Raw genomic sequence first — 115,343 nt, forward strand, 5'->3', positions numbered from 1 at the left:
TGGATTGTGCTTTTCCTTTCTTTTTGTTCCCTTTAATTAGCCATGAACTGCTTAATGCCCTGGCTTTTTGCCGCAGGGTTGTCCGACCCGTAACCCTCCAGAAGGTTGATGACGCCCCATACCGCCAGACCAGCGCCAAGAGCCATGACCAGAATTTTAAGAATGTCGATTGCCTGATTGAAAAATTCCATATACGTTCCTCCATTTTGTTTGTTTGATGGTTTTGGGTACAAAAAAAGCCGCCCACATCGGCGGCGCTTCGGGTCATCATGGCCCGAAGTTACACAAACTCGTCGCTGTCCAGATCATCGAAATTCAACAGGTCAGCTTCTTCGTCTGTGTCGGAGCCGTCCACTTCGTACACCGTGTATTCGTCCTCCGGCTTTAGTCTCAATGGCCGGTGGCGGAACAGGCTTTCCAAGCGGAAGGCGTTTTTCTTTTTATCAAATTCGGCTGTGTACTTGTAATTCGGGTGCTTTTTCAAGTCATACTTCGGGGACAGGAAGGGCGGGAGCCCCCGAAGCTGCAAGATACATTTATCCCCGGGCATGGTGGTGATCTCGCTGGTGGTCATCAGCTCCCGGCCAAGCCTCTGCATATTCTGGCTGTAACTTTCAGACTGTCCACGGCTTCGGCCCTCGGTCTGCATGGAGATGGTGGCCTTGCCCAGCCAGTTTTCCGAAATATCCTTTAGGGTGGAAGCCTCCCGGCCTCCGAGGAATACGATACTGTCCATGTTGCCCATGATGGTTTCGGAATGGTCTTTGTACAATGCCTTGCACTGGCTCATTGCCTGATAAAAAAGCGTCAGGCTGATCTCACGGGAGCGGATGACGGCCACAATCTTTTCCAGCCCCGGCACCTGCCCGGTGTTGGCAGCCTCGTCCCACAGCACCCGCACATGATAGGGCAGACGCCCGCCATAGGTGTTGTCAGCCCGTTCACACAGAAGGTTGAACATCTGCGAAAAAGCGAGGGCAACCAAAAAGTTGTAGGTGGTGTCCGTGTCGCTGATAAGAAAGAACAGCGCTGATTTTTCATCCCCCAGCTTATCCAGCTCCAGTTCGTCATAAGACATGATCTCCCGAAGTTGGGGAATATCAAAGGGAGCCAGTCTTGCACCGCAGGAAATCAAAATGCTTTTGGCTGTCTTGCCGCTGGCGAGCTTGTATTTCTTATACTGCCTCACGGCGAAGTGCTGGGGGCTGCGGCGTTCCAGCCCGTCAAACATATAGTCCACCGCATTTTTGAAGGTTTCGTCATCCTCCCGGACTTCCATGCTGTTTATCATTTCCACCAGCGTATTCATGTTGCGTTCTTCCTCCGGCCCCTCAAAGACGATGTAGGACACAAGGGCGCAGTACAAGAGGGTTTCTGCTTTTGTCCAGAACTCGTCGCCCTCCTTGCCGTCGCCTTTGGTGTTGGCAATCAGGGCGGTAACAAATTTCAAAACATCGCTTTCTGTCTTGATATAGGCCAGCGGATTGTAGTGCATGGATTTTGAAAAGTCGATACTGTTGAACACCCGCACCCTGTATTTCTCCCGTTGCAGAAACCGCCCGCACTGGTCGAGGGTGCCGCCCTTCGGGTCTACCACCACATACGAGGAATGGGCTTGAAGGAGCTGCGGGGTCAGCCAGAACCTTGTCTTGCCCGAACCGGACGAGCCGATGACACAGGCGTTTAGGTTCCGGGCATTGGCGGGTATCTTCGGACGGGTGTTCATGGTAAGGAACTCCGTCCCTGTCAGAATGACATTGTTCTGAAATTTAGGGTCTACAAACGGCTTTATATCCTCCTTTGTTCCAAAGCGGGCAGTGCCGTACTCTGCATCCCGCCGGAATTTTTTCGCCTGCCTGATCTTTGACTGTATCAGCAGATACACCCCAGCCGCACCGGCAAGGCCCACCAGCAGGTCAATACCTCCCAGCCCCGGCCAGTAGGTTTCAAATGCTTTGGGGAAGGTATCGAGCATCCCCATGAGCTTTGTCCCGAAGTCTGTGCCGGGGGCGATCCGGTAGGCCGTCCCGATTTTGGAGAAGAACCAGAACACAAAGAGGTACGGCAGGTTTGGGAGCACATATTTTCTAATCTTGTCACTCAACGTCCGTCCTTCACCGCCTCTCTGGTTCGCTGCTTTTCCTTCGCCTGCGTCCTGATCTGCTCCGTGAATTTCCGAAGCTGGCCGAGGATGGAAGCCTTGTCCTGCTCTTTGTTCAGCACCTTTGCGCTGTACTTCTGGAAGGCCGCCGTGATAGCGTCCGCCTGATTGGCTTTGAAAAACAGTAGGTAATGACCGGGGCTCACTTTATGGAAAGCGTAGTCCACATGGAACTCCTTTGCGATCCGGTCAAAATCCTTTGGGGCTCCCACATAGGGCATGGCGCTTTTGCCGCCATAGTGGTTCATCAGCTTTTTCACGCTCTGGCGTCCCTGCGGGGTCAGCGCCTTCCGGTGGTGCTTTTGCAGCGCCTGAACCACCTTGCCAAGAGCGGCAGCCAGCACTTTTCCTGTGAGCTTTGTTGTCCTGATCGAAAGGGCAACCGTTTTTTGATTTACTTCTTCCTGCATAAAACCTCCTTTCCGTCGGGGTCCCCGCTATCCGGGAGGCCCCCGTACAGTTTCGGGGAACAGAAAACCTCGGGCCAATGTGGCCCGAGGCTTACCGCTCGGCATCCCTGCCGGACGGAGCTTTCTTTTCCGGCTCCGTCTGGACTTTTTCGCCCTGTTCCCGCATGGTCTGCAAGATAGAGGGCTTCTTTTGAAGCTGGGAGGGCTTTTCGCCGGACAGCGGCTTGATACATTCCAAACGGTCAGCCGCCCGGATGGCGTTGTCCGTGAGCTGCCTCTGCCATGCACCTACGCTGGGAGCCCAGCGAAAGCCGCTGCTTTTCAGCTCGGCCCGGGTGTCCGCGTCAGGCTTTCCGTCAAAGAACACCTGCAAGCGGTTGTCCTCCCGGTTCATTTCCACACGGCCCCCATCGAACTCCCAGCCGGAAAATTCCTGCTGTGCCTGTTTGGAAAGCTGTTCGATACGGGCCTTTACCCGGCGGATCTCCGCATTGTTGTTGGTAAGCTGGTAGCTTTCAAAGGGCCTCGGGTCGCTCCGCCAGCTTGACGCCATGCTTGCTTTCAGCTTTTCGATCTGGTCCGGCGACAGCAGCGCACAGCCGTCCAGTTTGCCATGCTTGCGGTAATAGGCGTTGACCTCCTTCATAATGAGCTGGGAGCGTTCCAGCCCGTCCAGCTTCTTCTGGAGCTTTTCAATCGCTGCCGGGTCATCGGCACTGATCCCGCCCATGCCGGTGCTGCGTATCTTATCCAGCAGCCCTTGAATATACCGCCATTCCTCCATGTTGCTGTCTCGGGCCCGGTTCTGTTTTTCCTTTTTTCCTACCGGGAAGTTGGCAGGTCCGGCGATCATCACAGAGGGAACCCTCGCGTCAATGGCAAAGCCCTGGTTCATGTTTTCGGCCAGCTTGCGGGCGTAGGTGTCCAGCAGATGGTCGATCTTCTCATGGTACATGGGGTCCACCCTGGATTTTTGCTGTTCGGCTATGGCGGCGGCCTTATCCACCATTGCCCGGTATTCCGCCGTTGCGCTCCCTTCCTTGTAGTCGGAAAAGCTGTTCATTTCCTTTGCCCGGCGGGCGGCTCCTTCATTGATAGGGTAATAGTTGATGGTATGCACCTCCTTCATGCTTCGGGCCATGCTGGCCCGAAGTCTTACCGTTCTTCATGGGAAGGTCCCGCCTTGTCCTTTTTCGGAGCGGGCGGGGTCTCTTGAAACCGTTTGAGTGCGGCGAGAATGGAGTGGACAGGCTCGGCCTTTTCGGGATAGGCAAATATCCGGTGTTCCGGCGGGATGTCCTGCGGCCCGTGATAATACTCCTTGAAGCCCTCCGGGACTGCCGACACATACCCACCGGGAGCGAATACGCCGCCCTCGTTGATACGCACATCCCGCCCGTATGCTTCATAATCGAAGTAGTTCTGAATGTGCTCCGGTATGTCGATGGTCCCAAACTCGTCGGCATAAAAACGGCCCAGCCCTTCATCATCGGAAATATCCGGGTAAAAGCGGTAAAGGTCAAGGTTCTGCGTCAGGTTTATCAAATCCTTCACGCTCCTTGTGTGGTTTCCCAAGACAAGAGCGGCTTCAAAGGTTTCCAGTCCGCCCTTATCCCGTACTTCCAGCAGGGCGAGGCCCAGCTCGTTCAGCTCGTCGATGTTCTCACATTCGTAGAGATGATCGTAGAGTCCCAGCACATCGCTGTCAAAGCTGGTAAAGAACACTTCGCTGTACCGTTTCCCGTCTATCCCGATTTTGGCAAGAGCGGCCTGCAACTCCTGTGTCGTCATGGGGAAATGTACCGTTGTCCCTACCTCAATCCCCATTAAGGGGTATAGGGCTGTATTGGTTATATAGGCTTCAAACATGGGCTCATTCCTCCTTTCCGGCCCGGTCAGCCAGCACCTCATAAATCCCGGCCATAATGTAATCGGCGCAAGGGAGGGCAATCGCATTTCCCAGCGCCTTGTAGCGTTGCAGAAGCCGGATCTCCACGCCGTCCGCCCCGTACTTTGTCCAGCCCTCCGGCAGCCCCATCAGCCGTTCGCTTTCCGTTTCCATCAGAAAACGGATACAGCCGCCCTTCGGGTCGCCCTCATACCAGAAGGCAAAGGGCGTTACATCACTGGCTAAAAGAGTGGGAAAAGGGTCAGTTGGTAATCCGAAGCTGTTTCGGAAGGCCGTTTCTTCCTGCCTTTTTGCCGCTCCCCGCATACGGAAGCACTGAAAGGGGTGGGTGACTGGTATCTGCCGCCCTGTTTCAAAAGAAGCTGTTCGATCTCCTTCGGCGGCGGTCCGCCCGCCCTCTCCGCAAGGCGGAGGAAGTGGGAGCATTGGACGGGGCTTAAATAGTATGTCTGCGGCACGTCTGCCTCCAAAATCCGCCACGACGAAAATCCGCTGCCTTCGTGCCAGCCTTCGGGAGCCTGCCCAATACTGGGCGTCCATGAGCCGCCAGCACACATCAGGTGTTCCCCCTCGCACCATTCCGGCGTTTCCCCATCTTCCCGAAGGAGGCATTGGAACTTCGGTGTCCGAGAAGGCGGATAGGACGGCTCTAAAGTCCATCCGGTCATTTGTAGAAAACGCTCCCATGACGTTTTCCCAAACAGCGATAGCTGGATATAGGTTATCAGTAGCATCCCTCATTTCCTGTATGATACGAAACGCCTGATAGAACAGGCTTGATTTTGCCCCGGCAAGACCGGAGCGGTTGCCGATCAGAGAAAGGTTCTGACAGGGAGAGCCGAAGGTTATCACATGGACCGGCGGGATTTTCCCGCCGTCCACCTTCGTAATATCTCCCAAATGCGCCATATCGGGAAAGTGCCTTTTGGTTATGGAGATGGGCGCTTTTTCAATCTCGCTGGCCCATACCGGACGGATACCGCACCGTGAAGCAGCCAGAGGGAACACGCCGATCCCGTCAAAAAGGCTCCCCAGCTTAATGTCCGGCATGGCCCGGGGTGCCGTGTCCCTTCACGGCAAGCACCCCTTCCAGCGTTGTCGCCGCAATGCCCAGCCGTCCGGCAACCGCAATATCATTTTTTACATCCTCGTCCACAGCGCTGCCGCAGACGATCAGGGTGTGGGAGCGCCGCAGCATATCCCGGCGCATATCAATCCCGGCCTTGTGTTCCTCGGGAACGCTGTCATTCAAAAACAGCGGCAGATACAAGAGCGGGCAGATTGGGGAAAAGCCCGCCTCATAAGCAAGACGGCAGTAGTGGGCCGCCAGCTCCATATCAACATCCGGCTCGCCGCTCCATGCGGCGGTCAGGTATGCTAAAGGTCGTTTCATTGGTTGAGCCTCCATTTCTGTTTTGGTTTAGGGAAAAGCAAGGTATCGCCCAACCCCTCCGCCCCTTCCCCCGGGAAGGGGAACGGCTCTGGAGAATTTATATCCCCGTCGCTTGACCGGGAAAAAGCATAACCGGGAGAAATCCGTCAAGGGTGCCTCTGGCACCGCCTGCGGCGGCGCTGCCCTTGACTGATTTTCCCGGCTATGCTACGGAATAACTGGCGACGGGGAATAATTTATATCTCCAGAGCTTCGGGGCGCGGGGCAGAGCCCCGCAATCCTCGGGCCATGCTGACCCGAAGTTTGGGCTTACTTTTCCTGTTCGGTTTTCTTCTCCGGCTTTTCATGTTCCTTCTGCTGACCCTTCCAGTCGTCCAGCAGCTTGATGATCTGGTCCTTCATTTCCCTCGGCGTAGTTTCCTTGCCGAAATACTTGCTCAGTTCCGCACCTGTCAAAATCACTTTGTCTACCTCCTTTTTGTCCTCCATCATAATGCCGTCGATCACATCCCCGTTGAGCAGCTTCTTTTCGTCCAGCTCACGCATACGCTTTGCCTGCGCCTGTGAAGGCGAGGACTGCTGGCTGTCAATGGCGACGGCGATATAGTTCTGGTTCTTCTTGCCGATATAGGAAAGCTCCACCGCCGTAGTAAAGCCCAGCTTTTTTTCATCCATCAGCTTCATCAGGTCGGAAACCAGCTCATTGAGCCGGATATACCGCTGCACCTGCTTGACCGCCATCTTATTGCGCTCGGCTACAATTTCGTTGGAGCGTTTTCCTGCGTCCTTCGGGTCAATCTGGCCCGAAGTGCGGGAGCCCTGGTGCTTGATGGCCTCAAGCTGCATTTTCAAGGCTTTGGCCCGCTCACTGGGGAGGATTTCTTCACGCTGGTTGAGATTGTCCTCGACCATCTGCGTGATGGCTTCATCGTCCGTCAGATTGCGAACAATACAGGGCATATCCGCATATCCGGCAAGCTCGCTGGCCTTCTGGCGGCGGTGGCCGGACACGATCTCATAGCCGCCATCCTCACGGGGACGGACGATAGCAGGCTGGGTAACGCCCTTGTCCTTGACGCTGGACACCATAGCCCGCATTTCTTCATCGTCTCGGACTTCAAAGGGATGGTTCTTGAAGGCGTGGAGCTCGTTCAGCTTGATATAGACGATCTGCTCCTTGCCCCGGCGTGGTGCATCCTTCGGCTTCTCGGGTCCCTTCGGAGCGGAAGCGGCCTGTACCGTTGGAGCTGCTTTTTTCTCCGGTTCCTTTTTGACCGCCTTTTCCGGTTTCTGTGCGGGGGCTTTGGGCTTCGGGGCTGCGGCCTTGTCCTTATCTGCTTTCGGGGGACGGCCCCGGCGCTTTGGCTGTTCCGGCTCTTTGGGTTTTTCCTCTGCTTTCTTCGGAGCCTCCGGCTGCTTTTCCGGTTTTTCCGTTTTTGCCGGGTCAGGCTTTTCCACGCCGGGAGCTGCCGCCCGTTCCTCGGCTTTCTTTTCCTTCGTAATTTCAGCGAAGTTATAGACAGAAACCTGTGGGGTCTTTACCTCTGGTTCCGTCTTTTTTTCCGGCTCCGGGGAAACGGAAACCTTCTCCGGCTCTTTTTGGGGAGCGGGAGGCGTTTCCTTGCCCGGCCCGCTATCCGTTACCGGCTGTTCCGGCGTTTTTGTGGTTTTATCATCTGCCATAAGCATTTACCTCCTGTTTTTTGGCATGAAAAAAGGGGCTCAACTTTTCAGTCAAGCCCCCGTGGGAAGTTCCTCCTTTCTCCGCCATGATACAAAAATACCGCCCGTAGTCTCGTTTGGGCGGTACTTTGTGTAAGATTGGCAGTCCATTATTAAGTTTTTTATTATGTTCCCTTTGTACACCGTTGCAAACGAAATGGCAGAAAAAATGTCACCGTGTTTTCTATGGCAATGGCAAATGTAACGGGTAATCCCAAAAGAACTATTGGTACTATCCTCACAATGGGTTTTTCTTGCGTATTGTTTGTGATTATCTCTAATTATGTGGGAAATATTGACACGGAGCATGAAGCACGTCTTTCCGTTAATCATGGACAATTTGAACTGCAGCTTGACTATTCTGCTGAGTATGATGAAAGATATCCGGAGAATAACCTGGATACGATTCTGACGGATGATCCATTGAATGATTCGCTGATTGAAGAAATCAAAAGCATTCCGGGAGTAACAGATGTCATGACGAGAGAGATTGTCTCTGTAAATCTGAACGGAACAAGATTTCCGGCTGATATTGTGAGTAAAAATGATTTTGATTTTATACGCCAAGACGGGGACATTGGCTCTATGGACTATGATCAGGCGGTAAAGAATGGTGAAATTTTCTTTGGCTGGTCAACGTGGATGGAACAAGATGGATATGCTCCGGGTGAATCCATTGCATTTGACTTTGAGAATGGAAGTGAAACCTATACCTATCAGGGAAAGATTGCAGGATCCTTTGTAAGCGCGGACACTTATCTTGTCATTCCGGAAGGTGTATATCGTTCCATGAATCCGAGAGGAACAGCCTATGGCTATCTGTGGGTGGACTGTGATAAAAAAGATGTGGCATCTGTAGAACAAAGTCTGAATACTTTGATTTCTAATACTTCGCATATAAAAATGGATAGTTATCATGCGCAGTTACAATCTGCCGAATTTGCAAGCAGCATGATGAAGCTTGGCTGTTATCTGTTTATGGCGGTTGTAGGACTCATCGGGTTTATGAATATGGCGAATACCATGATCATGAATATTACGACAAAAAAGCAGGAATATGGTATATTACAGGCTGTGGGTATGACAAATAAACAATTAAATTTATGCCTGCAGTTACAGGGACTGATTTTTACGGTTGGGACCATATGCGTAGCTTTGATCATTGGTCTGCCGCTCGGCTATGCACTTTTTTTCTATGCAAAACATAATGGAATATTTGGAATGAATATCTATCATGTTCCAATCGTACCAATTTTTATTATGATTTTTTTGGTCGGTCTGTTGCAGATTGTACTTTCCTGCGTTTTAAGCAGTAATCTGAAAAAGGAAACGCTGGTAGAAAGAATAAGGTATCAGGGATAGCAAGTAATATGTAATGAACTAGGTCTTAACGAAGAGGAGAAATAGATAACGTCCATTTTGTATGTATGATAAATCTAAACAGTATTTTAGCAACATTTCCTGAGTGGGGGCAGAAAGTGCCCCCACTTTCACTATTTGGGGGCGAAAAGCGCCACCATATATCGTAAATGATGGGTTCAAGGGGAAAATCCCTTGCTAGAACAGCATTTGGATGGAGACATCTCTAATGCGTATCTAGCCGTCAACCTAAGAAGTATCAAGGCAGCCAAAACAGCAGATTAATCATGCAACATTTCCTAGTGGTTAATTAAATTGAATAGAAATTAAACATTGTTCAATTGAGCAATCTATATGAATCTGATATACTGAGTATACAAAAGCTTTTGAATTTTTTAGGAGATGAAGCAAATGGATATAGGCGTTGTTATAAAAAAATATAGAAAAGAAGCTGGTATGACGCAGGAGGAGATGGCAAACAGATTAGGCGTGACGACACCGGCTGTAAACAAATGGGAGAATAGTAATTCCAAGCCGGATATTGAACTGCTGGCACCAATTGCAAGACTGCTTGATATTTCACTTGATACATTACTTTCTTTTCATGAAAAACTTTCAGATATTGAAATCGAAGAAATTATCAGGAAGATGGACAGGATGTTTTCAGAAGAAGGCTATGAAAAGACTTATGAATGGGCATTGAGACTTATAAAGGAATATCCGAATTGTAACATGCTTATCTGGCAGGCTGCGGTAATGCTTGATGCAAGAAGAATAACGGATAAATGCATGAATCCGGAAAAATATGATAAGCAGATTAACGCATGGTATGAGCTGGCACTACATGATGAGAATGAAGAGATACAGCATCATGCAGCAGATTCCTTATTTGGATTTTATTTACGTAAGAAGAATTACGCCAAAGCAGAAAAATATCTGGACTATTTTTCAGAACACGATCCTATGAAAAGTTATTATCAGGGAAGATTACTCCAGGAGCAGGGAAAAATCAAAGAAGCATATGAGAAATATGAAAATGTTATTTTTTCCGGCTTTAGTACACTTAATTTTGTTCTTTCCACAATGGCGGGACTGGCATTGCGGGAAAATGATATCGGTTATGCGAGATTTTTGTCAGGGAAGGTACAGGCAGTTGCACATACATTGGAAATGGGAAAATATAATGAGCATTCGCCAATGCTTGATATTGTATGTGCAGGGAAAGATGTAGAGGGAACATATAAGGTGGTAAAACATCTTCTTGATAATGTGGGTACTATGTATGATTTTAGAAAGTCCGGTTTATATAAGCATATGAAGTTCAGAGATATTGATGAAGCTATATTAGATGGTGTAAAAGAAAAACTTCTTGAAGGATTCAGAAATGAGGAAGAATTCGGCTACATGGCAGGATATGAACCGTGGGAGAAATTAATTTTTGACAGATAAGTTTTTTGAAAACTGTCGTTTGGTAAAATCTATTCCATTTTTAAAAGCCTTGCGATAAAATATGTTCTGTGAGACGGTAGTTCTTTTGTCCCAACAAAAGCCAGATGACACGATAGAGATCGACTTAGATTTAGAAGTTGGATGCAATCAGTGCTGAGTTGAAAGCTCGTGATCAGATGGAATGGGTCAGATTGGTAAATGGTATTTGTAATATGGCAGAAGAACTTGTGCTAAAAGAATTGGTGTAGATCTAAAGCGTGGAAAACTCCTTCGGGAGCTTTTGGCTGTTTATAAGATAAATTCTGTCGGAGATTTATTATAAAACATTACTTTACAAGAAGAATAAAAAAGCATATAATTCTTTTATAATATATTTAATAAAAGAGGGTAAGAAAACGGAAAATAAAGATAAAAAAAATACAACAAGAAAAAAAATAATTAATTATGTGCTAAACAAGCATGTTACATCCAAGGCGGAAATCGCAAAAGAGTTAAACTTGAGTATGCCGACTGTGTTAGCAAATGTGAATGACTTATTAGAAAAAATGGTGTTGGAAGAAACTGGGGAATATGCTTCGACCGGTGGACGAAAGGCAAAAAGTATAGGGATTAATAAGTCATACTGTCATGCAATGGGAATTTTGATTACAGCGAATCATATAGAAATGGTATTAGTAAATCTTGGAGATGAGATTATAAAAAAAGATCGCATCCGTTTAAAATTTACGGCAGAATTATTCTATTGTACAGAGGTGGCACAAAAGGTCAAAACTTTTCTTGAAGGCGAATTAGCGAAGGACACGCTACTTGGGATTGGAGTGGCGATTCCAGGAATTATTGATCAGAAAGAACGGATCGTTTTAAAATCCCATGCTTTAGGTATAGAGAATTATAGTCTGCGCTTTTTAGAGCAGGCTTTGGAAATTCCAGTATATTTTGAAAACGATGCTAATGCTGCAATGCTTGCAGAAAAAAAGCAAAAATATCCAAATGCGATATATCTGTCTTTGAATCACACCTTAGGAGGTGCATTCTGCATAGATGGAAAGCTGTTTCGCGGGCAGAACCAGAAAGCAGGGGAGTTTGGTCACATGATACTCGTTCCCGGTGGAAGAAAATGTTATTGTGGTAAATCAGGATGTGCAGATGCATATTGTGCAGCAAGTGTACTGACACAAGATAACAGGCAGTCACTGGATGCATTTATGGAAAAAATTGAAAGTGGTGATGAAAAAAATTTGCAGACATGGAATGAGTATTTGGATCATCTTGCTGTTTTGATATCAAATCTGCGGATGGCATATGATATGGACATCATACTAGGAGGTGATGTGGGAGGCGTATTGTCAGATTATATGATACCATTGGGAGAAAAAGTGATGGCATATAATGGCTTTGAGCATGATGTTTCATACTTGAAAAATTGTTCGTATAAGAAAGAAGCGTCGGCTGTTGGAGCCGCGAAATACTTTTTTACAAAACATATGGTAGAATTGTAATTTTTTTTGAATGCAGATAAGCAGTCCACCGCATCTGGTGCGTAGGGAATTAAGCGTTGGGTAAGGGGATGTTTAGTCTGTTGGAGTTAAAAACTCCCACTGACAGGTTGCAAAGCGAATGCGATGTCCGATTTATATGTGTGAAAAACGAGAAGTTGTGTAAAATTAGAAAAAGATATTATAGTAAAAAACGGAAAGAAAACAGTAACTACGGTTTCCTTTCCGTTTTTTTTGCATATTAATTGTGAAAAATATACAAAAAATATATTTTGAAATTATGAAATATATAAAAATATGAAAAAACATATTGACAAATTGTGTTTATAGGACAATAATATAATTACTTTAATAAAACGTTTTATAAAACGTATAACAATATAAAAAAGGAGGAAACAACTATGTTACAGCAGGTAATGACAAATCCAGGAGAAATTATTTTCAGAGAGATTCCGGTTCCGGAGGTAAAGGAAAATCAGGTGTTGGTAAAGATTATGAATATTGGTGTTTGTGGATCAGATATTCATGTTTATCATGGAAAACATCCGTTTACAAAATATCCGGTAACACAGGGACATGAGGTTTCTGGTGAGATTACAGAACTTGGAAAAAATATCACCGAGTTTCATGTGGGACAGAAGGTGACGATAGAGCCGCAGGTATATTGTGGACATTGCTATCCATGTCGTCATGGAAAGTATAATCTCTGTGAGGAATTAAAAGTAATGGGATTTCAGACGACAGGAACAGCATCTGAGTATTTTGCAGTGGATGCATCTAAAGTAACACCTATTCCGGAAGATATGTCCTATGAAGAAGGAGCTATGATCGAACCTCTTGCTGTGGCAGTTCATGGTGTAAAACAGATGGGCGATGTGGCTGGCATGAATATTGCAGTCCTTGGAGCAGGACCGATCGGAAATCTCGTGGCACAGACAGCAAAAGGAATGGGAGCAGCGAAAGTGATGATCACAGATATCAGTGATCTTAGACTGGCGAAGGCAAAAGAATGTGGAATTGATGTGTGTGTGAATACCAAAAATAAAGACTTCGGTGAGGCGATGATCGAAGCATTTGGACCGGACAAGGCGGATGTGATCTACGACTGTGCCGGAAACAATATCACAATGGGACAGGCAATTAAATATGCAAGAAAAGGAAGCACGATCGTACTGGTGGCTGTTTTTGCAGGAATGGCAGAAGTAGATCTTGCAGTGGCAAATGACCACGAACTTGACATTAAGAGCACGATGATGTACCGCCATGATGATTACATAGATGGAATCAGACTGGTAAATGAGGGCAAAGTTCATTTGAAACCGCTCATCTCAAAGACATTTGCTTTTAAAGATTATCTGAAGGCATACCAGTATATTGATGATAACCGCGAGACAACGATGAAAGTAATTATCAACGTCAGTGAAAAGTAAGGAGTTCGTATGGAAAATAAATATGGAATTGTCGGAGTTGCCCATGTCGGGCTTCCGACAAACGATTTACAGAAAACAGTTGAGTTTTATAAGAGTCTTGGATTTGAAGTGATTATGCAGTCTTATAATGAAAAAGCAGGGGAAAAAGTGGCATTTTTACAGATAAAAAATTATTGTATAGAGACTTTTGAAAATGGGCAGGCGGCAATGTCAGACGGTGCATACCAACATGTTGCACTTGATGTGGAAGACATTGAAAGTATGTATCAGAAAATCTGCAATGAAAAATACACAATTATTACAGACGGAATCGAAGAACTACCATTTTGGGAAAATGGTGTGAAGTATTTTATGATTAAGGGACCAAATGAGGAAAGAATAGAGTTCTGTCAGAAACTCTGATAAAAATAGGAGAGACATATGGGAAGCGAAAACAAAAATGGAAAAGTACCGCTGATCAGTAAGATTGCATATGGGTTTGGTGATGTTGGATGTAATTTCAGCTGGATGTTCGTCAGTAATTTTCTGATGATATTTTATACAGACGTGTTCGGAATCAGTATGGCGGCTGTGTCAGCACTGATGCTTTTTTCAAGATTCTGGGATGCAATCAATGATCCAATCGTCGGGGGACTTACGGATAAAACAAAATCGAGATGGGGACGGTACCGTCCATGGCTGTTAGTAGCGGCACCAATTACAGCAATTCTTCTTGTCATGACATTCTGGGCAAGACCTGACTGGCCGCAGAATGGAAAGATCATTTATATGGTAAGTACATATTGTCTGCTGGTTTTGGGGTATACCTGTGTGAATATTCCATATGGAACCTTGTGTGGTGCTATGACACAGGATATTGATGAACGTGCAAAAATAAATACATCCCGTTCGGTTGCAGCGATGATTGCAATTGGTGTGTTAAATATTATCACAGTTCCGCTGCTCAGCAAATTCGGCAGTCACAGTGCAAAGACAGGATATCTGACGGTTGCGGTCATATATGGATGTATTTTTACAGCCTGTCATTTCTTCTGCTTTGCGAAGACGAAAGAGGCAGTGATCACTCCGGAAAAAGAAAAAATTTCTGTAAAGGTTCAGTTGAAAGCAGTCATGCAGAACAGACCATATCTTCTTGCATTGGTAGGACAGATATTATTTGGATTTACATTATATGGTAGAAACGCAGATATTCTGTATTATTTTACATATGTGGAAGGCAATGCCTCCTACTACACAACTTATTCGATGTGCATCATTATTCCTTCTATCATCGGGGCAGCCTGTTTTCAACCAGTATTCCGCAAGTTGAATAACAAAGGAAGAACAGCATCTCTCTTTGCTTTATTTACAGGAATTTCCATGTTGTCTATGTTTTTCTTCAATGCCAAAGAATCACCAGCTATTTTTTATGCATTATCTGGTCTCACACAGTTTTTTTTCTCTGGATTTAATACCGCAATCTATGCAATTATTCCAGACTGTGTGGAATATGGGGAGTGGAAAACCGGACTTAGAAATGATGGTTTTCAGTATGCATTTATTTCACTTGGAAATAAAATCGGAATGGCAGTTGGAACAGCACTTTTAGCAGGATTACTTGGAAAATATGGTTATATTGCAAATCAGACACAAAATGCAATTGTGCTTTCAATTATGAAACATGCATTTACGACGATTCCAGGTGCACTTTGGATTGTGACTGCGGTTGTATTATTTTTCTACCGGTTAAATAAAAAACGTTATAACGAGATTGTGGAGGAACTGAAAAATGGAAGAAAAAGTTAACATCGTGGCATTGGAAGAATTGCTGATTGATTTTACGGAAGCAGGACACAGCCAGGATGGGAGGAAATTAAAATACCGATACCAATAGAAATTTTAAAATCGGATACAATCTGAATGGCGTTTGCTTTTCTTCCGCCGGTGGATGCAAAAAAGCCGTTTTTTTCTATCAGACCTTCCTGCTCCAGAAGGTTGAGGTTCTGGCTGACTGTGGATAAACCCATCTGCAGTTCCTGAACGATCTGCTGCTTGGAGGTCTTTTTCTTTCTGTAAATATATTGGTAAACCTTTGATTTATTTATTTTTTTGAGACTAATGTTGGTCAATCCCTTTTCGCTCATGTTGTTCTTCTGATTACGTTGCAAGATAATGTTAAGTTTATTGTAGCATAGAACGAAAAAAAGCAATAAAAAGGATATGTATTACAGAAAGCTGACGGAAAAGCAATAACGATACACAAATATGTTGGAATGATTCCCGGAAAGGGTTTACAGATCTTCAAAATGCCATTAATATAAGGAAGGGATCTTCCCATCCATAAAAAATAAGATACGGAGAATTAACATGAAAAAACAATTGAAGGATACTCAGATTCTGTTGGAAATCCTGATCCTGACAGCAGCTGTTGCTATTATTGCAGCGGCAGTCTATTTTTTTCTGGTACCAAGCCATACTTCTGTCAGCAGTATTTCGGGTCTTGGTATCGTACTTTCCAACTTTGTACCGTTGCCCCTTTCCGCCATCACCATGATTCTGAACGTAGTACTTCTGATCATCGGCTTTTTTACCTGCGGAAGAGAATTTGGTGTAAAAACCGTCTACACCAGTATCATGCTTCCTGTTTTTCTTGGACTTTTTGAAAAAATCTTCCCGGATTTTGGTTCGATGACAAACAGTCAGGAGCTGGATGTTCTGTGCTATACACTTGTAGTCAGTGTGGGACTCAGTATTCTTTTTAACAGAAATGCTTCTTCCGGCGGACTTGATATTGTAGCAAAGATCATGAATAAATATCTTCATATGGAGCTTGGAAAAGCTATGTCGCTGTCCGGTATGTGCGTTGCCCTGTCTGCAGCACTCGTTTACGACAAAAAAACGGTAGTCCTGAGTATTCTTGGAACGTATTTTAATGGAATTGTTCTGGATCATTTTATTTTTGATCATAATATCAAACGCCGGGTATGTATCATCACTCCAAAGGAAGAAGAACTTCGGGAATTTATTCTTCATGAGCTGCACAGCGGTGCTACGATCTATGAAGCCTATGGTGCCTATAACATGCAGAAGCGCAAAGAAATCATCACGATCGTAGACAAGACAGAATACCAGAAATTGATGAATTTTATCAACAAACTTGATCCGAAAGCGTTTATCACAGTTTATAATGTATCCAACATGAGATATCAGCCTAAAATGTAAAAAAGTTCCGCAGCACCTCAATCACAGAAGTGCTGCGGAATTTTTTTACCGTAATTTCCTGTGAAAACGTTTCTTGAATTACCCCATGGAGCAAAAACTCCGGCGCGGCTGAAGGAGAAGAAGAGCGAACGGATGCAGATGGATACGATCAATGACATCGTTATAGTGCAAATAAGGACACTTTTTTAGACAAAGCGTGTTCTTTTTTTACCACATAAAGTTATCTATAATTAGAGACAGAAAATGGAGGAAGGGTATGAAAAGATATTATTTAGCAATTGATATAGGAGCATCCAGCGGAAGGCATATTCTCGGGCATATGGAAGATGGGAAAATGGTTCTCGAGGAAATTTACCGTTTCCCGAATGGAATGCAGAAACGGGACGGTGAGAAGGTGTGGGATATCGAGGCACTCTTTGAAGCCGTGTTGGCCGGAATGAAAAAATGCAGAGAACTTGGAAAGATCCCGGTGAGTGTCGGAATTGATACATGGGCAGTTGATTTTGTCCTTCTGGACAAGGATGATCAGCGGATCGGAAATGCCGTTGCTTATCGCGATGACCGCACGAAAGGAATGGATGAGGAGGTTTATCGCACGGTGCCGGAGGAAGAACTCTATGCATCGACCGGCATTCAGAAACAGATTTTTAACAGTATTTATCAGCTTATGGCGTGGAAGAAGAAAAAACCGGAACAGCTGGAAAAAGCAGAGACGTTGCTGATGATTCCGGATTACCTGAATTTCCTGCTTTCCGGCGTGAAAGCGCAGGAATACACAAATGCAACAACGACCCAGCTCGTCAATCCGGAAACCGGGGACTGGAACAGGGAGATGATTCAAAAACTGGGATACCCGGAGAAAATCTTCCTGCCGATCCGTGAACCGGGGACTGTGATCGGTCGTCTGAAAAAAGAAATTCAGGAGCAGGTCGGCTTCGACTGTGAGATTGTTCTTCCCGCAACACACGACACAGGCTCCGCAGTAGTCGCTGTGCCAAGCAATGAGGAACATGTACTCTACATCAGCTCTGGAACCTGGTCTCTGATGGGAACAGAATTAAAAGAGGCCGATTGCGGAACAGAAGCTATGCAGCACAATTTTACCAATGAGGGCGGCTACAACAGAAAATACCGTTTCCTGAAAAATATCATGGGTCTGTGGATGGTCCAGTCTGTGAAAAAAGAAATCGCAGAAGATTTAAGCTTTGGAACGATCTGCGAAATGGCATCGAAATGCACCATCCCATCTATCGTGGATGCAAACGACGATCGTTTCCTTGCACCGGAACATATGACAGCCGAGGTACAGAAGGCATGTGAAGAAAGTGGCCAGCAGATACCGCAGGGAATTGCAGAGGTTGCAGCAGTGATCTATAACAGCCTGGCAGTATGCTATGCAAAGACATTAAAAGAACTGGAAGAAAAAACAGGCTGCCGGTACCGAACTATTCATGTCGTAGGCGGCGGCGCCAATGCCGGTTATCTGAACCGGCTGACAGCAGAAAAGACCGGAAGAACCGTGCTGGCGGGACCGACCGAGGCAACTGCCATCGGAAATCTGGCGGTACAGATGATCACCGGAAAAGAATGCAGCAATTTGAAAGATGCGAGAAACTGTATTTTCCATTCCTTCGAAATCAAACAATATGAGCCATAAAAAATGAGACGAAAGGTTAAAAGGGGCAAAGAACATGTTAGTTGAAACAAAAGCAAAAGTAGGTGTATTTGCAATCGCACTGGGTGCATATCTGCCGCAGTTCCCGACGCTGGTTCCGGAATTTGAGGCACAGTATGATGCGTTCAAAAAGACGATTCCGGATACCGTTGAAATGATCGATGGTGGAATCGTTACAACGAAAGAATTATCGATGGAAGCAGGAGATAAGTTTCGTGCAGCGGATGTAGATCTTGTTATTTTACAGCTTCTGACCTACGCGACCAGCTACAATATGCTCCCGGCAGTCCGTGACCTGAATGTGCCGGTTGTACTTGTGAATGTGCAGAAACGGAAAGCACCGGATTATGCGAATACCGATACGCCAAAATGGCTCGGTGAGCTGTATGCCTGTGGAGCAGTCGGTGAGATGGTAGCCGATCTGGAGCGTGCAGGAAAACGTCATGCCGTTATCACCGGTGTTGTAGAAGGCGGAGATGCTTACGTGGCAAAGGAAATCGACGAGTGGTGCCGGGCAGCCCAGGTACGCAGAAGATTCCGCTACACCAATATTGCCCAGATCGGAAGACCATATCCGGGAATGATGGACCTGTATATCGATGAAACCAATCTTTACAACCGGATGGGACTTTATACGAAACAGTTCGACTGGGAGAAAATATGGGCAATCGCGGATCCTGTTACAGATGAGGCCGCAATCCGCGCCAAGGCAGAGGAGATTCTGGATACCTTTGACATCGAGGGCGGTGCAACGGTAGAGACCGTATGGGATATGGCAAAATATGTCGTTGCATTTGAAGAGTGGGTGAAAAAAGAAGAGCTTGGCATGGTGGCATCCCATTATGACGGCTTTGCAAAAGGGGTTGCCGGAAAACTGGACAGCATGCTGATTCCGGCATTTTCCATGCTGATCAAACAGGGTACAGCCTGTGCCGTAGAGGGTGATATGAAAGTTGCAATGGCAATGAGCATTCTGAAAACAATCGCCGGAACCGGTCAGCTTTCTGAGATGTATTCGATCGATTTCAATGAGGATATCTGTATTATTGGTCACTCCGGATCGGGAGATGCTGATATTTCGCAGGTGAGAAAACCGTCTATGAAAATCGTTGATGTCTTTCATGGCAAGACGGGCGGCGGATATCTGACGCAGTTTTATCCGCCGGTTGGCGATGTTACATACCTTGGAATTACGCAGGATAAAGACGGTCACTTTAAATTTGTTGCTGCAGAGGGTGTCAATGAGGATGGTCCGATCTTTACCTTTGGCGATACCAATATGAGAACACGTTTCTCTATTGGGGCAAGAGAGTTCTGCAACAGATGGAGTGAAGCGGGACCAACACATCATATGGCAGCTGCGGTCGGACACCATATTGATACGATTCTGAAAGTGGCAAAAATCCTGGATGTGCCGGTAGACGTTGTATGCCGGTAAATACCGATAAAAGAAGAGAAAAGAGAGAAAGAAGAGGGAAATAACATGAAATTTTTAGATGCAGAATTTGTAAAAGGCTTTATCCGTATGGCAAATGATGGCTGGGAGCAGGGATGGCATGAGAGAAACGGCGGAAACCTTTCTTACCGTGTGAAACCGGAAGAGGTTGAAGAGGTAAAAGAAAATTTTGAGGCCAGAGAGTGGAATCCGATCGGAACCGCCGTTCCAAATCTTGCGGGAGAGTATTTCCTGGTAACCGGAAGCGGAAAATATTTCCGAAATGTCACAATCAAACCGGAAGACAGCATCTGTATGATTGAGCTGGATGAAAAAGGTGAAAATTACCGCATCGTCTGGGGTCTCGTCAACGGAGGACGTCCGACCTCAGAGCTTCCGAGCCATCTGATGAACCTGGAGGTAAAAAAACTTCAGGACGAAAGATACCGCGTTGTGTACCATGCACATACCACCAACGTGATCGCGCTTACCTTTGTTCTGCCGCTGGAAGATAAAGTATTTACCCGCGAACTCTGGGAGATGGCAACCGAGTGTCCTGTTGTATTCCCGTCCGGAATAGGTGTCGTTCCGTGGATGGTTCCGGGAGGCAGAGAGATCGCCGTTGCCACGAGCGAGCTGATGAAGAAATATGATCTTGCTATCTGGGCACACCACGGCATGTTCGCCGCCGGCTTTGATTTTGACCTGACCTTCGGTCTGATGCATACCGCAGAAAAATCTGCAGAAATCCTGGTAAAAACACTTTCTATGCAGCCAACGAAACGCCAGACGATCACACCGGATGAATTCCGCCATCTGGCAAAAGACTTCGGCGTAACACTTCCGGAAGAGTTTTTGTATGAGAAATAAAACTGGAAACTGATAGTGAAAAATGGCCGTCTGATCCTTGCACTGAGGAATGGGACGGCCATTTTTTTGCTGTGCAGAAGAAAAAGTCTATTAATTTCTTTCGGAATTTGATAAACTATAAGATAAGATTATCGATTAGAAAACAGTGGAACATTTCATTATCAGACAGAAAATGCTGGTGTGTCTGCGCTCAGAAAGGAAAGATGAAATATGACTTCAGCGATTAGTATAGGAAAGCAGGATTTTGCTTCCCTTCGAGAAAATCATTATTTTTATGTTGATAAAACCGATTTTATCAGACAATGGTGGGAAAGTGGAGATGACATTACGCTGATCACACGTCCGAGAAGATTTGGCAAAACATTGAATATGAGCATGCTGAATTGTTTCTTTTCCAGACAGTATGCAGAAAAAGGTACCATCTTTGAAGGGCTTTCCATCTGGAAACAGGAAAAATACCGCAGACTGCAGGGAACTTATCCGGTGATTTTTCTGAGCTTTGCGGACGTAAAACAGAATAACTATCAAGATGCAGTGCAGAAGATAAAAAATATTATTGTAGATGCTTATCGCCAACATCGGTATTTGGAGCAGGAAGAATGCTTTACGCAAAATGAGAAACAGCAGATGCTGGAAATTACAGAAAAAATGAGTGATGTGACAGCACAGGATGCATTAAAAAATCTTTCCAGTTATTTGAATCTTTTATATGGAAAAAAAGTTTTGATCTTTCTGGATGAATATGACACGCCCATGCAGGAAGCCTATATTCATGGATACTGGGGTGAATTTGCCGGATTTATGAGAAGCCTTTTCAATGCGACGTTCAAAACAAATCCATATCTGGACCGCGCTGTGATGACTGGAATTACCCGTATTTCCAAAGAATCTGTTTTTTCGGACCTCAATAATCTGACGGTTATTACAACAACATCGGATGCCTATGCAGACTGTTTTGGTTTTACAGAAAAAGAGGTATTTCAATCATTAGATCAATTTGGAATGCCGGAAAAGAAAGAGCTGGTAAAGCAATGGTATGACGGATTTTGCTTTGGCACGCATCGTGATATTTACAATCCGTGGTCTATTACAAATTATCTGAAAGAGAAAAAACTGCGGCCCTACTGGGCAGCTACAAGTTCCAATGGATTGATCAGCAAACTCCTGCAGTCGGCATCGGTAAATATGAAGGAAGAACTGGAAAAACTGATCAACAGACAACAAATTGTAGTTAATTTTGATGAGCAGATTATATTTGGACAATTAGAACAGGATGAAAGTGCGGTATGGAGTCTGTTGGTGGCAAGCGGTTATCTGAAAGTGGAGGAGATTGAATACAGAGGACTGACGCTGGAGCCGTGGTATTCTCTTTCCATCACAAATCTGGAGACTGTGAGCATGTTTTCGAATATGTTCAAAAGCTGGTTTGCAGCGGCATCTGCCAATTATAATGAATTTATCAAAGCATTGCTGAATGGGGATGTAAAAGCGATGAACCTCTATATGAATGATATTGCACTTGCTACATTTAGTAATTTTGATGCTGGAAAACATGCGTCCGAGCGGAGCCAGCCAGAGCGGTTTTATCATGGATTTGTACTTGGGCTGCTGGTGGAAGTGCGAGATCTTTATGAGGTGCGTTCCAATCGGGAAAGTGGGTATGGAAGATACGATGTGATTCTAATTCCCAGAAATTTGGATCGAGATGCTATGATTCTGGAATTTAAAGTAAAAGAAACGGAAGAAAAAACGCTGCAGGAAACGGTACAAAAAGCACTGGCGCAGATTGAAATAAAGAAATACGACGCGGAACTGAAAGAACGGGGAATCCCAAAAGAAAGAATCCGGCATTATGGATTTGCGTTTGAAGGGAAAAAGGTATTAATTGGGTAATAGAAAACGCTGTCAATGCTTCTCTGGAAGGGGAAGCGGGACAGCGTTTTTTTGTTAATTGTGATTAGATTACCATCTGAAGCAGCATTACCATAAGCGGCATCGTCACAATAGAAGCCAGCGTAGTAACAACATTGATGGCACTGGCATAGCGCGAATCGTTGCCGTATACCTGGCACATCTGGGTAACCGTGGAAGCAGATGGCGTGATGATGGCGAGAAAAACGATCAGAATCAGTGTCGGTCCGTCAGCGGAAAGGTCGGCGAGATGGCTGAGTTTTAAGAGAACAAGCGCCATCAGCGGAACGGCGATCAGGCGGAGAAAGGTCACGAAGTAAATCCGTTTATTCGCAAAAATCTGACGGAAGTCCATGCCGGCAAAAAGCATACCCGTAACAATCATACTGGCAGGGCCAACCATGCTTCCGACAGAATGAAACGTATTGTTGACCAGCGCAGGAAGCCGGATGCCCGTGAAAAAAAGAAGAATTCCGACGAAAATAGAAATAATATTGAGGTTCAGAACAATCTTCTTCCAGTCATAGGAAGCCTCACGGCTGATCACCTTTTTGCAGTGCGTCCAGAAAAAGACAAGCTGTACGCTCATATAAACACAGCTGTAAAGCACCCATTCCGCTCCTAAAACAGCCGTCACAAGCGGCACAATCAGATTGCCGGAATTGGAGTAGTAAACAGAAGTTATCTCAACCGCATCCAAATGAAACACCCGTCCAAGAGCTGAAACCGCAAAAAGAAGCACAACCTGCATCAGAAGCGAAGCCGCAAACGCAACCAGCAGCCCCCGCACTGTTTCCGGCGTGTAATCGACCTGAAACGCATTCAGAATCACGCAGGGAATGATCAGGTACAGCACAATTTTCGACAGAACTTTGCTGTCCTCATCCTTTAAAAGTCCGGCTTTTACGATTAAAAAGCCCATAAAAATCATAAGAAAAAGCTGCGCGATCTGCTGCGCAAGAAGAATACTGATCGTCATAAAAATCTCCCCATATGTGTGCCTTATAGAAAATATTATAAGGTGGAGAAGAGGGGATTTCAATTTCTTTTTGAGAGATTTGGGTCGAAATAATGGTGAAAATATAAGAAAAATGGCTGTTGACCAAAAGAAAATGCTGTCATATAATATATTCGACAAGAGAGCCGTTGGTCAGTGTACACCTGACCGCCGGATAAAGCTTCTAACTAAAAATAGCGCCTAACTTTACCAGAGCAGGGGCGCTATTTTGATTTGACAAAATTACACGATTGCAATATAATATACTTAACAAGACAGCCGGAAGGTGAGCGCAATCACCCGATCTGGCGAAAATATTAAATAGCTATAAGAAGTGGCCATCCATGCTTACCAGAGAGCAGGATGGCCATTTCTTAATTTCTATAATAAAGGAAGGCTGAATTATAGTCAAGAAATTTTTGCGATTTTAAAACAAAGTAATAAAAAGTGTGATATAATAACCTCATAATGAAAAGTAAAATTCCGCCTATTTTTCTACATTGTAGGCGGCAATTTTACACCTGCCAGTTAGTGAATCCTAATAAAAGTAAGATGGAGGTACCCGCCCATGATGGAATACACCAGCAAATATTGGAACATGCTGACTCCTTTAATAAAGAAAAGTCTGCTAAAACGCTACGGAAAAGAGGAGACCGCAGAGCTTCTCCGCAAGACCAACCAGATCTACCGCGACATGCTTCGCCGCGCCGATGATATCGGAAAGGACAACCCGATGGCGTCGAATCTCTATGAAGGCCTCATTTTTCTTGCGCTCTGGGATGCGTCGGACAAACAGATTTATGTGGATGAACTGCGTACAATCTCAGAGGAGATGATGTCCTTCCCGCTTCTGAAAGCCATGGGCCTGATGATTAATGCGAATAAGAAGAGCGGCATGGCGCGGATTGCGAAGATGATGCATAAGGATGCCGCCTGGCTGGAAGCACATCCGCAGTATAAGGCGTATTCGTGGGATTTTCATTTTGATGAGACGAAGCATCAGGACGGTTTTTATTACCACTTCACCCAATGTCCCCTGAACACATTCGCCCGAAAAGAGGGCTATCTGGAAGTGCTGCCGATTATGTGCGACATTGATTACAAGACAGCAGCCCTGATGCACGCGAAGCTCTACCGTGACCATACACTGGCAGGCAGCGGTGAGGTCTGTGATTACTGGTTCGTGGGGGACAAGGTGGAAAATCCGAAATAAAATAAGACCGGGACGGAACCGGTGAAATGGATCGAAGAATATAAAACACAGAAGGGAGATCACCCAGAATGAGCAATGAAAAAATAAAACCAAAACTGAATGGAACTGCCGAGACGATGCTGCAGTGCTTCTACGCCCGTGCCATGCACAGCAGAAATCCGAAAAACAAGTTCCGCGACACCAAAGCAGAAGAGCTGATTGACCGCATCGACTATGATTTCAGCAATGCGAAAAAGGACACAGCAATGAGCGGCGGAATCGTAGCGCGGAGTGTTGTGTTTGATGAGCTGGTCAGCGACTTTATCCGAAAGAACCCGGATTGTACCGTCGTCAACATCGCCTGTGGTCTGGACACACGGTTTTACCGCATGGATAATGGAAAAATTACCTGGTACAATCTCGATCTGCCGGAGACGATTGAGGTGCGCGATTCCATCTATCAGGAATCCGGCCGTGTTTCCACGATTGCGTGTTCCGTGCTCGACCCGGCATGGGCCGATCAGGTAAAAGTGCGGGGCAAAATGCTTTTCATTATCGAAGGTCTGACCATGTACATGAAAGCGGATGAGGTCAGAATGATGCTCGCCATCATCCGCGATCATTTCGACAATGCCTACGTCTGCATGGAAACGCTGTGCCCGTACTTTGTAAAGAAAGAAAACATCGAAAAATCTATTCAGGCGACGGGCGCGACGTTTACCTGGGGTGCGAACAGCTTTGCAGACCTGGGCGACATTGCCGCCGGTTTCCGAAAAGTAAAAGACGACAACATCGCCCGCGGTATGGAAACGCTGAATCCCATTTACAAGCTGGTGATGTGGATGCCGATCATCCACAAATTCGCAGAGAAAATTCTGGTGTTTGAAAAAGCGTAAGAAAAGAAATGAAAAGAAATGAAAAGAAATGAAAAGAAACAGGCAGCCCGGCAGCGGAAAAGCTCAAAAAGCTTCCGTGCAGGGAACCTGTTTTTTGTTTGTGCAGGAAATTAACAAATCATTCATCCGGCCACACAAAATGTGCATTCCCCGCCTCAAGGCCGTCAATCAGAATATTCTGTCCCGTGCAGAACCGGTTCGTCACGGTCATAAAATACGCCCAGTCCGCTGCTTCCTCGACGGTCATCCACCGTTTCAGCGGCGTCAGCTCCATGATATGATCCCAGAGCTTTTGGTCTTCTGTGACAGGCAGATTCAACTCGGTCAGTACGCCGCCGAAATCAAGGCTGTTGCACGTTCCGCCATACGGTGCAATGCGGAGTGCCACGTTTTTCGTGTAGGCGAGCACACCGCCCTTGCTTGCGGTGTATTCCGGAAATTCAGCTCCGGTATGGCCGCTGGCCGAGCCGATCATGAGGATGGCGCGGATGGTGTCATGAATTCCGTACGCCTCCGTGATTGCGATGGTTCCCTTTAAATTGATATCAATATCATCCTCGTTCTGCACACCGGCGTTGTTGATGACAATATCAAAAGGCGCAAGTGCCGGATACTGTTCTTTGGCGCGGATATCAAGGCAGAAATGAGTATACGAATCCTGGCTGATCGAAGCCTCCTTCCGGTCAAATCCGGTAACATCAAAGCCTTCTTTTAAAAATTTCTCCGCAATCGCCTTTCCGATTCCGGAGCTGGTTCCTGTAATAAGTACACGCATACGATAACCTCCCGATGAAATATTACCCTCATTATACCGCAAACACAGCATGCGATCCAGAAGAAACGAAAAAGAATGCAGGAAAAGAAAATGTTACGGGAAAAATCACTGCATAAAACAAAAGAGTCTCTCAAAACCACAACAAATAATTGACAGATTTTAGGAGAAGGAGTAGAGTTTTTGAAAGGGGGATTATCCCTGCAAAGAGTGAAAACAAAAGAGGTGCAAATATGCTGAAAGTAGACAATCTTACCTTTGAAGTAAACGAAGAGGGAAGAAAACGCTGCCTCGTCAACCACATCAGTTTTGAGGTAAAGGACGGGGAAATGCTGGTGATTACCGGACCGAACGGTGGCGGAAAATCAACGCTGGCCAAAGTGCTTGCAGGAATTGAGGACGCCAATGGCGGAGAAATCTTCCTGGATGAGGAAAATATTACCGGTTATGATATTGACCACCGTGCAAACGCCGGCATCGGCTATGCATTCCAGCAGCCGCCGCGTTTTAAAGGAATGACGGTGAAAAAAATGCTGTCGCTGGCAGCCGGAAAAGAACTGACGGAAGCCGAGAGCTGTAAACTCCTCTCCGCTGTCGGACTCTGCTCTGCCGATTACCTGAACCGCCAGATGGACGGTACGCTCTCGGGAGGAGAGATGAAGCGTCTGGAGATCGCAACGGTTCTTGCAAAACCGCATAAGGTCAGCATTTTCGATGAGCCGGAGGCCGGCATTGACCTGTGGAGCTTTTCCATGCTGATCAAACGGTTTGAAGAAATCCACAAAGAGAAGAAAGAATGTCTGATCCTCATTTCCCATCAGGAACGCATTATCCAGATGGCAGACAAGATCATGGTGATCGAGGACGGCCAGGTGAAAGAATACGGTACAAAGGAAGACGTACTGCCGACCCTGTTCCAGCAGAAAACAGGCCGGATGTGCGGCCAGGAAGGAGGCACATGCTGATGGTACAGGTAGATGAGACAACCCAGGGCGTATTAAATCAGATCAGCGAGGGATTTGAGCAGAAAGGGGCATACAATCTCCGCCAGAACGGCATTCCGCTCTGCCACGGTGACAGTGAACATATCAAAATCCGCAAAAAAGAGGATAAGCCGGGCATTGATATTTTGATTGACGGCGAGACAAAAGGCGAAAAAGTATTTATCCCGGTTGTCGTCAGCGTTTCCGGTATGACGGATCTTGTTTACAATGATTTCTACGTTGCGGACGGCGCCGATGTTACGATTGTAGCGGGCTGCGGTATCCACAACGGCGGCTGCAACGACAGCCGGCACGACGGTATCCATACGTTCCATGTAGGAAAAAATGCCAACGTGCGCTACGAGGAAAAGCATTACGGAGAGGGAAACGGAACGGGACAGCGGATTCTGAACCCGGTGACAAATATTGAAATCGGAGAAAATTCCGTTTTTACGCTGGATACCGTACAGATTAAGGGCGTTGACTCAACAATTCGTACGACGAATGTTGTGATGGATGCAAACTCCAAACTGTTCGTGCTCGAACGTCTGATGACAGACGGTGACCAGAAGGCAGAGTCGGATATTGAAGTATGTATGAACGGAAGCGGTTCTTCCGCACAGATTATTTCACGTTCTGTCGGAAAGGGCAATTCCTCCCAGGTCTTCCATCCGAAGGCAGTCGGCAAAAACAAATGCCACGCCCATATCCAGTGCGATTCTATCATCATGGATCACGCCCAGGTCGGATCTATTCCGGAGATCCAGGCAAAGCATGTGGATGCGGCAATCATCCACGAGGCGGCGATCGGACGGATCAATGACGAGCAGCTGTTGAAACTCAGAACGCTCGGCATGACGGAAGCGGAGGCGGAAAACGTCATTATTGAAAACTTCCTGAGCTGAAGAAAAAAAGGAAACAAGAGAACAAAAAAGAGGCATTTCCAGTCTGCATAGATGGAGATACCTCTTTTTGTGCATTTTTCACAAAAGCAGGTAGTAAATTTTACTAAAATAAAAAGTAAAATATTTTGACTTTTAACATATGATAAATTTGTACTGTTGAAAAAAGGAAAGATACAAGATAGAGAAATGGGGAAAGCGAAAATGGGTATTGTGATCAATCATTCCGAAAATATTTTCCTGCTGCAGACCAGATCCAACAGCTATGCGTTCGGCATTAACGATCAGGGACTGGTAAGACATACAGAGTTTCTTCCGTGATATCATTCAGGTGCAGGATGCGGAAGTGCTGTTCCATTACGCGGATGCGTTCTATTTGGAATTCGCAGCTGTGACGAGAAAACAGACCAGCAGGGGAACTTTGTATTACGTGGGCTGCGGCCTGGAAGAGAAGATCACGAAGCTTCTGATGGAGCAGGTGATGCGGGACTGGCACAGAAAGGCCTTGTGGAGCTCGAGCTCATCCCGGGAACGCGGAACAAAAAGAGGATTCTGCTGACGGATGCCGGACGGGAACTGGAGAAAAATACGACGGACCGGCTGCGCGGGGCAGAGATCCGTGCATATGGAAAACTTTCGGTAGAAGAGCTGAACAGCTATCTTGAGATGACAAGAAAGCTGACGGCAGCGCTGCGCGAGGAGACGGAAAAACTTTAAAGAGAGAGCAGAAATGAATCAGAAAAAAGACAAAATTCAGTTATCCGATCATTTTACATACGTGGCTGTCTATTTCCCGACAGCCCCTTTTCTTTTTGTGCGGAAAAAACTTGTAAATAAGACGCGAGTGTGCAAAAATAGACATGAAACAGATGCGGAGGCATCCTGAAAAAAAGAGGAGAACAACATGGAAAAACAGAAAAAAATAGCGCTGATTAACGATCTGACAGGCTTTGGACGGTGCTCGACGGCTGTGATGGCGCCGATCGTGTCGGCGCTGAGGATTCAGGCGGTGGCAGTTCCGACCGCAATTCTCTCAGCACACACGCAGTTTCCGACGTATTACTTTGATGATTATACTGACCGGATGAAGGATTACATTCAGACCTATAAGGATCTGAAGCTCGATTTCGATGCGATCTCGACCGGCTTCTTAGGATCGGAACAGCAGGTGGATATCGTGCTTGATTTTATCCGCCATTTTAAGACGGACCGCAACTTTGTCATCGTCGATCCGGTCATGGGAGACTATGGGAAGCTGTATCGGACGTACACGAAAGAGATGTGCGAAAAGATGAAAGAACTGGTTCACTACGCGGATATCATCACGCCGAACTTGACAGAGCTCTGCACACTGATCGATGCGCCGTATCCGGAGAACGGGGCTTCGATTGAGGAGCTGAAAGAGATGTGCGGAAAACTGGCAAAGCGGGGACCGAAACACATCGTGGTGACGGGCATCCACTTTAACCAGACGCAGATTGCCAACTTTATCTATAACAAAGGCGAAGACTTCCAGATTGTCATGGTAGACCGCATCGGCGGCGACCGGAGCGGTACGGGAGATGTCATTGCGGCAATTATCGCAGGCATGTATCTGAACGGCCACAGCCTGTACGAGTCGGTGAAAAAGGCGGCGGATTACGTATCGAAATGCATCCGCTACTGCGAAGAAAACGAAGTGCCGAGCTACTGGGGACTCTGCTTTGAAATGTTTATGAAGGACTTAACGGAGGAAGCGTAATGTATTTATATACTGTAACCGGAGCCGTCGGCGAGGAAGGGTATCTCGACCTTGCAAAGAGCGGCGATCTTACCGGAAAAAATGTCTATGTCAACATGACAAACAAATGCCCGTGCAGCTGTGTGTTCTGTCTGCGCCAGACGAAACAGCAGCAGGAGGGAAATACACTGTGGTTAAAAGAGGGCGAGCCATCCGTTGAGACGATGCTGGAGCTGTTCGCACAGTACGATCTGAACGTGATCAATGAACTGGTCTTCTGCGGCTTCGGAGAACCGCTTGAGCGGCTTGAGGATGTCTGTCGGGTGATCGATTCCTTAAAAGAAACGTATCCGAACCTGAAAGTGCGTCTGAATACGATCGGTCTTGCCAACCTGATCTATGGAAGAGATGTCACCCCGGAATTAAAGGGAAGATTCGATACCGTCTCGATTTCCTTAAACGCGCCGGATGAAAAGGAATTTCTGGAGCTCACGCGGTCGAAATTCGGCATCCAGTCGTACGAGGCGATCAAGGAGTTTGCGGTTCTTTCCAAACAGTATGTGCCGAATGTTGTGATGACGGTTGTCGAGAAAGTCATGCCAGAGGAGAAAATTCAGAAGTGCCAGGAGATCTGCGATACCTTAGGAGTTACTTTACGTGTCCGCCCGTTTGAAAATTGAGAGGCCCGCAATCTTTCGCTTGTATTTGAACGACATAACGCCTATAATGGGAAAGAAAAACAAAAGAGAGGGAGAGACGTATGAACGAGTCTAATGGAGTCATCCGCGATGCGAGAAAGCTCGGTATTCCTAAAATGCTGATTCTCGGATTGCAGCACATGTTTGCCATGTTCGGTGCAACCATTCTGGTGCCGATTCTGGTAAACAGCTACTTTGTAGACGCATGCGGCGAGGGGCCGTCCCGCGGTCTTACCGTATCCGTCACACTGTTCTGCGCCGGCTTTGGAACCCTGCTGTTTCATCTGTGCGCGAAATTTAAAGTACCGGCATTTCTTGGTTCTTCGTTTGCATTCTTAAGCGGTTTCGCCGCTGTTGCAAACCTGAATACCGGAAAATATGCCAGCATGAGTGTCAACGACAAGGCAGCCTATGCCTGCGGAGGTATTGTGGTAGCAGGTCTTCTGTACCTGATTTTTGCCTTGATCATCCGCATGGTCGGCGTCAAACGCGTGATGCGCTACCTGCCGCCGGTTGTCACAGGTCCGGTTATCATCTGCATTGGCCTCAGCCTTGCTGGTTCCGCCATTAATAATGCTTCGACGAACTGGTTCCTGGCACTGGTTGCGCTGGCAGTCATCATCATTTTCAACATCTGGGGAAAAGGAATGCTCAAAATCATTCCGATTCTGATGGGCGTTGTGATTGCCTACGCTGTGGCAGTTGTCCTGAATGCACTCGGCATCAAAAATCCGGACGGATCCGTGATCATCAACTTTGCGCCGGTTGCACAGGCAGGCATCGTCGGACTTCCGCCGCTGCAGCTCTGCAAATTCGATCTGACCAGCATTATGATCATGGCACCGATCGCGATCGCGACTATGATGGAGCATGTCGGCGATATGTCGGCGATCTCTGCAACCGTAGGAGAGAACTTCCTTTCTGATCCGGGCCTGCATAGAACCCTGCTCGGTGATGGTCTTGCAACCGCAATGGCAGGTTTCATCGGCGGACCGGCCAACACGACGTACGGCGAGAACACCGGCGTTCTGGAATTGAGCCGCGTACATGACCCGAGAGTCATCCGTATTGCCGCAGTCTTTGCGATTATCGTCAGCTTCATTCCGAAGGTATCGGCACTCATCAGCACCATGCCGTCCTCCATCATCGGAGGCGTCAGCTTCATGCTGTACGGTATGATTTCTGCCATCGGTGTGCGCAACGTGGTTGAGAACAAGGTAGACCTGACGAAATCAAGAAACCTGATTATTGCGGGCGTCATCTTTGTCTGCGGACTGGGCTTCAGCAACGGTCTCTCCTTTACGATCGGCGGAACGACCGTCACCCTGACTGCACTTGCCATTGCAGCCATCGCAGGAATCCTGCTGAACATGATTCTGCCGGGCAACGATTACGAATTCGGCGTAAACGAGACCGGAGACGAGAACAGAGGAATCCACGCATAAAGAAAAATGCAAAAGAAAATCCGTTTTTTCTGCATCTGTATTCTGCACAAAGGAATGTGCAGAAACAGAGGGGAAAAAGCGGATTTTCTTTGCATTTCGGTACGGGCAAGTGTATATTGGAGGGTAAGAAGATATAAGGTTGGTAAAAAAATGACACACGAAAGATCGAAAAAGGGGATGATGGGACAGGTCGTCGGATCCTTATATTACCTGGATCCAACGGTGATTCCGCGGCTGAAAAGTCTGCGAAGCGGTGACGATCCGGTGTTTTCGTTTGGTGTTTTATTTTACGCGCTCAAATGCAATCCGCGGAGAGTGGTTCAGTACGTAGATGATGCCGCGCCGTTCAAATCCGTTTTTCTGGATCAGATGCTGCATGATTTGATTGTCCGTATGCGTATCGACGCGCAGGTGCGGGATCTGTGTCCAGCAGTAATCGACGATCTGGGAGAAAAATCCGTGGATTGTTCCGTCTGAGGCAACCTGGTGGATCGTGCCATACGGCGCATCGGAGAGCCAGGAGCCGTCGTCGATCTGCAGATACGTCGGATCCTCACCGATGATGAAGGCAAACGCGCCGTGCAGCGTGCCGTTTTCTTCCAGGACAAAAAGCTGTTTGTCACGGATTCTGTTGTGAATCAGCTCCTCCGGCGGAAAATGGTTTCCCCACTGATTCGGATTTCCGGTTTCCTGCATAAAAGAGCGGGCGTACGCATAGATTGACATGAGCGAAGTAAAATCCTCCGGGACGGCAAGTCGTATCATGATAAAAATTCTCCTTTTAGTTCAAAATAAGCAGTTTTATTGTAGCACAGCGGACGGTGAAGCACAAGAAAGAGAAAACAGGATTTGACTTTTTGAAAAATCCCATGTACAATGCGGTTAGTTGTAACTAACTAAAGCAGCCAAAACCACAACAAAACGATTTCTGCCGGTCCTGGATGGGCCGGTTCCGCATCAAATTGTCAGAAAGGAAAGAATATGAAACAAAATCGAAAACGAAAAGAGACGGCGGGCATGAATTTTCTCCGCTATCTCGGCCCGGGACTTCTTGTCACGGTCGGTTTTATCGACCCGGGAAACTGGGCATCCAACATTGCCGCCGGATCGGGTTACGGCTACGAGCTTCTGTGGATGGTCACCCTGTCCACGATCATGCTGATTTTTCTGCAGCACAATGCGGCGCATCTCGGCATTGTCACGGGAAAGTGCCTCTCGGAGGCGGCGAGCCTCTATCTGCCTGCGTGGCTGAAAAACACGATTCTTGCGACGGCGATGATGGCAGCGGTGGCGACCGCAATGGCGGAGATCCTCGGCGGTGCGATTGCGCTCCAGATGCTGTTCGGCATTCCGATCAAGCTCGGCAGCATGATGATTCTCGTGCTGGTTCTGATCTGTGAGTTTACAAGTGCTTACAAACGGATTGAAAAACTGATCATTGTGTTTGTCTCGCTGATCGGCTTTTCGTTCCTCTTCGAGGTCTGGATCGCCGATATCGACTGGGCGCAGGCGGCTGTCGGCTGGGTAAAACCGTCGTTTCCAGAGCACTCAATGCCGGTCATCTTAAGCGTCCTCGGTGCGGTCGTCATGCCGCACAACCTGTTTCTCCACTCGGAAATTATTCAGAGCCGCCAGTGGAATCTTGAGGATGATGAGGTGATTGCGCGCCAGTTAAAGTATGAGTTCAAAGACACCCTGTTTTCCATGATCATCGGATGGGCCATCAACAGTGCAATGATCCTGATGGCGGCCGCAACGTTTTTCCAGCCGCAGAATGCAAAGCAGGTGGATGATCTCGCAACGGCGGGAAAGATGCTGACACCTCTCCTTGGAAATGCCGCATCGGTGATTTTTGCAGCAGCGCTTCTGCTCGCCGGAATTTCATCGAGCATCACCGCGGGAATGGCGGGCGGAACGATTTTTTCGGGGATTTTTAACAAGCCGTATGAGATCAAGAGTAAGGAGACACGCTGGGGAATCCTTCTTACCATGATCCCGGCCGCAGCGGTCATTCTTCTGATTGATTCCCCGTTCCAGGGCCTTCTCTATTCACAGATGTTCCTTGGAATGCAGCTCCCGATTACGGTATTTACACAGATTTATCTGACGTCCTCGAAAAAAGTCATGGGAAAATACGCGAACAGTCTGCAGCTGAAAATTGCCCTGTTTGCGATTGCGGTGATTGTGACACTGCTGAATATCGCGCTGCTGTTTGTGCAGTAAAAAGAATGAGAAATAAAAAAAAGAAGTCCGCTGCGCTGCTCCCTGAAAAAGAGACCGGCGCAGCGGACTTCTTCTATTATAATATGCTCTCCATGCAGGCATCGACAAAGTCCTGCAGAAGCGGAGAGAGTTTCCGCCCCTTTTTCCAGATCACGGCGATCTGCGTTTCCAGGTCGCTTTCTGCGAGCGGCTGGATGCGGAGTCCCTGGCAGAGAGAGCTCATGGACTGCGGGAAAATGGCAGTAGCAAGGCCTTCCTTTGCCCAGAGCATCGCGCCGCGGGGATCGTCGCAGACACAGAAGAGATCCGGTTCCATGCCGCGCGAGTGGAATGCATCCATGATAAGTGCCTCGTACCGGCGGTAGATGATAAGTGGAATATTTAAAAGGTCCGAAAGTTTTAGCGCTCCGTTCTTCTCGGGAAGCATATCTTTGGAAGAAACGGCAATCATAGGTTCAGAGCTTAAAATTTTATAGTCGACATCATCGAGCCGCAGCGGCGTGCGGGCAATGGAAATATCAATGATGCCGTCCATCAGATAGCGGTACAGGGTGTAGGTGATGCCGTCATGTACTTCGAAGTTGACGTCGGGATTGCGGCGGGAAAAAAGCGAGACACACGGCATGATTGTCGCAACTGTGGTCGGTGTGATGCCAAGTCGGAGAACCCGCTTTTTGCCGACCTTTGCGACCTCAAGCTCCGTCGATTTCACGTACTCGAGCAGGCTGGCGGAGCGGTCGTACAGCAGTTTTCCGGCCTCCGTCAGACGGACACCCTGGCGGGTGCGTTCAAACAGGATGACGTTCAGTTCCGTTTCGAGCTGTTTTAACTGGTAGCTGAGCGGCGGCTGGGACATGTTGAGGCGGCGGGCGGCCTCGTGAATACTTTCGGTTTCGGCGATGACGCGGAAATATTCAAGCTGGCGCAGTTCCATAAGAGACTTCCTTTCGTGAAATTATCTATGATATTAAAATTATATCACTAAGCTATAAAAACAATACTATTCGTATTAATCATATGAGATTATACTGTCAATGTCAAGAAACAAAGAAATGGAGAGTGAAAAAGAAGATGAAAAGTCTTGGAGTCTACTTGAAGCACTACAAAAAAGAGAGCATCATCGCTCCTTTGTTCAAGCTTCTGGAAGTCGTATTCGACCTTCTGGTGCCGATGGTTGTTGCCCAGATCATCGATGTGGGTATCGCAGGCAATAACCGTCCGTACATCGTCAGCCGTTTTGGAATCCTCGTTCTGATGGCGGCAGTCGGACTTTGCTGCAGCTTCACCGCGCAGTATTTCGCGGCAAAAGCGAGCGTCGGCTGTGCAACCGAGCTTCGCCAGGCGGTCTTTGATCACATCCAGGCTCTGTCCTTTACGGAGCTGGATACCATTGGAACCGATACGCTGATCACCCGTCTGATCAACGATATCAACCAGGTGCAGAACGGAATCAACATGGGTCTGCGTCTGCTGCTGCGGAGTCCGTTTATCGTATTCGGTTCCGTTGTGATGGCATTTACCGTCAACGTAAAATGTGCCATCGTATTCCTGGTTACTATTCCGATCCTGTTCGTTGCTGTATTCGGCATTATGCTGGTCAGCATCCCGCTGTTCAAAAAGGTACAGGCGGCACTCGACCGCGTCACCGGAATGACAAGAGAAAATCTGAACGGTGTCCGTGTCATCCGTGCGTTCTGCCGTGAGGAGCAGTCTGTTGCCGATTTCGAAAAGAGCAACGATGAGCTGACTTGTCTGAACGAGTTTGTCGGAAAAATTTCCGCACTGTTAAATCCGCTGACCTATGTCCTCATCAACATCGCAGCCGTTGTCCTGATCTGGCAGGCAGGCCTTCAGGTTAACATCGGCAGTATGCAGCAGGGACAGGTTGTCGCACTTTACAACTACATGCTGCAGATCATCGTGGAACTGATCAAACTGGCATCGCTCATCATCACCTTAAACAAATCCGTTGCCTGTGCAGAGCGTGTCTCCGGCGTACTGGCGGTTCCGACAACCATGAACTACCCGGCAAAAGGCGGCGCTGCAAAGAAAGTAACTGGCGATGCAGCTGTTACATTTAAAAATGTCAGCTTCACCTATGCAGGAGCCGGCGCAGAGAGCTTATCGGATATCAGCTTTACCGCAAAACGCGGACAGACCATCGGAATCATCGGCGGTACCGGAAGCGGAAAATCGACGCTGGTCAGCCTGATTTCCCGTTTCTACGATGCGACCAGCGGTGACGTCATGGTAGACGGCGAGAATGTAAAGAATTACACGAAAGAAGAGCTCTGCAATAAAGTCGGTGTTGTTCAGCAGAGAGCAGTGCTCTTTAAAGGCAGCATCCGCGACAATATGAAGTGGGGCAAAGAGGACGCCACCGATGCAGAAATCTGGGAGGCGCTCACCACAGCCCAGGCGAAAGAAGTCGTAGAAGGCAAACAGGATCAGCTCGATTTTATGCTGGAGCAGAATGGAAAGAACCTCTCCGGCGGACAGAAACAGCGTCTTTCTATTGCGCGTGCGCTGGTAAAAAAACCGGAAATCCTGATTCTGGACGACAGCTCGAGTGCGCTTGACTTTGCAACGGATGCAAAACTCCGCAAAGCCGTCCACAATCTCGAAGGAAACACGACAACCTTCCTCGTATCCCAGCGAATCGCCGGCATCCGTCAGGCAGACCAGATCCTCGTCCTTGGAAATGGTACGCTCGAAGGAAACGGCACACACGACGAGCTGATGAAAACCTGCGAGGTTTACCGCGAGATTTACTTCTCCCAGTTCCCGGAAGAGCGTGCAGCTTATAACAACGAAAGCGGGGTGATCGCATGAAAAAGACAGAAAACAAGTCCGGAAAAAGCGGCATGCAGGTCATGAAAAAGCTGATGGCGTTTATCGGAAATTATAAAATTTTCTTAGGCCTTAGTATTGTCCTGGCTGCGGTTACCGTTATTTTACAGCTTTATATTCCGATCCTGTTCGGCGATGCGATCGATGAGGTCGTTGCAGCCCACCAGGTCAATTTCCCGGAGATGTGGTTCTATCTGAAACGAATCGTATTCTTTACCCTCGTTTCCGCACTTTCCGCATGGATCATGAACCTGATCAACAACCGTATGACGTACCGCATCGTGCGCGACCTTCGTTCCCAGGCGATCCGTCATATCCAGGTGCTGCCGCTGTCCTATCTGGATCAGCACAGCTCCGGAGACATCGTAAGCCGTGTTATCGCAGATACCGATATCTTATCGGACGGTCTTCTGCTTGGCTTTACGCAGCTGTTCTCCGGCATCGTAACCATTATTGTGACACTGTTTTTCATGTTCTCGAAGAACGTATGGATCACCCTTCTTGTGATCTGCCTGACACCTCTGAGCTTCTTCGTGGCAAAATTTATTTCCGGCCGCTCGTTCAAAATGTTCCAGAAACAGAGTGAGACGAGAGGAAAACAGACCGCACTCATCGATGAGATGATCGGAAACCAGAAAGTAGTCAAAGCGTTCGGCTATGAGGAAAAAGCTTCCGAGCGTTTTGCAGAGATCAACAAAGATCTGCAGAAATACAGCCAGCAGGCCGTGTTCTACAGTTCCTTAACGAACCCGTCTACCCGTTTTGTCAACAACGTGATCTATGCCGGTGTTGCCCTTGTGGGAGCTTTCATGATCCCGGGCGGTGCGCTGACTGTCGGCGGACTTTCCGTTCTGCTGTCGTACGCAAACCAGTATATGAAACCGTTCAATGATATCAGTTCCGTTATCACCGAGATGCAGAACGCGCTTGCCTGCGCAGGCCGTATCTTTGCTCTTCTGGAAGAGAAAGAGGAGAGTGCAGACCCGGCCGGAATGATCGGTACCGTGACGGGAAATGTGACGATCGATGATGTAGCATTTAGTTATGACAAAGAGAAAAAACTGATCGAGAACTTTAATCTTGACGTACAGCCGGGCATGCGTGTTGCCATTGTCGGCCCGACCGGATGCGGAAAGACGACGTTTATCAACCTGCTGATGCGCTTCTATGATGTCGATGCCGGAAAGGTCTGCATCGACGGAAAGCCGATCGACGAACTGTCCCGCCATGCGCTCCGCAGCTGCTTTGGTATGGTGCTGCAGGATACCTGGATCAAACAGGGAACCGTGCGCGACAACATCAGCTTCGGAAAGCCGGATGCGACGGAAGAGGAGATCATCAATGCGGCCAAAGAGGCACACAGCTGGGAGTTTATCAAGCGTCTGCCGAAGGGACTTGACACGGTTCTCAGCGAAGACAGCATCAGCCAGGGGCAGAAACAGCTTCTTTGTATCACCCGTGTCATGCTCTGCCTGCCGCCGATGCTGATCCTCGACGAGGCGACCTCCAGCATCGATACCCGTACCGAACTGCAGGTTCAGGAGGCGTTTGACAAGCTGATGCAGGGCAGAACGAGTTTCGTCGTTGCCCACCGTCTGTCCACGATCCGCAATGCTTCGCTGATCCTCGTCATGAAAGACGGAAAGATTATCGAGCAGGGACGCCATGAGGAGCTTCTTGAGAAGAAAGGCTTCTACTACAATCTGTACAACAGCCAGTTCCAGGCGTCATAAAAGATATTTGGAAAAGAGAACAGCAGATCTGTGCCGCGCATGCGATTTTGAGGCGTGCGCGCGCAGATCTGCTGATTTTTTATATGTTTTTGCAATATTCTGAAAAAAATACGGCATGGGGTATTGACGAATCCTATCACAGGTGCTATAGTTTTACAAAAATAAAAAAAGACGTAGAAGTTTTTAGAAAATGTGCGGAGAGCCTTTGGAAATTTAATTTTTGAAAGGTGCACGACCGAAGAAGTAAAACTTTCAGGTGCTGGTTCTCTTCTTAAAACAAGAACGGACGGGAGACGGCGAGGACTAAAAACGGAGTGGTCTCTGGAGAAGCTCTTGAAAAGAGTGCCGAAGGTGCAATGCAGCGATGCAGAATCTCTCAGGCAAAAGGACAGAGTCAAAAAAGATACAGAAGAAGAACAGCCGCGGAACAAAAAAAGCGGTGCGCAGAAACGAAAAAATTCCGGAAGCGCGGTTTTTTGCTGTATTTTTCAATCAGAGCCATGTTCTGCAGGAAAAGTCCCGCAGGAGATGGTATTTTTTTTCTCAAAACGGTGCGGATGTGTGATCCACATCGTTCAGACCATACGTCGAATGGAAAGGGAGAAAAGAAAATGGATGCATTGAATCAGGCAATTGCGCAGATTAGTGATGTGCTCTGGAACAGCGTACTGCTGTTTCTGCTGGTAGGTACGGGAGTTTATTTCTCTGTTCGGACCCGCTTTGTACAGGTAAGAAAGTTTAAGACCGCGTGGAACCGCGTCTTCGGCGGTTTCTCGTTAAAGGGTAAGAAGGCCGGAAAAGACGGCATGACTTCCTTCCAGGCGCTTGCAACAGCGATCGCCGCACAGGTCGGAACCGGAAACATCGCAGGATGTGCGACCGCACTCGTATCCGGCGGCCCGGGAGCCATCTTCTGGATGTGGCTTGCTGCGTTCTTCGGCATGGCAACGATCTACGGCGAGGCGTATCTCGCGCAGATCTCCAAACGCCGCGATGAGAACGGAGAAGTCATCGGAGGACCGGTTTACTACATTACCCACGCATTCAAGGGAACGTTTGGAAAAGCACTGGCAGGCTTCTTTGCCGTAGCCGTTATTCTGGCGCTTGGCTTTATGGGAAATATGGTACAGTCGAACTCCATCAGTGATGCGTTCTACACCGCATTTTCCGTACCGAAATGGGTGATGGGTGTGATTGTAGCCGTTCTCGCCGCATTCATTTTCATCGGAGGTATCTCCCGTATCGCATCCTTCACCGAAAAAGTTGTTCCGGTGATGGCAGCACTGTATCTCGTCGGAGCCCTTGTTGTTATTCTGATCAACATCCAGCATGTGCCGTCAGCGATTGCTTCGATCTTTATCTGTGCATTCCGTCCGGACGCCGTATTTGGTGCAGCAGCCGGTATTACCGTGCGGAAAGCCATGCGTTACGGTGTTGCCCGAGGCCTCTTCTCTAATGAAGCCGGTATGGGTTCCACCCCGCATGCCCATGCGATTGCCGATGTCGAGAACCCGGAGGATCAGGGTGAAGTAGCGATGATCGGTGTCTTTATTGATACCTTCGTTGTCCTGACCATGACCGCTCTCGTTATTCTTTCTTCCGGCGTTCTGGAAGAGATGATGAGTACCGGTGTTAAAGGAACCCCGGTCGCACAGGCGGCATTCCGAACCGGCCTCAAAGGCTTCGGACCGGCGTTCGTAGCGATCTGTCTTCTGTTCTTTGCATTCTCGACCATCGTCGGATGGTACTTTTTCGCAAGACAGAACGTACAGTATCTGTTCGGAAAGAAAGCAGTCGTTCCGTTCTCGCTGATCGTCGTTGTGTTCGTTTTCCTCGGCTCTCTGCTGAAAGTGGATCTCGTATGGAACCTGTCAGACCTCTTTAACGGCCTGATGGTAATTCCAAACCTCATGGCGTTGATCGTCCTCGCAGGAACCGTAGCAAAAGCGGCAAAAGGTGAAAAAGTAGAATTCTAATCATATATACAGAACGGGAAAAAGGAGGAAAGTCTGCTGATGCAGACTTTCCTCCTTTTTGCAATTATTCAGAGCCACATCTCGATTCCGCTGCGCTGCATCTCGATGTGGCTTCTCGCCATATAAAATTTCAAGAAGAACTGTTCGTTCATGCGAGCATGACTCACAGTTCTTCTTGAAATTTTGCATGGCTCTGAATAATTGCAAAAAGAAAGACCGGCAGGGGAGCTACCGATCTTTCAAGGGGAGTATAAATAATTAATAAGGGGTTATTAATTGTAAAAAAATTTATGAAGGGTAAATTCTTTTACAAAATTGATTATAATACAGATAACGGGAAAAAGCAACATCGAAATTCAAAAGTTGGAAAAAATTACCACAATTTGGAAAGCAGTGGTCCGAAAGCAGGAAAAACACTGTATTTTTGGGCTTGCATTCCCCACTTTGGAACAGATACCGTGGAAAAACAGGGTTCTGGATGCATAATCTGCGCGGAAAAAGCGATACTAAAGGATGTCGCAGGACAAAAAAACATTCAGGAGGAAACAAGATTATGACCAGAAACAGCAAAAATGAATACAGCAAAAATGAATACAGCAAAAACGAGTACAGCAAAAACGGATACGAGAAAAGCGAATACAGCAAAAACAAGAAGAACAGCAGAGACTGCAATCATGTGAAAGACCGTGAGATGTCATCCTACGGTCAGCAGAACCGGGAGCAGGACGAGAAGGATGAGTATGAAAAATACTAAGTAAACCTTGGGATTCCAGCAGAAAAAGCCGGCGGAGGGTCCCATACGGACTCTGCCGCCGGTTTCTGCATACATATAAAACAGGAGAGAAAGTCAGATCCGGAGAGGGGGACCAGGATATGGCAGGCATGACACTGCTGGCGGCAGACCAGCTGGACTGGTACGTGGGAAAACCGTGGGCGATGATCATCGATGTGCGGAACCGGCGGGAATACGAAAAAGGGCATGTGAAAGGAGCGGTGAATCTTCCCTATGACCATCTGCTCGAACGGGTCTGTCTGCCGCGGGACAAAATTCTTGTGATCTGCTGTGAGCGGGGTGCCGCGAGCATGGCGGAGGGAAAGCGGCTGGCGGAGAACGGATACGAGGTCAAAACGGTCATCGGCGGAATGCATGCATACCGCGGACGATATCTGGTGGCGGGAGAAGAACTGTAAGGGGGCGGCAATCCAACATTTCTTCTTGTCAAGCGGGAAAAGATACGGTAAGATGAAACAGAAAACAATACAAAACCAAACCACAAAACGAAAGAGAGATCACGATATGAAATACATGTTTGCATCTGATATTCACGGTTCTGCCTATTACTGCAGAAAAATGCTGGAAGCCTTCGAGGCAGAGGGCGCAAGCCGCCTGTTTCTGTTAGGCGACCTTCTCTATCACGGCCCGAGAAACGATCTTCCAAAAGAATACGCACCGAAACAGGTCATCGCCATGCTGAATGAGAAAAAACAGTACCTCACCAACGTGCGCGGAAACTGCGACGCAGAAGTAGATCAGATGGTACTGGAGTTCCCGGTGCTGGCAGATTACGGCATCCTGATCGAGGGAGGCCATACCTTCTATATGAGCCATGGCCACATCTACAATGAGCAGAATCTGCCGCCGCTGATGGATGGAGATATCTTCCTGTACGGCCATACCCACGTCCTGCGTGCCGAGAAAAAAGGCGCACACACCTTTCTGAACCCGGGTTCTGTATCTCTGCCGAAAGAGGGCAATATCCCGACCTATGCAATCCTCGAGGACGGCGTATTTACGATCAAAGGCTTTGACGGCACCGTCGTAAAACAGCTCACATTATAAGAGGGGACGGGAGAGTATGGAATTATATGAATTGATCGCCCCGTGCCACTTCGGCCTGGAGGCGGTGATGAAACGTGAAATTCTCGACCTCGGCTACGAAATCGAGCGCGTGGAGGATGGAAAAGTAACGTTTCTTGCAGATGCAGAGGGAATCGCCTACGCCAACCTGTTCCTTCGCACGACAGAGCGTATCCTGCTCAAAGTAGGACAGGTCCACGCCGAGACGTACGATGAACTCTTTGAAGCGACAAAAGCGCTCCAGTGGGAGAAATTTATCCCGAAAAACGGAAAGTTCTGGGTAACGAAGGCAAACTCCATCAAGAGTAAGCTCTTCAGCCCGTCCGATATCCAGTCGATCATGAAAAAAGCGATTGTCGAGCGATTGAAACAGGTCTACCACATGGAGTGGTTCCCGGAGGACGGTGCACAGTACCCGATCCGTGTTTCGATTTTAAAAGACGAGGTTACGATCGGACTCGATACCTCCGGCGTTTCCCTTCATAAGAGAGGCTACCGCAAGCTGACCGCGAAAGCGCCGATCACCGAGACCCTTGCCGCAGCACTTATCATGCTGACTCCGTGGAAGGGTGACCGGATTCTTGTCGATCCGTTCTGCGGAAGCGGTACGTTCCCGATCGAGGCGGCCATGATGGCGGCCGATATTGCACCGGGTCTCAACCGTTCTTTCCTTGCGGAGCAGTGGACGCACCTCGTGCCGAAAAAATGCTGGATGGATGCGGCGGAGGATGCACGCTACCGGATCCGGAACGATATTGAGACAGATATTCAGGGCTTTGATATCGACGGAGATGTCATCAAGAGTGCCAGAGAGAACGCAAAGCTGGCCGGTGTGGATCACCTGATCCATTTCCAGCAGCGTCCGGTTGCCGAGCTGTCGCACCCGAAAAAATACGGTTTTCTGATTACCAACCCGCCGTACGGTGAGCGCCTGGAGGACAAAAAAGATCTTCCGGCCCTGTATCAGACATTAGGAGAGCGGTACCGCGCTCTCGATTCCTGGTCGATGTATCTGATCACGAGCTACGAGGATGCCGAGCGGTATCTCGGCAAAAAGGCGGATAAAAACCGTAAAATTTACAATGGAATGCTGAAAACCTACTTTTACCAGTACGCGGGACCGAAGCCGCCGCGCCGGGAAAAAGAACAGAAATAATACAAATGGAGGAGCAATGCCGAATGATTTTTGGCGTTGCTCCTTTTTGATAACAAAAATTAAAAGAAGAATTTTAGAAAAGTTTAATATTTTCTTGAAATCACTGCACTACTGTGCTAAACTGTCCTCATGCGAAATTTTTTCATCAAGCGGAGGAAACCATGAACGGACAGGAGATCAGAGACAGGCTGCTGCATTCCTACGAGAGGAGCTACGATATCGTAAAGCCGTCCGAAGTAAACGGCCATACATACGATGCCTGTGCAAGCTACCACGAGAGCGGCGCAAAATACGTGCTCTCAAAGAAAGCAGAGCTGTGGAGGATCAGCTGTCATGAGCATGCGTATTTTAAAGCGGTGGAAGAACTGAACGACCAGGACGTCGAAACATTTCTGACGGACCTGACAGAATGGATAGAGCCAAAGGTGGTTCGCGAGGGGAAGGAAGTACCGGATACCGACCACATGTACACGCTGGTCACCGGTATTTTTTTTGCGGACAAACCGGTTGCGGACAGCGTAAAGAAGAAAATCCGAAAATATAAGTATTATAAAAATTACCGGTTTTCTTTGAGAGGCTACTGTCAGGTGCGGCTGCTCGTCTTTGATACGGCAGAACAGAAAGTGTTTGGAAACCGGGCGGCTTGGGAATTGGTAAAGGGGTATGCTAAGATGTTCCGATCTTAGTTATCTATAAATTTATTCTACCAAAAAGAGGGAGGAAAAAACAAATGAATAGTATTCTTGTACTGGTTGTCGGAATCGGCATTCTGATCGCCGGATACGTATTCTACGGAAAATGGCTTGCCGGGCAGTGGGGCGTTGATCCGAAACGGAAAACCCCTGCATTCACCGAGGAGGACGGTGTGGACTACGTTCCTGCCAAAGCTCCTGTCTTAATGGGACATCACTTCTCATCCATCGCAGGCGCAGGCCCGATCAACGGACCGATTCAGGCCGCTGTCTTTGGATGGGTTCCGGTTCTTTTATGGGTACTCATCGGCGGTATCTTTTTTGGAGGCGTTCATGATTACGGCGCACTGTTTGCATCCCTGCGCCACAAAGGACAGTCCATCGGCGAGGTTATCGCAGACACCATGGGAAGTAAAGCGAAAAAACTCTTTATCGTCTTCGCTTACCTGACCCTGATTCTTGTTGTTGCAGCCTTCGGTTCCATCGTTGCCAATACCTTCAAGGCAGCCTATACCGAGAGCGGCGCTGTCGATGTGGCAGCAAGTTCTGCAAATGCAACAACCGCTATGATTTCCATTCTGTTCATCGTACTCGCCGTTGTGTTCGGTTTCATGGTATACAGAAGAAATGTATCTCTTGGCGTTTCCACCATCGCAGGCGTTGCAGCTATTGTTGTCTGCGTTGTTGTTGGATTAAACTTCCATCCGATCTATCTCTCCGAGACAGCATGGATGGTAATCGTTGGTATCTATATCACCGTAGCTTCTGTTGCACCGGTCTGGATTCTGCTTCAGCCGCGTGACTACTTAAGCTCCTTCCTTCTGTACTTCATGATGATCGTAGCCGCTGCCGGTGTCATCGGAAGTGCTCTGATGGGCCATGCATCCCTGGATATCCCGGCATTCACCGGATTCAAAGATACGCTGGCTCCGACCGGAAGTTCTCTTGGATTTATGTTCCCGGCCCTGTTCGTAACCATCGCCTGCGGAGCAATTTCCGGATTCCATTCACTCGTTGGTTCAGGAACTACATCGAAACAGCTTGACAATGAGAAAAATGCCCGCCCGATCGCATACGGCGGTATGCTGATTGAGTGTGCACTTGCAATCGTATCTCTGTGTGCAGTCGGCTACATCTGGTCCAGATACGCAGACGGAACCACCGTTGTTCCGACCGCTGTATTTGCAACCGGTATCTCCGAGATGGTAGCAACCATTCCGGGACTTGGCGGATCGACCCATGTACTGTACTCTCTGCTGGTTCTGACTGTATCGGTATTCTGCCTGACTTCTCTGGATACCGCAACCCGTCTGGCAAGATACATGTTCCAGGAGTTCTGGCTTGAGCCGGGACAGACTTACAAAGAGGCAACCGGCTACAAAGCCGTTCTGACCAATCCGGTTGTATCAACCGTTATCACCGTAGTACTCGGCATCGGCCTTGGCCTGACCGGTTATTCCAAAATCTGGCCGCTGTTCGGTGCATCCAACCAGCTGCTGGCAGCCATCGGACTTCTTGCTGTTGCCACCTGGCTCGGAAAAGTCGGCAAAAACAACAAAATGTTCCTGTTCCCGATGGTATTCATGCTGATCGTAACCATCACATCCCTTGTACAGACCCTGATCGCAAACTTCAAGGGCCTTGGCGCAGGCGTTGGCATCGGCTGGTGCGTAGCACGTATCGTGCTGGCAGGCCTGCTTGTCATCCTGGCGCTGATCCTGGCTTTCGATGGATTCAAGACTCTGGCAAATCAGAAAAAAGCAAAATAATGTGTGATTACAAAAAAAGGCTCCCGGATAAAACGGGGGTCTTTTTTTGTGACAGGGTTCTTGTGTTTGCGTCACACATACGGTATAATGATCGCAAGTTATTTCAGCGTGAAAGAAGGAAAACGGTTATGAAAAAAATTGTATTTGCAACAGGAAATGCCGGCAAAATGAAAGAAATCCGTGAAATCCTTGCGGATCTGCCGGTGGAAATTTATTCGATGAAAGAAGCCGGCATTTCGGTCGAGATCGATGAGAACGGCAAAACCTTTGAGGAGAATGCAAAAATCAAAGCACAGACCGTTGCCGGATGCACAGACGGCGACACGATCGTGCTGGCGGATGACTCCGGTCTGGAAGTGGATGCCTTAAACGGCGAGCCTGGTGTCTATTCGGCAAGATATATGGGAGAGGATACGTCCTACCGCATCAAAAATCAGAGCCTCGTTGACCGCCTGGAGGGCGTGCCGGTGGAAAAAAGAACGGCACGATTCGTCTGTGTGATTGCAGCCGCCTTCCCGGATGGAACAGTCTGTACCACCAAAGGAACGATCGAGGGAAAAATCGGTTACGAGGAACGCGGGGAGAACGGTTTTGGCTATGACCCGATTTTCTATCTGCCGGATATGAGCCGCACGACCGCAGAACTTTCTCCGGAAGAGAAAAACGCAGTCAGCCACAGAGGAAAAGCACTGGCGGCGATGAAAGAACAGATTGCATCATATTTGAAATAAGAAGAGGGAAGAGAATGAGTATGAAATTTCTGATAGTGAGCGATACCCATGGACGGATGTATAACCTTGAGGAGGCCATGGAACGTGAGGAGTTCGACGGCATGATCCACTGCGGTGACGTGGAAGGGATGGATGACCTGATCAAATCCAAGGTAAACGGCCCGTGCTATATGGTCATGGGAAATAATGACTGGTTTTCAAACCTCCCGGCGGAGATTCAGGTGAACATTGATGATTACCGTGCCTTTATCACACACGGTCATAACTACGGCGTATCGCTCGGCCTGGAGGGAATCTATGCGGAGGCGCTTTCCAGGGGTGTGGATATCGTACTGTTCGGCCATACGCACCGGCCGGTCGCAGAAAAGCGTGGAAATCTCTGGATTGTCAATCCGGGCAGCCTCACGTATCCGCGTCAGATGGGAAGAAAACCAAGCTATGCCATGCTGACGATCAATGAAGAGCATGAGCTTTCGGTGGAAATCAAGTATCTGGATTAAAAAACGGGTCGAAAAAGGGCGGAAAACAGCCCGAAATCGAATGAATTATCGCAACTAACATGACTATTCCAAAGAAAACAGGGTAGTACCGGAGCAGGTTCTGACTAATTCTTAAAAAGTTTGTCAAAAAAATACAATTTAGGTGTTGACAGATGAGAAAAGATATGATAAGATCTCTTTGTTGTCCGGTGAGAACAAAACAACACAAAAAACATTTTGAAAAAAATGAAAAAAAGTGTTGACAAACCGAAAACAATGTAATATAATAAATCTTGCGTCGAGCGCGAAAGGGTTAAACGCAAATCGGGAAACCTTGTTTACGGGGTGTGGCTCAGCTTGGCTAGAGCGCCTGGTTTGGGACCAGGAGGTCGCAGGTTCGAATCCTGTCACCCCGATGTCGTGCGGGTGTAGTTCAATGGTAGAACACCAGCCTTCCAAGCTGGATACGTGGGTTCGATTCCCATCACCCGCTTGCTGCTACAATTTTGTAGAAGCTGTGTGCTTGTAGCTCAGTTGGATAGAGCAACGGCCTTCTAAGCCGTGGGTCGGGGGTTCGAATCCCTCCAAGCACGCTTCACTAAAATTAAATAGTGAAAAAGACTGTAAGTCGTAATTATGGTGGGTATAGCGCAGTTGGTTAGCGCGCCAGATTGTGGCTCTGGAGGCCAAGGGTTCGAATCCCTTTATCCACCCTGCCAGCAAGGCGAAACATTGGGCTATCGCCAAGCGGTAAGGCACAGCACTTTGACTGCTGCATTCGCTGGTTCGAATCCAGCTAGCCCAGTTGGATGCAAAAGTATACGGAGCATTAGCTCAGTCGGTAGAGCACTTGACTTTTAATCAAGTTGTCCGGGGTTCGAATCCCCGATGCTTCACTAAATAACCCATAGAAAACGCCCATGGAGGTTTTCTATGGGGTTTTTCTTTTCTTGAAAAAATAATATGCGGTTATGACGGAATTGGCAGACGTGCAGGATTTAGGTTCCTGTGCCTTTCGGCGTGTGGGTTCGAGTCCCACTAACCGCAGAAAAATCCACAGCAGTAAAATGACAAAAATCAGATTCTAAATAATTGCAGCAAAAATATTCGCGCATCAAATATCTTAAAAACTCCAAACAGAACCGAAAATCAAATAGAGAATAGATAGAGGAAAAATGGTATGACAAGAGAAAAGTATGAGTCATTGCCTTTGAGCATGCTGAAAGCGCTGGCAAAATCCAGAAACATGAAGGGGATTTCCACCCTGCGGAAAGAAGCGCTGATTGAGCGGATGCTGGAAGAAGATCAGAAAGAAAACCAGAAAAACATGGAAGAGCCGGCGGTTCTAAAAGAGGAAAAAAAGACGGAAACTGTACAGGATCAGAATCAGGAACCGCAGGAAAAGCGGGAGGACGGTATGGAGCGCCAGAATCGGGAAACCTCGGAAAACGGCACCGCGCGCCCGTACCAGAGACCGCGGTATGTCCGCCGGGAAGAGCGCAGTGAAAACGGAGAGCGCCAGGAGTACCGTCCAAGAGCGCCGCGTTTCAATGAGCGTAGATTTCAGGAACCACGGAATTATAATCAGAATAACCGTGAGGAAGAGCAAAGACAGGAGCCGCGTCAGGAAGCAGGGCAGGAAATGAGACAGGAGCCGCTGCGTCAGGAAGCAAGACCAGAGACGAGACAGGAACCGCGTCAGGAAACCAGCACGCTCGACAGCGGCCAGGAGGCCTGCGGCATCCTCGAGGTCATGCCGGACGGATTTGGATTTATCCGCTCCGACAACTATATGCCGGGCGACAGCGATGTCTACGTTTCTCCGTCCCAAATCCGCCGTTTCGGACTGAAAACGGGAGATATCATCCGCGGAAACACGAGAGTAAAGTCCGCAACCGAAAAATTCAGCGCCCTTTTATACTTAAAGAGCGTCAACAATCTGCCGCTCGACCAGATCATGCGCCGCGGCAATTTCGAAGATATGACACCGGTCTTCCCGGATGAGCGGCTGCGCCTTGAGCGCCCGGGCGGAAGCATGGCGATGCGGATCGTGGATCTTGTAAGTCCGATCGGAAAAGGCCAGCGAGGCATGATCGTCTCCCCGCCGAAAGCCGGAAAAACGACGCTTTTGAAGGATGCGGCAAAATCCATCCTGCGGAACAACCCGGAGATGTATCTGATCATCCTTCTGATCGACGAGCGTCCGGAGGAGGTCACCGACATTAAAGAAGCGATTCAGGGATCGAATGTGGAAGTCATCTATTCCACCTTCGATGAGCAGCCGGAGCACCACAAACGCGTGTCCGAGATGGTCATTGAGCGCGCGAAACGTCTTGTGGAGAGTAAAAAAGACGTTACGATCTTCATCGACAGCATCACACGTCTCGCCAGAGCTTACAACCTGACCGTTCCGCCGAGCGGCCGTACCCTTTCCGGCGGTCTCGATCCGGCAGCACTCTACATGCCGAAACGGTTCTTCGGCGCGGCCAGAAACATGCGCGAGGGCGGAAGCCTGACGATTCTTGCAACGGCGCTTGTGGACACCGGAAGCAAGATGGACGATGTCGTTTACGAGGAATTCAAAGGCACCGGAAACATGGAACTCGTGCTCGACCGGAAACTGCAGGAACGCCGCGTCTTCCCGGCCATCGACATAGCCAAATCGGGAACAAGAAGGGAAGATCTGCTTCTGACACCGGATGAGCAGGAGGCCGTTTACAATATGCGGAAAGCATTAAACGGCATGAAATCCGAGGAAGCCGTGGAAAATATTCTGAACATGTTTGCCCGCACCAGAAACAACGGCGAACTGATTCAAATTTTAAAGAAACAAAAAATAGTATAAGGCTTGCAATTTTCAAAATTGTGTGATACAATGAGAAAGCTGTGCAAGGTTGATGAGATTTTGTCAGCCTGAAATACGAAATCATCAGAGTAAATCTGAGAAGATAACAATATTAAGAAGAGGTGAATAAAATGAGAGAAGGAATCCATCCAGAATACCATCAGGCAACTGTTACCTGCAACTGCGGAAATACTTTCGTAACAGGTTCTACCAAGAAAGAGATCCACGTTGAGATCTGTTCTAAATGCCATCCGTTCTACACTGGCCAGCAGAAAGCTGCTGCAGCTCGTGGACGTATCGAGAAGTTCAACAAGAAATACGGCATGAAATAAGAATTGAATCAAGCAAGATGAAAAACGGGCTGAGGTTGGAAGATCTCAGCCCGTTCTTGCGTTACGGATGCAGAAAATCCCCTTTGAGGAGGTAAACGTAAATTATGAAATCATCCAATATTGGCGGCCAGGCCGTGATGGAAGGCGTCATGATGATGAACAAGGACCGCTATTCCGTCGCAGTACGCCGGCCGGACGGGGAGATTGAGGTTAAAGTAGAGCAGCACAAGCCGCTGACGAAGCACAAGGGGCTTTTAAAAGTTCCGATTCTGCGCGGTGTCTTCAGCTTTGCCGATTCGATGATCGTCGGCATGAGTTCCCTTATGTACTCCGCTTCGTTCTATGAGGACGAGGAGGAGGAAAAGAAAAAGCCGGCGACGAAAGAGGAAGAGGAGCAGCAGAAAGCGAAAAAAGAAAAGACAGACAAGCTGATGATGTACGGAACCGTCACATTTTCCGTTGTCATCGCCGTCGTTCTCTTTCTGATGGTGCCGTACTTCCTGTCCGAACTGCTGCACAAAGCGGGAGCCGGAACGACACTGACCGCGGTGGCAGAGGCCTTTGTGCGTGTGGCACTGTTCCTCGGCTATCTGGCAGCCATTTCCCGTATGGAAGACATTCAGCGCGTGTTCATGTACCACGGCGCCGAGCATAAATGCATCAACTGCGTTGAGCACGGTCTGGAACTGAACGTGGAAAACGTCTTAAAGAGTTCCCGGGAGCACAAGCGCTGCGGAACGAGCTTTCTTATGTACGTCATCGTCATCAGCATCATCTTTTTCATGTTCATCCGGGTCGATTCCCAGGTGCTGAAAATTGTGATCCGCCTGCTTCTCATTCCGGTGATCGCGGGCGTTTCGTATGAAATTATCCGCCTGGCGGGAAAAAGTGACAATAAACTGGTCAACCTGATCAGTAAACCGGGCCTGATGCTGCAGCACCTGACGACGCGCGAGCCGGATGCCGAGATGGCAGAGGTTGCGATCGCCGCTGTGGAGGCTGTGTTTGACTGGAGAGCGTACCTGAACGAAAACTTTGGTTATACGTACCCGGCCAAAACCGAAAAGAAAGAACATGAGGAGCCGTGACCGATGAGTGTGCACGATAGAAAAAACTTGAAATCTGCACTGGAATCCGCTATTCTGTACTTACAAAAGCAGGGGGTGGAGGAAGCCCGGCAGGACGCATGGCTTTTACTGGAGTATGTCTGCGGGATCAGCCACAGCACCTACTTTGTACACAGTGAAGATGAAATGCCAAAAGAACAGCAGGAGCAGTACGAAGCGCTGGTCAGAAAGCGCGGCGAACACATTCCGCTGCAGCAGCTGACCGGAGAGGCGTGGTTCTACGGAATTCCGTTTTTTGTGAATGAGCATGTACTGATTCCGCGGCAGGACACCGAGATTCTTGTGGAGGAAGCGCTCCGCGGCCTTCCAAAAGATGCACGGATCCTCGATCTCTGCACCGGTTCGGGATGCATCCTCATATCGCTTCTTGTGACGAGAGAGGACTGCACGGGAATCGGCGCGGATCTCTCCGAGAAAGCCTTACAGGTTGCGGAAAAGAACGGCGCACAGGCGGGCGGACGGGCATCGTTCGTAAAGAGCAACTTATTTGAAAACATCGAGGGAACCTTCGATGTGATCGCAAGCAATCCGCCGTATATCCGCACGGATGTGATTGAAACCCTGATGCCGGAGGTGCGCGACCATGAGCCGCGGATGGCACTCGACGGCAGTGCGGACGGTCTTGTCTTTTACCGGAAGATTACAGAGCAGGCAGGAAGCTATTTAAAAGAGGGCGGAAAGCTCTGTTTTGAAATTGGATACGATCAGGGAGATGAAGTGCGGGAGCTGATGGAAACCCACGGCTTTGCCGATGTACAGGTTCTGAAAGATCTGGCAGGCCTGGACCGCGTGGTGGCCGGTATCTGGCACAAAAAACCCTGACAGAAATGAATTTTAATTTTGACACCATAATGACATCATAAACAGACGAAAACAGTAAAAAGGAGCAGTCATTTTATGTTTGATAAACTTGATGATATCCTCATGCGTCTCGAGGAGGTACTGAATCAGTTAAGCGAGCCGGACGTCGCTGCCGATGCGGCGAAGTTCCAGAAGCTGATGAAGGAGCAGGCAGAACTCCAGCCGATCGCAGACGCATATAAGGACTATAAAACACAGAAACAGACCATCGAAGAGAGCCTGATGCTTCTCGAGGAGGAATCCGACGAAGAGATGCGCGAAATGCTGAAAGAAGAACTCTCCGATGCGAAAAAACGCGTAGAGGAGCTGGAGCAGGAGCTCAAAGTCCTGCTTCTGCCGAAAGACCCGAACGATGACAAGAACGTTATCGTGGAGTTCCGCGCAGGTGCCGGTGGAGACGAGGCGGCACTCTTTACCGCAGAAATCTGCCGTATGTACATCAAATACGCAGAGAGCCGCGGCTGGAAAACAGAGCTGACCAGCGCCGATGAAAACGGAATCGGCGGCTTTAAAGACGCAACACTTCTGATCAACGGAGCAGGCGCGTACTCCCGGATGAAGTACGAGAGCGGCACGCACCGCGTACAGCGTGTGCCGGAAACCGAGTCCGGCGGAAGAATCCATACCTCAACCATGACCGTAGCGATCATGCCGGAGGTGGACGACGTCGAAGTACAGATCGACCCGAAGGATTACAAATTCGATGTATTCCGTGCTTCCGGAAACGGCGGCCAGTGTGTCAATACGACCGACTCAGCAGTCCGTCTGACCCACTTCCCGAGCGGCATCGTCATTTCTTGCCAGGATGAGAAATCACAGTTAAAGAATAAGGACAAGGCACTGAAGATTCTGCGTGCCCGTCTGTACGACTTAGAGCAGCAGAAACAGCACGATGAGATGGCCGAGCTTCGAAAGAGCCAGGTCGGAACGGGAGACCGCTCTGAGAAGATCCGTACGTACAACTTCCCGCAGGGACGTGTGACGGATCACAGAATCAAACTGACCTTATACAAACTGGACGCCATTATGAACGGCGATCTGGATGAAATCATCGACAGTCTGATTGCAGCCGATCAGGCCGCAAAGCTGAGCAGCATGCAGGAAGAAGCATAATAATAAACGCTGCGAATCACGATTGGTCTACAGGATCGATTGTTGATAGAATAAACAAGAGAAAAAAGGGGAAAAGAGAAAGGGAAAACGCTATGAAGAAAACAGCACTTGTGATCATGGCAGCCGGAATCGGCAGCAGATTTGGAAAGGGAATCAAACAGCTTGAGCCAGTAGGACCAAACGGGGAGATCATCATGGATTATTCCATCCATGATGCACTGGAAGCCGGCTTCAACAAAGTAGTCTTCATCATCCGCAAGGATCTGGAGAAAGATTTCAAGGAAGTCATCGGCAACCGCATCAGCAAAATCACAGAGGTGGAATATGCATTCCAGGAGCTCGATGATCTGCCGGCAGGCTTTGCAAAACCGGAAGGCCGTACCAAACCGTGGGGAACCGGCCAGGCCGTTCTTGCCTGCAAAGGTCTTGTAAAAGAGCCGTTTGCTGTTATCAATGCTGATGACTATTACGGAAAAGATCCGTTCGTAAAACTGCACGACTACCTCGTACAGGAGCATGATGTGGATGAAGTTATGCCGATCTCCATGGCAGGATTCGTGCTTGGAAACACCTTAAGTGACAACGGCGGTGTTACAAGAGGTGTCTGCGTCGTTGATGAAAACGGAAATCTGACCGGTGTCAACGAGACGAAAAACATCGTAAAGACCGCAGAGGGCGCAGGCGTTGAAAAAGAAGACGGAACGGTTGATCCGATCGACAAAAACTCCCTTGTTTCCATGAACATGTGGGGACTGCAGCCGGAGTTCATTGATCTTCTGGAGAAAGGCTTTGTTGAATTCCTTTCTGCACAGAAAGAGGGAGATGTAAAAGGCGAGTACCTCCTTCCGATCTACATCGACGAGCTGCTGCACGCAGGAAAAGCAGAAGTAAAAGTTCTTCCGACCGACGCAGAGTGGTTCGGCGTAACGTATCAGGAAGACAAAGCTTCCGTAACAGAAGCATTCCGCAAACTGATTGCGGACGGCGTATACAGCGAGAAGCTGTACGACTAATTACGATATTTTGTTATTTGAGTGAATAACCAGAAAAAGCGTGTTTGAATGATTGCAAAAAATTTCAGACACGCTTTCTGCCCGAAAGGGGAAAGGAGCATACCATGGGTAAATATTTTGGAACAGATGGATTTCGCGGGGAAGCAAACATTGATCTGACGGTTGAGCATGCATATAAAGTGGGAAGATTCCTCGGATGGTATTTCGGAAAAGACCACAAAGCACAGATCGTCATTGGAAAAGACACCAGACGCTCCAGCTACATGTTCGAATATTCGCTGGTAGCAGGACTGACCGCATCGGGAGCAGACGCTTATCTGCTGCATGTAACGACCACCCCGAGCGTTTCCTATGTTGTCCGTACCGAAAACTTTGACTGCGGAATTATGATCTCCGCCAGCCACAACCCGTTCTATGACAACGGAATCAAAGTGATCAACGGCCTGGGACAGAAACTGGAAGCCGACATCGAAGCGCAGATCGAAGCCTACATCGACGACGGAACACCGAAGATCCCGTTCGCAACGAGAGAAGACATCGGACGCACCGTGGATTTTGCAGCCGGAAGAAACCGCTACATCGGACATCTGATCTCGATTCCGACAAAATCCTTTAAAAACATGAGAGTCGGACTCGACTGCTCCAACGGAAGTGCCTCTTCCGTAGCCAAGAGCGTGTTTGATGCCATCGGCGCCAAGACATATGTGATCCACAACGAGCCGGACGGAACAAACATCAACTGCGGCTGTGGTTCCACCCACATCGAAGAGCTTCAGAAATATGTAAGAGAGAAACACCTCGATGTCGGATTTGCCTACGACGGAGACGCAGACCGCTGCATCGCTGTCGATGAGCTGGGAAATGTGGTAGACGGAGACCTGATCATGTATGTCTGCGGGAAATACTTAAAAGAAAAAGGCCAGTTAAACGGAGATACGATTGTGACCACGATCATGTCAAACCTCGGTCTTTACAAAGCGTGTGACCGCGCCGGTATCCGGTATGAGAAGACGGCAGTCGGCGACAAATACGTGTGCGAGAACATGATGGCAAACGGCTATTCTCTCGGCGGAGAGCAGTCCGGCCACATCATTTTCAGCAAGCACGCGACGACCGGTGACGGAATCCTGACCTCCCTGATGGTGATGGAAGTGCTGATAGATAAGAAACTCCCGCTCAGCACCCTGACAGCCGAGGTAGTGATTTACCCGCAGCTCTTAAAGAATGTCCGCGTGGCAAACAAAGCAGCTGCAAAGGCCAACCCGGCAGTACAGAAAGCAGTAGAAGACGTAGCAGAGGCCCTGGGCGATGACGGACGCATCCTCGTAAGAGAGAGCGGCACCGAGCCGGTGATCCGTGTCATGGTGGAAGCACCGGACGACGCAACGTGTGCAAAATACGTAGACCAGGTTGTTTCTGTGATGCATAAAGAAGGACTTGTGACAGAATGAAAAAAAGACTGGTAATCTTTTTTCTGGCGGCGGCAATGGTGCTTGGCGGCTGTGAAAATAAAAATTCAAAGCTTTATAAAAAGGGCATCGAGGCGCTCGAACAGAAGGACTACGTAACGTCGATTGCGATGCTGGAGGGAGCCGTAAAGGCAGGCGACCGACTGGCGGAGAGCTACCGGTCGCTCGGCATCGCTTATCTGAAAAGCCAGGAGTATGACAAGGCAAAAGAGGCTTTCAAGAGCAGTCTTTCGAGCATGAAGCACAAAGACGCGGAGTTTTCGCGCGATGTCATGTATTACGAGGCGGAAACCTGCGTACAGGCCGGAGATCTGGATGGAGCCATTGAGATCTGCACCAATATTCAGGAAGAAAAGGCAGATGCCGATGCGCTGTTCCTTAGGGGACGCGCGTACTTCCTGCAGAAGAATTACGAGCAGGCGAAGGTGGATTTTGATGCGGCAGTGGAGACGAAGGAGAGCTATCAGCTCTGCTTTGACATTTACGAGCTGTATCAGGAGAGCAGTATGAAGGCGGACGGAGACCGTTACCTCGAAGCGGCAGTGAAGATTGAGCCGAAAACGACCGAGGATTATTATAATATCGGCTGTGCATACTACTATCTGGAGGAGCAGGACGAGGCGGTCAAAGCGTTCTCGAAGGCAATGAAGGACGGCAGCAGCGCGGCGATGGAAATGCTCGGCGAGGTTTACCTTTCCAATGGTCAGAACGACGAGGCGAAAGCACTGTTTTCTTCGTATCTTTCGACAGATGGCTTTGCGGCGGCAGCAAACAACGGGCTGGCGCTCTGCGCACTTGCGGAAAACGACACGGACAGTGCACTCTCGTATATCGAGGAAGGACTCAAAACGGCAGAGGATTCCGACCGGGAAAATCTGCTGTTCAACCAGATTGTATCCTATGAAAAACGGGCGGATTTTGATACCGCGAAGTCGCTGATGGCGGATTTTCTGGCAGCATACCCGGAAAACACCGCGGCGCAGCGGGAAAATACGTTTCTCCAGAACCGATAACAGACGGAGGAAGTTGGATTGTTTGATTTAAGAGAAGAACAGGAGCGCGTGATTCTGGTCGGCGTACAGGAAAACGGCGGCGCAAACGCAGAAGAATCGCTCGACGAGCTGGCGGAACTGGCCAGCACCGCCGGTGCGAAGGTGGAGGGCCGCCTGGTGCAGGTGCGGGAGGCCATTCATCCGGGAACGTACATCGGAAAAGGAAAATTAGAGGAATTGAAAATTCTGGTGCGCGCCTGCGATGCGACGGGCATCATCTGCGACGATGAGCTCTCCTCGATCCAGTTAAAAGGGCTGGAGGAAGCACTGGAATGCAAGATCATGGACCGTACGCTTTTGATCCTGGATATCTTTGCGGCGCGCGCCGTGAGCAGCGAGGGTAAAATCCAGGTTGAGCTGGCCCAGTTAAAGTACCGTGCGTCCCGACTTTCCGGCCTTGGCACATCGCTTTCCCGTCTCGGCGGCGGAATCGGTACGAGAGGACCGGGAGAGAAAAAGCTGGAAACCGACCGGCGCCTGATCCGCACGCGTATTACGCAGTTAAAACGTGAGCTTGAGGAAGTACGCCAGCACAGAGAGCTCCTTCGTGAAGGCAGAAAACGTTCCAAAATCCCGGTAGCGGCGCTCGTAGGCTATACGTCAGCGGGAAAGAGCAGTCTTTTAAATGCACTGACAGGATCGGAAATTCTGGCAGATGCAATGCTGTTTTCCACGCTGGATACGACGACGCGGTCACTGACCCTTCCGGATGGACAGGAAATCCTGCTGACCGATACGGTTGGATTTATCAATAAGCTGCCACATCATCTGATCGATGCATTCCGCAGTACGCTGGAGGAAGCACGGTATGCCGACTATATTCTCCACGTTGTGGATACGTCAAATCCGCAGATGGAGCTGCAGATGCAGGTCGTGTACGATACGCTGCGGGAACTGAAAGTTGAGGACAAAAAGATCGTCACCCTGCTGAACAAGCAGGATAAGCTTCTCGCCCCGATGGTTGTAAAAGATTTCCGGGCAGACGCGAGCCTTGCGGTCTCTGCCAAAACAGGACAGGGACTCGAAGACCTCAAAAATTTACTCTCCTCGTGGATGATGGAGGGAAAAATCTATATCGAGCGCCTCTATCCGTACGATAAGGCGGGAACGATTTCACTGATCCGCGGATACGGAATTCTGCTCGAAGAAGAATATCTGCCGGAAGGCATCCGCGTAAAAGCCTATGTACCGAAGGATATCTATCCGAGGGTATAGAGGTATGGCAAGCGGGCTTAAAAACGGCAGTACATCCCTTTAAGCGCCGTACAGCGCCGAAAAATGGAAGGGACAGAATACAAGTAAAAGTACCATATCTAGTGATGTTAGAAAATTTCACACTAGATATGGTACTTTTTACTATTGACGGGAGAAACATGCTCTGCTATCATATGGTTCAGACACTGCAAAGAGTGGAACCTTAAAAAGGCCTTGCAGAAACGGTTGAATTAACAGGAGGGATTCCATGTTTCAGGTAGAAAAGAGAGACGGAACGATTGCAGAGTTCCAGATGAAAAAGATTACCGATGCGATTGGAAAAGCATTCGGCGCAAAAGATATGCAGTTCAGCGATGACATGCTTCAGATGCTGGCACTGCGCGTAACAGCGGACTTTCAGTCCAAGATCAAAGACGGAAAAATTTCAGTGGAGGCAATTCAGGACAGCGTGGAGAACGTGCTGATCCAGTGCGGCTACGCAGAAGTGGCAAAAGCTTACATTCTGTACCGCAAGCAGAGGGAAAAAATCCGCAACATGAAATCGACGATCGTAGACTACAAAGAGATCGTGGACAGCTACGTAAAAGTAGAGGACTGGCGTGTCAAAGAGAACTCGACCGTAACGTATTCTGTCGGCGGTCTGATCTTAAGCAATTCCGGCGCGATCACAGCCAACTACTGGTTATCAGAGATTTATGATGACGAGATCGCCGAGGCACACCGCAACGCGGATATTCACATCCACGACCTGTCGATGCTGACCGGCTACTGTGCAGGATGGTCGTTAAAACAGCTCATCAAAGAAGGACTTGGCGGCATCAACGGAAAGATTACTTCTTCTCCGGCAAGACATCTTTCGGTTCTGTGCAACCAGATGGTCAACTTCCTCGGCATTATGCAGAACGAGTGGGCAGGTGCGCAGGCATTTTCTTCATTTGATACGTATCTGGCGCCGTTCGTCAAAGTGGACAACTTAAGCTACGGCGAAGTGAAGAAGTGCATCGAGGCGTTTATCTACGGCGTCAACACACCGAGCCGCTGGGGAAGCCAGGCACCGTTCTCCAACATCACACTCGACTGGACCGTACCGGATGACCTCGCGGAGCTTCCGGCGATCGTCGGCGGTAAGGAGATGGACTTCAAGTACAAAGACTGTAAAAAAGAGATGGATATGGTCAACAAAGCGTTCATCGAGACGATGATCGAGGGAGATGCCAACGGAAGAGGCTTCCAGTACCCGATCCCGACCTACTCCATCACATCCGATTTTGACTGGTCCGATACGGAGAATAACCGTCTGCTGTTCGAAATGACTGCAAAATACGGTACCCCGTACTTCTCCAACTACATCAACAGCGATATGAAACCAAGCGACGTGCGCTCCATGTGCTGCCGTCTCCGCCTGGATCTGCGTGAGCTTCGAAAGAAAACCGGCGGATTCTTCGGTTCCGGCGAGAGCACCGGATCGGTCGGCGTTGTCACCATCAATATGCCGCGTATCGCATATCAGTCCAAAGATGAGAAAGAGTTCTACCGCCGTCTCGATCATATGATGGATATTGCCGCACGTTCGTTAAAGACGAAACGTGAGGTCATTACCCGTCTCCTGGATGAGGGACTGTATCCATATACGAAACGGTACCTTGGAACGTTTGAGAACCACTTCTCAACCATCGGTCTGATCGGTATGAACGAGGCCGGCTTAAATGCCGCATGGCTCGGAAAGGGTCTGGAGGATCCGAAGACACAGCAGTTTACGAAAGAAGTTCTGAACCATATGAGAGAGCGTCTTTCTGATTACCAGGAGGAGTACGGCGATCTGTACAACCTTGAGGCAACTCCGGCGGAGTCGACCGCATACCGTCTGGCAAAACACGACCGTGCAAAATGGCCGGATATCAAGACCGCAGGCCATGAGGGAGATACCCCGTACTACACCAACAGCTCCCATCTGCCGGTGGACTATACCGAGGATATTTTCTCTGCGCTTGATATTCAGGATGATCTGCAGACGCTGTACACCTCGGGAACTGTATTTCATGCGTTCCTTGGCGAAAAACTGCCGGACTGGAAAGCAGCAGCTTCCCTTGTGCGGAAGATTGCAGAGAACTACAAACTGCCGTACTACACGCTGTCCCCGACGTATTCTGTTTGTGCGAACGACGGCTATCTCGCCGGCGAGCATTTTACATGTCCGATCTGTGGAAAAGAGGCAGAGGTTTACAGCCGTATCACGGGATATTACCGTCCGGTCAAGAACTGGAACGACGGAAAACGCCAGGAGTACAAGAACAGAACTGTATATGATATCATCCACTCCAAATCGCCGGAGCAGAAAATGAAATCGTACGGCGCAGCAGAGAAACTGGCAGAGCAGGCCGCTGGAAAAGAAGAGCCGAAAGCCGCTGCAGCAGCAGATAAAATCGAGGAAGACGGCATGTACCTGTTCACGACAAGCACCTGCCCGAACTGCAAAATGGCAAAAGAAATGCTCGCCGAGGAGCAGTATGAGGTGATCGACGCAGAGCGTCACCCGGATCTTGCCGCACAGTACGGCATCATGCAGGCACCGACTCTTCTCGTTGTGGAGGACGGCCAGGCGCAGAAGATTGTGAATGCTTCCAATATCCAGAAATATGTGGATGAATATCTCTCCTAAATCTGTGCGCATATAGTTGCAGGAAAGAACAAACAGAGTTATAATAGGAAAAAGTGATACCCTCGCCCGGGCATCCCGGGTGGGGGTATTATTATGGCGCTGAGCACAGCAGAAATCGGCCCGGTGGACCGGTTTCACTTACAGAAGGGAGAAAAATTATGGGATACAGCCAGGACACAATCTGTGTACAGGGAGGATGGCAGCCGAAAAACGGTGAGCCGCGTGTACTTCCGATTTACCAGAGCACAACATTCAAATATGCAACCAGCGAGGAAATGGGAAAACTGTTCGATCTGGAGGAAGAGGGATATTTCTATTCCCGTCTGCAGAACCCGACGAACGACGTCGTAGCACAGAAAATCTGCGATCTGGAGGGCGGCGTGGCAGCCATGCTCACATCTTCCGGCCAGGCGGCAACGATGCTTGCTGTTACCAACATCTGTGAGGCAGGCGACCACGTTGTCTGCGCGGCAAAGGTTTATGGAGGAACCTCCAACCTGCTCGCCGTTACCTTAAAACGATTCGGCATCGAGACTACCCTCGTGGACCAGGATGCGCCGGCAGATGAGCTGGAAAAAGCATTCCAGCCGAACACCAAAGCTGTCTTTGCCGAGACGATTTCCAACCCGGCAGGTGTTGTACTTGACATTGACAAGTTTGTTAAACTTGCACATGAGCACGGCGTTCCGATGATCTGCGACAACACCTTTGCAACCCCGATCAACTGCCGTCCGTTCGAGTTCGGTGTAGATATTGTCACCCATTCCACCACAAAATACATGGACGGCCATGCAATGGCGCTCGGCGGAGCGATTGTCGATTCCGGAAACTTCGACTGGGATGCGCATGCAGACAAATTCCCGGGCCTTACTACACCGGACGAATCGTACCACGGCGTGATTTATACGCAGAAATTCGGTAAAAAAGCGTATATCACAAAAGCAACCGCGCAGCTGATGCGTGATATGGGAGCGTGCCAGTCCCCGCAGAATGCATTCCTGACGAATGTCGGTCTGGAGACCCTGCACCTGCGCGTGGAGCGCCACTGCAGAAATGCCGAGAAAGTGGCAGAGTTCCTGAAAAATCATCCGAAGGTAGCGTGGGTTGAGTACGCAGGCCTTGCAGACAGCAAATACCATGCACTGGCAGAAAAATATATGCCGAACGGAACGTGCGGCGTTCTCTGCTTCGGACCGAAGGGCGGAAGAGACGGTGCGATGCGTTTTACGAACGGCCTGAAAATGGTAGCAATTGTAACACACGTTGCCGATGCAAGAAGCTGCGTTCTGCACCCGGCAAGCCATACCCACCGCCAGCTGAACGATCAGCAGCTCATCGAAGCCGGTGTTCTGCCGGATCTGATCCGTCTGTCAGTCGGCATCGAGGATGTGAACGATATCATTGCAGACCTTGATCAGGCGCTTGCGAACGTATAAAGATACAAAAAACAGGATGTGAAAAGGAGCGTATTGGTAAAATGGAAGAAATGGCAAAGAAACGCGTAAAAGATTCTGAGACAGAGCAGTCGTATCTTCTGATGCACCGCCATATCAACGGCTATGGCCGTCTGTTCGGCGGCCAGCTGGTCGCGTGGATCGATGAGCTTGCCGGTCTGGTGGGACGCCGCCACTGCGGCCACGAAATAACCACCGCGTGCATCGACAATCTGAACTTCAAGCATCCTGCTTTTCTGAACGACACCGTCGTACTGGTCGGAAGGGTGACGTATGTCGGACGCACTTCAATGGAGGTGCGCGTCGACACGTACGTGGAAGAGCTTGCGACCGGCATTCGGAAAATGATCAACCGTGCCTACGTGGTGATGGTGGCCATCGACGAGAACGGCCGCGCACTTCCCGTCCCGGGCCTGATTCTGGAATCCCCGGAGCAGGAAGCTGAGTGGGAGGGCGGAAAACGCCGCTATGAACTGCGAAAAGAGCGTCACAGAGAGGGGTTCTAAGTTGACGTTCACCCGCACATTTGCAGAATCCACCGGGGCGTTTACCGGAGCTGTCTTCGTGCATTCTGAAAATTTCATTTAAAAAAATCCCGCCGTGTCCCTTGACAGGCGGGATTTTCCATGTTAAGGTAAAGGCAGTTATACGACTGACGGAAGTGGAAATGACCACAGGGAGTATAGCGTGAGAAGAGGCCGACCGTCTGGGCAGAAGAATGCTTGGGGGAGTGGGTCTGTTTTTTTATCCAAAAACAGAAAATCCCATTCCAGCCACCTTGAAAAGGAGATCAGAAGATGAAAAAAGTATCACTGGAACAGGAATTAAAAGGAAATGCATATCCAGGAAGAGGAATTGTGATCGGCAGATCCAAAGACGGCACAAAAGCCGTTGCCGGATACTTTATTATGGGCAGAAGCCAGAACAGCCGCAACCGTGTCTTTGTTGAGGAGGGTGAGGGAATCCGCACACAGGCGTTTGATCCGTCGAAGCTGGAAGATCCGAGCCTGATCATCTACGCACCGGTACGCGTTCTGGGAAATGATACGATCGTAACAAACGGAGACCAGACCGATACCGTATACGAAGGACTGGAGCAGGGAAAAACGTTTGAGGTATCCCTTCGAAGCAGAGAGTTTGAGCCGGATGCACCGAACTACACTCCTCGTATTTCCGGTGTGATGCACGTAGAGAACGGAACGTACGGCTACCAGATGTCGATCTTAAAGAGCAATAACGGCGATCCGTCCCAGTGCAACCGCTACACCTTCTCCTATGATAACTGTGTAGCAGGGGAAGGCCATTTCATCCACACCTACATGCACGACGGCAATCCGCTGCCAAGCTTTGAGGGTGAGCCAAAACTGGTCGAGATTCCGGATGACATCGATGCCTTCACCGAACTGCTCTGGAGCAGCTTAAACGAGGACAACAAGGTGTCCCTCTTCACACGCTATATCGACATTGCAACCGGCAAGTATGAGACAAGAATCGTGAATAAAAATAAATAAGAAATCGAGTGTTTTGCGAAAGGAGAAAATCATGAAAGAATTAGCGTTAAAATACGGATGCAACCCGAACCAGAAACCTTCCAGAATTTACATGGATGATGACAGAGATCTTCCGATCGAAGTATTAAGCGGCCGTCCGGGCTATATCAATTTTCTGGATGCCTTCAATGGCTGGCAGCTGGTACGTGAGCTGAAAGCAGCCACCGGTCTTCCGGCAGCAACTTCCTTCAAGCACGTTTCCCCGGCAGGTGCAGCCGTAGGTCTTCCGCTGGACGAGATCCTGCGTAAAATTTACTGGGTAGACGATATGGGAGAGCTTTCTACGTTAGCATGCGCTTATGCAAGAGCCAGAGGCGCAGACCGTATGTCTTCTTTCGGCGACTTTATCGCACTTTCTGATGTCTGCGACAAAGACACCGCATCCCTGATCAAACGCGAGGTTTCTGACGGTGTCATCGCTCCGGGATTTACCGATGAAGCACTGGAAATCCTGAAAGCAAAGAAAAAAGGTAACTACTGCGTCATCAAAATCGACGAGAATTACCGTCCGGCTCCGCTCGAGCACAAACAGGTCTTCGGCATTACCTTTGAGCAGGGCCGCCAGGAGCTGCCGATCGACGATGAGCTGCTCTCCAACGTGGTAACCGAGAACAAAGAGATTCCGGAAGCAGCAAAACGCGATCTGAAGATTGCACTGATTACCTTAAAATATACCCAGTCCAACTCCGTATGCTTCGTCAAAGACGGTCAGGCCATCGGTGTCGGCGCAGGCCAGCAGTCCCGTGTGCACTGCACCCGTCTTGCCGGACAGAAAGCCGACAATTGGTTCCTGCGTCAGTGCCCGAAGGTGCTGGATCTGCAGTTCGTAGACGGCATCCGCCGTGCAGACCGTGACAATGCGATCGACGTTTACATCGGCGAGGAGTACATGGATGTTCTCGCAGACGGCGCATGGGAGAAGATCTTCAAAGTAAAACCGGAAGTCTTCACAAGAGAAGAGAAACGTGCATGGCTCGACCAGATGAAGGGCGTAACCTTAGGTTCCGATGCCTTCTTCCCGTTCAGTGACAACATCGAGCGCGCACACAAGAGCGGCGTCCAGTACATCGCAGAGCCGGGCGGATCGGTTCGTGACGACGCTGTCATCGAGTGCTGCAACAAGTACAACATGGCGATGGCATTTACAGGAATCCGTCTGTTCCATCACTAAAAAGAAATGCGTTTTATATTTATATAAGAAGAAAGAATCCGGTCTCTGGGCGGCCGGATTCTTTCTTTTTTTCGCACATGTATCATCAAAGAGAGAGTAGCACTTTCTGAAGAATAAAAAATAAGCAGGAAGAGGGCGGTACCGCCCTTTTTCTGTCGAAAACCCCTGTTCTTTTTCGGAAAAGTGTGATAAAATACCCCATGGGCGTATCTTTTGCCCGCTGCAAAAAGGAGGATGAGGAATATGCGGCAGATGGAATTTAAAATGGAGCGACAGGGACTTCTCGAGGAAGGCCAGGAAGTCAACGTGACAGAAAGCGCACTGCCTACCTCCTATTATTATACGATTACCCCGGCAGTGGCCATGAGCAGGAATTATCAGGCGTATGAGAGGCTGCAGTCCCGGAAGGGAATCGTAAAAGAAGTAAAAGAGACACCGAGAGGATTCTATACGGTAGTGGAGTTTGATGAAGATGAGCCGACCTGACGAGAACAAAAATGAGCACCCGGTGGTGCATCCGATTCCGCCGGTTTACCGCGCCGATTCCCGGATTCTGATTCTCGGCAGTTTTCCGTCCGTAAAATCCAGGGAGACCGGATTTTTTTACGGCCATCCGCAGAACCGTTTCTGGAAAGTGACGGCAGCCGTGTGCGGGGAAGAGGTGCCGCAGACCGTGGAAGAGAAGAAGGCGTTTCTGCTCCGGAATCATATCGCTGTCTGGGATGTGATCGCGTCCTGCGTCATCACAGGCTCGAGCGATGCGAGCATCCGCGATGTTGTGCCGAATCCGCTGCAGGACATTCTGGAATGCGCCGATATCCGGCAGATTTACTGCAACGGGGCGACCGCGTGGAAGTATTACCGGAAGTACCAGGAGAAGCAGCTGGGACGGGAAGCGGTTCGCCTTCCGTCGACGAGTCCCGCGAACGCCGCATGGTCTGTGGAGCGGCTGCTTGGCGAGTGGAGCCAGTGCGGAGAAGTCTTACGAAACGGAGAGTGACAGGATGAAAAAAGAGTACGAGACCGTCTGGGAGATTTTTAATGAGTGTGCCAATAATCAGATGCGGGACGTCTTTTTCGACGAGATCGAGACGGATGACCCGGAGGCGTATATCCGTCAGAAATTTCCGGACAAAAACTTAAAATATGAAAAAACGGTGGAAGCGGACGGATCTCTGGTCTTTGACATTGAGACCTCCGGCATCCGCCAGCGGTTTACGTTTACAGAAATCTGAATCGCGCAGAAAATACCAGAAAAGCGGAGAAAAAAACGATGAGTGAAGAAAAACACACGCATGTGCATGTGCTGGAAGACGGCACCGTGATCGAGCATTCCCACGATCACGCCCACGGGCACCATCATACAAATACAAAAGCAGTCTTAAACCGCCTCTCCCGCGCGATCGGACACATGGAGTCGATCAAGCGGATGGTAGAGGAAGGCCGGGACTGCACTGAGGTTCTGATCCAGCTGTCTGCCGTGAAGGCGGCCATTAACAATACAGGAAAAATTATCCTGGAGGATCACATTGAACATTGCATCGTCGATGCAGTCGAGCATGGGGACACAAAAGCGATTCAGGAGCTGAATAAGGCGATCGACCGCTTTGTCAAATAAGCAAGAAAAACAAGAAAAGAGGAAAGAAACATGGCAAAAGAATGCAGCAATTCGAGCTGTTCCAAAGAAAGCTGCGAAGGATGTCCAAGCAAAGCAGGACAGGGCAAACCGGATTTTCATATTGATCTGAATGCCGATTCTTCGATCAAACATGTCATTGGCGTTGTCAGCGGCAAGGGCGGTGTTGGTAAATCCATGGTAACCGCATCTCTGGCAAACCAGAAAGCAAAAGAGGGCTACAAGGTTGGTATCCTCGATGCCGATATCACAGGACCGTCCATCCCGAAAATGTATGGCCTGAAAGGACCTGCAAACGTAGATGACAAGGGCGTTTACCCGGCAGTTGCAGCAAACGGCGTAAAGGTAATGTCCATCAACCTCCTGCTTCCGGGCGAGGAAGAGCCGGTCATCTGGAGAGGACCTGTCATCGCAGGAACCGTAAAACAGTTCTGGACCGACGTCATCTGGGGCGACCTGGACTATCTCTTCGTCGATATGCCGCCAGGAACCGGTGATGTTCCGCTGACCGTTTTCCAGTCTCTTCCGGTAGACGGCGTAGTGATCGTATCTTCCCCGCAGGATCTGGTGCGCATGATCGTCATGAAAGCCTACAAGATGGCACAGATGATGAGCGTTCCGGTGCTCGGTATCGTAGAGAACTACAGCTACCTCGTATGTCCGGACTGCGGCAAAAAGCTGTCCATTTTCGGCGAAAGCCACATCGACGAGATCGCAGCCGAGATCGGCGTGCCGGTTCTCGGCAAAATGCCGATTCATCCGGAGTTTGCCGAGCTGGTGGACGAAGGAAGATTTGCAGAAGTGGATAACACCGATATTGCAAAGATCAACATCTAATCATTAAATATAGAAGCAAGTAATGGCATGAAAAACTCGTTTTTCCTTGATTTTACAAGGAAAAGCGGGTTTTTTTGACAAGATTTTTACGTTTCTTTTGGCAAAAACTATTTTATTTTAAACGGATTTTGTGTAACCGGTTACACACGACTGCGCAAATGAGACAAAAAGCGACAAATATGAAGGGTTAATGAGAAAAACTTGCATAAAAAACATGCATAATATGGCAAAAACAAGGAAATAAATTCAATATTGACATTTAAAGAGAAAAAGTGCATAATCTACCTCAACGATAGGAAAACAAACAGCTATTGATTAAGAAAGAGGTGAATCGTATGTCACACTGCGTAGTAAGACTCAATGGAACTGAGGAAGTAGAGGAGTTTGTAAAAGCAGCTTCCAAATGTGATTTTGATATTGACATTTTTTACAACCGCGTTATTATTGATGCAAAATCCATTCTTGGCATCCTCAGCATGGATCTGAACCGTGATCTCACCGTACACTGCTATGGTGACAGTCCGGCATTCAATAAAACCCTGCAGAAATTTGCTGTAGCATAAATTTTATTAAGGGAAACGAAAAAAATTCAGCCTGCGCCGCCAGCGAGAGTAGAGACAGAATTTGCGCAGGGGACTTTCTGAAGAAAAACTAATCACACGAGACACATAGCTTCAGAGAGAAAAAAAGGAGACTGTTGCGGCAGTCTCCTTTTTTCTGTATAATGATAACTATTCAGAGCTATGCGAAATTCCAGAAAAGGACACGAATCATGCTTGCATGAATGAGCGTTCTTTTCTGGAATTTCATATGGCGAGAAGCCACATCGAGATGCAGCGCAGCGGAATCGAGATGGGGCTCTGAATAGTCTGGTTAGAAAAGGAGCGGGCTAGTGGAAGAGAAGAAGAAAGAGATCCGGATTTCCGTGCGGAATCTGGTGGAGTTTATTCTGCGCAGCGGGGATCTGGACAACTCATCGGGAGGTTTTGGCGAGCGCGATGCCATGCAGGCGGGAACGCGGGTGCATCAGCAGATTCAGAAAAAACGGGGCGCCGATTACCGTGCGGAGGTTCCGCTGGTTCACGAAAAAGAATATGAGCATTTCATCCTGCGCGTCGAGGGAAGAGCAGACGGCATGTACGAGGACGGAACCACGACCGTGATCGAGGAGATCAAGGGAACGTACCGTGACCTTGAAACGATGGAAGAGCCGGTTCCGGTACATCTGGCACAGGCGAAGTGCTACGCTTACATCTACGGCCTTCAGAACCGCAAAGAGGAGATGGGCGTGTTGATGACGTACACCCTGCTCTCCTCCGAGGAGGAAGGCCTTCTGCGCCCGCTCACCAAAGAAGAGGTAAAGCCGGAGAACTCCAACTGGCGCATCCGCCATTTTCTGCAGACGTACAAGCTCCCGGAACTGGAGCAGTGGTTCGATGAGCTACTCGACGCCTGGTTTATCTGGGCGGAATTCCAGTACCAGTGGCAGAAAGCGCGAGATGCCTCAATGCAGCACCTCGAATTCCCCTTCCCGTACCGGAAAGGCCAGCGGGAACTGGTGAGCGGCGTCTACCGTACCATTCTGCGGAAAAAAGAACTCTTCGTCCAGGCGCCGACCGGCATCGGAAAAACAATGTCCACGGTCTTTCCGGCCATCCGCGCGATCGGAGAGGGCTGCGGCGACCGTCTTTTTTATCTGACTGCGAAAACCATCACCCGTACCGTGGCAGAGGAGGCGGTCTCCATTCTAAAAGAGAAGGGACTGCAGTTCAAAGCAATCACGCTGACCGCAAAAGAAAAAATGTGCATCCTCGATGAGCCCGAATGCGATCCGATCCACTGCCCGCGCGCGAAAGGTCATTTTGACCGGATCAACGCGGCGGTGTACGAGATGCTGACGGAATGTGATTCCTACACAAGAGAGGAAGTCCTGCGCCAGGCGGAAAAATGGAACGTCTGCCCGCACGAGTTCCAGTTTGATGTGGCTTCGTGGGTGGACGGCGTGATCTGCGATTACAACTATGCGTTTGATCCGACCTCGAAATTAAAACGCTTTTTCGCAGAAGGAACGAAGGGTGACTACATCTTTCTGATCGACGAGGCGCATAACCTGGTCGAGCGGGGCCGCGATATGTTCAGTGCCACGCTCGTCAAAGAGGAGATTTTAAAGGTCCGCCAGCTCCTCCGCCCGTATGCACCGGGCAAAAAGCTCGAGAAGGCGCTGAATCGCTGCAATCACCAGATGCTCGTCTACAAAAGAGAGTGCGATTCCTGCACGGAGCTGGAAAGCGTATCGACGTTTCTTATGATGGTCAATCAGCTGCTGGAAGAACTGGCGGGCTGGCTGGAAGCGCATAAGACAAGCGAAATCCGGAAGCAGGTTCTGGAATTTTACTTTAACTTGCGAAATTTTTCCGAGATTTACAATTTAGTGGATGAAAATTATCTGATCTACACGAGTTATCTCGATAACGGCGATTTTGCACTGCGCCTGTTCTGCGTCAACCCGGCGGAGAATCTGCAGCAGTGTATCAACCAGGGGCGGTCGGCCGTCTTCTTTTCCGCGACGCTGCTGCCGGTGCAGTATTATAAGAAGATGTTCAGCACGAATACGGACGATTACGCGATTTACGTGGAGTCCCCGTTTGATCCCACGAAGCGGTGTCTGGCGATCGGAAGCGAGGTCAGCACGAAGTATCAGCGGAGAAACCGCGCAGAGTTTGAGAAGATCGCCGCTTATCTGAACGAGATGATCCAGAGCCGGAAGGGCAACTATATGGCGTTCTTCCCGTCATACCGCCTGATGCAGGATGTCTATGCGGTCTATGAGGAACTGTATGCAGATGAAAACGTGACCTGCCTGATCCAGGAGTCGGCGATGCGGGAGCAGGAGAGAGAAGAGTTTCTGGAAGCGTTTGCGAAAGACAACGAGAAAACGCTGGTGGGATTCTGTATCATGGGAGGCATTTTCTCGGAGGGAATTGATCTGGACGGGGAAAAGCTGATCGGCGCGGCCGTTGTGGGAGCTGGAATCCCGCAGGTGGGGCCGGAGAGAGAACTTTTAAAGCAATATTTCGACCGCAGCGGAGAGAACGGTTTCGACTACGCGTACCGCTATCCCGGCATGAATAAAGTATTGCAGGCGGCAGGGCGCGTGATCCGTACGACGGAGGACACGGGTGTGATTCTGTTGCTCGACGAGCGGTTCCGAAACCGGGAGTACCGCGAGCTGTTCCCAAGAGAGTGGGAGGACTGCCGGATTGTGCAGCGCAGCAGCCTCCCGGAGGTAATCCATTCGTTTTGGGAGAGGGTGGATTGTGAGAGCGGATCAAAAGCCGGGCAGCAGGAAATGAAATCTCGGTACAGCGCTGAACGTTACGTGTGATCCGCGCGGTTCCGGTATTCGCTCGGCGAGCAGCCCATCTGATGCCGGAAAATTTTAGAAAAATAGGCAGGACTGGAAAATCCGGTCTGTTCCGCTACGGAAGTGATACTGGCCTGGCGCTCGAGAAGGAGCGGCAGGCTTTTTTCAATACGGTAATCGAGAAGATAGTCAAACAGGGATTCGTTCATGCATTTCTTGAAAAAACGGCAGCATTCACTGCGGCAGATGTGGATCTGTGCGGCGAGATCCTCGAGCGTCAGATGCTCCATATAATGGCGGTGGATGTAGTCGAGCAGAATGCGGAGCCGCTCAACATCACGCGCTGCCGCCGTGTTCTGGGATTCACCGGAAAACGATGCGTGGCGGTAAATCTCAATCCAGATCGACAGCAGAAGCTCCTGGATTTCCATCTCAAACGCGGACGGCTGTGAAAGCGAGAGGTCGTAGATGCGGTGCATACAGGCAAGTACCTGGTTCTGCCAGTCGATCTCCGGCGAAAAGACGATGGAGGCGAGCTGCATATCCGTCAGCACCGGTTCGACGTAGCGCGTCTGGATCACACTGTTTGAAAAACCATAGAGAAAGCGCGGGGCGAACGTGGTTGAAATATAGACGCAGTCCATCCCGTCGATCATGTGGCCGCTGTGAAGCGCATTCGTGTTGCAGAAAATGCCGTCCCCTTCTTTTAAGACATACGATTTGCCGTTGACCTGATATCCGATCTGCCCCGAGAGGACAAACGTCAGCTCAATTTCCGGGTGCCAGTGCCAGGAAAAGGAGCCGCGCTCGTAGCGGGAGAGCTGTTCGTAACTGATGTTGACAGGAAATTCATAGCTGCCGTGGGCCTTCAGCTCACGGTTTTCTTTATCCATGCGGATCTGCATGAAACGTACCTCCAATCCATAAAATCCATTAAAAATCATACGATAAGTAAAGTATGCGGCAAAAAGGGAAAAAAAACAAGAAAAAATCGAAGATCACCTCAATATAATTATCGCTTGCCCCAATATTGTTGTTGCAGATGGGCGTACGGCTCACTATAATGATACTTAAGAAGATAAGAAAAAACACACAAACACACAAACACACACAACACACAAAACGAAACCATGAAAACAACACACCAAAAAGAAAAGGAGACAACAAAATGAAACAGCAGGTACTGGATTGTTTTGCAAAACTGTTCGGGGGAGAGGGCGACATCCGCACCTACTTCGCACCTGGACGTGTGAACCTGATCGGTGAGCACACCGATTACAACGGAGGCCACGTATTTCCATGCGCACTGACCATCGGAACCTACATGGCAGCAAGAAAACGTGACGACAGAAAGCTTCGTTTTTACTCTATGAACTTTGAAAAACTCGGCGTGGTAGAATCTTCTCTCGATGAATTCCTGATGGGAAAAGAAGGCAACTGGACCGCATATCCGAAGGGAATGATGTGGGCATTTTGCCAGAAGGGCTTCCCGGTAGAGCAGGGCTTCGATATCGTGCTCTACGGAAACATTCCGAACGGCTCCGGCCTTTCCTCTTCCGCATCCGTTGAGACCGTAACCGGCGTAATGCTGCGTGACATGTTCGGCTACGACACCATCTCCATGATCGACATCGCTCTGTACGGCCAGTTTTCCGAGAACAATTACAACGGCGTCAACTGCGGTATCATGGATCAGTTCGCCATCGCCATGGGCAAAAAGGACTGTGCGATCTTTCTTGACACCAGCGATCTGAAATATGAGTACGCACCGGTTAAACTGGAAGGCGCAAGAATTGTCATCTCCTGCAGCAACAAGAAACGCGGCCTTGGCGACTCCAAATACAACGAGCGCCGCAGCGAGTGCGAGACTGCTCTGGCTGAGATTCAGAAAGTCAAAGACATCAAGAGCCTTGGCGAGCTGACCGAGGAAGAGTTTGAGGCAGTGAAAGATGCCATCAAAGATCCGGTCCGCCAGAAACGTGCAAAACATGCTGTTTACGAGAACCAGAGAACCGTTCAGGCCGTTGCAGCTTTAAAGGCAAACGACATCGCAAAATTCGGCGAGCTGATGAACGCATCCCACGTTTCCCTGCGTGATGACTATGAGGTAACCGGCATCGAGCTGGATACTCTTGTGGAAGAAGCATGGAACTGCCCGGGTGTCATCGGATCCCGTATGACAGGCGCAGGCTTCGGCGGATGCACCGTCAGCATCGTAAAAACAGAAGATATTGACAACTTCATCGCAAAAGTAGGCGCAGCTTACAAAGAAAAAATCGGCTATGCCGCAGACTTCTATGTCGTAGACATCGGAGACGGCGCAGGCGTATTAAAATAAGAAATAAAAAAGCTGGATCGGCAGCAGGGAGGAAGCTACAGTGATTAACGAGAGTATTGCAAAACTGGTAAAATATGGAGAAAATGCCGGTCTTGTTTCGGGACTGGATAAAATCTATGCGACAAACCGGATTCTGGAAGTCATGCAGATTTCCGATTACGAAGAGCCGGAGCAGATTCCGGAGACCCCGGATCTGGAAGAGACTTTAAATGAACTGCTTGATGATGCAGCTAAGCGCGGTCTTCTCGAACACAACAGCGTCGTTTACCGCGATCTGTTCGATACGAAACTGATGGACTGCCTGATGCCGCGCCCGGGAGAGGTGGTAAAGAAGTTTGAGGAACTCTATGCGAAGAGCCCGCAGGAGGCAACCGATTACTTCTACAAACTGAGCCAGGATTCCAACTACATCCGCAGATACCGCATCGCAAAGGATATCCGCTGGAGCGTACCGAGTGCCTACGGCGATATTGATATCTCGATCAACCTCTCCAAACCGGAGAAGGACCCGAAGGCGATCGCGGCTGCAAAACTGGCAAAACAGAGCGGTTATCCGAAATGCCTGCTCTGCAAGGAGAATGTGGGCTATGCGGGACGCGTCAACCACCCGGCGCGCCAGAACCACCGCATCATTCTGCTGACGATCAATCAGACGGAGTGGGGATTCCAGTACTCGCCATATGTGTATTACAATGAGCACTGCATCGTGTTCAATTTCCAGCATAACCCGATGAAGATCGAGCGCGCGACCTTTGTGAAGCTGTTTGACTTTATCAAGCTGTTTCCGCACTACTTCATCGGTTCCAATGCGGATCTGCCGATCGTGGGAGGCTCCATTTTAAGCCACGATCATTATCAGGGCGGCCACTATACCTTCGCAATGGCGAAAGCGCCGATCGAGCGCCATTTTACCATCAAAGGATACGAGGATGTGGAAACCGGCATCGTCAAATGGCCGCTGTCCGTCATCCGGATCCGCCACAAAGATGAGAAACGGCTGATCGATCTGGCAGAGCATATCCTGAACTGCTGGAGAGGTTACACGGATGAGGATGCGTTTGTATTCGCCGAGACTGACGGAGAGCCGCACAACACGATCACGCCGATCGCAAGAAAAGTGGGCGATACGTTCGAACTCGATCTGGCACTGCGCAACAACATCACGACGGACGAATGCCCGCTCGGTGTTTACCATCCGCATGCACAGTATCATCACATCAAAAAAGAGAACATCGGCCTTATTGAGGTTATGGGACTTGCGATTCTGCCGGCGCGCTTAAAAGATGAGCTGGAAGAGCTTTCCAAATGCCTCGTAGAGGGAAAAGATGTCCGCGCTGTCGCAGAGCTGGAGAAACATGCCGACTGGGTAGACGAATTCCTGCCGCGCCATCCGGAGCTGAACAGCGAAAATGTGATGGATATCCTGAAAGAGGAAGTCGGAAAAGTCTTTGTCGGCGTACTCGAGGATGCCGGCGTTTACAAGTGCACCGAGGAAGGCAGAAGTGCATTTGCAAAATTCATGGAAACGTTGTAGAATAAACTAAATGCTTCAATTAACCCGCTGCGGCAAAAAAGCAGCAGCGAAGGAAAACATGGAGGATACCAAAATGAAAATCTTAGTTACTGGCGGTGCAGGCTATATTGGAAGCCACACCTGTGTGGAACTGCTGAACGCAGGCTATGACGTTGTTGTCATGGACAACCTTTACAATGCAAGCGAGAAAGCCATCGAGCGTGTAGAACAGATTACCGGAAAGAAAGTAACCTTCTACAAAACCGATATGCTGGACCGCGAAGGCGTAAAGAAAATTTTCGACAACGAGAAAATTGACGCTGTCATCCATTTCGCAGGCTTAAAAGCAGTCGGCGAGTCCGTACATAAACCGATTGAATATTATCACAACAACATGACCGGAACCCTGATTCTCTGCGATGAGATGAGAAACCATGGCGTAAAGAACATCATCTTCAGTTCTTCTGCAACCGTATACGGCAATCCGGCACAGATTCCGATCACCGAGGAGTGCCCGAAGGGAACCCCGACCAACCCATACGGCTGGACAAAAAGCATGCTCGAGCAGGTTCTGACCGACATCCACACCGCAGATCCGGAATGGAATGTTATCCTGCTTCGCTACTTCAACCCGATCGGAGCGCATAAGAGCGGCCTTATCGGAGAGGATCCGAAGGGCATCCCGAACAACCTGCTTCCGTATGTCGCACAGGTTGCCATCGGAAAACTCGAGTGCATCGGTGTTTTCGGTGATGACTATGATACTCCGGACGGAACTGGTGTCCGCGATTACATCCATGTTGTTGACCTGGCACGCGGCCATGTAAAAGCCATCCAGAAACTGGCTGACAACGAGGGCGTTTCCATTTACAACCTCGGAACCGGCAAAGGCTACAGCGTACTCGATGTGATCCACGCATTCGAGAAAGCATGCGGCCATCCGCTGAAATACGAAATCAAACCGCGCCGTGACGGTGATATCGCAACCTGCTACTCCAAATGCGACAAAGCAAAAGAGGAGCTTGGCTGGGAGGCTGAGTACGGCATCGAGGAGATGTGTGCCGATTCCTGGAACTGGCAGCAGAAGAATCCGAACGGATATAACGACTAATGTAATGTGAGTGTTATCTGGCGGTCCGCCGATACTTGAAAGAGTGTCGGCGGGCCGTTTTTGTATAGATAAATTCAGTCTTTTTTCACAAAGTCCGGCTTGCTAATTAAGAGGGAATCCGATATAATGTAAGAGTTAAAGTGTCCGTAAAAAAGAGGGGCGGTTTGACATACAAGGAGGAAAAGCATGGACGATAGAAAAAATCAGAACCGGGAACCAGAAAAAGGCTCCGGGGGAGGACCGAAAAACAGACAGACGATACTCATTATCCTGATCTGCCTCCTCGTCAGCCTGATGGTGATGGGACTTCTGAACAATGCCCTTGGGGGAATTACTTCCGAGGATCTTGACTATAGCAAATTCCTGGACATGGTAAACAACGATGGAGTGCAGGAAGTTGTCTTGAAATCGGGAACACTGACCGTAACGCCGAAAGACCAGAAATCGGAGGGAATCACCTATCAGGTAACGATGATGGGAGATGAGCAGGAGCTGGTCGATCTGTTACAGGAGAAAGGCATTACGTACCACAAAGATCCGCCGGATTCTACCGGAACGATCATTTACACATTGCTGACCGTCATTCTGCCGGTTGTAATGCTTGTCGCTGTCATGGTATGGGTGATGCGCAGCATGAACAAAGGCGGCGGAGTCATGGGCGTAGGAAAGAGCAGAGCAAAGGCCTACGTACAGAAAGAAACCGGCGTGACATTCCGCGATGTTGCGGGACAGGACGAGGCAAAAGAATCGCTCCAGGAGGTTGTGGATTTTCTGCATAACCCTGGAAAATACACGACAATCGGTGCAAAACTTCCGAAAGGAGCGCTTCTTGTAGGCCCTCCTGGAACCGGAAAAACACTGCTTGCCAAAGCCGTAGCCGGTGAGGCGCACGTACCGTTTTTCTCGATGTCCGCTTCGGAATTTGTCGAGATGTTCGTCGGTGTCGGTGCATCGCGTGTGCGTGACCTGTTTGAGGAAGCAAAGAAAAACGCACCGTGCATCATCTTTATCGATGAGATCGATGCGATCGGAAAGAGCCGTGACAACAGCTACAACAGCAACGACGAGCGGGAGCAGACGTTAAACCAGCTCCTCGCCGAGATGGACGGATTCGACAGCTCCAAGGGTATTCTAATCCTTGCGGCCACAAACCGCCCGGAGGTTCTTGACCCGGCGCTGCTGCGTCCAGGCCGTTTTGACCGCCGGATTATCGTAGAAAGACCGGACCTGAAAGGCCGTGTGGAAATCCTGAAAGTACACGCCAAGAACGTATCGCTCGATGAGACGGTTGATCTCGACGGCATCGCACTTGCGACATCGGGAGCCGTTGGTTCTGATCTTGCAAATATGATCAACGAGGCAGCGATTCTTGCGGTCAAGAACGGAAGAAAAGCCGTTTCCCAGAAGGATCTTCTCGAGGCAGTCGAGGTTGTCCTCGTCGGAAAAGAGAAGAAGGACCGCATCTTAAGCCAGGAAGAGCGAAAGATCGTTTCCTACCACGAGGTAGGCCACGCACTTGTTACTGCACTGCAGAAGGATTCCGAGCCGGTACAGAAAATCACGATTGTGCCGCGTACGATGGGTGCGCTCGGCTACGTCATGCAGGTGCCGGAGGAGGAGAAATACCTCAACACGAAGAGCGAACTCGAGGCGATGATCGTCGAGTGCCTCGGTGGAAGAGCGGCAGAGGAGATCGTATTCGGCAATGTGACAACGGGAGCTTCGAATGATATCGAGAAAGCGACGAAGATTGTCCGCGCGATGATCACGCAGTACGGTATGTCGGAGAAATTCGGTCTGATCGGTCTTGCGACCCAGCAGAATCAGTACCTCGACGGAAGAATGGTCTTAAACTGCGGCGATGCCACAGCAACCGAAATCGACCACGAGGTCATGAAGATTTTGAAAGAGTCGTATGAGCAGGCAAAAGAACTTCTGGCAGCTAACCGCGATGCGATGGATGAAATCGCAGCTTACCTGATCCAGAAAGAGACGATCACCGGAAAAGAATTTATGGAGATTTTTCATCAGGTGATTGCAAAACGGAATGGAAACGCGGAAGAAGCGGTTGAAAATCCAGAAATATAAAAAGAAAGCGAAAAGGCCCGGCGGGAGCAGAGAAAACGATCTCTGCACGCTGGGCATTTTCAACATTACAGTCCCAAAAAGAGGAGGGTCATATGGCGTTTGATATCCAGGAAGAACTGAAAAAACTGCCGGGGAAACCCGGCGTCTATCTGATGCACGACGCGGACGATACAATTATCTACGTAGGAAAGGCGATTTCGCTGAAAAACCGTGTCCGCCAGTATTTCCAGACGAGCCGCAACAAAGGGCCGAAGATTGAGCGGATGGTCACGCATATCGCCCGTTTTGAGTATATTGTGACGGATTCCGAACTGGAGGCGCTCGTGCTGGAGTGCAACCTTATCAAAGAGCACCGTCCGAAATACAATACGATGCTGAAAGATGACAAGGCGTACCCGTACATTAAGGTGACCGTGAACGAGGATTTTCCACGCATTCTGTTTTCCCATCAGATGAAGAAGGACAAGGCGAAATATTTCGGCCCGTACACGAGCGCCGGAGCTGTGAAAGATACGATCGAACTGTTGCGGAAGCTGTACGATATCCGTTCCTGCAATAAGAGCCTGCCAAAGGAGATCGGCAAGGACCGCCCGTGTCTTTACTATCACATCCACCAGTGTAAGGCACCGTGCCAGGGATACATTTCCAAAGAAGAGTACGGCGAGCAGATCAAAAAGGCGATCAGTTTTCTGAATGGAAATTACAATGACATGATCAAAGAGCTGACTGGAAAAATGACGGAGGCGGCTGAGGAGATGCGGTTCGAGCAGGCGGCGGAGTACCGTGATCTGATCGACAGCGTGCGCAGGATCGGCGAGCGGCAGAAGATTACGAACAGTAACGGCGAGGACAAAGATGTCATTGCGCTTGCGATGGACAAAGAGGATGCGGTGGCGCAGGTCTTCTTTATCCGGAACGGAAAGCTGATCGGGCGGGAGCATTATTATCTGCGGATTGGCGAGGAGGAGCAGAAAAGCGAGGTGCTGCTCACGTTTATGAAACAGTTCTATTCCGGCACGCCGTTCATCCCGCGGGAAATCATGATTTCCGAGGAGATTGCCGAGCAGGAGCTGATGGAAGAGTATTTAAGCAGCAAACGGGGCCAGAAGGTCCGCATCCGCGTGCCGAAAAAGGGCAGCAAGGAAAAAATGGTGGAACTGGCAGAGCGGAACGCACAGATCGTTCTCGACCAGGACCGCGAGCGGATCAAGCGGGAAGAGGGTCGGACGGTCGGTGCCGTAAAAGAGATCGCCAGATGGCTGAACCTACCGTCGATCGACCGCATCGAGGCGTACGATATCTCCAATATCAGCGGTTTCCAGTCGGTCGGCTCAATGATCGTCTACGAGAAAGGAAAGCCAAAGCGCGCCGATTACCGAAAATTCAAGATCAAATCCGTCGAGGGACCGAACGATTACGCCAGTATGAAAGAGGTCTTAAGCCGCCGTTTTCTGCGCGGCATCCAGGAGGACAGCGGTTTCGAGCGGCTGCCGGACCTGATCATGATGGACGGCGGACGCGGCCAGGTTAACATTGCGCTTGAGGTGCTTGAAGAAATGGATCTTGCGATTCCGGTCTGCGGTATGGTAAAGGACGACAAGCACCGCACGAGGGGGCTGTATTTCCGAAACGTGGAAATCCCGATCGACCGGAACAGCGAGGGCTTCAAACTGATCACACGCGTGCAGGACGAGGCGCACCGCTTTGCAATCGAATACCACCGCCTGCTGCGGAGCAAGGGTCAGGTCCACTCGATTCTCGACGACATCCCGGGCATCGGGCCGACAAGAAGGAAAGAACTGATGCGCCACTTTCAGGGAATTGATGATATCAAGGCGGCAACCGTGGAAGAACTTTCCGGACTTCCGGGCATGAATAAAAAGGCGGCGGAGCAGGTCTACACATTCTTTCACGCACCTGCACAGGAGGAAAATGAGGATTCGTCAAAATAGTTAAATTTCTAGGTTGCCCGTGATGCTTTATTGTGCTAAAATCATAGAAGAGACGGATTTAAAAAGACGTCGAATGAAGTCGGAGGACAGGAAAATGAAAGAAATTGAAATGACCAAAATGGTGGAGGAAATGGATCTCCGCAACCTGACACCAGAGGTTGATATGACAGATCTTGTCATTGCCACACCGGATATCAACCGTCCTGCACTGCAGCTGACCGGTTACTATGAGCATTTTGCCAATGAGCGTGTGCAGATCATAGGTTATGTAGAGTTCACGTATCTGCAGCATCTTGAAGAGAGCGAGCGCGTCCGCGCGTTTGAAGAGTTTGTAAGCCGCAAGATCCCATGTGTCATTTTCACCACGAAGATGATTCCGGGACCGGAAATTCTGGAGCTGTGCAATCGTTATCAGGTACCGGCCTTTGCGGTAGACAAATCGACTTCCGTTTTCATGGCTGAAATCATCCGCTGGCTGAATGTCCAGCTTGCCCCGATGATCTCCATCCACGGCGTGCTGGTCGATGTATTCGGCGAGGGCGTTCTGATCATGGGCGAGAGCGGAATCGGAAAGAGCGAGGCTGCACTGGAGCTGATCAAACGAGGCCATCGTCTCGTCAGCGATGATGTGGTTGAAATCAGCCGTGTCAGCGACATTACGCTGGTCGGAACGGCACCGGATATCACGCGTCACTTTATCGAGCTGCGCGGTATCGGTATCATCGACGTCAAGACGCTGTTTGGTGTCGAGAGCGTAAAGGATACCCAGTCTATCGACCTTGTTATCAAGCTTGAAGAGTGGGACAAAGAGAAAGAATACGACCGTCTGGGCCTGGAAGAAGAGTATATTGAGTTCCTTGGAAACAAGGTTGTCTGCCATTCCCTTCCGATCCGTCCGGGCCGTAACCTGGCGATCATCGTAGAAACCGCTGCTGTCAACCACAGACAGAAGAAGATGGGCTACAATGCCGCACAGGAGCTGTACCGCCGTGTACAGGCTAACTTAGTGAAAAAAAGAGAGGAGAAGTAAGAAAATGGCAAACTATGTATTTGGAATCGATGTTGGGGGTACTTCAGTGAAATGCGGAATGTTCCAGACAGACGGAACTCTGTTGGAAAAATGGGAAATCCCGACCCGCACCGAAAACGGCGGAAGCGAAATTCTGCCGGATATCGCAAAAAGCGTAAAAGCAAAAATGGCTGAGAAGGGTATCGCAGCAGATGATGTTGCCGGTGTCGGCATTGACGTACCTGGCCCGGTTAATGACAAAGGTGAGCTTTCCATCGCAGTCAACCTGAACTGGGGATATAAAAATATCGTAAAAGAGCTTTCCGACGAACTCGGCGGAATGGCAGTAAAAGCAGCAAACGACGCAAACGCAGCAGCTCTCGGTGAGATGTGGGCAGGCGGCGGAAAGGGAAGCAAGAACCTGGTTATGGTTACCCTTGGAACCGGTGTCGGCGGCGGAATCATCGTGGACGGCAAGATCGTAGCAGGTGCTCACGGCGCAGGCGGCGAGGTTGGTCATGCATGTGTTGAGCCGGAAGAAGAAGCGGTCTGCAACTGCGGAAACCACGGATGCCTCGAGCAGATGACATCTGCAACCGGTATCGTTCGTCTGGCAAAGAAATATCTGGCATCCCATGATACTCCGTCTTCTTTAAGAGAAAGAGGAGAGTCCATCAGTGCAAAAGCTGTCTTTGATGCATTAAAAGAAGGCGATGCAGCAGCAGAAGCAATCGTTCAGGAGTTCTCCGAGTACCTCGGAAGAGCACTTGCAGTATTCGCATGCGTTGTTGACCCGGAAGTTATCGTAGTCGGCGGCGGTGTATCCAAAGCAGGCCAGATCCTGATCGACGGCGTAGCTAAATACTACCGTGAAGCAGCATTCATCGCATGCAAAGATACCCCGATCGTACTCGCTTCCCTTGGAAACGATGCTGGTATCTACGGCGCAGCAAAAATGCTGATTGACTAATTGATTCAGATGGAAAAAGAAGTATAGAAAAACCGGTCCTGCTGGCATATGCCAGAGGGCCGGTTTTTTGTGTATAGACTGACTGAAAAAGTTATTCGGAAGAGCCGCTCTCTTCGGACTGCGGCTGTACTTCCGATATCTCCGCCGGGGTATCCGGTTCTGACGGTGCATCAGGGGTCTCCGGTGTGTCAGGAGTCTCCGGTGTGTCAGGAGTCTCCGGTGTATTAGAAGGCGGATCGGCAGGTGTTTCGGGCGGAGCCGGAGTTTCCTGCGGTGCCTCCGTCGGTGTCGGGGTTGCCTGCGGAGTTGATGCTGCAGAAGGGGTTCTGGTCGGCGTCGGTGTTGAGGCCGGCGCGGTGTAGTGGCCCTTGCAACGCTCGGTCGGCAGATCGGATACCGCAAAGTATTCGGTGATGGACGGGCAGCTTGAGCGGGCGAGCAGGCCGGTCTTCGTACAGATCGTTGCCTCCTGTACTGTTGCGGAAGTTTCGAAATCCATATCGGCAAGGCCTTCGTGGATTTCATTCATGACCTTTGCCCAGAGACGTTTGTGGAATTCACGGTCGCTCTCCGGAAACTCCGCGTGTGTATCATACGTTGCCCAGATGGCAGCGGTATAATATGGTGTAAAGCCTGCAAAGACGAGATCCTTGGCCTCATTCGTCGTACCGGTTTTTCCGGCTGCGTGCATATTGTCGAGGCGGGCGGCAACACCGGTACCTTTTTCCAGAACATCCTCCATGACATTGGTGAGGAGGGAGGCAGTGCTTGCCTTGAAGACCTGCGTTGCCTTGTTTTCTGTGTTGTCAATTAAAACATTTCCCTTGCTGTCGGTAACCTTTGTGTAGAACACCGGCTTGCGGTACTGGCCGCCGTCTGCGATTGCCGCGTAGGCTGCCGTCAGTTCGAGATCACTGACACCGTAGGTGATACCGCCGAGAGCCAGCGGCTGGATCACATCGTATTCCTCGGAGAGTTTGGAAAAACCAAGCTTCTTCAGATAATCAAAGCCGACCTTCGGCGTAAGCTCGGTCAGTACCTTGACGGCCGGGATATTGATGGAATTGATGATCGCCTGGCGGACGGTAACATCACCATGGTAGGTAAGATCCGAGTTCTGCAGCGGTGTGCCGTCACTGTAGTTGAACGGCTCATCCTTAATTACCGTAGCGAGTGTAATCTTTCCAAGGTCGAGCGCCGGTCCGTACGCGGAAAGAATCTTGAACGTGGAACCCGGCTGGGAATAATTATCGGTTGCGCGGTTGAAGGTAAGACTTGCTGTTTTTTCGCCGCGTCCGCCGACGATGGCTTTCACGTAACCGGTGCGCTGATCCATAACGGTCATGCACGCCTGCGGCTGCGGGGTGAAGCTGCTGCGCTCGGCAACAATCGTATCGCCTTCCTGCATGATAGCGGCTTTGTACTGGTCGATATAGCTCTGTGCCTCCTCCTGGGAGTCAAAGAGCAGATCGAAACTCGGATCGCTGTTGCGGAAGTAGAGCTGCAGCATCTCTTTGCTGTAGTTCTGTACCTCGCCGTCTGCCTGCTCTACGGTGAGCGCCCAGTCGAGACCGATCTGCGTGTTCGCCGGGAAGTTCTCCGGATTCTGGAATTCCGTATCGAGAATCGACTGCATGTAGGAATCCTGTGTGGTATAGATTTTGAGGCCGCCGCTGTAGACAACGTTCTTTGCCTGCACTTCGGTGTAGCCTTTCTGTACCATCAGATCGTTGATCAGGTTGGTGATGACTTCATCGATAAAGTAGGAGTACGGCGCGCTCTCCGCCTGGGACTGCGTGTGCATGGCGATGCGGTCGTAAACATTGTCGTTCATGGCAATGGTGTATTCTTCTTCGGTGATGTAGCCCTGCTCTTTCATGTTGTTCAGGATCTTGTCGCGGCGCTGCTGGTTTTTCTCCGGGTGGTTTTTCGGATTATATGCCGTCGGCGCCTTTGGAATTGCGGCAAGAACGGCGCATTCAGAGAGCGTCAGATCTTTTGCATCCTTTCCGAAATACGTCTGCGCTGCCGTCTGGACACCGTAGCAGCCGGAACCTAAGTTGATCGTATTCAGATAATTTTCCAGAATAACGTCTTTGGCGTTTTCACCCTCTGCAGTCAGTGTTTTTTCCAGCTTCAGCGCCAGGTACTGTTCCTGGATCTTCCGCTTGAAGCTCTGCATCCGCGTCTCTTCCATCCAGTCAGTGAAAACATTGTTTTTTAAGAGCTGCTGTGTGATCGTGCTGGCGCCCTCGGTAAAATGAAAGCCGTGGCTGACGCCGACAACGAAAGCACGGATGATACCGCTCGGATCGATGCCGTTGTGCTCATAAAAACGGGCATCCTCAACCGCGACGATCGCGTGCTGCATATCGAGCGGAATCTCCTCAATCGAAATCGAGACACGGTTTCCCTGAGCCCCGGTCAGCTTCTGTACCTGGTTGCCGTCAGCATCGTAGATAAACGACGCGTTGCCGAGCGGCATGATATTTGCCTCCGAGATATCAGGGGCACTGTCAATCACGCCGCGGACAGCGCCGATCACAAGCCCGGCACCGCAGACGAGAACGACAAGAAGAAGACAGAACGCGATGCGCAGCGCCGTCACGCCGGCCGTCTTTTCAATCTTTCCGTAATGGGACCGCAGATCTTCACGTTTGTCTTCCAGATGACTTTTTCCAAAGTGCATATAGAAAATCCTCCTTATGTCATGTTCATGCAAAACTGATTTAGTTCAGTAATCAATGGTGTTCCTGCCCTGCAAAAAGCAGGGTATACTTATTTTTATTATACCAAACAAAGGGCTGGAATAAAAGTATTTCTGAAAAGAATGCTGATTTTTCAGAAATGATATGGTAAGATAGGTACATATTTGGATGAAGGAGTAAGGACATATGATCGATCAGTTTCGGACGGTTTACCGGGGTGGAACCGGGGAAATCGTGGAGAAGAAATCACGTTTTATTGCAACGGTGCGTCTGGTGGAATCTGAGGAGGAGGCACTTTCCTGCCTGGAAGCTCTGCGGAAAAAATACTGGGATGCGCGGCATAACTGTTTTGTGTATATTATTGGAGAAAATCAGGAGACGGTGCGCTGCAGCGATGACGGGGAGCCTTCCGGCACGGCAGGGCGGCCGATGCTCGATGTGGTACAGGGAGCAGGCCTCCGCAATGTGCTTGTTGTGGTGACGCGGTATTTCGGCGGTACGCTGCTGGGAACGGGCGGCCTGGTGCGCGCGTACTCGCAGGCGGTGCAGGAGGGGCTGGCAAACAGTGTTCTGATTGACGAGATCTGCGGCGTGCGGCTGTTGATTGAGACGGATTACAACGGCATCGGTAAAATCCAGTATCTGCTCGGCCAGCGGGGGATTCCGATTCTGGAATCCGAGTACACCGATCAGGTGAAAATCCGCGTTCTCGTTCCGAAAACGGAGGTGGACCGTCTCTGCGCGGAGATTACCGAGGGGACGAACGGAAAGGCAAAACTGGAAAAAGAAGAGGAGCTGTACTTTGCGCAGAACGACGGAGAGCTGATCTTCGGGGATGAGCTGACGCAGTATAAGAATCTGGAGGCAGAAGAATTAGGATAAAGGAGGATGCGACATGAGGTTTCCGGAAAATCTGAAAAAGGGCGGAACGATCGGCTTTGTGGCACCATCGTTTGGATGCACAACAGAGCCATACAAGTCCGCGTTTGCAAATGCACAGAAAAAATGGAAAGAGATGGGATATCAGCTGGATCTTGGGCCAAACTGCTATGCAGAGCACGGCATCGGAATCAGCGCGGCACCGGAGGAGTGCGGAAAAGAGCTGACGGAATATTATGTCAGTGAGAAGAATGACTGTCTGATTTCCTGCGGCGGCGGAGAGCTGATGTGCGAGGATCTCGATTACGTGGATTTTGAAAAGATCAGAAAGGCACCGGCGAAATGGTATCTCGGCTATTCTGACAATACGCATTTTACGTATCTTCTGCCGACCATCTGCGATACGGCGGCTGTTTACGGTCCGTGTGCGAGTGATTTCGGCATGGAGCCGTGGCATAAATCCGTAGCGGATGCGTTTGGCGTACTGACGGGAGAAGTGCGTACCGTCCGCGGCTATGAGGGATGGGAAAGAGACGATGCGAAGGGCAGAAGCGAGGAAAATCCGTATCTGCCGTACCAGATTACAGAACCGCGCGTTCTGCGCCGCTTCCCGGATGCGGACAGTGCATTTGAGGGACGGCTCATCGGCGGCTGTCTCGACTGTCTCGTCAATATTCTTGGAACGAAGTACGACGGAACGGTTGATTTTGTGGAAAAATATAAAGAGGACGGTTTTGTCTGGTTTCTGGAAGCGTGCGATCTGAACGTCTTTGCGATCCGCCGCGCAATCTGGCAGATGGAGCACGCCGGCTGGTTCCAATATGTGAAAGGCTTTTTGATTGGCCGCCCGCTGCAGTTCGGACAGAAATTCGGGGAACTCGACCAGTACCGCGCCGTGACGGATCTGCTTGGAAAATACAACGTGCCGATCGTGATGGATCTCGACATCGGACACCTTCATCCGGCGATGCCGCTGATCGTCGGAAGTTATGCGAAGGTGGCCGTGGAAGGAAATGAGATTGAAATTAAGATGGAGTGCCGTTAGAACGCTTTTGAAAAATATTTTCTCGAGCGGCAGGGCAGAGCCTGTGGGAAAATGTCTGCGCGCGTAGAAGAACTATCGGCGCATCCGGCAGATGCCGCGGAGCTTTTTGACATCGAGAATCGTGACCGTGCCGCGGGAGAGTGCGACGATGCCGTCTTTCTCGAACGACTTTAAGGTGCGGGAAACGACCTCTCTGGCACTGCCGAGGTTCCGCGCGATCTGTTCGTGCGTGGTGGAGAGCACCGGGGAACCGGTGCGGATGCGTTCATCCTCGAGATATCCGGCAAGGCGCTGGTCAAGCCGCGTAAAGAGGAGCTGGCCCATCGCCCACATGACTTCGGAAAAATGCTCCGTTGTTTCCCGGTAAATGTAGTTTTCAACGTAAATATTCTGATTCAACAGTCTGCGGAACGTGCTGGCCGGAGTGATGAGAACTTTCGTCTCCTCCTCGGCCTCAATCAGAATATCAAAGCTGATTTCCTGCATCGCACAGGAGGCAGACAGCGTGCAGACTTCGCCGGGACCGGTGGTAAACAGGGTAATTTCCCGCTGCTCGCCGGACTGGATAAAGATGCGGAGCTTGCCGGAGAGGACAAGCAGAACGCCGAGACAGTCATCGTCACAGCTGTAGAGAAAATCGCCGCGCTGATACGTCGTCAGGACGGAAGAGAGCACGAGTGTCTGCTGTTCATCGGCGGTAAGCTTTGAATAAAATGGATAATGCTCCTGAAAACAGGATTCCAGAAAAGATGACATAAATAAAACTCCTTTCGGAAGAAGAACGTTCTTTTGTAAACTACGGCAGCAGCCGTTTCTTCCATGATAGAAAAGAACGGAAAGAAATGCAAGAAAAAACGTATCGGTTTTTGTGCCGATACGTTTTTTCTTGCATTTCCAATATTACGCTGTTTATTTTACAGAGTTAATCAGTTCTTCCAGCTCCTCATAGGAAACGGCGCCGACGTTTTTCTTTACGAGTTCGCCGTTTTTGAAGAAAGCGAGGGTCGGAACGCTCATGACTTTAAAGGATCTTGCCAGCTCCGGTGCTTCGTCAACGTCTACTTTGTAGAACTGGATCTCCGGCATATCCTCAGCTGCCTCTTCGATGACCGGGGCGAGCATTTTGCACGGTCCGCACCAGGTAGCAAAGAAATCAACAACGGCAACGCCAGGTGCTGCCTGCAGAGCTTTTTCAAAGTTTTCGGATGTAACATGAATTAATGACATAATAGAAGTCCTCCTTTTTTAAAACGGGATTTTTTATTTCCCGGTAAGTGTTTTTCTGTTGTGACTGTAGAATACCACAGCAGAACGGGAAGTTCTGTGACTAAGTCACAAAATGATTTCTTATTTTTTATTTCGGTTCTTTTCCCTGGCGGAAGCATTCGATCATTTCACCGGTCAGACTGATGAGGTTCGGCGTCTCCGGAAGAGAATCGCGGTCAAACCATTCGGCAACGGAGAGTTCCTCGCGGTCGAGGGTAATGGACGGATCGCCGTCCACATCGCAGTAAAATCCGGCGAGCAGCGAGCCGCTGAAGGACCACGGCTGACTCTTATAGTATCTCAGATTTTTGACCTTTAATCCGACTTCTTCCATGACTTCACGGTGCACCGTCTGTTCCAGCGTCTCACCGACCTCGGTATAGCCGGCCACGAGGGCGTACTGGCGGTGGCTGCTGTGGGAAGGTGCGTACTTCGTGAGCAGCAGGCGGTCACCATCAGTGATGGCGACAATGACGCTTGGGCAGATCACCGGATAGGAGAGTGCGCCGCAGGACGGGCACTGCATCGCACGTTCATTTCCGGGCGCGTGCATCTTGGTTCCGCAGCGGCCGCAGTAGGTGTGGTCTGTGTACCAGGTATGGATCTGGTAGCCGGTGATGCCGGCGAATCCGAGCCATCCCGGAACGGCGCGGCGCAGAATCAGTGTGTTTTCATATTTCCAGATATCAAATTCCGAAAGCTGCGGGCGGCGCAGTTCATAGTAATTGGTTTCGTCGATACGGAACAGAAATTTTGCTTTTTCCCGGATTTCCGGGAAAACAGGTGCAATTTCTGCAATCGAAGGATAGCGGATCTGCGGATCTTCAAAATTGCACAGAATTGTGTGATGACCGTAGATGAAAACGAGATCGGTATCGTTCGGTGTGGAAGGGTGGTAATCTACATAATATTTATGCGGAGCGATATCCTGAATCATAAGAACTCCTTTCCTTGGTAAAAAAGTTTTTGATAAAACAAAAAACCGAAATTCCTGTGAAGAAATTTCGGTAATAAAAAGAGCGCGAGACGGGATTCGAACCCGCGACCCCAACCTTGGCAAGGTTGTACTCCACCCCTGAGCCACTCGCGCATATACATCCTTTTGGATGAAGCGGGTGATGGGAATCGAACCCACGTATCCAGCTTGGAAGGCTGGTGTTCTACCATTGAACTACACCCGCAGATGATGGGCACTGATTTTTTTCTCTGTCTTGTTGACTGCCGTGCCTCACTGACAAAACGTATTCTACAGGAAAGCTGAGAAAAAGTCAACCCCTTTTTTGAAAAAAATTAAAAAATTTTCAAAACACTGAAAAAGGAGAAAATTCAGGGTGAAAGGGGCGTGAAAATGTCCGCAAAGATCAGCCTTGTTCCAGAACGGGAAATGTACTATAATAGAAAAACGGAAAAGCAAAAAAGGGGGAATTTCCCTATGCAGGAAAATGGAACAGAACTTCTGGTTTGCTGCACCGGTTGTCAGAGCTGTATGCCGTGCATGGTAAAAATCAACATCCCGGGTTTGTTTGCGCTTTACAACCGGACAGCGACGGAAGGCGTCGAAGCGGTTCGTGCAGAGTATGAGCGTCAGGACAAACGTGCCGATGACTGCATCAACTGTTATCGCTGTGAAAAGCAGTGCCCGCAGCACCTCGGGATCGGCATTCTGATGCAGGATATCGCGGAAACCTTCGGAGAATAGGAAAAAAGGAGCATCTGTGCAATTTAAAGAAGCATTCTAATCTTTCTATAAAATATTTTGGGAAAAACTGGACTTATCTGAAAAATTTGATATAATAGAAAGGTAGTGACAGGGAAATTTTATGCTAAAATCTGGAAAGAAGAGCCCTGTCAATTCTTATGGGAGGAAAAATACATGGATGCCATTGATTATAAGATTCTGAAGATATTGCAGAAAAATGCCCGCGAGACGGCTTCCAATATCAGCAAAGAGATTCATTTATCGGTTTCTGCAGTCATCGAGAGAATCCGTAAAATGGAAGAAACCGGAGTGATTAAAGAATACACCATTATTGTAGACGAAAAGAAAACGGGAAATGAGATGACCGCGCTGATGGAAGTCAGCCTGGAGCATCCGAAGTTCTTTGACAGTTTTGCAGATGCGATCCAGAAACTGGAGTACATCGTATCCTGCTATTATCAGACCGGAGATTTTGATTTGATTATCCGCATTTCCTGTCACTCATCCGACGAACTCGAAGAAATCCACCGCCAGGTGATGAGCCTTCCGGGCGTCGATGCGACAAGAACGCATGTAGTGCTGAAAAATGTAAAAAATATCTATTCCGCCATCCGCAGACCGGACAAATAAAAACCGGCATAGCCGGAATCTGATACGAGAGCGTGTCTGAAAATAATCCGAAAGAGTTTTCAGGCACGTTTTGGCGTCTCAGAAAAAGTACGGAAAGAAAGAAGGAAAAAAGTGAACAGATACTTACGCTGTTATGCAGAGATTTCACTCGAAGCGATCGGGCATAACATCAGAGAAGTGAAAAAAAGACTACCGGAGGGCGTGAAACTCCTTGGCGTTGTAAAAGCGAACGCCTACGGCCACGGTGCCGTTCCGGTAGCATCCTATCTGGAAAACCAGGTTGATTATTTTGCAACCGCAACCATCGAGGAGGCTGTCGAGCTCAGAGAAAACGGCATTTCCGCGCCGATCCTGATTCTCGGCTACGTGTCCCCGTCCCAGTACGGCGACCTTGTGGAATACGACATCACTCAGACGATCGACAGCTACGCACAGGCACTTGCCCTCGAAAAAGAGGCAGCACGCCAGAACCGGAAAGCAAAAGCACACCTCGCGGTCGATACCGGCATGACGCGGATCGGCTTCCAGGTGACAGAGCACGATGCGGATGAGGCGGCAAAAATCGCGGATCTTCCGCACATCGAGCTGGAAGGTATGTTTACGCATTTCTCCTGCGCCGATCAGGAAGACAAGACGTACTGTTCGATGCAGATGGAAAAATATGATAAGATGACGGCACTTTTAGCAGAGCGCGGCGTGACGATTCCGCTTCGCCATATCTGCAACTCCGCCGGAATCATGGAATTTGACGATCACCACTTTGAGATGGTGCGTTCCGGTATCATCACCTACGGCATTTACCCATCCGAGGAGGTAAAAAAAGAGCGCCTCGATCTGATCCCGGCGCTTTCATGGAAGAGCCATGTCATCCATGTGAAGGAAGTCGGCCCGGGCATCGGCGTCAGCTACGGTGCCACGTATGTGACCGAGAAACCGATGACACGGATCGCAACTGTTTCAGCCGGCTATGCAGACGGCTATCCGAGAGCTCTCTCGAACCAGGGCTGTGTGCTGATCCACGGGAAAAAAGCACCGATCATCGGAAGAATCTGTATGGATCAGATGATGGTGGACGTGACCGACATCCCGGATGTGCAGGTGGAGGACGTTGTAACGCTTGTCGGAACCGACGGGGATGAGACCATCACGATCGAAGAGATCGCCAACCCGGCGGCACGTTTCGATTACGAGATGCTCTGCGATATCAGCAGCCGTGTAACAAGGGTTTATAAATAGTTATCCAAAATAGAAAAATCAAAGTCTCCGAAGACGGAAAAAAGCAGAATCTGCTGACCGTTTCGGAGACTTTTTTGTGTTGGAACAGGTTTTCTGGATTATTTAACCGGTGCGGGTTGACAGGCGGTGCCGGAGTATGGTAGGATACCAATTAGTTTAGCGTAGTACAGTGATAACATGATCACGTAGAAAAGGAGAAGATTATTATGAAAAAGAAAATGGTTAGCATTTTGACAGCAGCCTTTTGTGTATCTGCCCTGCTGGCTGGCTGCGGCTTTGCAGACACAGCAAAAACATCCGCCTCATCAGCAGGAGCAGCATCCTCTTCCACAGACGGAACGACAACCTTTACCGTAGGCTTCGATGCAGAATACCCGCCGTACGGCTACATGGACGATGAGACCGGCGATTACACCGGATTTGACCTGGAGCTCGCCGAGGCAGTCTGCGAGATTTACGGCTGGAAGCTGGTAAAAACCCCGATCAACTGGGATGCGAAAGATACCGAGCTGAATTCTGGTGCGATTGACTGCATCTGGAACGGCTTTACCATGAACGGCAGAGAGGACGATTACACCTGGTCCGATCCGTACGTGGACAACAGCCAGGTGATGGTCGTATGTGAGAATTCCGGCATCAACAGCCTGTCCGATCTGGCAGGAAAGACGGTTGGTGTGCAGGCAGCATCCGCAGCACTCGATCTTTTACAGAGTGAGGAAGAAGGCGGTCAGAAAGAACTCGCCGATACTTTCGCCGCTCTGCAGCAGTTCCCGGATTACAACAATGCGTTTGTAGAGCTTCAGGCAGGTTCCATCGATGCGGTTGCCATGGATATCGGCGTTGCCAAATATCAGCTGGAAAGCCGCGGAGAAGGATACAAAATCCTCGACGAGTACCTGAACTCTGAGAAATATGCGATCGGATTCAAAAAAGGAAATACCGAGCTCTGCGATAAAGTAAACGAAGGCCTGCAGCAGGTTCTGGCCGACGGAACATTCGACAAGCTCGCAGAAAAATACGGAATCGCAGACATGGTGTGTCTGGAGAAAAAAGGAGAGTAAAGCAGCATGAAGTTGTCCATAATTCTATCACAGCTTAGTACCGGAATGGCGGGAACGATCTCGATATTTGTCCTGACGCTCGTATTTTCCCTGCCGCTCGGTCTGCTGATCGCCTTCGGGCGTATGTCGAAAAACCGGATTGTGAGCGGAATTTTCCGGCTCTATATCTCCCTGATGCGCGGCACGCCTCTGATGCTGCAGCTCATGGTGGTTTACTTCGGACCGTTCTATCTGTTCGGTATGAACATCGGAAAATGGCGCTTTCCGGCGATTATCACCGGATTTGCCTTAAACTACGGCGCCTATTTTGCAGAAATCTACCGCTCCGGCATCGTTTCGATGGATCGTGGACAGTACGAGGCAGCAAAGCTTCTTGGTTATTCGAAGGGACAGACGTTTGTCCGAATTATTCTGCCGCAGGTTGTGAAACGGATTCTGCCGGCGATCACCAATGAGGTGATTACGCTGGTCAAGGATACGTCGCTGGCCTTTTCCATTTCCTATGTGGAAATGTTCACGATCGCAAAACAGATCGCGGCGGCCAAGACCACGATGGTTCCGTTCGTCGCCGCCGGTATTTTCTACTACATCTTCAATTTTGTCGTGGCGTGGGTGATGGAACTTTTGGAAAAGAAATTTTCTTATTATCATTAACTATAGAAGAGAGCGGAAAACGATATGATTTATCTGGAAATGAACCATGTAAAAAAGAGCTTTGGGGATCTCGAAGTGTTAAAAGATATTTCCCTCAAAGTAGAAGAGGGCGAGGTGCTCTCGATTATCGGCCCGTCGGGATCGGGAAAATCGACACTGCTGCGGTGCGCGGCAATGCTTGAAACGATGGACGGCGGTGATCTGGCGTACCTTGGCAAGCAGGCAGTTACAATGGAAAACGGAAAATCCGTCTATGCGAAGCCTGCCGTACTACGGAAAATACAGGAGAATTTTGGAATGGTATTCCAGAGTTTCCATCTGTTTCCTCATTATAATGTTATGAAAAATCTCTGCGATGCGCCGATCCATGTACAGAAGCGAAACCGCGCGGAGGTGGAAGCACAGGCGGAAGAGCTGCTTGGAAAAATGGGTCTGACCGGAAAGGAAAAGGCGTATCCGTGTCAGCTTTCCGGCGGCCAGTGTCAGAGAGTTGCGATTGCGCGCGCGCTGATGCTGAAACCGAAGGTGCTCTTTTTCGATGAGCCGACATCGGCACTCGATCCGGAGCTGACAGGCGAAGTTTTAAAGGTCATCAAATCTCTTGCGGAGATGAACATGACGATGGTGATCGTTACCCACGAGATGAATTTTGCCCGGGAAATTTCCGACCGCGTCATCTTTATGGACCAGGGTGTGATCGCCGTGGAGGGAACACCGGACGAAGTCTTCGATTCCGAAAATGCCAGAATGCAGGGCTTTTTGGGAAAATTTCGTGAGAAGTAACGACGTTGCACTTGCCTAAAAAAACAACATGCGTTATACTAGAGCGTGGTTGAAACGTATTTCAAACACGCTCTTTATACGTCTCATTCTGTTTTTGGGGATGAAAAAGAGCGGGGATAAAAGAGAAACCGAATACACATTTTGACAAGAAAAGGAGAATCGTGTCTATGAGCGGAACTGACAGATATGTAAGCCCTCTTTCCGAACGTTATGCAAGCAAGGAGATGCAGTACATCTTCTCCCCGGATATGAAATTCCGTACCTGGAGAAAGTTATGGATTGCGCTGGCTGAGACAGAAAAAGAACTGGGACTTTCTATTACAGATGAGCAGATCGAAGAACTGAAAGCAAATGCCGAGAACATCAACTACGATGTGGCAAAAGAAAGAGAGAAAGTCTGCCGTCATGACGTAATGTCCCATGTGTATGCCTACGGCGTACAGTGTCCGAAAGCAAAAGGAATCATCCATCTGGGAGCAACCAGCTGCTACGTAGGCGACAATACCGATATCATTGTCATGAACGAAGCCTTAAAGCTGGTGAAGAAAAAACTGGTGAACGTTATCGCTGAGCTGGCAAAATTTGCGGATACCTACAAAGACCAGCCGACCCTTGCCTTCACCCACTTCCAGCCGGCACAGCCGACCACCGTCGGAAAACGTGCAACCCTGTGGATGCAGGAGTTCTTAATGGATCTTGAAGATCTCGAGTACGTACAGAGCACCTTAAAGCTGCTCGGCTCCAAAGGAACAACAGGCACACAGGCAAGCTTTTTAGAGCTGTTCGACGGAGATCAGGAGACCATCGACAAGATCGATCCGATGATCGCTGAGAAAATGGGCTTCAAGAACTGCTATCCTGTTTCCGGACAGACGTATTCCAGAAAAGTCGATACGAGAGTATTAAACGTTCTGGCAGGCATTGCGGCAAGCGCAACAAAATTCTCCAACGACATCCGTCTTCTGCAGCACTTAAAAGAAGTTGAGGAGCCGTTCGAGAAAGGACAGATCGGATCTTCCGCCATGGCATACAAGAGAAATCCGATGAGAAGCGAGCGTATCGCATCCCTGTCCCGTTATGTGATCACCGATGCATTAAATCCGGCCATCACCTCTTCTGTACAGTGGTTTGAGAGAACCCTCGATGACTCTGCAAACAAGAGACTTTCCATTCCGGAAGGCTTCCTTGCCATCGACGGTATCCTGGATCTGTGCATGAACGTCGTAGACGGACTTGTGGTTTATCCAAAGGTTATCTTAAAACACATGATGGCAGAGCTTCCGTTTATGGCAACTGAGAATATCATGATGGATGCGGTAAAAGCAGGCGGCGACCGTCAGGAGCTGCATGAGAGAATCCGCGAGCTGTCCATGATCGCCGGAAAACATGTCAAAGAGGAAGGCCGCGACAATGATCTTCTGGATCTGATCGCAGCGGATGAGATGTTCCATCTGACCAAAGAAGAGCTGGAAAAGACGATGGATCCGTCCAAATACACAGGCCGCGCATCCGTACAGGTTGACGCATTCCTGAAGAACGTAGTTAATCCGGTGCTTGAGGCAAACAAAGAGGCACTTGGCATGACTGCAGAAATTAACGTCTGATGCGTTTGATAAACAGAAATAATAAAAAAACAAATTTTATAAGTAATAATAAGTTTTACTTATGAAGAAAACATGGTATACTATGCATGAACGGCCGAAACAAAGAGGCCGCAAGTATACGTTGAATTAGGAGGATGTCACATGATTAAGGCAGTAGTAGGAGCAAACTGGGGAGACGAGGGAAAAGGTAAGATTACCGATATGCTCGCAAAAGAGGCAGACATTATTGTCCGTTTCCAGGGTGGTGCGAATGCAGGCCATACCATTGTAAACAACTATGGAAAGTTTGCACTTCATACCCTTCCATCCGGCGTATTTTACAGCCACACAACAAGCGTAATCGGAAACGGTGTTGCACTCAACATTCCGGTTCTGATCAAAGAGTTAAATGAGATCGTTTCGAAGGGAGTGCCGGCACCGAAGATCAAAATTTCCGACCGTGCACAGATGGTAATGCCGTACCACATCCTGTTCGATCAGTATGAGGAAGAGCGTCTGGGCGGAAAATCCTTTGGTTCCACCAAATCCGGTATCGCTCCGTTCTACTCAGATAAATATGCAAAAATCGGTTTTCAGGTAAACGAGCTGTTCGACGATGAGCACCTGAAAGAGAAACTGAAATCCGTATGCGAGACCAAGAACATTCTGCTCGAGCATCTGTATCACAAACCGCAGTTAAATCCGGATGAGATCTATGCAGAGCTGATGGAATACAAAAAAATGGTTGAGCCATACGTATGCGATACTTCCGCATTCCTGTGGAACGCGATTCAGGAAGGCAAGGAGATCCTGCTTGAGGGTCAGCTTGGTTCCTTAAAAGACCCGGATCACGGAATTTACCCGATGGTAACTTCTTCTTCCACACTGGCCGGCTACGGCGCAGTAGGAGCAGGTGTTCCGCCATATGAAATCAAGAAAATCGTAACCGTATGCAAAGCTTACTCCAGTGCAGTAGGAGCAGGTGCTTTCGTTTCCGAGATCTTCGGCGATGAGGCAGATGAGCTCAGAAGACGCGGCGGAGACGGCGGAGAGTTCGGTGCAACGACAGGACGTCCGAGACGTATGGGATGGCTCGACTGTGTTGCTTCCCGCTACGGCTGCAGAATGCAGGGCACAACCGATGTAGCATTTACCGTACTTGACGTTCTCGGATATCTGGACGAGATTCCGGTTTGTGTAGCATACGAAGTAGACGGAAAAGAAATCCACGATTTCCCGAACACCAGCATTCTTGAGAAAGCAAAACCGGTTCTGAAAACCCTTCCGGGATGGAAATGCGATATCCGCGGCATCAAGAAATACGAGGATCTGCCGGAGAACTGCAGAAACTACATCGAGTTTGTAGAGAAAGAAATCGGATTCCCGATCACCATGATCTCCAACGGACCGGGAAGAGACGATATCATTTACCGCAATAAATAATTCAGGCGGTTTTTAGAGGATTTTTATGAAAAAAGCAGGACAGCTTCTCGCAGTTCTGACAGCGGCTTCCGTGCTGCTGTCGGGCTGTGAGAAGTTAAAAGATGTGACAACGACATCTGTCTATGTGAGCAAAAATGGTGTTGTGACAGAAGCCATTGTGGAAGATTACAGCAAAGACGATGATTACACGGAAGACGAACTGAAGGTCTTTGTGGAGGATGACATCAAAAAATTCACAGAGGAGCGCGGCGATGCGGATTCCGTGAAGCTGGAAAAATGCCAGATCAAAGAGGACAAGGTGGAGATCCGGATGGAATACGGAGATTACCAGTCCTACGCGGATTATCACGGAGCAGAATTTTTCGCAGGCACGCTGGATGAGGCAGAAGAAGCGGGATATGATTTTTCCGCTTCCTTTGTCGATTCTAAAGGCAATGAGGTTTCAGTCGAAGATGCGGTCAAAGGCGTTAAGCATGTACGCGTGATTGTCTGCGAGGAGCCGCTGGAAATCGTAACGGAAGATCCGGTGCTCTGCGTTTCCGGTACAGCCGTGATCAAAGGAAAAAACACGGTGGATACGGCCGGCGAGTGGACCACAAAGTCCACAGAGAGTGCTTCTGCGTCATCATCAGAGCAGACTAAGACAGAAGAAACAGAGCAGGAATATGAGCAGGACGTTCTTCTTGCCAGTCCTGTTATTGTTGTTTATGGTAAGTAAACAAATAAAATAGAGGAGTAACTAACTATGGAAAAGACAATGGACAAAATTGTGGCAGTAGCAAAATCCAGAGGTTTTGTATATCCGGGTTCCGAAATCTACGGCGGCCTGGCAAATACCTGGGATTACGGCCCGCTCGGTGTTGAGCTGAAAAACAACGTGAAAAAAGCATGGTGGCAGAAATTCGTGATGGAGAGCCCGCACAACGTAGGTGTTGACTGCGCGATCCTGATGAACCCGCAGACATGGGTAGCTTCCGGTCATCTCGGCGGATTTTCCGATCCTCTGATGGACTGTAAAGAGTGCCACGAGCGTTTCCGTGCAGACAAGCTGATCGAAGACTTCTGCGAGGAAAAAGGCATTGAAATCGAAGGCGGCAGTGTAGACGCATGGTCCCAGGAAGAGATGAAGAACTTCATCGAGGAGCATCAGATTTCGTGTCCGTCCTGCGGAAAACATAACTTTACCGATATCCGTCAGTTCAACCTGATGTTCAAAACCTTCCAGGGTGTTACAGAGGATGCGAAGAACACCGTATATCTTCGTCCGGAGACTGCACAGGGTATCTTCGTAAACTTCAAAAACGTACAGCGTACTTCCAGAAAGAAAATTCCGTTCGGAATCGGTCAGATCGGTAAATCTTTCCGTAACGAGATTACACCGGGTAACTTCACCTTCCGTACCCGTGAGTTCGAGCAGATGGAGCTGGAGTTCTTCTGCGAGCCTGGCACCGACCTTGACTGGTTCCAGTACTGGAGAGGCTTCTGCATCAACTGGCTGAAGAGCCTCGGCATGAAAGACGAAGAGATGCGTGCAAGAGACCATTCTCCGGAAGAGCTGTGCTTCTACAGCAAGGGAACAACCGATATCGAGTTCCTGTTCCCGTTCGGATGGGGCGAGCTGTGGGGAATCGCAGACCGTACCGATTACGACCTGACCCAGCATCAGAATGTATCCGGACAGGATATGACCTATTTCGATCCGGAGAAGAACGAGAAATACATCCCGTATGTTATCGAGCCGTCTCTTGGTGCTGACCGTGTCGTTCTGGCATTCCTGTGCAGCGCTTATGACGAGGAAGTTCTCGACGCAGAGAAGAATGATGTTCGTACTGTGATGCATTTCCATCCGGCACTGGCACCGGTAAAAATCGGTGTGCTTCCGCTTTCCAAGAAGCTGAACGAGGGCGCTGAGAAAGTCTTTGCAGAGCTGTCCAAGAAATACAACTGCGAGTTTGATGACCGTGGAAATATCGGAAAACGGTATCGCCGTCAGGATGAGATCGGTACTCCGTACTGCATCACCTACGACTTCGATTCCGAGACCGATGGTGCTGTTACCGTCCGTGACCGTGACACCATGGAGCAGGAGAGAATTAAAATTGAGGATCTCGATGCTTACTTTGCAGATAAATTTACTTTCTAATCTGGCTTTTTAGTCCGGAAAAAGAGTAGAAAAAAAGGATTCCCACTCGCGGGAATCCTTTTTTGTATACTTTGTATTACTCAATAATCGTACCTGTTTTTCCCTGGAATCCGGCGAGTGCGGAATCAATGGAAGTGATGACTGCGGTACGGCCGATGCCTTTCTCGAGGAAAGAAACAGCTGCTTCCATCTTCGGCAGCATGGAGTTTTCTCCGAACTGGCCTTCTGCGATGTATTTCTTCGCGTCAGCAACGGTGATGTGCTCCAGCGGTTTTTCGTCCGGGGTACCGTAGTTGATGGAAACGTTTTCCACGCTGGTCAGGATCATCAGCATGTCTGCGTTCAGCATTTCTGCCATCAGGCCGCTGGTGAGGTCTTTTTCGATGACTGCGGATGCACCCTTTAACTCTTCATTCTGCGGGAGAACCGGGATTCCGCCGCCGCCTGCTGCGATGACAACCTGTCCGGCATCGAGAAGAAGACGGATGGAGTCGATCTCTACGATATCCTGCGGCTTCGGAGCAGCAACGATTCGGCGGTAGCCGTCCTCGGTTTTCGTTACGTAGTTTCCTTTTTCTTCCTCTGCGTCAGCCTCCTCTTTGGTAAGCGTACGGCCGATCAGTTTGACCGGATTGTTGAAGGCATCGTCGTACGGATCTACTTCAACCTGTGTAAGAATCGTGGATGTGGTTTTGAAGATTCCTCTGCGGAGAAGCTCAGCACGGATGGCGTTCTGCAGGTCGTAGCCGATGTAGCCTTCGCTCATAGCGGAGCAGACAGACATCGGGGCTGCGCTGTAGTCGGTGTGCATTTTGCCGAATTCATTCATCGCCATGTGGATCATGCCGACCTGCGGCGCATTGCTGTGGGTGATGACAACATCAGCACCGGCAGCAACGAGATCTGCGATTACTTTTGCGGAACGTTTTACGGCTGCTTTCTGTTCCGGCAGCGTCGTTCCAAGAGCTTTGTGTCCCAGTGCAACAACTATTTTTTTTCTTTTCATTGGAAGATACCTCTCTTTGCAGTTCATAGATTTTGATACGAAAAAACCAGGCATCAATATAGAACTATTATAAAGTTTATGGAGGCAAAAATCAAGAAGAAACCGACATTGCGCACATTGAAATGTTTTTCGGACTATGGTATTCTATAAAAGTATCTGAGTCGTAGGGATTTGAAACGTGAAAGGGAGGTCCCGGCATGAAAAACATGCGCACGTTACAAAAACGGATCGCATATCAGCTCCAGCAGGGCAGTCTGGATGCGGAAGTTACAGGAATCACATGCGACAGCAGAAAAGTACAGCCGCAGAACGTGTTTGTCTGCATCCGCGGAAACAGGATGGACGGGCACGTATATGCAGAAGAAGCAGTCGAGAGGGGCGCTGCTGTCCTGGTTGCGGAGCGGGAACTGGAAGGGATTCCGGAAAAGGTAACCGTACTCGTAGTAAAGGACAGCAGAGAAGCACTCGCACAGCTTTCCTGTGCCTGGGAGGATGATCCGGCGCAGCACCTTGTGACAATCGGAGTGACCGGCACGAAGGGAAAGACGACGACTGCATATATGATTTACGAAATCCTGCGAAAAGCAGGGATCCGCGCAGGACTCATCGGAACGATCGAGACGAGGATCGGGGAAAAAAGCATTCCGTCAGAAAATACAACGCCGGAGCCTGTTGTGCTGCAGAAGCTGTTTTCTGAAATGATGCGGGAGGGCTGCACCCATGTTGTGATGGAGGTTTCCTCGCAGGCGGAAAAACAGCACCGGTGTGATGGAATTACGTTTGATTACGGTGTGTTCACCAACATTGGAAACGACCACATCGGCGCCGGGGAGCATGCATCGTTTGCAGAATATCTGTCCTGCAAAAAGAAGCTGCTTCGCACCTGCAGAACCGGAATTGTAAACCGGGATGACAAAAGGTTTCCGGAGATCATAAGGCAGAGCACCTGTCGTCTGGTGACATTCGGATGCAGGGAAAAAGCTGATTTTATGGCAGCAGATGCAGCACTCGATCAGGCGCCCGGCGTGCTCGGTGTCTCATACCGGGTGCAGGGCGCAGCGGATTTTCCGGTACGGGTAGATCTGCCGGGTCTGTTTTCCGTTTCCAACTCGCTTGCCGCCATTGCGGTCTGCGCGCAGATGGGAATCCCGGAAAAGGCGATGCAGGAGGCACTTTCCGCAGTCCGCGTCCGTGGGCGGTGTGAGGCAGTTCCGGTGTATCCGGAAATGACGCTTCTCATTGACTACGCACACAATGCGATGAGCCTCGAAAGCCTGTTAAAGACACTGCGGAAATACCATCCGAAGCGCCTGATCTGTCTCTTCGGCTGCGGCGGAAACCGCGCGCGGGACCGGAGATTCCAGATGGGAGAGGTGTCGGGGCGTCTGGCGGATCTGACCGTCATCACCTCGGACAATCCGCGGGATGAGGAACCACAGGCGATTCTGGACGATATCCGGACGGGAATCGGGAAAACAGAAGGCGCTTTCGTTGAGATTGCGGACCGTAAGGAGGCGATCCGGTATGTGATCGAAAACCGGCAGCCGGGCGATCTCGTGGTGCTCGCGGGAAAAGGCCACGAAACGTATCAGATCCGGAAGGGGAAACGGTACGAGATGGATGAGCGCGTGCTGATCCGGGAAATACTGGAAGAAAGTAAGGGGAATGTATGAGCAGCGTTTACGCTGATGTAATCGTAGACATCACAAATGAAAAACTGGACCGGACCTTTCAGTACAAGGTTCCGCCGGAACTGACAGGGGAGATCAGTCCGGGAACGGCGGTACAGATTCCGTTTGGAAACGGAAACCGCACGATCACCGGCTATGTGCTTTCCGTCGGAAACGAGCCGAAATATCCGCAGGACCGGATGAAGGCCATCCTCGCGGTACAAAAGGATGCGGCGACTGTAGAGACGAAGCTCATCGCGCTCGCCGCGTGGATGCGTCATACGTACGGATCGACGATGATCCAGGCGTTAAAGACGGTGCTTCCGGTCAAAGTAAAGGCGCGCGGGAAAGAAACCCGCGAAATTGCGCTTCTTGCAGATCCTGCGAGATGTGAGGAGCTGCTGGAAAACTACAGAAAGAAAAATTATAAAGCGAGAATCCGTCTCTTAAACGCGCTGCTGGCCCAGCCGGTTCTTCCAGGGCCGGTTGTGAGCAAGAAACTGAAAATCACGGCAGATACGCTGCACGTGATGGAAGAGCAGGGCGTGTTGGAAATCCGCCGTACGAGCACCTGGAGAAATCCGGTATCTGATGCGGCAGGAAGAACAACTGCGGGAAAACCAAACGAACAGCAGCAGGCCGTGGTGGACGGCATTCGAAAGGAATGGGAAGGGCAGAACCGCCCCTGCCTGATCCGCGGTGTGACGGGAAGCGGCAAAACGCTCGTCTATATGGAGCTGATGGAGCAAGTGCTCTCAGAAGGAAAACAGGTGATCGTGCTGATCCCGGAGATTGCGCTGACGTATCAGAACGTGGAGCGGTTCTGCGCACGGTTTGGAACAAGGGTCACGGTGGTCAACTCGCGGATGACACCGTCCGAGCGCGCCGACCAGATGGAGCGCGCGCGGCGCGGGGAGGTCAGTATTATGATCGGTCCGCGTTCCGCACTCTTTGCACCGTTTCCGGATCTGGGGCTGATCGTAATCGATGAGGAGCATGAAACCTCCTATAAAAGTGAAGTGACGCCGCGCTACCATGCAAGGGAGACCGCCGTGCGCCGTGCCGGGCTGGAGCATGCCCATGTGGTGATGGGTTCGGCAACGCCGTCGGTGGATGCTTCTTACGCCTGCGAGACGGGAGCGTACGCGCTGTTCCGGATGGATGCGCGGTACGGAAATGTAGCACTTCCGTCCGTATGGATCGCGGATATGCGGGAAGAATTACAGATGGGAAACCGTTCGATTCTGTCCGGAAAACTGCGGGAAGAGATCGAAAAACGGCTTGAAAAAAAGGAACAGGTTGTACTGTTTCTGAACCGCAGAGGCTATGCGGGCTTCGTCTCATGCCGTGCATGCGGCCATGTGATGAAATGCCCGCACTGCGATGTATCACTGACAGCACACAATAACGGAAAGCTCGTCTGCCATTACTGCGGTTATGAAACACCGCAGGTACATGCGTGCCCGTCGTGCGGTTCCCCGTACATCGGCGGCTTCTGTGCCGGCACACAGCAGATCGAGCAGAACGTGAAAAAGCTGTTTCCAAAGGCACGCGTTCTTAGGATGGACGGCGACACGACAAAAACGAAAAACAGTTATGAAGAAATCCTGTCCTCATTTGCGGCGGGGGAGGCCGATATCCTGATTGGAACTCAGATGATCGTAAAAGGCCACGATTTCCCGAATGTCACGCTGGTGGGAGCGCTGGCGGCGGATCTCTCCCTGAATGCAGTCGATTACCGTGCCGGGGAGCGTACGTTCCAGCTGCTGACGCAGGCAGTCGGCCGCGCCGGAAGAGGCGAAAAGCCGGGAATGGCAGTCATTCAGACGTACCATCCCGAACATTACAGCATTCAGACGGCGGCAGAGCAGGATTACGGGGCATTTTACGAGAAAGAAATGGACTACCGCCGTCTGATGGGATATCCCCCGGCGGCGGAGCTTCTGGCGATCCACGGAGCCGGGGAGGATGAAGCGCATCTGACGCAGGCGATGGAATACATTCGCAGATATCTCATCCGCATCCGGGGAAACCGCGAAGTCCAGATCATCGGCCCGGCAAGTGAGGCAGTGTCGAAAATCAATGACCTGTACCGCATGGCCGTGTATGTACGCGCGCCGCAGGAAGAGGTGCTGGCAGGGCTGCGGGAAAAACTGGAGCGGTATATCGAGATTAACAAAGGCTTTCGTACCGTTTATTTACAGTTTGACTTCAGCAGAAAGTATTAGTTTTTTCATACTATTTACACATAGATTATTTATAATAGAAGAGCAAAAGAAAGGAAAAGAATTATGGCAATCAGAGAAATCAGAGTCGTAGGCGACCGCGTATTAACGAAAAAATGCAGACCGGTGGAGAAGATGACACCAAGAATCAGCGAGCTGATCGACGACATGTTTGACACCATGTATGAGGCAAACGGTGTCGGCCTTGCCGCACCGCAGGTCGGCATCTTAAAGAGAATCGTAGTCATGGATGTGGATGGAACCCCACATCTTCTGATCAATCCGGAAATCCTGGAGACTTCCGGAAGTCAGACCGGAGCAGAGGGATGCTTAAGCCTTCCGGGAAAATCCGGTACGGTAACCCGTCCGAACTACGTAAAGGTAAGAGCACTGGATCGTGACATGCAGCCGTTTGAACTGGAGGGAACCGAACTTCTTGCCCGCTGCATCTGCCACGAGTGTGATCACCTCGACGGACATATGTATACAGAAAAAGTAGAAGGCGAACTCTGGGACAACACGTACGATGAGTATGAGGAGTACGAGGACGAAGAGTAAGTCTTAAAATAAAGGAGATGACTTCAGATGAAAGTGGTATTTATGGGAACCCCGGATTTCTCCGTGGGAACACTTGAGGCACTCGTGGAGGCCGGTTATGAGATCACAGGCGTTGTGACCCAGCCGGACAAACCGAAGGGCCGTGGAAAACAGATGATGCCGACACCGGTGAAAGAGGCAGCCGAAAAACACGGCCTTCCGGTCTATCAGCCGCGCCGCGTGCGGGATGCAGAGGCGATCGAGGAAATCCGGAAAATGGAGCCGGATGTGATCGTTGTCGTTGCCTTTGGCCAGATTATTACAAAAGAGATTCTTGAAATGCCGAAGTATGGATGCATCAACGTACATGCATCCCTGCTTCCGGCCTACCGTGGTGCAGCACCGATCCAGTGGGCGGTGATGAACGGTGATCCGGTAAGCGGTGTTACGATTATGAAAATGGATGAAGGCATTGATACCGGTGAAATGCTTTCGAAAGTGGAGATTCCGCTTGCGTCAGATGAGACCGGCGGCAGTCTTTTTGACAAACTTTCGGCAGCCGGTGCCAAGCTGCTGGTGGAGACGCTTCCTAAAATTGAAAAAGGCGAAATCACACCGGAAAAGCAGCCAAAGGAGAGCACGACAGCGTATGCACGAATGATTAAAAAAGAGGATGGAAGGATCGACTGGACGAAGAGCGCCATCGAGATTGAGCGCCAGATCCGTGCGATGAGTCCGTGGCCGAGCGCGTTTACGAAGGTAAACGGAAAAAATCTCAAAATATGGAATGCGAAGGTCATTGCCATGCTTGGCGGTGATCTGTTCTCAAAAATCCCGGGACAGAATCCGACAAAAAGCGCCGGAAAAGTCTGGGTGGCAGATGAGACCGGAATCCATGTAAAGACCGGAGACGGTATTCTGGTGATTGAAGAGCTGCAGCTCGAAGGAAAAAAACGGATGAAGACAGCAGATTTCCTGCGTGGATATACGATCGAGCCGGGTACAAAACTTGGAGAATAAAGGCACAAAGAAATCTGAAGCTGAGGCGGGGAACTGCACAGAGGTATTGCTGCCGCTGTGCCTGAAAAAAAGGAGAAAATGATATGGGACTTTTTTATGACAGTACGTATCTGCTGGTAATTCTTGCAGCACTGATTTCTATGGCGGCATCCGCCCGCATGAATACGATATTCAGTAAATATCAGACGGTCCGTTCCTACAGCGGCATGACAGGACGCGATGCGGCGATGCGGATTCTGCGTCAGGCAGGCATCTACGATGTAACCGTCCGTCACGTATCCGGAAAACTGACGGATCACTACGATCCGCGGACAAAGACGGTAAATCTTTCGGATGCTGTTTACGATTCCGCATCGATTGCAGCGATCGGCGTTGCAGCGCATGAGTGCGGACATGCCGTACAGCACAATACAGATTATGTGCCGCTGAAGGTGCGAAGTGCCATTGTACCGGTGGCCAATCTTGGATCCCAGCTGTTCTGGCCGTTATTTCTGATCGGACTGATTTTCAGCCTTCCGATGCTGGTAAAGGCCGGAATCTGGCTTTTTGTGCTGGCGCTGGCCTTCCAGGTAGTAACGCTTCCGGTCGAATTTGATGCATCGAGAAGAGCCTTAAAGATGCTCGGTGCGGATGGTATGATTACAGAGACGGAACACGACGGAGTCAAAAAAGTACTCTGGGCAGCGGCGATGACCTATGTGGCAGCCGTAATCGGTTCCTTGCTGCAGCTGCTCCGGCTGCTGGTTTTATCCGGAGCATTTAGGAGAAACGATGACTGATACAATCAATACAAGAGAGCTGATTATGAACATTCTGCTTGAGATGGACAGGGAGAAAACGCCCTGCCATCTTGCTGTAAGGGACGCCCTCGATAAATACCAGTTCCTGCCGCGGCAGGACCGTGCGTTTATCAAGCGGGTCTGCGAGGGAACCGTGGAATACGGTATCCAGAATGACTACATCATCAATCAGTATTCCAAAATCAAGATCAACAAATGCAAGCCGGTGATTCGTGCGATCTTACGGATGTCGGTGTACCAGATCCGTTTTCTTGACGCAGTACCGGATTCGGCAGTCGTCAATGAGGCGGTGAAACTGGCGGAAAAGAAGCATTTTTACAACTTAAAGGGCTTTGTCAACGGCGTTCTGCGCACGATCGTGCGGGAAAAAGATCATCTGCCGATGCCGAAGGAGAACAATACTACGCAGTATCTTTCCGTGAAATATTCCATGCCGGAATTTCTGGTTGAGGAGTTCGTATCCCAGTACGGAAAAGAAACGGCAGAAACGATGATGGCGGATTTCCTGAAAGAAAAACAGGTGACGATCCGTATCAACCGCTGGAACAATACGATCGAGGAGACGAAGAAAAGTCTGGAAAGCCAGGGGGCAGAGCTGGAAAAAGCGCCGTATCTTGGCGAGGCGTTCTATCTGAAAAACTTTGAGACGATCGCATCACTGAATGCCTTCCAGGAAGGCCGGTTCCAGATTCAGGATGTGAGCTCCATGATGGCGGCGCATCTGGCGGATCCAAAGCCGGGTGACCAGGTGCTGGATCTCTGCGCGGCACCGGGCGGAAAGAGCCTCCATGCAGCAGATAAAATGAGAAATCAGGGATGCGTGGAAGCGCGTGATCTCACTGAATACAAGGTCGATCTGATCCGGGAAAATGTGCAGAGAGCAGGTGTTTCCTGCGTCGTGCCGAAGGTAAAAGATGCGGAACAGCTCGATGCGGAATGGATCGGAAAAGCGGACGTTGTGATTGCGGACCTGCCGTGCACCGGATACGGCGTCATCGGCAGAAAGCCGGATATCAAATATTACGCTTCAAAAGAAAAAGAAGAGGAGCTGGTACGGATTCAGCGGGCAATCCTTGCAAATGCCGCATCGTACGTAAAGCCGGGCGGCACACTGCTGTACAGCACATGTACCGTCAACAGAAAAGAAAACAGCGAGAATGCCGCATGGTTTCTGGAACAGTTCCCGTTTGAAGCAGTCAGTCTGGATGAACTGCTGCCGGATGAGCTGAAAAGCGGAGAAACGGCCAAAGGACAGCTGCAGCTGATCCCGGGGGTACACAAGACAGACGGATTTTTCCTTGCAAAATTCCGGAAAACAGAGGAAGGACGGGCGTAACAGATGGATATTAAATCAATGACCTTAGACGAATTAAAGGACGCCTGCCAGCAGATGGGAGAAAAGCCGTTCCGTGCCAAACAGTTATACGACTGGATGCATCATCGTCTGGCGGGCAGCTACGATGAGATGACGAATCTCTCGCTTGCCTTCCGGGAAAAATTAAAGGAACAGTATCCGCTTACCTGTCTCGAAAAAGTGCAGGTGCAGGAGTCCAAAATCGACGGAACGAGAAAATACCTGTTCCGCCTTAGCGACGGCAACGTGATCGAGAGCGTCTGGATGAAGTACCACCACGGAAATTCCGTCTGCATCTCATCCCAGGTCGGCTGCCGGATGGGCTGCCGCTTCTGCGCGTCCACAATCGGCGGACTCGTGCGGTGCCTGACTCCGTCGGAGATGCTCGACCAGATTTACCGGATTTGGGAGGACACCGGGGAGCGGGTCTCCAATCTGGTTGTCATGGGAACGGGTGAGCCGATGGACAACTACGACAATCTGGTGCGCTTCGTGCGGCTGCTTTCGAGCCAGGAAGGACTCAACATCAGCCAGAGAAACATCACCGTTTCCACCTGCGGAATCGTGCCGAATATGTACAAATTGGCAGATGAGGGACTCCAGATCACCCTGGCACTTTCCCTTCATGCGCCGAACGATGAAAAGCGCCGCGAGCTGATGCCGATTGCCAATAAATATTCCATTGATGAAATTCTCGATGCATGCCGCAATTACTTTGCAAAAACAGGCCGTCGGATTACATTTGAGTACTCTCTCGTTGGCGGGAAAAATGACAGCGAAGCCGATGCAAAAGAGCTTTCCGCGCGGATTTCGGATATCAACTGTCATGTAAATCTGATCCCGGTCAACCCGATCAAAGAGCGCGATTACGTGAAATCAACGAAAAAAGTCGTAGAGAATTTCAAAAATAAACTTGAAAAATACGGAATTAATGTTACTATTAGAAGGGAAATGGGCGCCGATATTGACGGAGCCTGTGGACAGTTAAGAAAAAGTTTTATCGATAAATCAAACGAACAGCCGTAAAAAGCGGCTGTCAATACAGGAGAAAAAAGCATGAAGGTATTTTCTGCAACCGATATCGGACAGAAACGGACGATGAACCAGGATTTTGTGTTTGCCTCCGCCTCTCCGGTCGGAAACCTTCCGAACCTCTTTGTCGTTGCAGACGGCATGGGAGGCCATAATGCGGGTGATTTTGCCTCGCGTTATGGTGTTTCTGTACTGGTGGAATCTGTAAAAAGAGATACGAATTTTAATCCGGTACGGATCATTCGGCATGGAATTGAAGCAGCAAACAGCCAGATTTTTGAGCAGGCAAAACGAGATGTATCCATGGAAGGCATGGGTACGACGATGGTAGTGGCTACCGTGGTCGGCAGCTATGCCTACGTTGCAAACGTAGGAGACAGCAGGCTGTATCTGGCAGCGGATGGCATCTTTGATCAGGTGACGCAGGATCATTCACTAATCGCAGAGATGGTGCGCCTCGGAGAACTTACTCCCGAGCAGGCGCGAAATCACCCGGACAAAAACATTATTACCAGGGCAGTAGGCACACAGGATACCGTAAAGATTGATTTCTTTGATATTCAGCTTGAAGAAGGAAATCAACTGGTGATGTGCTCGGATGGCCTTTCCAATATGGTAACAGATGAGGAAATCTTCGAAATCATCTGCCGCGAAGACGGTGAGGACAAGGCAAAACGTTTAATTGATCAAGCAAATGCAAATGGCGGCAGAGACAATATCGCAGTCATTGTCGTTGAACCATTTACAAACGAGGTGAAAGAATGTTAAAAGAGGGCGTTATTTTAGGAGAACGATATGAGATCATAAGCCGGATCGGATCCGGCGGTATGGCTGATGTCTACAAGGCAAAGGATCACAAGCTGAACCGTATGGTTGCTGTCAAGGTATTAAAGCCGGAATTTCGGGAGGATAAAACATTTATCCGCAAATTCCGTACAGAGGCGCAGGCAGCGGCAGGGCTGTCCCATCCCAATATTGTAAACGTGTACGATGTCGGGGAGGACCGCGGCGTTTACTATATCGTCATGGAGCTTGTCGAGGGAATTACTCTGAAGGATTACATTGACCGCAAAGGAAAACTGAGCGTAAAAGAGGCAACCAGCATCGCCATTCAGGTTTCCCTTGGTCTTGAGGCGGCGCACAACCGTAATATTGTACATCGCGATGTCAAACCACAGAATATCATCATTTCCACAGACGGAAAGGTAAAACTTTCTGATTTTGGTATTGCAAAGGCGACTTCTTCCAACACCATCAGCTCCAATGTTATGGGAAGCGTACATTACAGCTCTCCGGAGCAGGTGCGTGGCGGATATTCCGATTACAAGAGTGATATCTATTCTCTCGGAATCACAATGTATGAGATGGTAACAGGCCGTGTGCCATTCGATGGAGACACCACGGTTGCGATTGCGATCAAGCATCTGCAGGAGGAGATTGAATCACCTTCCAAATACACGCCGAACCTTCCGTTTGCATTAGAACAGATTATTCTGAAATGTACGCAGAAGAGTCCGGACCGCCGTTACAACAATATGGCGGAACTGATCGACGATCTGAAGCATTCCCTGATGGAACCGCAGGGAAATTTTGTAAAGGTAACACCGTTAAGCTCCCACGCGGAAACCGTTATGGTATCCGCAGAAGAGTTAAGCCAGATCCGTTCCGGCGCAGCAGCAAAAGCGAATGCGCAGAACACGGAGGAAACGTCCCGCAAGCGTTATAACAAGATTGAAGATGAGGACGACGACGAGAAGTACAGCTACGAAGACGAGGATGAGGACGACGAAGACGAAGAGGATGACCGCGATTCCTACGAGGATGACGAGGAGGACTCCTACTACGACGATGAAGACGACGATGAGAAAGCCGGAAACAAACTCGAGAAAATCATCACCATCGGTGGTTTTGCGATTGCAGCGATCATCATCTGTATGCTGATCTACTTTATCGCACAGGCAGCCGGTATTGTCGGAGGCAAAGGACCGACCGCGGATGCTTCCAGTGCATCCTCCGCAAGCAGCACCTCCGTTACTTCTTCCGAAAGCAAAGACGAAAAAGTAACCGTTCCGGATCTGACCAACAAAACCGAGGCAGATGCCGTCGATCTGGCAAACAGCCTGAACCTTGGTGTAGTCAACGGCGGAACCGAGGCATCGGATGTCATTGAGGCAGGAAAGATCTGCCGCCAGGATCTGAAACCGGGAACGAAAGTCGATAAAAATGCAACGATTACGTATTATGTAAGCTCCGGAAAAGAAACCGTAACCATTCCGACCGGCATTGTTGGAACACAGAAAGACGCTGCAAGTGCTGCACTGACTCAGCTGGGACTGCAGGTTTCCACAACAGAGGATTTCAGCGATACCGTTGCAGAAGGCTTGGTTATTTCCGTTGACCCGTCAGAGGGAAGTCAGGTTGCGCCGGAATCTACCGTTACGCTGGTGATCAGCAAGGGATCCAAGGACGCGGAAGAAATTGCAATCCGTGATGTAATCGGCCTGGATGAGGAGACAGCAAAATCAATCCTGAGCGATTTCAATATTATTGTGAAAACAGGAACCAGCAGCAAGGTGGCCGAGGGCGAAGTCATGGAGGTTGACCCGGCAATCGGAACCAAAGTAAAGAAAGGTTCTGACGTTACGATTTATGTCAACAGCCCAAGTGCACAGCCAACAACGCCGGATGAGAATACACCGACCCCGACACCGGCCGAGCCGGGCGCAAATACCGCTACGGATGTTACCTGGTCCTGCAGCCAGACCTTAAGTGCGCCGGATCAGTATCAGGGTGGTATTGCAAAAATTGAGCTGATCCAGGATGATGGAAACGGAAACGAGACCTCCATCACCATCATGGATGGACAGGCCATTACGAGCTGGCCGTATTCTGTCAACACCAACTGGAGTGCTTCATCGTCTGCTTCTTCTACCGGAAGAATCGTCTTCTATGAGATGGATTCGAGCGGAAGTTATCAGGCAATTGCACAGTACCCATCGGTTCCGTTGAGTGAAGGGTGAGTATGACAGGAAAGATTATGAAAGGAATTGCCGGATTCTACTACGTAGACGTAGAAGAATCCGGCATTTATGAGTGCAAAGCAAAAGGAATTTTCCGAAAGGAAGGCCAGAAACCGCTCGTCGGAGATCTTGTGGAAATCGAGATTCTGGATGAAGCGGAAAAAACAGGAAATATGACCCGGATTCTGCCGCGAAAAAATGAACTGATCCGTCCGGCAGTGGCCAATATCGATCAGGCGCTTGTGATTTTTGCGCTGGAAAATCCGACCCCGAACCTGACGCTTCTGGACCGTTTTCTTGTGATGATGGAACAGCAGAACGTTCCGACGGCAATCTGTTTCAATAAAAGAGATCTTGCGGGGGAAGATTACACAGACCATCTGCGAAGCGTCTATGAGAACTGCGGTTACCGTGTCTTTACGGTGAGTGCAGCGAAAGAGCAGGGCATGCAGGAAGTGGAAGCATACCTGAAAGGGAAAACAACGGTGGTAGCCGGTCCGTCCGGCGTCGGAAAATCTTCGATCACAAACCGGATGCAGAAAGAAATTCAGATGGAGACCGGAGAGATCAGCAAAAAGCTGAAAAAAGGAAAACACACGACGCGCCATTCCCAGATGATCCCGATCGACCATGAGACGTATCTGTGCGATACGCCGGGGTTCAGCTCGCTTTATACAACCGATATGGAAAAAGAGGAGCTGAAAAACTTTTTCCCGGAATTTCATCCGTACGAAGGAAAATGCCGTTTCCTCGGCTGCATCCACGGAAAAGAGCCGGGCTGTGCCGTCAAAGAGGCACTGGAACAGGGAAATATCAGCAAAGAAAGATTTGAAAACTATACCATGTTCTATGAAGAACTGAAAGAACAGGAAAAGAGGAGATACTAGCATGAGCCGAGTATATCAGTTGGCACCTTCTATTTTATCCGCAGACTTCAACCGTCTCGGAGAACAGATCCAAAGGGTAGAGAAAGCAGAGTGCCGGTGGCTTCATATCGATATTATGGATGGAATGTTTGTACCATCCATTTCGTTTGGAATGCCGGTGGTAAAGTCGATCCGAAAAGAAAGCAGTCTGTATTTTGATGTTCATATGATGGTAAAGGACCCGGAGCGGTACGTAGAAGAATTTCAAAGATGCGGGGCGGATATGATCACGGTTCACGCGGAGGCATGCCGCGATCTGGCAGAAACCGTGAAAAAGATTCATGAAACAGGCGCAGATGCCGGAGTTGTCGTAAATCCGGATACGCCGCTTTCTGCGGTTACGGACGTGATGGATCAGGTAGAAATGATTCTGATTATGAGCGTTTATCCTGGCTTCGGCGGCCAGAAGTATATCCCGGAGTCGACGGAGAGGATCCGTACGCTCCGCAGAATGCTGGATGAAAAGGGACTGGAGCATGTGCACATTCAGGTCGATGGCGGCATCAACCGCGCGACCATCGATGAAGTCCTTGCGGCAGGTGCCAACATCATCGTGGCAGGCTCTGCTGTATTTGGCAGCAACATCGAGCAGAACGTGCGCGAGCTGCAGGAAAAAATTTCTTCATACAGCAAAAAGGCAGAATAAGATACAAAAAGACAGAAAAAAGAGGCAGGGAAACGTGAGAACATGTATTATTTCGGGAGGGATGATCGAACCGGATTTTGCCTTCCCATATCTTCAGAAACAGCAGTTTGATATTATCCTGGCAGCAGACCGGGGACTGGAGTTCTGCTACCATTACCAGATTATGCCGACGTATATTCTGGGAGATTTTGACAGTTTATCCCCGGAGATTTTAAATTATTACAAGGAGAACCATGTCGCACCGATCCGGGAATTTAATCCCATGAAGGACAATACGGACACGGACATCGCATTTCAGCAGGCGATTGTTCTGGGAAGCAGTGAAATCACGATCCTCGGAGCAACAGGGGGAAGACTCGACCATTTCTTAAGTATTGTGCAGAACCTGAAAACGGCATGGGAGAAGAAAATTCCGGCTTACATCGTGGACAGCCGCAATCTGATTACGATTCCGGTGGAAACTTCGTTTGAAATCCGGAAAGAAGAGCAGTTCGGAAAGTACGTTTCGTTCTTCCCGCTGGAAAAGGAAGTCGCATCCATCACCCTGGAGGGCTTCGCCTACCCGCTCGACCATCACTATCTGCCGAATACTTCGGGTGGTCTGTGCGTGAGCAATGAGATCGTCGAGGAGACCGCGCATGTATCGTACGAGGGCGGCATTCTTCTGATGGTACAGTCAAGAGATTAAAATCCATTGAAATCAAAGAGCCCGTGTGCTATAATTTATAGTTGCATTGGGCTCTTTTTGTGCATAAAAAGAACCCGAACAGAAAAAGAAGCGAAAAATAAAAACAAAGGAGATATAGATTACTATGAAATTAGGTATCGTAATAGAAGTACCTATTTCATGCATTTCTTTACAGTGCCGTAAAGGTCTATGAATTGGGATAAATAAAGGAGTTCATACATTTTTGGTTAAGATATATTTTAATGTAAATATATGTATCTTTTGCAAAATTGGCACTTGTTGTGGCATTCGATTTGATGATGAATAATATGATTAATAAAAAATTGAAGCTCCATATAGCAAAACGGAATTGAATTATAGCAGACAGTTTGATGATGAAACTGCCTGCTTTTTCTTTTATTACTTATAATTGATAGTAGTAGTATAAAAAGGCTCATACCCATGGTGAAAAGACCATTTAGAATGATAAAGATTAATTTTAAGTGTGGTAGGAGTTCCGTTGATTTGGTTGTGTTCCGTTTCAATATTATGCAGCACTCCATTAATACCCCAATATTGATGATATACAACGATCTGTAATTCTGTATCACGAGTAGTTCCAGTACTGAATGACATACTGTTGAATATAAGATAATCGGGTAAACGAATGTAGTAGAGAACACTTGCAAGAGTGATTAAAACAATAGTAGCGAATAATAATTTCTTTTTCATTTTAAGGTACCTCTATTTATGTTTGATTATAAGGGGTAACTATATAATACCTCACTATATAGTGAATTACTACATAAAAAAAATTTGAATATACTTTTATGTAGAGGTGAGGTAATGAAGTATGGACATCTGGAGCTTCACATAGAGGAACTGCTGAAAGAAAAAGGAATTAGTAAAAATACTATTTGTAAAGAATTGGACATACCAAGGTCGAATTTTAATCGTTATTGTAGAAATGAGTTTCAGAGATTAGATGCGCAACTGATCTGTAAACTGTGTAGCTATTTAGATTGTGAAATAGAAGAGCTGATAGAATATGTGAAAGAATGAAAGTCTGGCGGATTGGAGAAAACTCGTGCAGACTTTTGTTGCGTAAAGGAATAGAAAAAATGTAATGAGGTCAAGG

107 protein-coding genes, 9 tRNA genes and 2 riboswitches are annotated in these 115,343 nt (G+C 49.3%); of the genes, 94 read left to right on the forward strand and 22 right to left on the reverse strand.

What is annotated here, in order from left to right; translation table 11 throughout:
• Positions 1–32 precede the first annotated feature (32 nt).
• From DWX00_RS02030 to DWX00_RS02065, 8 genes are all read right to left on the reverse strand, one after another.
• Entirely contained in the window at positions 33–191 is a 159-nt protein-coding gene (locus DWX00_RS02030; RefSeq protein WP_003500126.1) for a Maff2 family mobile element protein, read from the reverse strand.
• Between the two features lie 89 nt (positions 192–280).
• The gene (locus DWX00_RS02035) at positions 281–2,104 is read right to left on the reverse strand and encodes a VirD4-like conjugal transfer protein, CD1115 family (RefSeq protein WP_118594583.1); all 1,824 of its coding nucleotides are present in this window, start codon (positions 2,102–2,104) and stop codon (positions 281–283) included.
• Positions 2,101–2,571 (reverse strand): PcfB family protein, encoded by a 471-nt coding sequence (locus DWX00_RS02040; RefSeq protein ID WP_118594584.1) that lies wholly within the window; start codon positions 2,569–2,571, stop codon positions 2,101–2,103. Before DWX00_RS02040 ends, DWX00_RS02035 begins: the two co-directional genes overlap by 4 nt.
• Positions 2,572–2,662: 91 nt before the next feature.
• Positions 2,663–3,712: a hypothetical protein gene (locus tag DWX00_RS02045; protein WP_118359302.1), complete on the reverse strand. Its 1,050-nt coding sequence runs from the start codon at positions 3,710–3,712 to the stop codon at positions 2,663–2,665.
• Positions 3,713–3,726: 14 nt separating this feature from the next.
• Positions 3,727–4,482 carry an antirestriction protein ArdA gene (locus tag DWX00_RS02050; protein WP_243037949.1) on the reverse strand — a complete coding sequence of 252 codons (756 nt, stop codon included), beginning with the start codon at positions 4,480–4,482 and terminating at the stop codon, positions 3,727–3,729.
• Entirely contained in the window at positions 4,445–5,530 is a 1,086-nt protein-coding gene (locus DWX00_RS02055) for a DNA cytosine methyltransferase (RefSeq protein WP_118594586.1), read from the reverse strand. The genes DWX00_RS02050 and DWX00_RS02055 overlap by 38 nt, the downstream gene beginning before the upstream one ends.
• The gene (locus DWX00_RS02060) at positions 5,517–5,873 is read right to left on the reverse strand and encodes a DUF7768 domain-containing protein (RefSeq protein ID WP_003500157.1); all 357 of its coding nucleotides are present in this window, start codon (positions 5,871–5,873) and stop codon (positions 5,517–5,519) included. The genes DWX00_RS02055 and DWX00_RS02060 overlap by 14 nt, the downstream gene beginning before the upstream one ends.
• A 309-nt stretch (positions 5,874–6,182) precedes the next feature.
• Positions 6,183–7,556: a ParB/RepB/Spo0J family partition protein gene (locus tag DWX00_RS02065; RefSeq protein WP_330416880.1), complete on the reverse strand. Its 1,374-nt coding sequence runs from the start codon at positions 7,554–7,556 to the stop codon at positions 6,183–6,185.
• A 306-nt stretch (positions 7,557–7,862) separates the two neighbouring features.
• Between DWX00_RS02065 and DWX00_RS02075 the strand changes: the two genes are divergently transcribed.
• The 7 genes from DWX00_RS02075 (at position 7,863) to DWX00_RS02105 (ending at position 15,114) form a co-directional block, all read left to right on the forward strand.
• Complete coding sequence (locus DWX00_RS02075; protein WP_243037950.1) at positions 7,863–8,957, forward strand: ABC transporter permease; 1,095 nt, start codon at positions 7,863–7,865, stop codon at positions 8,955–8,957.
• A 408-nt stretch (positions 8,958–9,365) separates the two neighbouring features.
• A complete protein-coding gene (locus DWX00_RS02080) occupies positions 9,366–10,403 on the forward strand; it encodes a helix-turn-helix domain-containing protein (RefSeq protein ID WP_117801920.1) in 1,038 nt (345 codons plus the stop codon).
• A gap of 176 nt (positions 10,404–10,579) precedes the next feature.
• Complete coding sequence (locus DWX00_RS20355; protein ID WP_243037951.1) at positions 10,580–10,651, forward strand: TnpV protein; 72 nt, start codon at positions 10,580–10,582, stop codon at positions 10,649–10,651.
• Between the two features lie 129 nt (positions 10,652–10,780).
• The gene (locus tag DWX00_RS02090) at positions 10,781–11,902 is read left to right on the forward strand and encodes an ROK family transcriptional regulator (RefSeq protein WP_330416909.1); all 1,122 of its coding nucleotides are present in this window, start codon (positions 10,781–10,783) and stop codon (positions 11,900–11,902) included.
• Positions 11,903–12,300: 398 nt separating this feature from the next.
• Positions 12,301–13,329 carry a zinc-dependent alcohol dehydrogenase gene (locus tag DWX00_RS02095; RefSeq protein ID WP_055268459.1) on the forward strand — a complete coding sequence of 343 codons (1,029 nt, stop codon included), beginning with the start codon at positions 12,301–12,303 and terminating at the stop codon, positions 13,327–13,329.
• Positions 13,330–13,338: 9 nt separating this feature from the next.
• Positions 13,339–13,731, forward strand: coding sequence for a VOC family protein (locus DWX00_RS02100; protein ID WP_117760520.1), 393 nt, complete (start codon positions 13,339–13,341; stop codon positions 13,729–13,731).
• Positions 13,732–13,749: 18 nt separating this feature from the next.
• On the forward strand, positions 13,750–15,114 hold the full coding sequence (locus DWX00_RS02105; RefSeq protein WP_118594589.1) for an MFS transporter: 1,365 nt from the start codon (positions 13,750–13,752) through the stop codon (positions 15,112–15,114).
• A 32-nt stretch (positions 15,115–15,146) separates the two neighbouring features.
• Here DWX00_RS02105 and DWX00_RS02110 read toward each other — a convergent pair whose 3' ends face one another.
• Positions 15,147–15,452, reverse strand: a complete 306-nt coding sequence (locus tag DWX00_RS02110) for a helix-turn-helix domain-containing protein (RefSeq protein WP_243037930.1) — start codon at positions 15,450–15,452, stop codon at positions 15,147–15,149.
• Between the two features lie 223 nt (positions 15,453–15,675).
• Here DWX00_RS02110 and DWX00_RS02115 point away from each other — a divergent pair, with 223 nt between their 5' ends.
• The 5 genes from DWX00_RS02115 to DWX00_RS02135 all read left to right on the forward strand — a co-directional run bounded on the left by DWX00_RS02115 (position 15,676) and on the right by DWX00_RS02135 (position 22,403).
• On the forward strand, positions 15,676–16,530 hold the full coding sequence (locus tag DWX00_RS02115) for a YitT family protein (protein ID WP_022461234.1): 855 nt from the start codon (positions 15,676–15,678) through the stop codon (positions 16,528–16,530).
• Positions 16,531–16,786: 256 nt separating this feature from the next.
• Complete coding sequence (gene rhaB / locus DWX00_RS02120; RefSeq protein WP_117804236.1) at positions 16,787–18,187, forward strand: rhamnulokinase; 1,401 nt, start codon at positions 16,787–16,789, stop codon at positions 18,185–18,187.
• A gap of 34 nt (positions 18,188–18,221) precedes the next feature.
• The gene (locus DWX00_RS02125; protein ID WP_118594590.1) at positions 18,222–19,643 is read left to right on the forward strand and encodes an arabinose isomerase; all 1,422 of its coding nucleotides are present in this window, start codon (positions 18,222–18,224) and stop codon (positions 19,641–19,643) included.
• Between the two features lie 45 nt (positions 19,644–19,688).
• A complete protein-coding gene (gene rhaD, locus DWX00_RS02130; RefSeq protein WP_055265851.1) occupies positions 19,689–20,510 on the forward strand; it encodes a rhamnulose-1-phosphate aldolase in 822 nt (273 codons plus the stop codon).
• 210 nt (positions 20,511–20,720) lie between these two features.
• On the forward strand, positions 20,721–22,403 hold the full coding sequence (locus DWX00_RS02135) for an AAA family ATPase (RefSeq protein ID WP_118594591.1): 1,683 nt from the start codon (positions 20,721–20,723) through the stop codon (positions 22,401–22,403).
• Between the two features lie 64 nt (positions 22,404–22,467).
• Here DWX00_RS02135 and DWX00_RS02140 read toward each other — a convergent pair whose 3' ends face one another.
• Complete coding sequence (locus tag DWX00_RS02140; RefSeq protein WP_118594592.1) at positions 22,468–23,400, reverse strand: AEC family transporter; 933 nt, start codon at positions 23,398–23,400, stop codon at positions 22,468–22,470.
• A gap of 586 nt (positions 23,401–23,986) precedes the next feature.
• Between DWX00_RS02140 and DWX00_RS02145 the strand changes: the two genes are divergently transcribed.
• Positions 23,987–24,631 carry an L-2-amino-thiazoline-4-carboxylic acid hydrolase gene (locus DWX00_RS02145; RefSeq protein WP_118594593.1) on the forward strand — a complete coding sequence of 215 codons (645 nt, stop codon included), beginning with the start codon at positions 23,987–23,989 and terminating at the stop codon, positions 24,629–24,631.
• A gap of 68 nt (positions 24,632–24,699) precedes the next feature.
• Positions 24,700–25,506, forward strand: coding sequence for a class I SAM-dependent methyltransferase (locus tag DWX00_RS02150; protein ID WP_055227053.1), 807 nt, complete (start codon positions 24,700–24,702; stop codon positions 25,504–25,506).
• Between the two features lie 118 nt (positions 25,507–25,624).
• Here DWX00_RS02150 and DWX00_RS02155 read toward each other — a convergent pair whose 3' ends face one another.
• Positions 25,625–26,281 (reverse strand): SDR family NAD(P)-dependent oxidoreductase, encoded by a 657-nt coding sequence (locus DWX00_RS02155; protein WP_118594594.1) that lies wholly within the window; start codon positions 26,279–26,281, stop codon positions 25,625–25,627.
• Between the two features lie 230 nt (positions 26,282–26,511).
• Here DWX00_RS02155 and DWX00_RS02160 point away from each other — a divergent pair, with 230 nt between their 5' ends.
• The 8 genes from DWX00_RS02160 to DWX00_RS02190 all read left to right on the forward strand — a co-directional run bounded on the left by DWX00_RS02160 (position 26,512) and on the right by DWX00_RS02190 (position 32,026).
• Positions 26,512–27,243, forward strand: coding sequence for an ABC transporter ATP-binding protein (locus DWX00_RS02160; protein WP_055227049.1), 732 nt, complete (start codon positions 26,512–26,514; stop codon positions 27,241–27,243).
• Positions 27,243–28,166 (forward strand): SufB/SufD family protein, encoded by a 924-nt coding sequence (locus tag DWX00_RS02165; RefSeq protein ID WP_055219683.1) that lies wholly within the window; start codon positions 27,243–27,245, stop codon positions 28,164–28,166. Before DWX00_RS02160 ends, DWX00_RS02165 begins: the two co-directional genes overlap by 1 nt.
• Before the next feature lie 186 nt (positions 28,167–28,352).
• The gene (locus tag DWX00_RS20285; RefSeq protein WP_256372457.1) at positions 28,353–28,484 is read left to right on the forward strand and encodes a hypothetical protein; all 132 of its coding nucleotides are present in this window, start codon (positions 28,353–28,355) and stop codon (positions 28,482–28,484) included.
• A 25-nt stretch (positions 28,485–28,509) separates the two neighbouring features.
• Entirely contained in the window at positions 28,510–28,722 is a 213-nt protein-coding gene (locus tag DWX00_RS20680; RefSeq protein WP_416388408.1) for a beta-galactosidase trimerization domain-containing protein, read from the forward strand.
• On the forward strand, positions 28,671–28,880 hold the full coding sequence (locus DWX00_RS02175; protein ID WP_118594596.1) for a hypothetical protein: 210 nt from the start codon (positions 28,671–28,673) through the stop codon (positions 28,878–28,880). Before DWX00_RS20680 ends, DWX00_RS02175 begins: the two co-directional genes overlap by 52 nt.
• Before the next feature lie 187 nt (positions 28,881–29,067).
• Positions 29,068–29,904: a pyridoxamine kinase gene (locus DWX00_RS02180; protein WP_118594597.1), complete on the forward strand. Its 837-nt coding sequence runs from the start codon at positions 29,068–29,070 to the stop codon at positions 29,902–29,904.
• Positions 29,904–30,563, forward strand: a complete 660-nt coding sequence (locus DWX00_RS02185; RefSeq protein ID WP_022462642.1) for a TatD family nuclease-associated radical SAM protein — start codon at positions 29,904–29,906, stop codon at positions 30,561–30,563. Before DWX00_RS02180 ends, DWX00_RS02185 begins: the two co-directional genes overlap by 1 nt.
• Positions 30,564–30,643: 80 nt before the next feature.
• Positions 30,644–32,026, forward strand: coding sequence for a uracil-xanthine permease family protein (locus DWX00_RS02190; RefSeq protein WP_117804221.1), 1,383 nt, complete (start codon positions 30,644–30,646; stop codon positions 32,024–32,026).
• A gap of 282 nt (positions 32,027–32,308) precedes the next feature.
• Here the strand turns inward: DWX00_RS02190 and DWX00_RS02195 are convergent, their stop codons facing one another.
• Complete coding sequence (locus DWX00_RS02195) at positions 32,309–32,791, reverse strand: hypothetical protein (RefSeq protein ID WP_022462640.1); 483 nt, start codon at positions 32,789–32,791, stop codon at positions 32,309–32,311.
• Positions 32,792–33,007: 216 nt separating this feature from the next.
• On the opposite strand from DWX00_RS02195, the gene DWX00_RS02200 reads away from it, so the two are divergent.
• Entirely contained in the window at positions 33,008–34,249 is a 1,242-nt protein-coding gene (locus DWX00_RS02200) for an Nramp family divalent metal transporter (RefSeq protein WP_118594598.1), read from the forward strand.
• 76 nt (positions 34,250–34,325) lie between these two features.
• Here the strand turns inward: DWX00_RS02200 and DWX00_RS02205 are convergent, their stop codons facing one another.
• Positions 34,326–35,183, reverse strand: coding sequence for a LysR family transcriptional regulator (locus tag DWX00_RS02205; protein ID WP_118594599.1), 858 nt, complete (start codon positions 35,181–35,183; stop codon positions 34,326–34,328).
• Between the two features lie 137 nt (positions 35,184–35,320).
• Here DWX00_RS02205 and DWX00_RS02210 point away from each other — a divergent pair, with 137 nt between their 5' ends.
• From DWX00_RS02210 to DWX00_RS02405, 39 genes are all read left to right on the forward strand, one after another.
• Positions 35,321–37,081 (forward strand): ABC transporter ATP-binding protein, encoded by a 1,761-nt coding sequence (locus tag DWX00_RS02210; RefSeq protein ID WP_055219704.1) that lies wholly within the window; start codon positions 35,321–35,323, stop codon positions 37,079–37,081.
• Positions 37,082–37,122: 41 nt separating this feature from the next.
• Complete coding sequence (locus DWX00_RS02215) at positions 37,123–38,832, forward strand: ABC transporter ATP-binding protein (RefSeq protein ID WP_118594701.1); 1,710 nt, start codon at positions 37,123–37,125, stop codon at positions 38,830–38,832.
• A 311-nt stretch (positions 38,833–39,143) separates the two neighbouring features.
• Positions 39,144–39,234, forward strand: a riboswitch (glycine riboswitch).
• A 209-nt stretch (positions 39,235–39,443) separates the two neighbouring features.
• The gene (locus DWX00_RS02220; RefSeq protein ID WP_022462635.1) at positions 39,444–40,808 is read left to right on the forward strand and encodes an alanine/glycine:cation symporter family protein; all 1,365 of its coding nucleotides are present in this window, start codon (positions 39,444–39,446) and stop codon (positions 40,806–40,808) included.
• Positions 40,809–41,361: 553 nt separating this feature from the next.
• Positions 41,362–41,562: a hypothetical protein gene (locus DWX00_RS02230; protein WP_118594600.1), complete on the forward strand. Its 201-nt coding sequence runs from the start codon at positions 41,362–41,364 to the stop codon at positions 41,560–41,562.
• Between the two features lie 119 nt (positions 41,563–41,681).
• On the forward strand, positions 41,682–41,999 hold the full coding sequence (locus DWX00_RS02235; protein ID WP_022462633.1) for a rhodanese-like domain-containing protein: 318 nt from the start codon (positions 41,682–41,684) through the stop codon (positions 41,997–41,999).
• 106 nt (positions 42,000–42,105) lie between these two features.
• Entirely contained in the window at positions 42,106–42,648 is a 543-nt protein-coding gene (gene yfcE, locus DWX00_RS02240) for a phosphodiesterase (RefSeq protein ID WP_022462632.1), read from the forward strand.
• A gap of 16 nt (positions 42,649–42,664) precedes the next feature.
• Positions 42,665–43,822, forward strand: a complete 1,158-nt coding sequence (locus tag DWX00_RS02245; protein ID WP_118594601.1) for a THUMP domain-containing class I SAM-dependent RNA methyltransferase — start codon at positions 42,665–42,667, stop codon at positions 43,820–43,822.
• Positions 43,823–43,983: 161 nt separating this feature from the next.
• Entirely contained in the window at positions 43,984–44,508 is a 525-nt protein-coding gene (locus tag DWX00_RS02250; protein WP_055219714.1) for a hypothetical protein, read from the forward strand.
• Between the two features lie 44 nt (positions 44,509–44,552).
• Positions 44,553–46,283: a carbon starvation CstA family protein gene (locus DWX00_RS02255; RefSeq protein WP_118594602.1), complete on the forward strand. Its 1,731-nt coding sequence runs from the start codon at positions 44,553–44,555 to the stop codon at positions 46,281–46,283.
• Positions 46,284–46,411: 128 nt separating this feature from the next.
• Positions 46,412–47,014 (forward strand): XTP/dITP diphosphatase, encoded by a 603-nt coding sequence (locus DWX00_RS02260; protein WP_022462628.1) that lies wholly within the window; start codon positions 46,412–46,414, stop codon positions 47,012–47,014.
• Between the two features lie 14 nt (positions 47,015–47,028).
• Positions 47,029–47,514, forward strand: coding sequence for a metallophosphoesterase family protein (locus DWX00_RS02265; RefSeq protein WP_022462627.1), 486 nt, complete (start codon positions 47,029–47,031; stop codon positions 47,512–47,514).
• Between the two features lie 320 nt (positions 47,515–47,834).
• Positions 47,835–47,909, forward strand: a tRNA-Pro gene (locus DWX00_RS02270).
• A 6-nt stretch (positions 47,910–47,915) separates the two neighbouring features.
• A tRNA-Gly gene (locus DWX00_RS02275) sits at positions 47,916–47,986 on the forward strand.
• A gap of 26 nt (positions 47,987–48,012) precedes the next feature.
• Positions 48,013–48,086, forward strand: a tRNA-Arg gene (locus DWX00_RS02280).
• A gap of 46 nt (positions 48,087–48,132) precedes the next feature.
• Positions 48,133–48,206 (forward strand) — tRNA-His (locus DWX00_RS02285).
• 20 nt (positions 48,207–48,226) lie between these two features.
• Positions 48,227–48,298: transfer RNA gene (locus DWX00_RS02290), tRNA-Gln, on the forward strand.
• Positions 48,299–48,316: 18 nt separating this feature from the next.
• Positions 48,317–48,389: transfer RNA gene (locus DWX00_RS02295), tRNA-Lys, on the forward strand.
• A gap of 69 nt (positions 48,390–48,458) precedes the next feature.
• Positions 48,459–48,540, forward strand: a tRNA-Leu gene (locus tag DWX00_RS02300).
• 133 nt (positions 48,541–48,673) lie between these two features.
• A complete protein-coding gene (gene rho, locus DWX00_RS02305; protein ID WP_055227023.1) occupies positions 48,674–50,338 on the forward strand; it encodes a transcription termination factor Rho in 1,665 nt (554 codons plus the stop codon).
• A 131-nt stretch (positions 50,339–50,469) separates the two neighbouring features.
• The gene (gene rpmE / locus DWX00_RS02310) at positions 50,470–50,670 is read left to right on the forward strand and encodes a 50S ribosomal protein L31 (RefSeq protein ID WP_022462139.1); all 201 of its coding nucleotides are present in this window, start codon (positions 50,470–50,472) and stop codon (positions 50,668–50,670) included.
• A 104-nt stretch (positions 50,671–50,774) separates the two neighbouring features.
• Positions 50,775–51,758 (forward strand): DUF1385 domain-containing protein, encoded by a 984-nt coding sequence (locus DWX00_RS02315; RefSeq protein WP_118594603.1) that lies wholly within the window; start codon positions 50,775–50,777, stop codon positions 51,756–51,758.
• Positions 51,759–51,761: 3 nt separating this feature from the next.
• The gene (gene prmC / locus DWX00_RS02320; protein ID WP_117801937.1) at positions 51,762–52,619 is read left to right on the forward strand and encodes a peptide chain release factor N(5)-glutamine methyltransferase; all 858 of its coding nucleotides are present in this window, start codon (positions 51,762–51,764) and stop codon (positions 52,617–52,619) included.
• A gap of 75 nt (positions 52,620–52,694) precedes the next feature.
• Complete coding sequence (gene prfA / locus DWX00_RS02325; RefSeq protein ID WP_022462136.1) at positions 52,695–53,771, forward strand: peptide chain release factor 1; 1,077 nt, start codon at positions 52,695–52,697, stop codon at positions 53,769–53,771.
• Positions 53,772–53,863: 92 nt separating this feature from the next.
• Positions 53,864–54,784, forward strand: a complete 921-nt coding sequence (locus DWX00_RS02330; protein WP_055219722.1) for a nucleotidyltransferase family protein — start codon at positions 53,864–53,866, stop codon at positions 54,782–54,784.
• 104 nt (positions 54,785–54,888) lie between these two features.
• Positions 54,889–56,235 (forward strand): phosphoglucosamine mutase, encoded by a 1,347-nt coding sequence (glmM, locus tag DWX00_RS02335; RefSeq protein ID WP_022462134.1) that lies wholly within the window; start codon positions 54,889–54,891, stop codon positions 56,233–56,235.
• On the forward strand, positions 56,232–57,266 hold the full coding sequence (locus DWX00_RS02340) for a tetratricopeptide repeat protein (protein WP_117804213.1): 1,035 nt from the start codon (positions 56,232–56,234) through the stop codon (positions 57,264–57,266). Before glmM ends, DWX00_RS02340 begins: the two co-directional genes overlap by 4 nt.
• Before the next feature lie 18 nt (positions 57,267–57,284).
• A complete protein-coding gene (gene hflX, locus DWX00_RS02345; protein WP_055227015.1) occupies positions 57,285–58,520 on the forward strand; it encodes a GTPase HflX in 1,236 nt (411 codons plus the stop codon).
• A 247-nt stretch (positions 58,521–58,767) separates the two neighbouring features.
• Positions 58,768–61,179 (forward strand): ribonucleoside triphosphate reductase, encoded by a 2,412-nt coding sequence (locus DWX00_RS02350; protein WP_055227013.1) that lies wholly within the window; start codon positions 58,768–58,770, stop codon positions 61,177–61,179.
• A 158-nt stretch (positions 61,180–61,337) separates the two neighbouring features.
• Positions 61,338–62,615 (forward strand): O-acetylhomoserine aminocarboxypropyltransferase/cysteine synthase family protein, encoded by a 1,278-nt coding sequence (locus tag DWX00_RS02355; protein WP_055227011.1) that lies wholly within the window; start codon positions 61,338–61,340, stop codon positions 62,613–62,615.
• 41 nt (positions 62,616–62,656) lie between these two features.
• The gene (locus DWX00_RS02360) at positions 62,657–63,139 is read left to right on the forward strand and encodes an acyl-CoA thioesterase (RefSeq protein WP_022463109.1); all 483 of its coding nucleotides are present in this window, start codon (positions 62,657–62,659) and stop codon (positions 63,137–63,139) included.
• A gap of 132 nt (positions 63,140–63,271) precedes the next feature.
• A riboswitch (ZMP/ZTP riboswitch) is annotated at positions 63,272–63,352 on the forward strand.
• 78 nt (positions 63,353–63,430) lie between these two features.
• Positions 63,431–64,144: an IMP cyclohydrolase gene (locus tag DWX00_RS02365; RefSeq protein WP_022463110.1), complete on the forward strand. Its 714-nt coding sequence runs from the start codon at positions 63,431–63,433 to the stop codon at positions 64,142–64,144.
• Between the two features lie 31 nt (positions 64,145–64,175).
• Positions 64,176–65,354: a phosphoribosylaminoimidazolecarboxamide formyltransferase gene (locus tag DWX00_RS02370; RefSeq protein WP_118594604.1), complete on the forward strand. Its 1,179-nt coding sequence runs from the start codon at positions 64,176–64,178 to the stop codon at positions 65,352–65,354.
• Positions 65,355–65,597: 243 nt separating this feature from the next.
• Positions 65,598–65,840, forward strand: coding sequence for a hypothetical protein (locus DWX00_RS02375; protein WP_022463113.1), 243 nt, complete (start codon positions 65,598–65,600; stop codon positions 65,838–65,840).
• Positions 65,827–66,354, forward strand: coding sequence for a DNA-deoxyinosine glycosylase (locus DWX00_RS02380; protein ID WP_022463114.1), 528 nt, complete (start codon positions 65,827–65,829; stop codon positions 66,352–66,354). The genes DWX00_RS02375 and DWX00_RS02380 overlap by 14 nt, the downstream gene beginning before the upstream one ends.
• A gap of 4 nt (positions 66,355–66,358) precedes the next feature.
• Complete coding sequence (locus DWX00_RS02385) at positions 66,359–66,589, forward strand: hypothetical protein (protein WP_022463115.1); 231 nt, start codon at positions 66,359–66,361, stop codon at positions 66,587–66,589.
• A gap of 38 nt (positions 66,590–66,627) precedes the next feature.
• Positions 66,628–66,972 (forward strand): metal-sensing transcriptional repressor, encoded by a 345-nt coding sequence (locus DWX00_RS02390; RefSeq protein ID WP_055219739.1) that lies wholly within the window; start codon positions 66,628–66,630, stop codon positions 66,970–66,972.
• Between the two features lie 30 nt (positions 66,973–67,002).
• Positions 67,003–67,827: an Mrp/NBP35 family ATP-binding protein gene (locus DWX00_RS02395; RefSeq protein WP_055219741.1), complete on the forward strand. Its 825-nt coding sequence runs from the start codon at positions 67,003–67,005 to the stop codon at positions 67,825–67,827.
• A 335-nt stretch (positions 67,828–68,162) separates the two neighbouring features.
• On the forward strand, positions 68,163–68,390 hold the full coding sequence (locus DWX00_RS02400; protein ID WP_022463118.1) for an HPr family phosphocarrier protein: 228 nt from the start codon (positions 68,163–68,165) through the stop codon (positions 68,388–68,390).
• Positions 68,391–68,719: 329 nt separating this feature from the next.
• Positions 68,720–71,212 (forward strand): ATP-dependent DNA helicase, encoded by a 2,493-nt coding sequence (locus tag DWX00_RS02405; protein ID WP_118594605.1) that lies wholly within the window; start codon positions 68,720–68,722, stop codon positions 71,210–71,212.
• Here DWX00_RS02405 and DWX00_RS02410 read toward each other — a convergent pair.
• Positions 71,203–72,096, reverse strand: a complete 894-nt coding sequence (locus DWX00_RS02410; protein ID WP_158565036.1) for an AraC family transcriptional regulator — start codon at positions 72,094–72,096, stop codon at positions 71,203–71,205. The two genes, DWX00_RS02405 and DWX00_RS02410, sit on opposite strands and share 10 nt — an antisense overlap.
• A gap of 263 nt (positions 72,097–72,359) precedes the next feature.
• Between DWX00_RS02410 and DWX00_RS02415 the strand changes: the two genes are divergently transcribed.
• From DWX00_RS02415 to DWX00_RS02445, 7 genes are all read left to right on the forward strand, one after another.
• Complete coding sequence (locus DWX00_RS02415; RefSeq protein ID WP_022463121.1) at positions 72,360–73,529, forward strand: galactokinase; 1,170 nt, start codon at positions 72,360–72,362, stop codon at positions 73,527–73,529.
• Between the two features lie 40 nt (positions 73,530–73,569).
• A complete protein-coding gene (galT, locus tag DWX00_RS02420; RefSeq protein WP_118594606.1) occupies positions 73,570–75,063 on the forward strand; it encodes a UDP-glucose--hexose-1-phosphate uridylyltransferase in 1,494 nt (497 codons plus the stop codon).
• Between the two features lie 73 nt (positions 75,064–75,136).
• Positions 75,137–76,153, forward strand: a complete 1,017-nt coding sequence (gene galE / locus DWX00_RS02425; RefSeq protein WP_022463123.1) for a UDP-glucose 4-epimerase GalE — start codon at positions 75,137–75,139, stop codon at positions 76,151–76,153.
• Between the two features lie 186 nt (positions 76,154–76,339).
• Positions 76,340–78,241, forward strand: coding sequence for an ATP-dependent zinc metalloprotease FtsH (ftsH, locus tag DWX00_RS02430; RefSeq protein ID WP_055227005.1), 1,902 nt, complete (start codon positions 76,340–76,342; stop codon positions 78,239–78,241).
• Positions 78,242–78,333: 92 nt separating this feature from the next.
• Positions 78,334–80,193, forward strand: coding sequence for an excinuclease ABC subunit UvrC (gene uvrC, locus DWX00_RS02435; RefSeq protein ID WP_118594607.1), 1,860 nt, complete (start codon positions 78,334–78,336; stop codon positions 80,191–80,193).
• Between the two features lie 94 nt (positions 80,194–80,287).
• Positions 80,288–81,223, forward strand: coding sequence for an HPr(Ser) kinase/phosphatase (hprK, locus tag DWX00_RS02440; protein ID WP_022463126.1), 936 nt, complete (start codon positions 80,288–80,290; stop codon positions 81,221–81,223).
• Positions 81,224–81,227: 4 nt separating this feature from the next.
• A complete protein-coding gene (locus DWX00_RS02445) occupies positions 81,228–82,172 on the forward strand; it encodes an ROK family glucokinase (protein ID WP_117760497.1) in 945 nt (314 codons plus the stop codon).
• A gap of 91 nt (positions 82,173–82,263) precedes the next feature.
• Here DWX00_RS02445 and DWX00_RS02450 read toward each other — a convergent pair whose 3' ends face one another.
• A complete protein-coding gene (locus tag DWX00_RS02450) occupies positions 82,264–84,861 on the reverse strand; it encodes a transglycosylase domain-containing protein (protein ID WP_117801943.1) in 2,598 nt (865 codons plus the stop codon).
• 205 nt (positions 84,862–85,066) lie between these two features.
• On the opposite strand from DWX00_RS02450, the gene DWX00_RS02455 reads away from it, so the two are divergent.
• The gene (locus DWX00_RS02455; protein WP_117760495.1) at positions 85,067–85,762 is read left to right on the forward strand and encodes a YigZ family protein; all 696 of its coding nucleotides are present in this window, start codon (positions 85,067–85,069) and stop codon (positions 85,760–85,762) included.
• 13 nt (positions 85,763–85,775) lie between these two features.
• Positions 85,776–86,804, forward strand: coding sequence for a S66 family peptidase (locus DWX00_RS02460; RefSeq protein ID WP_117509660.1), 1,029 nt, complete (start codon positions 85,776–85,778; stop codon positions 86,802–86,804).
• A gap of 72 nt (positions 86,805–86,876) precedes the next feature.
• Here the strand turns inward: DWX00_RS02460 and DWX00_RS02465 are convergent, their stop codons facing one another.
• From DWX00_RS02465 to DWX00_RS02485, 5 genes are all read right to left on the reverse strand, one after another.
• Positions 86,877–87,560 carry a Crp/Fnr family transcriptional regulator gene (locus tag DWX00_RS02465; RefSeq protein WP_117509659.1) on the reverse strand — a complete coding sequence of 228 codons (684 nt, stop codon included), beginning with the start codon at positions 87,558–87,560 and terminating at the stop codon, positions 86,877–86,879.
• Between the two features lie 153 nt (positions 87,561–87,713).
• Complete coding sequence (gene trxA / locus DWX00_RS02470) at positions 87,714–88,031, reverse strand: thioredoxin (RefSeq protein WP_117509658.1); 318 nt, start codon at positions 88,029–88,031, stop codon at positions 87,714–87,716.
• Positions 88,032–88,158: 127 nt separating this feature from the next.
• Positions 88,159–89,007 (reverse strand): NAD(+) diphosphatase, encoded by an 849-nt coding sequence (gene nudC, locus DWX00_RS02475; RefSeq protein WP_118594608.1) that lies wholly within the window; start codon positions 89,005–89,007, stop codon positions 88,159–88,161.
• An 81-nt stretch (positions 89,008–89,088) separates the two neighbouring features.
• A tRNA-Gly gene (locus tag DWX00_RS02480) sits at positions 89,089–89,160 on the reverse strand.
• A 20-nt stretch (positions 89,161–89,180) separates the two neighbouring features.
• Positions 89,181–89,251, reverse strand: a tRNA-Gly gene (locus tag DWX00_RS02485).
• A 251-nt stretch (positions 89,252–89,502) separates the two neighbouring features.
• On the opposite strand from DWX00_RS02485, the gene DWX00_RS02490 reads away from it, so the two are divergent.
• The 10 genes from DWX00_RS02490 (at position 89,503) to DWX00_RS02535 (ending at position 99,302) form a co-directional block, all read left to right on the forward strand.
• Positions 89,503–89,769 (forward strand): 4Fe-4S dicluster domain-containing protein, encoded by a 267-nt coding sequence (locus tag DWX00_RS02490; RefSeq protein WP_158554987.1) that lies wholly within the window; start codon positions 89,503–89,505, stop codon positions 89,767–89,769.
• 174 nt (positions 89,770–89,943) lie between these two features.
• A complete protein-coding gene (locus DWX00_RS02495) occupies positions 89,944–90,399 on the forward strand; it encodes an Lrp/AsnC family transcriptional regulator (protein WP_022463135.1) in 456 nt (151 codons plus the stop codon).
• A gap of 111 nt (positions 90,400–90,510) precedes the next feature.
• A complete protein-coding gene (alr, locus tag DWX00_RS02500) occupies positions 90,511–91,635 on the forward strand; it encodes an alanine racemase (protein WP_055226992.1) in 1,125 nt (374 codons plus the stop codon).
• A 206-nt stretch (positions 91,636–91,841) separates the two neighbouring features.
• Positions 91,842–92,696 (forward strand): amino acid ABC transporter substrate-binding protein, encoded by an 855-nt coding sequence (locus DWX00_RS02505; RefSeq protein WP_118594609.1) that lies wholly within the window; start codon positions 91,842–91,844, stop codon positions 92,694–92,696.
• Between the two features lie 6 nt (positions 92,697–92,702).
• On the forward strand, positions 92,703–93,350 hold the full coding sequence (locus DWX00_RS02510) for an amino acid ABC transporter permease (RefSeq protein ID WP_055226988.1): 648 nt from the start codon (positions 92,703–92,705) through the stop codon (positions 93,348–93,350).
• Between the two features lie 24 nt (positions 93,351–93,374).
• Positions 93,375–94,133 carry an amino acid ABC transporter ATP-binding protein gene (locus DWX00_RS02515; RefSeq protein WP_118594610.1) on the forward strand — a complete coding sequence of 253 codons (759 nt, stop codon included), beginning with the start codon at positions 93,375–93,377 and terminating at the stop codon, positions 94,131–94,133.
• Between the two features lie 167 nt (positions 94,134–94,300).
• Positions 94,301–95,737 (forward strand): adenylosuccinate lyase, encoded by a 1,437-nt coding sequence (gene purB / locus DWX00_RS02520; protein ID WP_022463140.1) that lies wholly within the window; start codon positions 94,301–94,303, stop codon positions 95,735–95,737.
• Between the two features lie 141 nt (positions 95,738–95,878).
• Positions 95,879–97,159 (forward strand): adenylosuccinate synthase, encoded by a 1,281-nt coding sequence (locus DWX00_RS02525; RefSeq protein ID WP_022463141.1) that lies wholly within the window; start codon positions 95,879–95,881, stop codon positions 97,157–97,159.
• Between the two features lie 25 nt (positions 97,160–97,184).
• Complete coding sequence (locus DWX00_RS02530; protein WP_022463142.1) at positions 97,185–97,877, forward strand: hypothetical protein; 693 nt, start codon at positions 97,185–97,187, stop codon at positions 97,875–97,877.
• Positions 97,878–97,904: 27 nt separating this feature from the next.
• On the forward strand, positions 97,905–99,302 hold the full coding sequence (locus tag DWX00_RS02535; protein ID WP_118594611.1) for a glycine--tRNA ligase: 1,398 nt from the start codon (positions 97,905–97,907) through the stop codon (positions 99,300–99,302).
• 76 nt (positions 99,303–99,378) lie between these two features.
• On the opposite strand, the gene arcC is transcribed toward DWX00_RS02535, so the two are convergent.
• Positions 99,379–100,308, reverse strand: coding sequence for a carbamate kinase (gene arcC / locus DWX00_RS02540; protein WP_022463144.1), 930 nt, complete (start codon positions 100,306–100,308; stop codon positions 99,379–99,381).
• Between the two features lie 197 nt (positions 100,309–100,505).
• On the opposite strand from arcC, the gene DWX00_RS02545 reads away from it, so the two are divergent.
• From DWX00_RS02545 to DWX00_RS02600, 12 genes are all read left to right on the forward strand, one after another.
• The gene (locus DWX00_RS02545) at positions 100,506–101,981 is read left to right on the forward strand and encodes a UDP-N-acetylmuramoyl-L-alanyl-D-glutamate--2,6-diaminopimelate ligase (RefSeq protein WP_117760492.1); all 1,476 of its coding nucleotides are present in this window, start codon (positions 100,506–100,508) and stop codon (positions 101,979–101,981) included.
• Positions 101,978–104,206, forward strand: a complete 2,229-nt coding sequence (priA, locus tag DWX00_RS02550; RefSeq protein WP_118594612.1) for a replication restart helicase PriA — start codon at positions 101,978–101,980, stop codon at positions 104,204–104,206. Before DWX00_RS02545 ends, priA begins: the two co-directional genes overlap by 4 nt.
• Before the next feature lie 63 nt (positions 104,207–104,269).
• Entirely contained in the window at positions 104,270–104,761 is a 492-nt protein-coding gene (gene def, locus DWX00_RS02555) for a peptide deformylase (protein WP_055219778.1), read from the forward strand.
• Positions 104,762–104,788: 27 nt separating this feature from the next.
• Positions 104,789–105,760: a methionyl-tRNA formyltransferase gene (gene fmt, locus DWX00_RS02560; protein ID WP_118594613.1), complete on the forward strand. Its 972-nt coding sequence runs from the start codon at positions 104,789–104,791 to the stop codon at positions 105,758–105,760.
• 83 nt (positions 105,761–105,843) lie between these two features.
• Positions 105,844–106,539: a zinc metallopeptidase gene (locus DWX00_RS02565; RefSeq protein ID WP_118594614.1), complete on the forward strand. Its 696-nt coding sequence runs from the start codon at positions 105,844–105,846 to the stop codon at positions 106,537–106,539.
• The gene (gene rsmB / locus DWX00_RS02570; RefSeq protein WP_117801953.1) at positions 106,532–107,896 is read left to right on the forward strand and encodes a 16S rRNA (cytosine(967)-C(5))-methyltransferase RsmB; all 1,365 of its coding nucleotides are present in this window, start codon (positions 106,532–106,534) and stop codon (positions 107,894–107,896) included. Before DWX00_RS02565 ends, rsmB begins: the two co-directional genes overlap by 8 nt.
• Positions 107,897–107,899: 3 nt before the next feature.
• The gene (rlmN, locus tag DWX00_RS02575) at positions 107,900–108,940 is read left to right on the forward strand and encodes a 23S rRNA (adenine(2503)-C(2))-methyltransferase RlmN (protein ID WP_055226967.1); all 1,041 of its coding nucleotides are present in this window, start codon (positions 107,900–107,902) and stop codon (positions 108,938–108,940) included.
• Positions 108,941–108,970: 30 nt separating this feature from the next.
• Positions 108,971–109,714, forward strand: a complete 744-nt coding sequence (locus DWX00_RS02580) for a Stp1/IreP family PP2C-type Ser/Thr phosphatase (protein ID WP_118594615.1) — start codon at positions 108,971–108,973, stop codon at positions 109,712–109,714.
• Positions 109,708–111,966: a Stk1 family PASTA domain-containing Ser/Thr kinase gene (gene pknB, locus DWX00_RS02585; RefSeq protein WP_118594616.1), complete on the forward strand. Its 2,259-nt coding sequence runs from the start codon at positions 109,708–109,710 to the stop codon at positions 111,964–111,966. The genes DWX00_RS02580 and pknB overlap by 7 nt, the downstream gene beginning before the upstream one ends.
• A 2-nt stretch (positions 111,967–111,968) precedes the next feature.
• A complete protein-coding gene (gene rsgA / locus DWX00_RS02590) occupies positions 111,969–112,853 on the forward strand; it encodes a ribosome small subunit-dependent GTPase A (RefSeq protein ID WP_055219788.1) in 885 nt (294 codons plus the stop codon).
• Between the two features lies 1 nt (position 112,854).
• A complete protein-coding gene (rpe, locus tag DWX00_RS02595) occupies positions 112,855–113,538 on the forward strand; it encodes a ribulose-phosphate 3-epimerase (protein WP_118594617.1) in 684 nt (227 codons plus the stop codon).
• Positions 113,539–113,572: 34 nt separating this feature from the next.
• Positions 113,573–114,226 (forward strand): thiamine diphosphokinase, encoded by a 654-nt coding sequence (locus DWX00_RS02600; protein WP_147342458.1) that lies wholly within the window; start codon positions 113,573–113,575, stop codon positions 114,224–114,226.
• Between the two features lie 399 nt (positions 114,227–114,625).
• Here the strand turns inward: DWX00_RS02600 and DWX00_RS02605 are convergent, their stop codons facing one another.
• Entirely contained in the window at positions 114,626–114,937 is a 312-nt protein-coding gene (locus DWX00_RS02605; protein ID WP_118594618.1) for a hypothetical protein, read from the reverse strand.
• Positions 114,938–115,051: 114 nt separating this feature from the next.
• Between DWX00_RS02605 and DWX00_RS02610 the strand changes: the two genes are divergently transcribed.
• The gene (locus tag DWX00_RS02610) at positions 115,052–115,267 is read left to right on the forward strand and encodes a helix-turn-helix domain-containing protein (protein ID WP_118594619.1); all 216 of its coding nucleotides are present in this window, start codon (positions 115,052–115,054) and stop codon (positions 115,265–115,267) included.
• Positions 115,268–115,343: the final 76 nt, after the last annotated feature.

Origin of the sequence: Blautia sp. AF17-9LB (assembly GCF_003479185.1) — a bacterium.
GTDB classification, from domain to species: Bacteria; Bacillota; Clostridia; order Lachnospirales; family Lachnospiraceae; genus Fusicatenibacter; species Fusicatenibacter saccharivorans.

Coding starts and splice junctions, on each gene's coding strand:
- DWX00_RS02030 (WP_003500126.1), bottom strand. CDS start 191: ATGGAATTTTTCAATCAGGCAATCGACATTCTTAAAATTCTGGTCATG.
- DWX00_RS02040 (WP_118594584.1), bottom strand. CDS start 2,571: ATGCAGGAAGAAGTAAATCAAAAAACGGTTGCCCTTTCGATCAGGACA.
- DWX00_RS02045 (WP_118359302.1), bottom strand. CDS start 3,712: ATGGCCCGAAGCATGAAGGAGGTGCATACCATCAACTATTACCCTATC.
- DWX00_RS02050 (WP_243037949.1), bottom strand. CDS start 4,482: ATGAGGTGCTGGCTGACCGGGCCGGAAAGGAGGAATGAGCCCATGTTT.
- DWX00_RS02055 (WP_118594586.1), bottom strand. CDS start 5,530: ATGCCGGACATTAAGCTGGGGAGCCTTTTTGACGGGATCGGCGTGTTC.
- DWX00_RS02060 (WP_003500157.1), bottom strand. CDS start 5,873: ATGAAACGACCTTTAGCATACCTGACCGCCGCATGGAGCGGCGAGCCG.
- DWX00_RS02065 (WP_330416880.1), bottom strand. CDS start 7,556: ATGGCAGATGATAAAACCACAAAAACGCCGGAACAGCCGGTAACGGAT.
- DWX00_RS02080 (WP_117801920.1), top strand. CDS start 9,366: ATGGATATAGGCGTTGTTATAAAAAAATATAGAAAAGAAGCTGGTATG.
- DWX00_RS02095 (WP_055268459.1), top strand. CDS start 12,301: ATGTTACAGCAGGTAATGACAAATCCAGGAGAAATTATTTTCAGAGAG.
- DWX00_RS02100 (WP_117760520.1), top strand. CDS start 13,339: ATGGAAAATAAATATGGAATTGTCGGAGTTGCCCATGTCGGGCTTCCG.
- DWX00_RS02105 (WP_118594589.1), top strand. CDS start 13,750: ATGGGAAGCGAAAACAAAAATGGAAAAGTACCGCTGATCAGTAAGATT.
- DWX00_RS02110 (WP_243037930.1), bottom strand. CDS start 15,452: ATGAGCGAAAAGGGATTGACCAACATTAGTCTCAAAAAAATAAATAAA.
- DWX00_RS02115 (WP_022461234.1), top strand. CDS start 15,676: ATGAAAAAACAATTGAAGGATACTCAGATTCTGTTGGAAATCCTGATC.
- rhaB (WP_117804236.1), top strand. CDS start 16,787: ATGAAAAGATATTATTTAGCAATTGATATAGGAGCATCCAGCGGAAGG.
- DWX00_RS02125 (WP_118594590.1), top strand. CDS start 18,222: ATGTTAGTTGAAACAAAAGCAAAAGTAGGTGTATTTGCAATCGCACTG.
- rhaD (WP_055265851.1), top strand. CDS start 19,689: ATGAAATTTTTAGATGCAGAATTTGTAAAAGGCTTTATCCGTATGGCA.
- DWX00_RS02135 (WP_118594591.1), top strand. CDS start 20,721: ATGACTTCAGCGATTAGTATAGGAAAGCAGGATTTTGCTTCCCTTCGA.
- DWX00_RS02140 (WP_118594592.1), bottom strand. CDS start 23,400: ATGACGATCAGTATTCTTCTTGCGCAGCAGATCGCGCAGCTTTTTCTT.
- DWX00_RS02145 (WP_118594593.1), top strand. CDS start 23,987: ATGATGGAATACACCAGCAAATATTGGAACATGCTGACTCCTTTAATA.
- DWX00_RS02150 (WP_055227053.1), top strand. CDS start 24,700: ATGAGCAATGAAAAAATAAAACCAAAACTGAATGGAACTGCCGAGACG.
- DWX00_RS02155 (WP_118594594.1), bottom strand. CDS start 26,281: ATGCGTGTACTTATTACAGGAACCAGCTCCGGAATCGGAAAGGCGATT.
- DWX00_RS02160 (WP_055227049.1), top strand. CDS start 26,512: ATGCTGAAAGTAGACAATCTTACCTTTGAAGTAAACGAAGAGGGAAGA.
- DWX00_RS02165 (WP_055219683.1), top strand. CDS start 27,243: ATGGTACAGGTAGATGAGACAACCCAGGGCGTATTAAATCAGATCAGC.
- DWX00_RS20285 (WP_256372457.1), top strand. CDS start 28,353: ATGGGGAAAGCGAAAATGGGTATTGTGATCAATCATTCCGAAAATATT.
- DWX00_RS02180 (WP_118594597.1), top strand. CDS start 29,068: ATGGAAAAACAGAAAAAAATAGCGCTGATTAACGATCTGACAGGCTTT.
- DWX00_RS02185 (WP_022462642.1), top strand. CDS start 29,904: ATGTATTTATATACTGTAACCGGAGCCGTCGGCGAGGAAGGGTATCTC.
- DWX00_RS02190 (WP_117804221.1), top strand. CDS start 30,644: ATGAACGAGTCTAATGGAGTCATCCGCGATGCGAGAAAGCTCGGTATT.
- DWX00_RS02195 (WP_022462640.1), bottom strand. CDS start 32,791: ATGATACGACTTGCCGTCCCGGAGGATTTTACTTCGCTCATGTCAATC.
- DWX00_RS02200 (WP_118594598.1), top strand. CDS start 33,008: ATGAAACAAAATCGAAAACGAAAAGAGACGGCGGGCATGAATTTTCTC.
- DWX00_RS02205 (WP_118594599.1), bottom strand. CDS start 35,183: ATGGAACTGCGCCAGCTTGAATATTTCCGCGTCATCGCCGAAACCGAA.
- DWX00_RS02210 (WP_055219704.1), top strand. CDS start 35,321: ATGAAAAGTCTTGGAGTCTACTTGAAGCACTACAAAAAAGAGAGCATC.
- DWX00_RS02215 (WP_118594701.1), top strand. CDS start 37,123: ATGAAAAAGCTGATGGCGTTTATCGGAAATTATAAAATTTTCTTAGGC.
- DWX00_RS02220 (WP_022462635.1), top strand. CDS start 39,444: ATGGATGCATTGAATCAGGCAATTGCGCAGATTAGTGATGTGCTCTGG.
- DWX00_RS02230 (WP_118594600.1), top strand. CDS start 41,362: ATGACCAGAAACAGCAAAAATGAATACAGCAAAAATGAATACAGCAAA.
- DWX00_RS02235 (WP_022462633.1), top strand. CDS start 41,682: ATGGCAGGCATGACACTGCTGGCGGCAGACCAGCTGGACTGGTACGTG.
- yfcE (WP_022462632.1), top strand. CDS start 42,106: ATGAAATACATGTTTGCATCTGATATTCACGGTTCTGCCTATTACTGC.
- DWX00_RS02245 (WP_118594601.1), top strand. CDS start 42,665: ATGGAATTATATGAATTGATCGCCCCGTGCCACTTCGGCCTGGAGGCG.
- DWX00_RS02250 (WP_055219714.1), top strand. CDS start 43,984: ATGAACGGACAGGAGATCAGAGACAGGCTGCTGCATTCCTACGAGAGG.
- DWX00_RS02255 (WP_118594602.1), top strand. CDS start 44,553: ATGAATAGTATTCTTGTACTGGTTGTCGGAATCGGCATTCTGATCGCC.
- DWX00_RS02260 (WP_022462628.1), top strand. CDS start 46,412: ATGAAAAAAATTGTATTTGCAACAGGAAATGCCGGCAAAATGAAAGAA.
- DWX00_RS02265 (WP_022462627.1), top strand. CDS start 47,029: ATGAGTATGAAATTTCTGATAGTGAGCGATACCCATGGACGGATGTAT.
- rho (WP_055227023.1), top strand. CDS start 48,674: ATGACAAGAGAAAAGTATGAGTCATTGCCTTTGAGCATGCTGAAAGCG.
- rpmE (WP_022462139.1), top strand. CDS start 50,470: ATGAGAGAAGGAATCCATCCAGAATACCATCAGGCAACTGTTACCTGC.
- DWX00_RS02315 (WP_118594603.1), top strand. CDS start 50,775: ATGAAATCATCCAATATTGGCGGCCAGGCCGTGATGGAAGGCGTCATG.
- prmC (WP_117801937.1), top strand. CDS start 51,762: ATGAGTGTGCACGATAGAAAAAACTTGAAATCTGCACTGGAATCCGCT.
- prfA (WP_022462136.1), top strand. CDS start 52,695: ATGTTTGATAAACTTGATGATATCCTCATGCGTCTCGAGGAGGTACTG.
- DWX00_RS02330 (WP_055219722.1), top strand. CDS start 53,864: ATGAAGAAAACAGCACTTGTGATCATGGCAGCCGGAATCGGCAGCAGA.
- glmM (WP_022462134.1), top strand. CDS start 54,889: ATGGGTAAATATTTTGGAACAGATGGATTTCGCGGGGAAGCAAACATT.
- DWX00_RS02340 (WP_117804213.1), top strand. CDS start 56,232: ATGAAAAAAAGACTGGTAATCTTTTTTCTGGCGGCGGCAATGGTGCTT.
- DWX00_RS02350 (WP_055227013.1), top strand. CDS start 58,768: ATGTTTCAGGTAGAAAAGAGAGACGGAACGATTGCAGAGTTCCAGATG.
- DWX00_RS02355 (WP_055227011.1), top strand. CDS start 61,338: ATGGGATACAGCCAGGACACAATCTGTGTACAGGGAGGATGGCAGCCG.
- DWX00_RS02360 (WP_022463109.1), top strand. CDS start 62,657: ATGGAAGAAATGGCAAAGAAACGCGTAAAAGATTCTGAGACAGAGCAG.
- DWX00_RS02365 (WP_022463110.1), top strand. CDS start 63,431: ATGAAAAAAGTATCACTGGAACAGGAATTAAAAGGAAATGCATATCCA.
- DWX00_RS02370 (WP_118594604.1), top strand. CDS start 64,176: ATGAAAGAATTAGCGTTAAAATACGGATGCAACCCGAACCAGAAACCT.
- DWX00_RS02375 (WP_022463113.1), top strand. CDS start 65,598: ATGCGGCAGATGGAATTTAAAATGGAGCGACAGGGACTTCTCGAGGAA.
- DWX00_RS02380 (WP_022463114.1), top strand. CDS start 65,827: ATGAGCCGACCTGACGAGAACAAAAATGAGCACCCGGTGGTGCATCCG.
- DWX00_RS02385 (WP_022463115.1), top strand. CDS start 66,359: ATGAAAAAAGAGTACGAGACCGTCTGGGAGATTTTTAATGAGTGTGCC.
- DWX00_RS02390 (WP_055219739.1), top strand. CDS start 66,628: ATGAGTGAAGAAAAACACACGCATGTGCATGTGCTGGAAGACGGCACC.
- DWX00_RS02395 (WP_055219741.1), top strand. CDS start 67,003: ATGGCAAAAGAATGCAGCAATTCGAGCTGTTCCAAAGAAAGCTGCGAA.
- DWX00_RS02400 (WP_022463118.1), top strand. CDS start 68,163: ATGTCACACTGCGTAGTAAGACTCAATGGAACTGAGGAAGTAGAGGAG.
- DWX00_RS02410 (WP_158565036.1), bottom strand. CDS start 72,096: ATGCAGATCCGCATGGATAAAGAAAACCGTGAGCTGAAGGCCCACGGC.
- DWX00_RS02415 (WP_022463121.1), top strand. CDS start 72,360: ATGAAACAGCAGGTACTGGATTGTTTTGCAAAACTGTTCGGGGGAGAG.
- galE (WP_022463123.1), top strand. CDS start 75,137: ATGAAAATCTTAGTTACTGGCGGTGCAGGCTATATTGGAAGCCACACC.
- ftsH (WP_055227005.1), top strand. CDS start 76,340: ATGGACGATAGAAAAAATCAGAACCGGGAACCAGAAAAAGGCTCCGGG.
- uvrC (WP_118594607.1), top strand. CDS start 78,334: ATGGCGTTTGATATCCAGGAAGAACTGAAAAAACTGCCGGGGAAACCC.
- hprK (WP_022463126.1), top strand. CDS start 80,288: ATGAAAGAAATTGAAATGACCAAAATGGTGGAGGAAATGGATCTCCGC.
- DWX00_RS02445 (WP_117760497.1), top strand. CDS start 81,228: ATGGCAAACTATGTATTTGGAATCGATGTTGGGGGTACTTCAGTGAAA.
- DWX00_RS02450 (WP_117801943.1), bottom strand. CDS start 84,861: ATGCACTTTGGAAAAAGTCATCTGGAAGACAAACGTGAAGATCTGCGG.
- DWX00_RS02455 (WP_117760495.1), top strand. CDS start 85,067: ATGATCGATCAGTTTCGGACGGTTTACCGGGGTGGAACCGGGGAAATC.
- DWX00_RS02460 (WP_117509660.1), top strand. CDS start 85,776: ATGAGGTTTCCGGAAAATCTGAAAAAGGGCGGAACGATCGGCTTTGTG.
- DWX00_RS02465 (WP_117509659.1), bottom strand. CDS start 87,560: ATGTCATCTTTTCTGGAATCCTGTTTTCAGGAGCATTATCCATTTTAT.
- trxA (WP_117509658.1), bottom strand. CDS start 88,031: ATGTCATTAATTCATGTTACATCCGAAAACTTTGAAAAAGCTCTGCAG.
- nudC (WP_118594608.1), bottom strand. CDS start 89,007: ATGATTCAGGATATCGCTCCGCATAAATATTATGTAGATTACCACCCT.
- DWX00_RS02490 (WP_158554987.1), top strand. CDS start 89,503: ATGCAGGAAAATGGAACAGAACTTCTGGTTTGCTGCACCGGTTGTCAG.
- DWX00_RS02495 (WP_022463135.1), top strand. CDS start 89,944: ATGGATGCCATTGATTATAAGATTCTGAAGATATTGCAGAAAAATGCC.
- DWX00_RS02505 (WP_118594609.1), top strand. CDS start 91,842: ATGAAAAAGAAAATGGTTAGCATTTTGACAGCAGCCTTTTGTGTATCT.
- DWX00_RS02510 (WP_055226988.1), top strand. CDS start 92,703: ATGAAGTTGTCCATAATTCTATCACAGCTTAGTACCGGAATGGCGGGA.
- DWX00_RS02515 (WP_118594610.1), top strand. CDS start 93,375: ATGATTTATCTGGAAATGAACCATGTAAAAAAGAGCTTTGGGGATCTC.
- purB (WP_022463140.1), top strand. CDS start 94,301: ATGAGCGGAACTGACAGATATGTAAGCCCTCTTTCCGAACGTTATGCA.
- DWX00_RS02525 (WP_022463141.1), top strand. CDS start 95,879: ATGATTAAGGCAGTAGTAGGAGCAAACTGGGGAGACGAGGGAAAAGGT.
- DWX00_RS02530 (WP_022463142.1), top strand. CDS start 97,185: ATGAAAAAAGCAGGACAGCTTCTCGCAGTTCTGACAGCGGCTTCCGTG.
- DWX00_RS02535 (WP_118594611.1), top strand. CDS start 97,905: ATGGAAAAGACAATGGACAAAATTGTGGCAGTAGCAAAATCCAGAGGT.
- arcC (WP_022463144.1), bottom strand. CDS start 100,308: ATGAAAAGAAAAAAAATAGTTGTTGCACTGGGACACAAAGCTCTTGGA.
- DWX00_RS02545 (WP_117760492.1), top strand. CDS start 100,506: ATGAAAAACATGCGCACGTTACAAAAACGGATCGCATATCAGCTCCAG.
- priA (WP_118594612.1), top strand. CDS start 101,978: ATGAGCAGCGTTTACGCTGATGTAATCGTAGACATCACAAATGAAAAA.
- def (WP_055219778.1), top strand. CDS start 104,270: ATGGCAATCAGAGAAATCAGAGTCGTAGGCGACCGCGTATTAACGAAA.
- fmt (WP_118594613.1), top strand. CDS start 104,789: ATGAAAGTGGTATTTATGGGAACCCCGGATTTCTCCGTGGGAACACTT.
- DWX00_RS02565 (WP_118594614.1), top strand. CDS start 105,844: ATGGGACTTTTTTATGACAGTACGTATCTGCTGGTAATTCTTGCAGCA.
- rsmB (WP_117801953.1), top strand. CDS start 106,532: ATGACTGATACAATCAATACAAGAGAGCTGATTATGAACATTCTGCTT.
- rlmN (WP_055226967.1), top strand. CDS start 107,900: ATGGATATTAAATCAATGACCTTAGACGAATTAAAGGACGCCTGCCAG.
- DWX00_RS02580 (WP_118594615.1), top strand. CDS start 108,971: ATGAAGGTATTTTCTGCAACCGATATCGGACAGAAACGGACGATGAAC.
- pknB (WP_118594616.1), top strand. CDS start 109,708: ATGTTAAAAGAGGGCGTTATTTTAGGAGAACGATATGAGATCATAAGC.
- rsgA (WP_055219788.1), top strand. CDS start 111,969: ATGACAGGAAAGATTATGAAAGGAATTGCCGGATTCTACTACGTAGAC.
- rpe (WP_118594617.1), top strand. CDS start 112,855: ATGAGCCGAGTATATCAGTTGGCACCTTCTATTTTATCCGCAGACTTC.
- DWX00_RS02605 (WP_118594618.1), bottom strand. CDS start 114,937: ATGAAAAAGAAATTATTATTCGCTACTATTGTTTTAATCACTCTTGCA.
- DWX00_RS02610 (WP_118594619.1), top strand. CDS start 115,052: ATGAAGTATGGACATCTGGAGCTTCACATAGAGGAACTGCTGAAAGAA.